Below are 115,343 nucleotides of genomic sequence, written 5' to 3'. Positions count from 1 at the left end.
CGCGGCGGCGCTGCGCAAGCACTTCCGCGAGCGACTCGGAATCGCACCGCAGCAGTACCGCTCCCGATTCACGCGGGCCGCGTAGGCTAGCTGGAATGGGCATGCCCTCCCCCCTCCCGGTGCGCGACGGCGTCGGAGCGACCCGCCTGCACGTGCCGCTGCATGGTGAATGGCCGACCGTCGCCGCGTACATGGTGGAGCGGTTCTTCCATCTCGAGCCGGAACGGCTGCTGGTCCGCTTCGACCGCGGCGAGATCGTCGCCCGCGACGGCAGCGCCCTCACCAGGGACACTCCACTCGGGGCCGAGGAGTTCGTCTGGTATTACCGGGAGCCGCCCATCGAGCGGGAGATCCCTTTCGACGTCGAGCTGCTGCATCAGGACGACGACCTCGTCGTCGTGGACAAGCCGCATTTCCTGCCCACGACGCCGGGAGGCAAGTTCCTGCAGAACTCCGCCCTCGTGCGGCTGCGCAACCTGCTCGGCATCCCGGAGCTCACCCCCATCCACCGCCTCGACAGGGCGACGGCGGGCCTGCTGATGTTCTCGACCCGGCCGGAGACCCGCGGCGCCTACCAGCTGCTGTTCGAGAACCGCGAGGTGCAGAAGGTGTACGAGGCGGTCTCGCCCCGTCCCGCCGGCTGGGATCCTTCCCGCTTTCCTCTCGTCTACCGCAACCACATCGTCAAGAACCGGGGTGAGGTGTGCGTGCGGGTCGACGACGAACGGGAGCCGAACTCCGAGACCCTCATCGAGATCCTGGATGCGGACCACCGCGTCGTGCACACGCTGCTGCGACCGCACAGCGGCAAGATGCATCAGCTGCGGGTCCATCTCGCCGCTCTCGGCCTCGGCATCCTGAACGACGGGTTCTACCCGGTCCTGCTGCCGGAGACGCCCGACGACTTCGCGAAGCCGCTCCAGCTGCTGGCCAGGGAGCTGCGCTTCGCCGATCCGCTGAGCGGCGAGGCGCGCGCGTTCACGACCCGGCGCCGCCTGCAGGAGGCCCCGGCGTGACGGCGCTCCGCGACATCGCCCGCTGGCGCCTCCGCTCCCAGCTCCTCGAGGCGCCGGCCGCAGACGCCGAGACGGCGGTGCGGACCATGCTCGCCGTGCAGGCCGAGAACCCTGCCCAGTCGGCATGGGCCGTCGCGGCCCGCACGACCTCGCCAGACCAGGGTGACCTGGGGAAGGCCCTGGCGGACGGACGTGTCGTGCGCACTCACGTGCTGCGCCCCACGTGGCACTACGTGCACGCCGACGACGTCCGCTGGCTGATCGCTCTCACCGCCCCGCGGGTGCTGCCCGTCTTCGACCAGCAGCTGCAGCCGTCGGCCGACCGGATGACCGACCTCATCGATGCGATCGGGAAGGCCGTCGCGGGCACTCCCGGTCTCACCCGCGCCGAGATCGCCGTCGCCCTCGCGGAGGGCGGGCTGGAGCTGCCCTCCTCGCAGCTGACGCTGCTGCTGGGCAGGCTCGAGCTGCACCGCATGATCATCAGCGGCGCGCCCCGCGACGGTCAGCACACCTATGCCCTGATGGACGATCGGGTGCCGGCGGGCGAGGCGGTGGACCGCGACGACGCGCTCGCCCGCCTGGCGTTCGGCTACCTCGCGTCGCACGGCCCGGCCACCGATCGCGATCTCGCGTACTGGGCGACCCTCACCGTGACGGATGCGCGGCGCGCGATCTCGGCCGTCTCGGAGCGGCTGGAGTGCTTCGAGCATGAGGAGCGCACCTACTGGCACGTTCCGGGGAGCGCACCGTTCTCGGGTCGCAGCCCCGCGCATCTGCTGCAGATCCTGGATGAGATGTACCGCGGATATCAGGACTCGCGCTGGGTGCTGGACGCGGAGGGAGTCGTGCCCAGGGCGCGTGAATCGTCGATGGGCATGGTGCTCTGCGACGGGCAGATCGTCGCCGGCATGCGGCGCAGCGTGAGCGCCGCGAAGGCGGTCTTCACGGTGTCGCCCTACCGCCGGCTCGATGGCCGCGAGCGCGCCGAGATCGAGGATGCCGCGGAACGATGCGGCGCCTTCCTCGGCGTCGAGCCGGTGCTCGAGTTCACGTCGGGCTGAGGGGCTGGTCCGCCGCAACGGTCGCCTCGGCATAGCGCCGGGCGAGGGTCCTGATCGCCTCCCGGAGCTCTGGCGGACCTTCGACCGTGAACGGCTGGTCGAGCAGCGCGAGGTGCACGGCGACCGTCATCGGGTGATCCGCTCCGGTGGCGAGGATGCAGCGCTCGTCGTCGACAGCCTCGACGAGGCCGACCGACGGGTCGATCCTGTCTGCCACGACATCTGCGGGCGCGTGGATCAGTACGCGGGCGCGGAATCTCCATCCGGCCGAGGCGACGCCGCGCAGCACATAGCCGGACACATCGTCAGCCGGCAGCTCTCGCGGGGTGAACGGTCGACGGGTCGGCGGGCGGAGCACCATGCGATCGACCCGGAAGCTGCGCCACCCATCGCGCTCGAGGTCGAATGCGACGAGATACCAGCGTCGTCCCCAGCTCACGAGCCGGTACGGCTCCACACGACGAGATGAGCGCTCGCCCTGGAACGGCGTGTACTCGAACCGCAGCCACTCGGCATCCTGAACGGCGCGGGCGATGGCCGCGAGCACGGACGCCTCGACATCGGCGCCGGAATCACGAGTCTGCGGCGCGGTCGCGGCCTCCATGGCGCGCACCTGAGCGGCCAGGGGCGGCGGGAGCACGTTCTCGAGTTTGGCGAGCGCACGCGCCGCACTCCCCTCGATCCCCGCGACCGAGTTCGTCGTCACCTGATGCAGGGCGATCGCGACGGCGATGCCCTCGTCGTCGTCCAGCATGAGCGGTGGCAGATCCGTCTCGCGGTCGAGGCGGTAGCCGCCGGCGGCGCCGGCCGTGGCGTCGATCACGTAGCCGAGTTCGCGAAGCCGGGCGATGTCGGCACGGATCGTCCGCGTCGACACGGCCGTGCGACGAGCCAGCTCTGCGGCCGTCCACGCCCGCCGCTGCCGGAGCAGCGCGAGCACCTGGAGCACGCGCATGGCCGTCTGATTCACCGCCGAACCTCTCTCATGATGCGGAAGCTATTCTTCCGCATTGATTCCTACCGTAGGGGCATGACGAACAACGAGCCGAACGGCATCCCGCAGACCACTCCCCTCGCCGACGAGCGGATCGCTCCGTTCACGCTGGCGATCCCCGACGCCGACGTGGCCGACCTCCGCGACCGTCTCGCGCGCACCCGGTACACGACGGAGGCGCCCGGCGCCGACCCCGCATACGGCGCCAGCCTCACCGCGGTGCGCGCGATGGCGGAGTACTGGCAGCACGAGTTCGACTGGCGTGCCGTCGAAACTCGACTCGCGGCCTTCCCGCAGTTCCTGACGACCGTCGATGGACAGCCCATCCACTTCCTGCACGTGCGCTCGGCAGAGCCCGGCGCCTTTCCGATCGTGCTGACGCACGGCTGGCCGGGCTCGTTCGCCGAGTTCGCCGACATGATCGCGCCGCTCGTCGATCCGGTCGCGCACGGCGGACGAGCCGAGGATGCATTTCACGTCGTCGTCCCGAGCGTCCCCGGCTACGCGTTCAGCGCTCCGGTGACCGAGAGCGGCTGGGGCTCTGCGCGGGTGGCGGCGGCATGGGACACGCTCATGAAGCGCCTCGGATACGAGCGGTACGGTGCCCACGGCGGCGACGGCGGATCGCTGGTCGGACGCGAGCTCGGCATCCTCGCGCCCGAGGGCCTCGTCGGCACGCACGTGCTGCAGCTGTTCTCGTTCCCCAGCGGCGACCCCACGGAGTTCGAGAAGCTCGGCCCGAAGGACTACGAGGCGCTCGAGATCCTGAAGGACTTCGGTGAGATCTCGGCGTTCGCCACGCTGCAGTCCACCCGGCCGCAGACGCTGGCCCACGCACTCGCCGACTCACCGGTCGGCCAGCTCGCCTGGAACGAGCTCATGGCGACCTTCGATCGTCCGACCGCTCTCACGCGGGACCAGATCCTCACCCACGTGTCACTGTACTGGTTCACGAACACGGCCGGGTCTTCTGCAAGGCAGTACAAGGAGGATGCGCGCTTCAACGCCGGCGAGGGCGTCTCTGAGCGCGTCAACCACACGCCCACCGGAGTCTCCGTCTTCAAGAACGACTTCCACTCGATCCGGCCGTTCGCCGAGCGGGACAACGACCGGATCGTGTTCTGGAAGGAGCACGAGGTGGGCGGGCACTTCGCGGCGATGGAGGTGCCCGACATCCTCGTCGCGGACCTGCGCGAGTTCTTCGCTCCGCTGCGCTGAGACGTGCGCGACGGCCGCCCTGGCATCGGGGCGGCCGTCTGCGTCGTCAGCGGCGCATGACCTTCCGCGCCAGGCGGTTGCCGAGCAGCTGCACGAGGTGCACGAACGCCACGATGAGGATGATCGCCGCCCACATCACCACGGGCTCGAACTGGCGGAAGCCGTAGATCTGCGCGAAGGCGCCGAGGCCGCCGCCGCCGATGAGACCGGCCATCGCCGTCATGTCGATGAGCGCCACGATGATGAAGGTGTAGCCGAGGATGAGCGGCCCGAGAGCCTCGGGGATCGCCACGGTGAACAGGATCCGCCAGGGACCCGCGCCCATCGATCGAGCGGCCTCGATGACGCCGGGCGGCACGGACACGAGGTGCTGCTCGACGATGCGGCCGATCGCGAAGGACGCGGCCAGCCCGATCGCGAAGGCGCCGGCGTTCGTGCCGATGCCCGTGCCGATGATGACCCGGGCGAGGGGCTGCGACACTGCCGCGATGAAGATCACGAACGGGATGGGGCGGAAGATGTTGATGACCGTGTTCATCACGGCGTTCACCGGGCGGTTGGGCAGGATGCCGCCGCTGCGGGTGATGTAGAGGATGACGCCCCAGATCAGGCCGAGCACCCCGCCGAGGACGAGCGCGATCGATGTCATGTAGAGGGTCTCGAGCGCGGCGACCCAGAACTCGGGCCACAGCTCCATCAGACGATCCATCAGCGGACCTCCTCTCCGGCGGCGCCGGCGACTTCGCCGGCGATCTCGGTGACCTCCACGCGTTCGCCGATGGGGGCGAGCGCCCGGTCGATCGCCGCGTCCTCGCCTCGGATCGCGAGGGTGAGGTGTCCGAAGGCACGGCCGCGGATGTCGTTGATGCCGCCGTACACGAGCTCGAAGTCGAGACCGGCGGCCGCGAGATCGAGGAACACCTGGGCCTGCGACGAGTCGCCGTCCCGGAACGAGAAGGTGACCAGGCGCCCTCGGTGCCGCTCCCGGAGGACGGCGACCTCGCTGGGCGAAGGGATGCCCTTCACGACGGTCCCGACGAAGCGCTGCGAGGCGGGGTTCTGCGGGGCCGAGAAGACGTCGAAGACGTCCCCCTGCTCGATCACGCGGCCGCGGTCCATCACCGCCACCTTGGTGGCGATGGTCTGGATGACGTCCATCTCGTGCGTGATGACGACGATGGTGACGCCCTGCTCCTCGTTCACCCGCTTGAGGAGGTCCAGCACCTCGTGCGTGGTCTGCGGGTCGAGCGCGCTGGTCGCCTCGTCGGCCAGGAGGATCGCCGGCCCGGTGGCGAGCGCGCGGGCGATGCCGACGCGCTGCTTCTGCCCGCCGGAGAGCTGCTCCGGGTAGGCCTTGGCCTTGTCCGACAGGCCGACGAACTCGAGGAGCTCGGCGACGCGGGCGTCGATGTCGGCCTTCGCCCAGCCTGCCAGCTTGAGCGGATAGGCGATGTTGGCCTTGACGCTGCGGGACGCGAAGAGATTGAACTGCTGGAAGATCATGCCGATGCCGCTGCGCACCCGGCGCAGCTCGCGCTCTGAGAGAGCGGTGATGTCGACGCCGTCGACCGTGATCGTGCCGCCCGTGGCCGGCTCCAGCGCGTTGATCAGGCGCACGAGAGTGGACTTGCCGGCGCCCGAGTAGCCGATGATGCCGAACACGTCGCCCTTCTCGATCGAGAGGGTCACGTCGTCGACGGCGACCACGTCTCCGGCACCGGGGGTGCGCGACGGGTACGCCTTCGAGACGCCGGTGAGGGTGACGATCGCCATGTGGGTGCTCCGGTCTGATGCTGGTGACGGAGAATCGGGTGGCGCGGTACGCGCCACCCGATTCTCTCAGTCGCAGGTCACTTCTGGTCTGCGGTGTCCTTCTCGACCTTCTCCAGCGACGCGAGGAGATCCTTCACCGGGGTCTGCAGCGCCACGGCGGTGTCGCCGGAGGACTCGAGCAAGCCGGCCTGGACGTCCTCGTTCGTCTGGAAGATCTCGACGAGCTTCAGGTAGGTCTCGTTGTCGGCATCCTCGGAACGGGCGGCGAAGATGTTGACGTACGGAAGTGCGTTCGGGTCGGACGGGTCGTCCTGCGCGATCGCGTCGTCGAAGGTCAGGCCGGCGTCGGCGACGAAGTCGTTGTTGAGGATCGCGGCTGCCACGTCGGGCAGCGAGGTCGCGAGGATGGCGGCCTCGAGCGCGGTGACCTTGACCTTCGACTTCTCGGTGTCGACGTCGGCGAGGTCGGAGAAGATCGTGCCGCCGCTCTTCAGCTCGATGAGGCCCGCGGACTGCAGGACCAGCAGGGCGCGCGCCTGGTTGGAGGCGTCGTCGGGCACGGCGACGGTCTCGCCCTTCGGGATGTCCTTCACGTCGTCGTACTTCTGCGAGTACAGGCCGAGCGGGTAGATCGCCGTGGAGCCGATCGGGACGAGGTCCTCACCCGAGTTCACGTTGTAGTCCGCGAGGTACACGATGTGCTGGAACTGGTTCAGGTCGAGCTCCCCCTCGGCGAGCGCCGGGTTCGGCTGCTCGTAGGAGCCGAAGTCGACCAGCTCGACCGTGATGCCCTCCTCAGCGGCCGCCTCCACGAAGGGCTCCCACTGCGGGTCGCCCTTGCCGACGATGCCGATCCTGACGGTCTCGTCTCCGCCGCCGGAACCGCCGTCGGTGGACGCCGTGGCGCAGCCGGAGAGCGCGATGAACAGGGGCGCCGCGGCGAGCGCGGCGATGACGGAAGTGGTGCGACGGGACATGATGTGTGCGGGTTCCTCTCTGGGGGGACTCTCCAACGGTAGGCACGCAGTACGGCACCGGAGGAATCGGGTGTCACACGGCGTCACAGCCTGGTTGCATGGCCAGCCTGGGGACTCAGTCGAACTCCTCGATGCCCTGCAGGCGCACCTGCTCGAGATCCAGCCGCGCCGAGATGCGACGCACGACGAGGTCGTCGACGGCGCCGGAGCGGCGCAGTCCGAGCAGCACCTCGCGCTTGCGCTCCAGCAGCGCGAGCTTGAGCCTCGTGTGCTCCTCGTGGCGGATCAGCGGCGAGCGCTGGGCGAGATCGACCGCGGTGGAGGTCGCGATCATCTGCAGGCCGGCCGCGGCATCCGCTCCCTGCTCCTCGTAAGGGTCGGGAGCGTCCAGCAGCGCGTCCAGCGCCTTGGCCTCTGCGTCCACGAGCGCCTGCTCACGGGCCAGGGTGCGCGCATTGGCGAACTCGAGCATGAGGTAGCCCTCGGAGCGGACCCGGTCGAGCACCTCCTGCCCGATGCCGTGCTCTGCGGCGAGGTCGTCGAGCGCCGCGAGCGCCGCACCGGAGATCGTCCGTTCGGCGAGCTCGTACTCCTCGACCGCTGCGGTGTCAGCGGGGAGCCGGGCCCAGCGCACCACGGCGGGCAGCAGCGGACCCTGCACGAGCAGGCTCAGCAGGATGACGCCGGCGGTGACGAACACGATCTCTTCGCGGCCCGCTCCCCCGATGCCGTCCGGCACGGAGAGCGCGATCGCCAGCGACACGGCGCCGCGCATGCCGGCCACGGTGGACACGACGCGCGCCCTCGAGCGCAGGCCGCGCGGCGGCCGCGGTCCCGGCTGCCGCTGGAACGGGACGCTCATCCACTGGAAGAGGTAGCGCACTGCGAGGAGCGCCGCCCAGACGGCGACGGTGGTGAGCACGAGCCGGCCGATCGCAGCCCCGGAGATCTCGTGCACGACGAACTGGACCTCCAGCCCGATGAGCACGAAGAGCGCGCCGTTGAGCAGGAAGACGCCGAACGGGAAGGCGGCCTCCGCCTGGCGGCGGGAGGAGGCCGTGGTGATGCGCGGCGAGACGTACGCGATCACGAGACCGGCGACCACGACCGCGAGCACCCCGGAGGCGTGCACGATCTCGGCGAGCAGGAATGCGGTGAACGGCACCAGCAGCAGGGTGACGTTGATGATCGCGGTGCGCGCGGTGCGCCGGAGCAGGAGGTACGCGAGGGCCGCGATCACGGCACCGGCGGCGACGCCGCCCGCGTAGGAGATGAGGACAGCCATCGTGACCGTGAGCGGCGTGATGTTCTCGCCGACGGCGAGCGACACCGCGATCGCGTACAGCACCAGGGCTGTGCCGTCGTTGGTGAGGCTCTCGGCCTTGAGCTTCATGAACATGCGCTGCGGCAGCAGGCGCCCGAGAGCCGCGACGGCGGTCGCGTCAGGCGGCGCGACCGCCGCGCCGAGGATGAGGGCGATCTCCCACGGAATCCCGAACAGCACGCCCACGCCGGCGACTGCGAAGGCGGAGGCGACGACGAGGAGGGTGCTCATCGGCAGGATGTAGCGGAAGTCGCGCCGGATCGAGCGCAGCGAGGTGGTCAGGCTCTCCCAGAAGAGCATCACCGGCAGGAAGAGCAGCAGCACCGTCTCCGGCGGAAGCTGCACCTCCCGGAGCGCGGGGACGAAGCCGAGCAGCAGCCCGAGCACCACGAGCACCAACGGCAGGGCGAGCCGGATGCGGGGTGCGAGGAGCGCGCCGGCGAGGATCGTGAGTCCGAGCAGGACCGTGATTTCGAGGCCTTCCATCACCACCTCCCAACAGCGGTGACTGAAGGATATTCCTTCGGGTCAGGCGGGACGCACCCGGGCGATCGCAATGCGCCCCGCGCCCGTGACCTCGATCGTCTCCGCCTCGTCGCTCAGCACGGCGTCCTCGCGTTCGAGGCGCTCGCCGCTGACACGGAGATCTCCGTCGAGCGCGATGATCGCGGTCACCTCGCCGGAGCGGCCGCCGACGAGATGCACGCGCTCCACGACCTGGCACGCGAGCGAAGCAGTTCCGAACTCGCGGTTCACCATGACGTTGAGATCCAGGCTCGGCGCCGTGACGCCTGCCGCGCTCACGTCTGCCTCTCCGGGGAACCGGATCACGTCGAAGCGCGGGATGCTCCGCCGCACGCCGTCCACGAGCAGCTCCAGTCCGCCCTCGCTCAGGGGCATCAGCAGCCGGTCCACTCCCGGATATGCCGAGAAGTCGCCGTCCCGGTCGATGCGCGCGATGCTCAGTCGCCAGTCGAACTCGCGATTCGCGGACGCCGCCGGGGCCACCGCGATCTCGCTGGTCTGGCCGCCGCCGTTGCGCCAGGGCGCGACCGAGCGCCCTGAGCGGGCGAGAAGCCTCACGAGAACGCCGCCAGACCGCGGGCGAGAAGCTGCGCGGGCTCTTCTCCCGATGCCAGCACGCCGTCGCCGAACACCACCCGGCCGCCGACGACCACGCGGGTCAGATCGGACGCGGTCGCGGCGAAGATCAGCTGCTCGGGGGCCGCGCCGACCGTGCGCATCGAGTCCGTGCGGACCTCGATGAGATCGGCGGGCCCTCCCGGTTCCAGCGGCCCCTGCGCCCAGCCGAGCGAGCGATAGCCCCCGCCGCCGGCCGCATGGAGCACCTCGGCCGGGCTGAACCGCCCCCGCGCACCTGAGGAGAGCCGGTCCTGCATCTCCAGCGAGCGCATCTCCAGGATCGCGTCGACGACGGCGTTCTGATCCGAGCCGAGGGCCAGCGTCGCCCCGGCATCCTTCAGGGCTCGCGCCGGGCCGATGCCGTCGCCGAGATCGGCCTCGGTGGTCGGGCACATCACGATCGAGACCCCGGCGCCGCCGAGGAGCTCGATGTCACGATCGGTCAGATGCGTCGCGTGCACGGCGCTGAGACGTGAGGACAGCACCCCTCGCTCGGCGAGAAGCTCCGTGGGCGTCACGCCGTAGGTGGCGACGCACGCCTCGTTCTCCGCCGGCTGCTCGGACAGATGGATGTGGAGAGGCACGTCTTCGGGGAGACCCTCGGCGATCTGGGAGATCTCGTCCGGGGTGAGGGCCCGCACCGAGTGCAGAGCGGCCCCAAGTCGCGGGATCCGGCGACGCAGCTCGAACCAGCGCTCGAGGTATCGTTCGGCGGTGCCGTCTCCGAACCTCGTCTGCTCGGGACTCAGCGGCTGCCCGATCCCGCCCTGCAGATAGGCGGTATCGAGAAGGGTGAGCCGGATGCCGACGTCCTCCGCCGCAGCGGAGAGCGCCTCCTCCATGTCGTGCGCCGCGTAGCGGGACCCGTCGGGCCGATGGTGCGCGTAGTGGAACTCCCCCACCGCCGTGTAGCCCGCGGCGAGCATCTCCGCGAAGACCGCCCTGGCCAGCTCCCGGTAGTTCTCGGGGTCGAGGCGGCCGGCCGCCTCGTACATCTGCCGCCGCCAGACCCAGAAGTCTCCCCCGTCGGCGTGCGTGCGTCCGCGCAGCACCCGATGGAAGGCGTGGGAATGGGCGTTCCCCACCCCGGGCATCACGGCGCCCAGACGGAGGTCACCTGCGCGGGCGTCGGTGCCGGCCGTGATCGACGACACCATCCCGTCGGCATCCACCTCGATCCGCACACGCTCGCGCGTGCCGGACGCGGTGACCAGTCGCTCGCACCACAGACTCACAGCAGGCCCTTCAGAACGGTGACGAGAGCCTCGATCCCCTCGAGGCAGTCATCGACCTCGGCGAACTCCTGAGGAGCGTGCGACACACCGGTGGGGTTGCGCACGAAGATCATCCCGGTCGGGACGGACGCCGCGAGGACGCCCGCGTCGTGCCCGGCCCCGGAGGGAAGCGCAGGCACCCCGCCGAGAGCGGCCTGGAGCTTCGCCGAGAGGTCGGCGTCGAAGGCGACCTCCGGCGACCACGAGTTCTCCACGAACTCGGATGCCCCCGTCCGCCGGGCGATGTCGGCGACCAGCTCGCGCGTCTCCTCGTCGCTGGCGGCCCTGGCATCCAGCGTCATGGTGACAGTCGAGGCGATGACGTTCGATCCACCGGGCACGGCGGAGATGCGCCCCACGGTCGCCCGCGCGCCCGGCATCGCGAGGGCCGCCTGCTGGATCTCGAGCACGGCACGCGCCGCGCTCACCATGGGATCGTCGCGGTCGGTCATCAGCGTCGCCCCGGCGTGGTTCCCCTGCCCGCGGAAGGTCAGCGTCCACCGGCCGTGGGCGAGGATGCTGCTGGCGATCGCCGTCGCGGAGCCCAGCTCGATCAGGCCCCGGCCCTGCTCGACATGAAGCTCGAGAAAGAGGCCGATCCTGCGCAGCGACTCCTCATCGCGACCGATGTGGGAAGCGTCGAAGCCCACGTGCTTCGCGACATCGGCGTAGCTCTGCCCCGCGGCATCCGTCAGGGATCGCACGCGAGCCGGCGAGATCGCACCGGCCATGAGCGCCGAGCCGAGGCAGGCGACGCCGAAGCGCGAGCCCTCCTCCTCGGCGAAGACGAGGATCGCGAAGGGGCGCGAGGGGATGAAGCCCTCCCGCTTCAGCGCGGCCACGGCCTCCAGCGCGCTGACCACGCCCAGCGGTCCGTCGAAGGCGCCGCCTCCGGGAACGCTGTCCAGGTGGCTCCCGGTGACGATCGCGTCATCCCCAGGCGCGCCCCACCACGCCCAGATGTTCGCGTTGCGGTCGTGCTCGACCGAGAGCCCGAGCTGCTCCGCGCGGGCGACGAACCAGCTGCGCAGCTGCATGTCGGCGTCGTTCCAGAGGTGACGGGAGTAGCCGCCGCGAGCGCTGTCGCGACCGACGCCGTCGATCTGATCGAGTCCGGCGAGCCGGCCGTGTGCAACCGCTTCTGTCATGCTCCGATCACAGCACAGTCGCCGCGGCGTCGACAGGCATCTGCATCAGACTATGTCTGTGATCCCAGACAACGACGGACCGGTCAGCCGATCTCCTCGGTGAGTTCGAACCAGCGCAGCTCCAGCTCCTCGATCTCCGCCTCCTGCTCGCCGATCGCCTTCATCTTCTCCCCGAGCCCCGCATAGTCGGACTGGTCATGATCGGCGAGGGCGTGCTTGGCGGCGTCCACCTGCTCCGTGAGCTTCTGGATGCGACGCTCGAGGGCGGAGACCTCCTTCTGCGCGGCGCGCAGGGCGGCGCCCTCGAGGCCCTTCGGCGCGGCCTCGGCCTGCGCGGCGGGCTTCGCCGGAGCGGCATCCTGCAGCTGCCGGAGCCGCAGGTACTCGTCGACGCCGCCGGGGAGATGGCGCAGCCGGCCGGCGCCGTCGGGCCCCGGCAGGATCGCGTACTGCTGGTCGGTGACGCGCTCGAGGAAGTACCGATCGTGGCTGACCACGAGGAGCGTGCCCGACCAGGAGTCGAGGAGGTCCTCGATGGCCGCGAGCATGTCGGTGTCCATGTCGTTCGTCGGCTCGTCGAGGATCAGCACGTTCGGCTGGTCGAGGAGCACGAGGAGCAGCTGCAGGCGGCGCTGCTGACCTCCGGAGAGGTCCTTGACCGGGGTGGACAGCTGGGCAGAGGAGAACCCGAGCCGCTCCAGGAGCTGGCCGGGGGTGAGGTCCTGCGCCTTGGATCCGGCGCCGAGCGTGTACGAGGTGCGCAGCCGGGAGATGACGACGCGCACCGGCTCGTCCCAGACCTCCTCGAGTTCCTCCAGGCGCTGGGTGAGGGTCTTGACCCGCACCGTCGTGCCACGCTTGATCCGGCCGCTGGTGGGCTCGACGGTGCCGGAGATGAGCCCGAGCAGAGTCGACTTGCCCGCGCCGTTGACGCCGAGGATGCCGGTGCGCTCCCCCGGCGCGATGCGCCATTCGATGTCGCGGAGGAAGTCGCGGCCGTCCCAGGCGACGCCGACGTCGAGGAGGTCGACGACGTCCTTGCCGAGGCGGGAGGCGGCGAGCGACTGCAGCGAGACCTTGTCGCGGATCTCGGGGACGTCGGCGATCAGCTCGTTGGCCGCGTCGATGCGGAACTTCGGCTTGCTGGTGCGAGCGGGGGCTCCGCGGCGCAGCCAGGCGAGCTCCTTGCGGGCGAGGTTCTGGCGCTTCGCCTCGGTCGCCGCCGCCATCCGGTCGCGCTCCACGCGCTGCAGGATGTACGCCGCATAGCCGCCCTCGAAGGGCTCGACGATGCGATCGTGCACCTCCCAGGTCTCCGTGCACACCTCGTCGAGGAACCACCGATCATGCGTGACCACCATCAGCGCGCCGGCGTTCGCCGCCCAGCGCTTCTTGAGGTGACCGGCGAGCCACGTGATGGCCTCGACGTCGAGGTGGTTGGTCGGCTCGTCGAGAGCGATGACATCCCAGTCGCCGGCGAGCAGCTTCGCCAGCGAGACCCGGCGCCGCTGGCCGCCCGAGAGCGTGCCGATCTCGGCTTCCCAGGGCAGACCGCCGAGGAGGCCCTCGATGACGTCGCGGACGCGAGCGTCGCCGGCCCACTCGTGCTTGGGGGTGTCGCCGACCACCGCCTGCGCGATCGTCAGGTCGTCGGGGAGAGTGTCGGCCTGGTCGAGCACGCCGATCCGGATGCCGCCGCGGACGGTCACGCGACCGGAGTTCGGCTCCTTGATGCCTGCCAGCATGCCGAGCAGGCTGGACTTGCCGTCGCCGTTGCGGCCGACGATGCCGATGCGGTCGCCCTCCTCGATGCCGAGGGTCACGGAGTCGAAGACGACTCGGGTCGGGTATTCGAGGTGGAGGGCTTCTGCCCCGAGGAGATGTGCCATGTCCCCTCAAGGGTAGTCGCGCCGCCTGGGCGCGCTCACCGTGTTCCGAACATCTCCGGGACGGATGCCGTGAACTCCTCGAAGTGGCTGTACCAGACGGTGTGCGCGGCACCGGGGACGGTGCGGACGTCGACGCCGCCACGGGCCGCATTCCGGGCGTCGGCGTCTGCGACCCGGCCGCTCGGGTCGGGCAGGATCAGGATGGAGCCGGGGCGCATCGGCCATTCGCCGCCGGCTCCGGCGGAGAGGGATGCCGACGTCGCCGGATCGAACCTCTCGGCGGCGCGGGCCTCGACCGCGGCATCCGTCGCGGAGTAGTACGGGCGGGTGGCGCGCAGCCAGTCCGGGTCGGTGCGGTTTCGCCGGTCCTGCTCGTAGCGCTCTGTGAGCGCCCGTCGGTCCTGACCACCCGTGATGCGCGGGATGGCGTCGACATGGACGGCGGTCGCGGGGCGCAGGCGGCCGGATGCCGCGGCGAGCACCGTGGCGCCGTAGGAGTGGCCGATGGCGTGGATCTCCGCGTGGCCGGCGACGCGGTGACGGACGGTCTCGACGACGGATGCCGCCGCCCTCTCGATCGTGAGGTCGGGATCACGGGGAGACAGACCGTGGCCGGGGAGGTCGAGCGCGATCACCCGGTAGCCGCGGCGCTCGAGGAGCGGGATGACGCGCCACCAGCTCTCGGCGGAGCCCATGAGACCGTGCAGGAGGAGGGCGGTCCTGTTCGGGGTGGCCGTGTTGATTGGCGCACCGGTGTCGATCGGCGGGCCGGTGTCGATCGCGTTGAGGAGCATCCGGTCAGTCAACCACGACTCGTTATCGTTTCGTGATCTTGCATACCTCGTATCTTTGTTCGAATGTCGGTGGTTCCTGGTGTACTGCAGGCATGGCGGTTCTGCTTGATGCGACGGACTCCCAGATGGCGATGCTCGCCGATCTGGTGGAGTCGCTGGAGGCCGCGGAGGCGACCCTGGCGTCGATGCACGCCGCCCGCGATGGGCTGCTCGCCCTCGCCGGCAGGCTCGCCGTCGACATCGCCCGACAGGGCGATCATCCCGATGGCGCAGACATGACCATCCGGACCGTTGCCGCCGAGATCGGTGCCGTGCAGCGGGTGAGCGACCGGACGGTGGAGCGGCGGATCTCCCAGGCCTCCTGGCTGGTCGACGGGTTCCCTGCCGTCTGGCAGGCGCAGGGAGCGGGGCGCGTGAGTGCAGCCCACGCGGCGGTGATCGTCGAGGCCGGCGGTCACCTGACGGATGCCGGTGATCGGGCCGCCTTCGCGGCAGCAGTGCTGCCGATCGCCGAAGCAGAATCCCCGAACCGGCTGCGGCCGCTGGCGCGGCGGATCGCGGAGCGCTTCCAGCCGCGCAGCATCGACGAGAGACACCGGGCGGCGCGCGACAGGCGACGAGTGTGGAGCGTTGACGCCGAAGACGGGATGGGCGATCTGCACATCCACACGTCTGCGACCCTGGCCCACGGGATGATGGACCGGCTGTCGAAGATGGCTCACGCCATTCGCGAAGAGAACCGCCGTGCTGCCAGGGACGCGAAGGTCGCAGGCGATGTGACCTTCGAGCCCGACGAGCGGACGGTCGACGAGATCCGCGCGGATCTGCTCGTCGACCTCGTGCTCACCGGAGCACCGACGGGCCACGACACCACCGATGGTCTCCTCGGCGAGATCCGCGCCGAAGTCGAGGTCACTGTTCCGGTCACCAGCCTCATTCGGGATGATGCAGCCGATGACCATCTTGACGACGACATCGCAGGCGCTGGAGACGGGAGCGGTGATCATGCGACCGGGGTCGCCGACGAACTGGCCGCCCGATTCCGCGCCGCGTCCCGAATTCCTGCCGAACTCGACGGCATCGTCCCCATCGACGCTGCCACCGCGCGCGCACTCGCGGGGAACGCGGTCGGGTGGAACCGCGTCCTGACACATCCGATCACCGGCGCCGTCCTCGCGGTCGACCGATATCGCCCCAACAAAGACCTGCGCCGGCTCCTCAAGGCCCGAGACCAGCGCTGCAGATTCCCCGGCTGCCGAATCGCCGCCCGCAAGTGCGACCTCGACCACAATCACTCCGCCTCCACAGGCGGTGCCACGTGCGACGAGAATCTCGCGGCCTTCTGCCGCCGCCATCACATGCTCAAGCACTCCTCCCCCTGGCAGGTCACGCCGAGACCCGGCGGCGTGCTCGAGTGGACCAGTCCCACCGGTCGCACCTACGTCGACCGGCCACCTCCGCCGCATACCGTCGTGTTCAGCGAATCCCACATGGGCAGATCGGATGCCGACCTGGTCCCAAGGGTTCCGCCACCGTTCTGACGACTCCTGCGACGCAGAAGCTGTGGATAACTCGCGCGACAGGCGCAGGTTCGGGTTACCGTGTGCTGGTGACTCTCCGACGACGACGCACACTTCCGCTGGCGATGCTCGGCGCGCTCGCGCTCTCCGGCGCAGCGCTCGTGGGATGCACCCCGGAGGCCGAGCCGACCCCGACTCCGACCGCGGCGTTCGCCTCGGAGGAGGAGGCGTTCGCTGCGGCGGAAGAGGTGTACCGGGCGCTCACCGCCGCCGTGAACGACGTTGACCCATCTAAAACTGAAACTTTCGAGGCCGTTTACGAGCTCTCAAGCGGCACTTTCGAGGAGGCGGATCGCGAAAACTACTCGACAATGCACGCCGAAGGACACAAGATCTCTGGTGACGCGACGGTACTCTCATTCACCGGCACCTCCTCGACTGCGCCCTTCACGCACGTTGAAGCGCTTGTCTGTCTCGACGTCAGCGACGTAACGGTCACTGATGCCTCAGGTAACTCGCTCGTGAACCCGAATCGTCCGGACATATATGCGCTGACCGTGGGCTTCGAGCATGATGGCGAGCGTCTGTTAGTCGACTCAGCCGAGCGCACAGAGGACCAAGCATGCGTGGCTTCGTAATCGCAACCCTTGTCGCATCTGTGATCGCCAACGCAGAGAGCGGAGGCGCGAATGGTGGCGAGGGGAGCGCTAACTTCCTTTATGGAAACGACGGGAAAACGGTCACTGCGGAAGCGACGCAATTGATTCCTGGAATGTCGAATAGTGACGCCCCTGGCACCGACAAAGTCAGCCCTGGCACTCCGCTCCCTCCGTGTGTGACCTACCTCAACGGCCGTTGCGTGGACTATCTGTTCCAGCGCCCGGGCGAGGCCACACCAGGCACGCCCACCGTCACGCTCACCGACCTCGCCTCCTTCGCCCCAGCCCCGGTCACGCTCTCCGCTGAGCCGGACAACGTCGGCATCGCCGACATGCCGGCGAACTTCCTGGCGACAGCATCCGTCCACACCCAGACCGGCACGCTCCTCGGGCACCCGCTGAGCGTGCGCTTCACGCCGGTCGGCTACGACTACACCTACGGTGACGGCACCACCGCGACCCTGGCGACGCCGGGACGCACCTGGGAGGAACTGGGCCAGGCGCAGTTCACCCCGACGCCGACCAGCCACGTCTACGCCGACCGCGGCACCTATGCCGCCGACGTCGACGTCCGCTACACCGCCGAGATCGACTTCGGCACCGGGTGGTACCCAGTCGACGGCGAGCTCACCACCGACGGACCGGTGCAGCAGATCCGCATCTTCGAGGCCCACACAGCCCTCGTGGCCTACACCTGCGCCGAGAAGCCCACCGCGCCCGGCTGCTGAGCATCGGGACCGTCGGGCCCTTTCACGAGCGACACCAGCTCGAAGCCTGCCGGGGTGCCGATCGCCCCTCCGTCTGCACAGGAGGTCTTCCGCTCGCCCAGGACGATCGGCCGCAGGCTCACTCTGAAGTCGCCCGCCGACCCCGCCGTGACTGCGACCTCCAGCCACATCACCGGTTCGTCGGAGGCGACCGCCGCGGCGACGGGCAGAGCCCGTGCCGCGCCCAGGCGCGGATCGCCGAGGTGACGCTGCACGAAATACACCGCCGCCTGCTCCGCGGAGGGCACGCCGCACTCGCCCCGCCAGCGGTCGAGCACGACCTCGCCGTCGCGGATCGCGTCCGCCATCCGTCGGGCGTCCTCGACCGTGAGACCGCCGTGATACTGCCCGCCGGGGAGGGTCACGACGTTCGCCGCGAACCGGTCCCCGCCGATGTGCGTGGTCTCCCACACCTGCCCCGGCAGCGCGGCATCCAGCTCGACCGCGACCGGCCGGCCGAGACGCGCACAGCACACGTCGCGACGACCGTGCGTGCACACCAGCACGACCGGCGTTCCAGGATCCACCCCGTCGCCGAAACCGGGAGCGGTCCCCGCGCCGAGTGCGTCGAGGTCGAGCGTCGAGAGCTCCGCCAGGGAGGCGATCTCGCGGCGCTCCGCCCACCCGCGTTCTCCGCCGCGACCGGCGAGGATCACCTCCCGCACCGGACGCCGCCGGTCGCGCACTCTGCGGATGAGCTGCACGCGCACGCCACGCTCCTCGGCCGCCTTCAGCACCAGCACCGTGGCGTCGTCGAGGTCGTCCGGCAGGCCGTGGGAAGGCCAGGGCCCCGGATGCTCGAGCAGCAGCCATGTCGAGATCGTGACCGGGGCGGAGGCCCAGATGTCCTCACCCCGCGCGACCCGGATCGCCGCGCACCACTCCGCGCGACCGGCGACCTGACTGCCCATGGAATCAGCCTATGCCCGCACCGGAATACACGACGACGGGCCGCCCCGGATGATCCGGAGCGGCCCGCCGAGGCGTGTGCGCCTACTGGTAGGACTTCACGATCTCCAGGAGGCTCGGGACGTTGGCGTACGCCTCCTCCGCGTTCTCCTTGGTGACGATGACCGGGTCGAGCAGGTACGCGTCGACGACCTTCACACCGTTGTCGTAGGACTCGGTGTCGTTCACGTCGACCTCTTCGCCCTTCTGCAGCTGGCCGACCATCTTGATCGACTGCTCGACGAGCAGCGTCGTGTCCTTGTTGATCGTGGAGTACTGGATGCCCTCCATGATCGACTTCACCGACTCGACCTCGGAGTCCTGACCGGTGACGACAGGGACCGGCTTGCCCGCACCCTGAACGGAGGTGATGATCGCGCGCGCGAGCGTGTCGTTCGGCGAGAGCACTCCGTCCAGCGTCTCGGAGCTGTAGCTCGCGGTCAGCAGCGAGTCCATGCGGCGCTGAGCGTTCTCGGCCTTCCAGCCCTCGGTCGCCGTCTGGGCGATCTCGGTCTGGCCGGACACGACCTTCAGCGTGCCGTCGTCGATCTTCGGCTGCAGCACGCTCATCGCGCCGTCGAAGAAGACCTTCGAGTTCGCGTCATCCGGCGAACCGGAGAACAGCTCGATGTTGTACGGCGCCTCGTGCCCGGCACGCTCGGCGAGACCGTCGAGCAGGGCCTGCCCCTGGAGCTCGCCGACCCGGAAGTTGTCGAAGGCGACGTAGTAGTCGACGGCATCCGTGTTCTCGATCAGGCGGTCGTACGCGATGACGGTCGCACCGGCGTCTCGCGCCGCCTCGACCTGGGTCGAGAGCTGCTTGCCGTCCTTCGCGCCGATGATGATGACCTTCGCACCACCCGTGACCATCGCCTGGATCTGGTTCTGCTGCTCGGCGACCGTGTTGCTGGCCGGTGCGTACTGCACGTCGGGCTTGAAGCCCGCCTCGGTCAGGCCGTCGGTGAAGAGCTTTCCGGCGAGGACCCAGTTCTCGCTGGTCTTGTCCGGGAGCGCGACGCCGATCGAGGCGCCCTCCTCGAACCCGGTGGTCTCCTCCCCCGAGCCGCCGGCGGGCGTGCCGCCCCGCTCCGACGAGCATCCGGTGAGGGCGAAGGCTGCCGCTGCGACGAGCGCTGTCGCGGTGACGATGACTTTCTTCATGTGATCTCTCTTTCTGATGGGTAGGGACTACTTGGTGTTCGCGTAGGTCTTGGTGGCGTCGAAGGTGTCGGACGCCGGCTGCTCCTTGCGGATGAACCTGCGCAGGATGAAGCCGGTGATCGACGGGCGGCCCTGCTGCTTGTTCCAGACGTCGACGGCGACGGCGAACAGCAGCACGAGGCCCTTGATCATCGACACCACGTCGGCGCCGGCGCCGAGGAGCGCGAGGCCGTTGTTGAGGAACGCCATCACGAGACCGCCGATGATCGAGCCGATCACCGTTCCGATGCCGCCGGAGACGGCCGCGCCGCCGATGAACACCGAGGCGATCGCGTCGAGCTCCCAGCCGTTGCCGTCCTGCGGACCGGATGCCGTGGCACGGGCGACATAGATCATGCCGGCGAGCGACGCGAGCACGGACATGTTCATCATCACGAAGAAGTCGACCCAGCGGTCCTTCACGCCCGACAGGCGAGCCGCCTGCCGGTTGCCGCCGACAGCGTAGATGTGACGTCCGAAGACCGTGTTGTTCGTGACGAACGAGTAGAGGATGACGAGCACGAGCAGGATGACGCCGGAGATCGGGAAGCTCGTTCCGGGGCGGCCGGTAGCGAACAGCCAGCCGGCGATGAGGATCACGGCCGACAGGACGACGACCTTGACCGCGCTCACCCACACCGGTGCGCTGTCGGAGCCCATCTTCCTCTGCACCCGGCGGGTGCGGATCTCCCAGAACACGATCCACGCGACGCCGAGCAGCGCGAGGATCATCGTCGGGATGTTGAATGGCAGCGGCAGCGCGATCTCGGGCAGGTATCCCGCGCCGATGACCTTGAAGCCGGGGTCGACCGGAACGGTCGTGGACTGCCCGATGAACTGGTTGGCGCCGCGGAAGAAGAGCATGCCCGCCAGCGTCACGATGAACGCCGGAACCCCGACGTAGGCGACCCAGAATCCCTGCCAGGCGCCGACCAGCACGCCCACGCCGAGACCGAGCAGCAGCGCCAGTGGCCAGGGCAGATTCCCCTCCGACATCGCCTTCGCCACGATGATCCCGGTGAAGGCGGCGACGGACCCGACCGAGAGGTCGATGTGGCCCATGATGATCACCATCACCATGCCGATCGCGAGGATCAGGATGTACGAGTACTGGTTGACGACGTTGATCAGGTTGCCCGACGACAGCGTGAGGCCCTGTCCCTTGATCACGAACGTCAGGATCTGGAAGACCAGCAGGATGACGATGAGGCTTCCGAGGATGCCGAACTGCCGGAGCGTCGACTGGCCGCCGCCGAACATCTTCTTGATGTCGCCGAAGTGGAAGCCGCGCTTCTCAGAGGAGAGATCAGTGCTCATGCGGATGCTTTCTGGGTAGCGGAGGTCATGCTGCGCATGAGTGCCTCCGGGGTTGCCTGATCGGACGGGATGCAGTCGGTGACCCGACCTTCGAACACGGTGTAGATGCGGTCGGAGATGCCCAGCAGCTCGGGGAGCTCGCTGGAGATGACGATGACGCCCTTGCCCTGAGCCGCGAGCTCGTTGATGATCGCGTAGATCTCGTACTTCGCGCCGACGTCGATGCCTCGGGTGGGCTCGTCGAGGATCAGCAGATCCGGGTCGGTGAACATCCACTTCGCCAGAACGACCTTCTGCTGGTTGCCTCCGGAGAGCTTGCCGACGCCCTCCTCCACCGACGGCGTCTTGATGCGCAGCGCCTTGCGGTACCGCTCGGCGACCGCATACTCCTCACGGGAGTCGACGACCCCGCGCTTGGCGATCTTCGAGAGCTTCGCGGCGACCGTCGACCGCTTGATCGTGTCGAGGAGGTTCAGCCCCAGCACCTTGCGGTCCTCGCTCACGTAGGCGAGGCCGTGCTTGATGGCCGTCGCCACGTCGGGGAGGGCGATCTCCTGACCGTCCTTGACCAGCGTGCCGGAGAGGAAGTTGCCGTAGGAGCGCCCGAAGATGCTCATCGCGAACTCGGTGCGCCCCGCGCCCATCAGGCCTGCGATGCCGACCACCTCGCCGCGGCGGACGTTGATGCTCGAGCCCTTCACGACCATCCGCTCGGAGACGTTCGGATGCTGCACCCACCAGTCCCTGACCTCGAAGAACACCTCGCCGATCTGCGGCGTCCGGTCGGGGTAGCGGCTTTCCAGCGAACGGCCGACCATGCCTCGGATGATGCGGTCCTCGTTGATCTCGCCGCGCGAGATGTCGAGGGTCTCGACGGTCCGGCCGTCGCGGATGATCGTGATCTCGTCGGCGATCTGCTCGATCTCGTTGAGCTTGTGGCTGATGATGATCGACGCGATCCCCTTGGCCTTGAGCCCCAGGATCAGGTCGAGAAGGTGCTGCGAGTCGTTCTCGTTGAGGGCTGCCGTCGGCTCGTCGAGGATGAGCAGCTTGACGTCCTTGTTCAGGGCCTTCGCGATCTCGATGAGCTGCTGCTTGCCGACGCCGAGGTGCTTGATGGCGACGTCCGGGTCCTCGTCGAGGCCGACCCGGGCGAGCAGCTCGAGCGTGCGCTGCTTCTGCGCCTGCCAGTCGATGCGGCCGAACCGGCGGATCTCGTTGCCGAGGAAGATGTTCTCGGTGACCGAGAGCTCGGGGATGAGCGCGAGCTCCTGATGGATGATCACGATGCCGGCGTGCTCGCTGGCCGCGATGTCCTTGAACCGCTGCTCCTCGCCGTAGAGGAGGATCTCACCGTCGTAGGTACCGTACGGGTACACGCCGGACAGGACCTTCATCAGCGTCGACTTCCCGGCGCCGTTCTCCCCGCAGATCGCGTGGATCTCGCCGGAGCGGACGGTGATCGAGACGTCTGAGAGTGCTTTGACGCCCGGGAACTCCTTGGTGATGCCACGCATCTCCAGGATGGGGCCTGACACGACCGGCAACGTTGCTGTTGTGCTCACGGATCTTCCTCGCGACGGGCGGTCACCTTCGATGTGACCGTTCACATTGGATTACATGGTCCTCGCTCGACGGGCAGGTGTCAAGCCCGCGAGCGAAAATCGCGCCTATGCCGGCGCGGTGGATTCCCGGACCCGCAGGGTCGTCTGCAGCGGGCCGAACTCCGGCAAGCGCTCTCCCCTGATCTGCGCCAGCAGGATGCGGACGGCCCTGCGGCCGAGCTCCGGGAAGTCCTGATGCACGGTCGAGAGCGTGGGAGCGACGTGCGCCGCGACGGGGATGTCGTCGAAGCCGACGACGCTCACGTCCTCCGGCACGCGCACGCGCGCGTCGCGGAACCCGTGCATGAGCCCGATGGCCATCTGGTCGTTCGCGACGAAGATCGCGCTGAAGTCGCGGCGTCGCGACAGCTCCTGGCCTGCGAAGTAGCCGAAGTCTGCCGTCCAGTCGCCGCGGATCGGCGGGAAGGTCGGCAGGTCGGCGTCGCGCAGCGCGTCGAGATAACCGCGCATCCGCGACTCTGCCTCGATCCAGTCCTGCGGGCCGGCGAGGTGCAGGATGTCCGTGTGCCCGAGCGCGATCAGGTGCTCGGTGGCGGCTCTCGCACCGGCCACCTGATCGGCGGAGTGGCTGATGCCGTCGGAGCCCGATGCGGTCTGCAGCGTGACGACCGGCAGGTCCAGCGCCATCCCGCCCAGCACGTGGAAGACCCTCACCTGCGGCGCGAGCACGACGATGCCGTCCACCTGCTCACGTGCCAGCTGCCGTACGGCGGCGCCGATCGCCTCCGGCGTGGTGGCCGGCAGATTCAGCGTCGAGACCGAGTATCCCTCCTCGCGCGCGGCATCCTCGATGCCGACGATCGACGACGTGGGCCCGAACTCCCCCACCGTCGCGGAGAGGATGCCGAGCATGTTCGACCTGCTCGTGACGAGCGCCCGGGCGGCGAGGTTGGGCCGGTAGTCGAGCACGGCGATCGCGTCGAGGACCTTCGCCTTGGTCTCCGGCCGGATGCTGGGATGGTCGTTGAGCACCCGGGAGACCGTCTGGTGCGAGACGCCGGCGAGACGGGCGACGTCGCGGATGCTGGGCAGCCGGGCACGCTCGGGGGCGGTGGACATCACAGCCTCCTCGCATGTGCACGGTCACATCGGTCACCCCATTATGTCCCCGGGGACCGCCGGGCGCATCCCGGGCGGGTCAGATGATGCGGGCGCCCGGAACAGGGCCGTGGACGTGCAGGGGGTCGAGGCCGGATTCGCGCAGCACCGACTGCACCTCCTGGGCGCTCTCCGGCCCGGAGCACAGCAGCGCCACGGTGGGCCCCGAGCCCGAGACGATGCCGTGCAGCGCACCGGCGCGGATGCCGAGCCGCAGCGTCTCGGCGAGGTCGGGCCGCTCGAACACGGCCGCCGCCTGCAGGTCGTTGTGCAGGCTCTCCGCGAGCAGCTCCGGATCGCCGGAGCGGAGCGCCTGCAGCACAGGGATGGGCACGTCGAGTGACAGGGGCGGATCGTCGGCGAGGGCCCCCTCCTCGTCGCGCAGGGCGTCCAGCCGTCCGTACACGACGGGAGTCGACAGCCCCTGTTCGCTCATGACCAGCACCCAGTCGAAGCGGCCGCGGGCGAGCGCGGGGTTCAGCTGGTCGCCCCGGCCGGTGCCGACCGCCGTTCCGCCGTGCAGGGCGAACGGCACGTCGGCGCCGAGCCGGGAGGCCAGGTCGTGCAGTCGCGCCTGAGGGAAGCCGGTGCCCCAGAGCGCATCGCAGGCCACGAGTGCCGCCGCGGCATCCGCCGACCCTCCGCCCATGCCACCGGCCACCGGCACGCTCTTGCGGATCTCCAGCGCGACCCCGCCGGGATACTCCGCCGCGGCGGCCAGCAGCTTGGCCGCGCGCATCGCGAGGTTCCGGTCGTCCAGCGGCACGGCATCCGGATCCTCGACGCCCGACACGGTGAGCGAGAAGCCGTCGGCGTGCCGGGCGATGACGTCCTCGTACAGCGAGACCGCCTGGAAGACCGTCGCGAGGGCGTGGTAGCCGTCGTCGTGACGGCCGCCGACGCCGAGGTAGACGTTGATCTTGCCCGGCGCCCGCACGTGCACGGACTCGTTCGCGGCGAAGCTCATCGCGGGGCCTCCGTCACAGCTCCGAGGACTTCGCCCACAGGTTGACGTCGATCGCTCCGGACAGCTCGTCGATGCGAGCGAGCTCCTCGGAGGTCAGTGCGGGCCCGTTCACGGCCGCGATGTTCTCGTCGAGCTGCTCGGGTCGCGAGGCGCCGATCAGCGCGGAGGCCACCACGGGGTTGCGCAGCGTCCACTGCAGCGCCAGCTGCGCAAGCGACTGCCCCCGCTCACGGGCGACGTCGTTCAGGGCGCGGAGCGTGGCGACGGCATCCTCCGTGAGGGGGGCGTCGGGCAGCGAGCCGCGCTTCTGCGCGCGCTCCGCTGTGCCGTCGCCGAGGTACTTGTCGGTGAGCAGGCCCTGCGCCAGCGGCGTGAACGCGATCGCGCCGAGACCGGACTGCTCGAGGGTCTCGGTGAGGCCGTCCTCGACCCAGCGGTTGAGGATCGAGTACGCGGGCTGGTGGATGACCAGCGGCGTCCCGAGCTCCTTCGCGACCGCGACGGCCTCGGCGGTGCGCTCCGCGCTGTACGAGGAGATGCCGACGTAGAGCGCCTTGCCCTGCCGCACGAGCGTGTCGAGGGCGCCGACCGTCTCCGCGATCGGGGTCACCGGGTCGACCCGGTGTGAGTAGAAGATGTCGACGTACTCGAGGCCCATCCGGGTCAGCGACTGCTCGGCACTGGCGAGGATGTATTTCCGGCTGGCGAAGTCGCCGTACGGGCCGGGCCACATGTCCCAGCCGGCCTTCGAGGAGATGATGAGCTCGTCGCGGTACGGCCGCAGGTCCTCCGCGTAGATGCGTCCGAAGTTCTTCTCCGCCGAGCCGTAAGGCGGGCCGTAGTTGTTCGCCAGGTCGAAGTGCGTGATTCCCCGGTCGAACGCGTGGCGCAGCAGCGCGCGCTGGTTGTCGAGCGGGATGTTGTCGCCGAAGTTCCACCACAGTCCCAGCGAGATCGGCGGCAGGTACAGACCCGACGTGCCCACCTGACGGTAGGCGAACTGCCGGTAGCGGCTCTCCTCCGCCGCGTAGGGGCGGTGGATCTCGGGGACGTCTGGTCGGAAGCGCGGAGAGTCGGTCACCGTGCCAGGTTAGTCCTCCACGGCCACCACGTCGTCGATGGCGACCGCGTGCTGGGCGATGCGCTGATAGTCGTCGACCGTCAGATCCTCCCCGCGAGCGGTCGGCGCGACGCCGGCGGCCTCCAGCACGGCGGATGCCGCCGCCGAGCCTCCGAAGATGCCCGACAGCGCCTGCCGGAGCATCTTGCGGCGCTGGTTGAAGGCGGCGTCCACGATCGTGAACGTGCGGGTGCGCTCCGAGGTCGATCCGCGCTCGCCGGTCAGGCGGTCGAAGCCGACGAGCAGGCTGTCGACGTTGGGCACCGGCCAGAACACCTGGCGCGACACGGTGCCGGCGAGCTTCCACTCCCCGTACCAGGCGGCCTTCACGCTGGGCGAGCCGTAGATCTTCGATCCGGGCTTGGCTGCGAGCCGCTCGGCGACCTCGGCCTGCACCATCACCACGCCGCGCTGCAGGTGGTCGAAGCTCTCCAGGAAGTGCAGCAGCACCGGCACGGACACGTTGTAGGGCAGATTCGCGACCAGCACCGTCGGGTCGCCGGGCAGCTCGGTGACGCGGAGTGCGTCGGCGTCCACCACCGTCAGCATCTCCGGCGGGACGCCGTGCTCGGCGACGGTCTGCGGCAGACGCGCGGCGAGCCGGTGATCGATCTCGACGGCCGTGACGGATGCTCCGGCCTCGAGGATCGCGAGGGTGAGCGAGCCGAGCCCCGGCCCGACCTCGACGACCCGCTCGCCCGGCTGCACGCGCGCGGCGTGCACGATCTTGCGCACGGTGTTCGCGTCGACGACGAAGTTCTGGCCGAGCTTCTTGGTCGGGGTCACATCGAGTTCTGCGGCGAGGCGGCGGATCTCGGTGGCGCCGAGCAGGGAGACGGTCATCCCCCCATTGTCCCCTACGGTCGGTAGTCTTCTCGGATGCCCTCCCTCGGTGAACTGATCGCGCCGCGGCGGATGGGCAGGGACTTCCGCTGGCTGCTCGCCTCCTCGTGGACGAGCAACGTCGGCGACGGCGTCGCCCTGGCCGCGGCTCCCCTGCTCATCGCGTCGATGACGTCCTCGCCCGTCCTCGTGGCCGCCGGCGCCATGCTGCAGTTCCTGCCCTGGCTGATCTTCGGCCTGCACGCCGGCGCGATCGCCGACCGGTTCAACCGCCGCCGGCTGGTGATCTTCGCGAACACGGCGCGCGGCCTCGTGATCGCCGGCCTGTGCGTCTTCCTCCTCACCGGGGCGGCGAACATCTGGATCGTCCTCGCCGCGGCGTTCCTCTACGGCACCGCCGAGGTGTTCGTCGACACCGCCGGCAGCACGCTGCTGCCGATGATCGTGAAGCCGGCCGATCTCGGCATCGGCAACGCCCGGCTGCAGGCGGGATACCTGGTGGCGAACCAGTTCGCCGGTCCGCCGCTCGGAGCGTTCCTCTTCGCCGCCGGCACCGCGCTGCCCTTCCTGCTCGAGGTCGTGTGCCTGGCCCTCGCGGTCGTCCTGATCTCGCGCATGGCGCGCACGCCGATCCCACCCCGGGAGGAGCACGCGCCGGTGCACACCGACATCGCCGAGGGCCTGCACTGGCTGTGGCAGAACCCGCCGGTGCGGATGCTCGTGCTGATCATCCTCGTGTTCAACATCACCTGGGCGGCCCCGTGGGGCGTCCTCGTGCTGTACGCGACCGAGCACCTGCACATGGGGGCGGTCGGCTACGGCGCGCTCACCACGGCGTCCGCCGCCGGCGGCCTGCTCGCGACCATGAGTTTCGGCTGGCTGGAGCGGCACGTGTCGTTCGCGACGCTGATGCGGGTCGTGCTGTCGATGGAGGTGCTCATGCACCTCTCGTTCGCGCTCACCACGACCGGGTGGGTGGCGCTGGTGATCATGTTCGTGTTCGGCGCCTACGCGTTCATCTGGGGCACGATCTCGACGACCGTGCGCCAGCGGCTGGTCCCCCAGGAGCTGCAGGGACGGGTGTCGTCGGTGAACGCCGTCGGCGTGTTCGGCGGCATGGTGATCGGTCAGGCGCTGGGCGGCGTCATCGCCCAGTTCTGGGGACTCACCGCGCCCTGGTGGTTCGCCTTCGCGGGGGCGGCGCTGACGCTTCTGCTGGTCTGGAAGCCGATCTCGCACATCGTCTCGGCGAAGCCGGTGGACGATGCGGCCGAGGAGGTTCAGTCCTCGAAGGAGCCGTAGACCCGCAGCGTGTTCGCGGCCAGCTGGGCGCTCAGCTCGTCCACCTCGATGCCGAGCTCGGCGGCCATGAAGCGCACGGTGATCGGCACGAGATACGGCGCGTTCGGCCGCCCGCGCAGCGGTACCGGCGTGAGGAAGGGCGCATCGGTCTCGACGAGGATGCGATCCAGCGGGGTGACGGCGAGGGCGTCGCGCAGGTTCTGCGCGTTCTTGAAGGTGACGTTGCCGGCGAACGACAGGTGGTAGCCGGCATCCGCGCAGATCCTGGCCATCGCGTCGTCTCCGGAGAAGCAGTGGAACACCGTGCGCTCGGGGGCGCCGACCCGCGACAGCGTCTCGAGCACGGCGTCGTGCGCGTCACGGTCGTGGATCTGCATCGCGATGCCGTGCTTCTTCGCGAGCGCGATGTGCGCCTCGAAGGACTCGAACTGCGGGGCGCGGCGCTCGGGCTCGGTGCGGAAGAAGTCGAGGCCGGTCTCGCCGATCGCGCGGGTGCGCGGGTGCGCGGCCAGCTCGTCGATGACGGCGATGGCCTCGTCGAGCCGCCCCTGCTCGGCATAGGTCGGCGCGTCGTTGGGATGGATCGCGACCGCGGCCAGGACCCGGGGATCGGATGCCGCCGCCTCGACCGCCCAGCGCGACGACTCGATGTCGCCGGAGGCCTGGATCACACCCGCGATGCCGACGGCTTCCGCGCGGTCGAGCTGCTCCGTGAGCGACAGCGGCTCCTCGCCGTCCACGATCTCGAGGTGCGCGTGGTTGTCGTAGACCGGCACGGCCAGAGGCTCGGGAGCGGCGGGGTACCGCAGATCCTTGCGCCCCTCGCCGTCCCGCGCCTTCACATAGGTGCTCGTCATGCTCAGGCGGCGGACTCCACCCGCGGGAACAGCGGGGCGAGTCCGTTCACGCTGGTGCCGGGACGCAGCACGCCCCAGGCGCCCGCCTCGCGGATCGGCTGGTCCTGCAGGCGGCCGATCGCCTCGGCGGCGCCGAGCGCGATCCAGAGCTTCTCGGTCGACTGCGGCATCACGGGCGAGAGCAGCACGGCGAGCGCGCGCAGGCCCTCGGCGCACGTGTAGAGGACGGTGCCGAGGCGCCCGCGCTGCTCCTCGTCGCGAGCCAGCGCCCACGGCTCGTTCTCGGTGATGTACCCGTTCAGCGCGTCGACGATGGTCCAGATCGACGAGATCGCCTCGTCGATGCGGAACTGGTCGATGGCGGCATCCGCATTCGCGGCGGCATCCGCCACGATCCGCTGGATCTCGAGATCCTTCTCGGTGTACTCCGCCGGCGGCGGGACGATGCCCTCGAAGTACTTCTCGATCATCGCCGTCGTGCGCGAGGCGAGGTTGCCGAAGCCGTTGGCGAGCTCGGCCTGGTAGCGGGCGGCCAGGTCCTCCCAGGAGAACGAGCCGTCCTGGCCGAAGGCGATCGCCGACAGGAAGTAGAACCGGTACGCGTCGGAGCCGAAGACGTCGGTGATCTCGGTCGGCGCGATGCCGGTGAGCTTCGACTTCGACATCTTCTCGCCGCCGACCAGCAGCCAGCCGTGCGCGAAGACGCCCTTGGGCACCTCCAGGCCCGCGGCCATCAGCATCGCCGGCCAGATGACGGCGTGGAAGCGCAGGATGTCCTTGCCGACCACGTGGTACGCGGGCCAGCGGCGGTCGAAGGTCGCGTCGTCGTCGCCGTAGCCGACGGCTGTGGCGTAGTTGAGCAGAGCGTCGACCCACACGTAGATGACGTGCGACTCGTCCCACGGCAGCGGGATGCCCCAGTCGAACGCGGAGCGCGAGATGGAGAGGTCCTTGAGGCCCTGGCGGACGAAGGAGACGACCTCGTTGCGCGCGGACTCCGGGCGGATGAAGTCCGGCTGGTCCTTGTACAGCTCGAGCAGGCGGTCCTGGAACTCGCTGAGCTTGAAGAAGTAGTTCTTCTCCTGGAGCAGCTCGAGCGGCTTGGAGTGGATCGCGCAGACCTTCAGGCCCTCGAAGGGACCGGTGCCGTCGAGGATCTCGGACTCCGGCTTGAACTCCTCGCAGCCGACGCAGTACAGCGCCTCGTACTCGCCCGCGTAGATGTAGCCGCGGTCGTAGATGGCCTGCACGAACTTCTTGACGCGCTCCTCGTGCCGCTCCTGCGTGGTGCGGATGAAGTCGTCGTTCGCGACGTCGAGGGTCTTCAGCAGCGGGAACCACGCCTCGGTGACGAGCTTGTCCACCCACTCCTGCGGGGTGACGTTGTTCGCCGCGGCGGCGCGCAGCATCTTCTGGCCGTGCTCGTCGGTGCCCGTGAGCATCCACGTGTCGTCCCCGCCCTGACGGTGCCAGCGCGCGAGCGCGTCGACCGCCACCGACGTGTAGCCGTGACCGATGTGGGGCACGTCGGAGGGGTAGTAGATGGGCGTGGTGATGTAGAACGATTCGCCAGCGGGCATAGGTCGATTCTAGGTGGACCGCCGAGGGCGTTACGCCGCCCGACCGGGCGCTCAGCCGACGGTGACGCGGATCCGGTGCCGCCCCTGCGCGCCGTCGGGAGCGGGCGGACGCACGTCCTCCGTCTGCGTCTCGCCGTCGGCGCCGATCGCGCGGCACTCGATGTCGTGCTCTCCCGGCTCCGCCGTCCACGGGATGCTCCACTGCACCCACGTGTCGTCGGAGATCGCCGTCGCGAGTTCCGCGGTCTGCCACGGGCCGTCGTCGATGCGGACCTCCACGCCCTTCACTCCGACGTGCTGCTGCCACGCGACTCCCGCGATCACGGTGTCTCCGGCGTCCGCGCGGTCGCCGCGGGGCACGTCGATGCGCGACTGCAGCTTGATCGGCCCGCGCTCAGACCAGCCGCGGGTGGTCCAGTACGCGGTGGCGCGGTCGAACCTGGTCACCTCGAGCTCGGTCACCCACTTCGTCGCGGACACGTAGCCGTACAGTCCCGGCACGACCAGCCGCACCGGGAAGCCGTGCTCGAGCGGCAGCGGCTCGCCGTTCATGCCCACGGCGAGCAGCGCGTCGCGGTCGTCGGTGAGCACCTCGAGCGGCGTGGACGCCGTGAACCCGTCGACCGAACGCGACAGCACCATGTCGGCATCCGCCTGCACCCCGGCACGGGCGAGCACCTCCCGCACGGGGAGGCCGAGCCAAAGGGCGTTGCCGATGAGGTCGCCGCCGACGGGGTTGGAGACGCAGGCGAGGGTGACGTGCGCCTCCTGTAGAGGCGCCGCGAGCAGCTCGTCCCAGGTGAGCACGACCTCGCGCTCGACCATGCCGTGCACGCGCAGGCTCCAGTCGGCCGGGTCGAGCCGCGGCACGACGAGGGCGGTGTCGATGCGGTAGAAGCTGTCGTTCGGCGTGATCACGGGCGCCAGGCCCTCGATGCCGAGCTCAGCGGATGCCGGGACGGGTGCCGCGGGCACAGCCGGCGCCGGGAGCCGGAAGGCCGTCCGCACCGCCTCGAGCGACTGCGCGCCGGCGCGGGCGACGGCGCCCGCGGCGAGCGCGATCACTCCGAGGGCTGCGGCGGAGCCGGTCCAGATGAGGAAGCGGCGCCGGTCGGCGCCGGCCTCCGGATCTGCGGCTCCCAGCCGGGCGATCAGCGCCCGGAGGACGAGGAGGGCGACCCCGCCGGCGACGATCGACGGCACCCAGGCGAGCGGGCCGATCCCGCTGCGCCCCATGGCGACGGCGGCGCCCACGACGCCGAGGATGCCGAACGCCACGGCTCCGGCGTAGGGGCGGCGGCGCTCCAGCAGACCGGCGCCGAACGCCACGGCGGCGAGCACGAGCGCGATGCCCGTGAGCAGAGCATCCTTGTCGCGCGTCCCGAACAATCCGATCGCGAGATCCTTGGCCCAGCTCGGCGCCAGGTCGATCAGCGCGCCGCCGATCGCGGCGAACGGGCTGGCGGCCGGAACGAAGAGGGCGGCGGCCAGCTCCCCCAGCCCCGCACCGAGGGCGACGGCGGCGACTCCTGCGGCACCGGCGAGCAGCCGGTCCTGCGGCGTGACCCGGGTGACGCTGTCCATGAGGACGAGCGTACGCGTGCGGGTCGCCGAACGATCCGGACACCGCTTACAGAGCGCTGACAAACCCGAGGGGCGGCTGCCTACCTCCGGATCGCCGCGATGTCGGCGTGCGGGCGGGCGCTGATCTCGCCCGGCTCGCGCCCACGGCGGCGGACGCCATCGACGGCGAAGCCGGCATCGGCGAGCAGCTCGATGAGCGCCTCGGCAGACCAGTACCAGGCGGGGGCGATGGCGTGCGCGAACGGCTCCCGAGGCGCGCCGTCGAAGAAGCCCAGCAGCAGCCCTCCGCCGGGTCGCAGCACGCGAGCGAACTCGGCGAGCACCGCGGGCACGTCGGCCGGCGGGGTGTGGATCAGCGAGTACCAGGCGAGGATGCCGCCGAACGAGCCGTCCTCGAACGGAAGAGCACGGAAACTCGCCACCTCGAACTGCAGATCCGGATGCCGCGACTGCGCCGACGCGACGAACGCCTTCGACAGGTCGATCCCGCCTGCCTCCCGTCCCCCGCGACTGGATGTACTCGGTCGCGCGGGAATCGTACGCGGCCGCGATCGTGTCCTCCGATTCGGTCGCGCGCGTCGCGCGGTCAGGTACGCGAAACTCGGCCCGATCCGCCGCAATCGGCCGTGATTCGTGTGCTTTCCCGAATCTCGCGTCGCACCGCGCGGAGTCGCTCACGAGTTCCGGGCGGCGAGCGCGGCCTGGTACAGATCGCGGGAGGAGAGCCCGGTGAGGGATGCCACCTCGGAGGCGGCATCCTTCAGGCGGATGCCGGATGCGACGAGCTGCTGCACCTGGGCGAGAGCGTCGTCGGCCGAGGCCTCGCGGCGGGTCGCGCCCTCGACCACGACGACGATCTCGCCCTTGACCCCGGCGGACACCCACTCGACGAGTTCGGCGGCCGTGCCGCGGCGCACCTCCTCGTAGAACTTCGTCAGCTCGCGGCACACTGCGATGCGCCGGTCCGCGCCGAAGGCCTCGCCCATGTCGCCGAGGGCGGATGCGAGCCGCGCCGGCGACTCGAAGAAGACCATCGTGCGGGGCTCGGCGGCGAGGGCTCGGAGGGCCGACCGCCGCTCCCCCGGCTTGCGCGGCAGGAACCCTTCGAACGTGAACCGATCGGTCGGCAGGCCGGAGATCGCGAGCGCCATCAGCACGGCGCTCGGGCCGGGGATCGCGGTCACGGTCACGCCCTGGGCCACCGCCTCGGCCACGAGGCCGTACCCGGGGTCGCTGATCGCCGGCATCCCGGCGTCGCTGACGACGACCACGTCGGCCTCGAGAGCGAGAGCCGCGAGCTCGCCGGCCTTCTGCTTCTCGTTGTGGTCGTGCAGGGCGATCAGCCGCGGCCGGTTGGCGATCTGCAGCGCCTGCAGCAGCCGCTGGGTGGTGCGCGTGTCCTCCGCGACGACGATCTCGGCGTTCTCGAGCACCTCGATGAGGCGGCGGGACGCGTCGCCGAGGTTGCCTATCGGGGTCGCGGCGAGGATGATCACCAGCCCAGCTTAGACAGCGGGCTCCGAAGCTAGGCTGAGCGGGTGACTGTCCCCGCACCCCTGCTGCCGGCCCTCGCGGAGCGCACGACGCGCTACGGTCGGCTGCGCGATCGCGTGCTGCTCGACCCGGACTGGGGCCGGATGGTCCGCTGGTTCGCCCCCCTCGTGGTCACCCTGCTCGCGGCTGTGCTGCGGCTGGTCAATGTGGGTCACCCGCATCAGCTCGCCTTCGACGAGACGTACTACGTGAAGGACGCCTGGTCGCTGTGGACTCTCGGCTACGAGGGCACCTGGGGCGAGAACGCGAACGAGGCCTTCGTCACGCTGCAGCAGCTGCCGCTGGAGGCGACGGGCTCGTTCGTCGTGCATCCGCCGCTCGGGAAGTGGCTGATCGCGCTCGGAATGTCGATCGGCGGGCCGGACAACAGCGTCGGGTGGCGCCTCGCCACGGCTCTCCTGGGCACGGGCATGGTCCTGCTCACATACCTCATCGCGCGCCGGCTCAGCGGATCCGTGGTCGTCGCGACCGTCGCCGGGACCCTCCTCGCCATCGACGGCCTCGCCATCGTGATGAGCCGCATCGCGCTCCTCGACACACCGCTGACCTTCTTCATCCTGCTGGGCGCGCTGTTCGTGCTCATCGACCGCGAGCGGACGATCCCGCTGCTCGAGCGCCGAGACCCCGACGCGCCCGACCCGTTCTGGGGTCCGGTGCTCTGGCGCCGCCCGTGGCTCGTCGCCGCCGGTCTCGCCCTCGGCGCCGCCTGCGCCGTCAAGTGGTCGGGCCTGTACGCCCTGGCCGCCTTCGGCCTGTACGTCGTCGTGACGGATGCTCTCGCTCGGCGCCGCGCCGGAGTGGTGCTCTGGCCGACCGCCGCGGCCTTCCGGCAGGGTCCCGTCTCGTTCGTGCTGATGGTCTTCCCCGCACTCGCGGTGTACCTCGCCAGCTGGACCGGATGGTTCGTCACCGAAGGCGGCTACGCGCGCCGCAGCGACCCGAACCCGTTCGTCGCGCTGTGGAACTACCACCAGTCGGTCCTCGGGTTCCACGTCGGGCTGAGCAAGGGCCATCCCTACGCCAGTCCGGCCTGGGAGTGGCCTCTCCTGCTCCGCCCCACCGCCGTGTGGGTGGGCACCGACCCGGCGCCCTGCGGCGTGGATCACTGCATCGCGACGATCTCCAGCATCCCGAACCCGCTCATCTGGTACGCAGGGGTCGCCGCATCCGCCTACCTGGTGTACCGGCTCGTGCGCGGCTGGATCGCCCGGGAGCCGACCGATCCTGCCCTGGGGCTCCCCCTCGTCGGGCTCGCCGCGACCTACGTGCCGTGGCTGATGATCCCCGAGCGCACGATCTTCCAGTTCTACACGGTCGCGATGCTGCCGTTCCTCGTGCTGTGCCTGGCGCTGACCCTGCGGGTCGCGGCCGGGCGCCGTGCCGACCCGCTCCACCGGCGTCAGTCCGGGGAGCGCACGGTGATGATCTTCCTGGCGTTCGTCGTGGTGATCTCGGCGTTCTACTACCCGGTGTGGACGGGCATGAGCGTGCCGTACGATTTCTGGCTCGTGCACAACTGGCTGCCCGGCTGGGTCTGAGTCAGCCCGCGTCTCCCGCGACGTTCTCGACGAGTGGGAGGATGCGCCCGGAGAGATGCGTGCGCATCGCGATGGAGGACGCGGTCCTGGCGACTCCCGGCACCAGCGCCACCCGGTCGAGGACCTCCTGCAGCTGCGCGGCGTCCCGCGCCACCAGCCGAAGCTGCATGTCGCTGGCGCCGGTGACCGTGTGCATGTCGACGATCTCCGGTACGGCGTCGGCCAGCGCCCCGGCGACGTCGTCGTGGCCGACCTTCTGATCGATCTCGACCAGGCAGAAGGCCACGACGCCGTAGCCGAAGCCGGCGGGGTCGACGCGCGGAACGATCGCCTCGATCACCCCGCCCTCGTGCAGCCGTGCGAGCCGGCTCGTCACCGTGCCGCGGGCGACGCCGAGACGCCGCGCGCACTCCAGCAGCGGCAGCTGCGGCGACTCCGTGAGGAGCCGGATGAGCGCGGCGTCGAGGCGATCGATGCGCATGTCAGTGCTCGCGGACGACGCCGGGGCGGGAGGCGCCCCTGGTGAGCCGCGCGACCACGAGCAGCACGGCGGTGAGGCCGAGGGTGAGCAGCAGCTGCACCCGCGCGCCTGGGTCGACCATCGTGAGCGCGATCACGACGCCGAGCAGCGCGAGGCAGAGCCAGGACAGCCACGGGAAGCCCCACATGCGCATCGGCATGGCCTCGCCGGTGCGGTCGGCGCGACGGCGCAGGATGATCTGCGCGATCGCCGTCGACGTCCAGATGACGATCAGCGTCGAGCCGACCACGTTGAGGAGCGCCGGGAGGACGACGTCGGGGAACGCCCAGTTCAGGCCGACCGTGACGAAGCCGAACGCCACGGAGGCGAGCACGGCGACGTAGGGCACCCCCTTGGGGCTCGTGCGCGTGACGGTCAGCGGCGCGAGCCCGCGCTCCCCCAGCGAGTACGCCATGCGGGAAGCCCCGTAGATGTTCGCGTTCATCGCGGAGAGCAGCGCGATCACGACGATGAGGTCCATCACCAGGCCGACGCCCGGCACGTTCAGCGTGTTCAGCACGGCGGAGAACGGACCGGCCTTGACCGCCTCGTCGTCCCAGGGCAGGACGGCGACGATCACGAAGATCGAGCCGACGTAGAAGATGAGGATGCGCACGACGACCTCGCGCACGATGCGGCGGATGTTGCGCGAGGGGTCGTCGGATTCCGCCGCCGCGATCGCGACGACCTCGGTGCCGCCGAACGCGAACACGACGATGAGGAGCGCGGCGGCGATGCCGGTGATGCCGTGCGGGGCGAAGCCGCCGTTGCCTGTGATGTTCCCCACGCCGGTCGCGGGCACCCCGGGGATGAGTCCGACGATCGCGCACGCGCCGACGACGAGGAAGGCGATGATCGCGGCGACCTTGATCGCGGCGAACCAGAACTCGAAGCGTCCGTAGTTGCGCACGCCGAACAGGTTCACGGCCGTCAGTGCGACGACGAACACGAGAACCCAGATCCACGCGGGGATGCCGGGCACCCAGTTCGCCACGATGCCGCCGGCGCCGGTCGCCTCGGCGGCGATCACGACGACGAGCTGGATCCAGTACAGCCAGCCCACCGCGCTGCCGGCGCTGCGGCCCATCGCCTTCTGCGCGTAGGAGCTGAAGGCGCCGGAGCTGGGGCGGGCGGCGACCATCTCGGCGAGCATCGCCATCACGAGCACGACGATGCCGCCGGCGACGAGGTAGGAGATGAGCACGGCGGGGCCGGCGATGCTGATGGCCTGACCGGAGCCGACGAAGAGCCCGGCGCCGATCGCGCCTCCGAGTCCCATCATCGAGATCTGACGGCGGGTCAGGCCGGGGTGCAGCCCCTTGGTGGTTGTCGTGGTGACGGGCACCTCGGTTCCGGTCATACGGTCGCCTCCTTGCGAACCAGTGCGTCGGCGACGCGGTCGATGTCTTCGATGCTCCCGGAGGAGATGCGCACGCCCTCTCCGGGGAACGCGCGGGCGATCACGCCGCCGGCGCTCAGCAGCTCCTCGAGCTCCTCGGTGCGATCGCCTGCGGGGACCCAGACGAAGTTCGCCTGGGAGGCCACGGCCGGCCAGCCGGCGTCGACGAGGAGGGAGTGCAGACGGTCGCGCTGCGCGACGACCTCCTCGATGCGGACGGCGAGCTCGTCCTCGGCATCCAGAGAGGCCCTGGCGGCGGTCTGCGCGAGGTCGGTGACGCCGAACGGCACGGCGACCTTGCGCTGGTTCTCGGCGATCTCGGCGGGAGCGATCGCGTAGCCGATGCGGAGGCCGGCGAGTCCGTACGCCTTCGAGAACGTGTGCAGCACGGCCACGTGCGGGTGACGGCGGAACAGCTCGATCCCGGCGCCGTATGTTCCGGTGCGGTCGAAGTGCACGTAGGCCTCGTCGATCACCACGAGGATGTCCTGCGGCACCGCCGCGACGAATCTCTCGAGCTCTTCGGCGCCCACGACCGTTCCCGTGGGGTTGTTCGGGTTGCAGACGAGGATCAGCCGCGTGCGCGACGTGATCGCGGCGAGCATGGCGTCGAGGTCGTGGGCGTGCGCGGCGTTCAGCGGCACCGCCACCGGGGTGGCACCGGCGATACGCACCAGCGAGGGGTACGCCTCGAACGAGCGCCAGGCGAACATCACCTCGTCGCCCTCGCCGGCGACGGCGTGGATGAGCTGGGCGGCGAGCTCCACCGACCCGGCGCCGACGGTGACGAGCGCGGGATCGACCTCGTAGCGCGCGGCCAGCTCGGCACGCAGCGCGGCCGCGCTCATGTCGGGGTAGCGGTTGATGCCGCCGAGACGCTCCTGCACCGCGTGGAGCACCGAGGGCAGCGGCGGGTGCGGGGACTCGTTCGACGAGAGCTTGGAGGCTCCGGCGGGCGCCGAGCGGCCCTGGCGGTAGGCGGGAACGGCATCGAGTCCGGCGCGGGCGGGAAGAGTCATCGTCAGAGCGTCCTTGCTGTGATCGGCAGCGGATCGGGGTGCTCCGCCTGCTGTCGAGTCAGGGTAGACCGGATGCCGGAGGCTGAGCAAACGGTGCACCGAACGGTGCGCATCACGCGCAGTCGGTCGGGTCGGATCGAGCATGTACTGTGCAGACTGCACAGCACTCCCTGAGAGGTCGTTATCATCGCCTCATGGGTTCCCCGGCCGGCTTCGAGTTCGACGTGCGCGGAGACGAGGTCGTCATCCGCCATCACGGACGCACGGCGACGGTGCTCCGCGGCGTCAGGGCCGCCGACTTCCTCGAGCAGGTCGAGCACGGCGATCCGCAGCTGCTCATGGCGAGGGTCACCGGGAACTACCGGCGCGGGAATGAGCGCACGGCCGCACGGCATCCGCGGAACGCCCGCTGAGACTCAGCGCGCTGCGCTCACCCCGGCGGGATCGCTCACCGGCAGCCGGCACACGAACGCCCGGCAGTCGTAGGCGCGCTCGCCGTCGACGTCGCCCTTGGCCTCGAAGAGCTCGAATCCGGCCGCCGCGAACGCGCGTGCCTGCGCCGGCGTGAGCACGGCGACCACATCGGCGTCCGCGCGCCGCGCGGCCCGCGCGAGCTCCCCGTCGGGGGATTCCGTGACCACGACGAGCTGTCGCGGCGGCTCGGCGAGGCCCGCGGCCACGCGGAGGATGCTGCCGTGCGCGAACGGCTGCTCGAGCGCGCGGGCGGCGAGTCGCTCCGCCGCGGCGGCGGCGGCCTCCCGGTACCGATCCCCGGCGCCCAGCCGCCACGCGGTGAGCGCGGCCTGCGCGACCGCAGCATCATCGGACGGAAGGTCGCCGTCGGTGTGATCCGGTGCGGGCGGGATGCCGAGAGCGGCGAGCTGCGGGTCGCCGCCCACTCCGGCCAGCGCCGCGTCGAGCAGCATCCTGCCCCGTTCCGCCCAGGAGGCATCGCCCGTGGCGGCGGCGAGCGCGAACAGGCCTCCGGCCAGCAGCGCGTGGTCGCCGGCCGTGGCGACCGCCGACGACGCCTCGCCGTCGAGAGAGGCGCGCGCGAGCCTTCCGTCGGCCTCCCGGTTCGTCGCCAGCACCCGCGCGGCAGCCTTCGCGGCGGCATCGATCCAGGCCGGTTCGCCGAGCGCGGCACCGGCCCTGGCCAGCGCACTCACCGCGAGGCCGTTCCACCCGGTGATGACCTTCCCGTCCACGGCCGGCGGCTCCAGTTCTGCGCGGGCCGCGAGGGGCCGGCGATAGTAGCCGCCCTCGCTGCGCTCCCCGTCGATCCACGACTCCGAATCCTGCGCGGCGCCGAAACCGCCCCCGGTCGTCCGCAGCGTCGTGAGGAGGAAGCCCGCGATCCCTCGCGCGACGGCGTCCTCCCCCGCATCCACGGCCACCTCGAGCAGCTGAGCGTTGTCGGTCAGCATCCGCTCGTAGTGCGGGACGCTCCAGTCGCGCTGCGTGGCGTAGCGGAAGAAGCCGCCGTCCTCGTCGCACAGCTCGGATGCCGCCATGGCGATGAGCGCGCGCCGGGCGGAGGCGGAGGCTTCCGGAGCCGCACGGCGCACGAGCGGACTCTGCAGCAGCTGCAGGGTGGTCGCCACGGGGAATTTCGGCGCACCGCCGAATCCGCCGAACAGCCGATCCTCGCGGGCGGCGATGGCGTCGACCGCGCGGACGAGGGCGTCCTCGTCCGGGAGGGCGGACGGGGCGGATGCCGCTGCGCGCGCGAGCGCGTCGGCGACGGCATCCGCCGACTCCTCGGCCTGTGCGCGCCGCAGGATCCACGCCTCCTGGACCGCCGCGAGCACCTGCCGGAACGACGGCATCGGCGCATGCGGCTCCGGCGGCCAGTAGGTGCCGGCGTAGAAGGCGCGACCCCGCGGCGTGGCGAACACGGTGAGCGGCCAGCCCAGGTTCTGCGTGAAGGCCGAAGCGGCGGCCATGTAGGCGCCGTCGACGTCGGGATGCTCCTCCCGGTCGACCTTCACGGCGACGAAGCCCTCGTTCATCAGCGCCGCCGTCGCAGGGTCGGAGAACGACTCCCTGGCCATCACGTGGCACCAGTGGCATGTCGAGTACCCGATCGAGATCACCAGCGGCACGTCGCGACGCTGCGCCTCGGCGAACGCCTCCGGGCCCCAGGGGTACCAGTCGACGGGGTTGCCGGCGTGCGCCCGCAGGTAGGGGCTGAGGGTGCCGGCGAGCCTGTTGGTCATGCCCTCACGCTACGCCTGGGCGCCTCGGCCGAGGTCCTCAGTTCACGTCGTCCGGGTGGGAGCCGACGCGACCGGATCCGTCGAGCGGGTCGAGTGCGTCGATCGCCGCGATCTCGGCATCCGTCAGCTCGAATCCGAAGACGTCGAGGTTCTCGCGCAGGCGCTCGGCGTGCACCGACTTCGGGAAGACGATGATCCCCTTCTGCAGGTGCCAGCGCAGCACCGCCTGCGCCGGGGTGACCCCGTGCGCGGCAGCGGCGTCGGCGACGGCCGGCGTGCCGAACAGGTCGTACTTGCCCTGGCCGAGCGGACCCCAGGCCTCGATGCGCACGCCGTGCTCCTCCGCCCACGCGACGACCTCGCGCTGCTGGTACGCCGGGTGCAGCTCGATCTGGTTCACGGCCGGCACGACGCCCGTCTCGGCGACCGTCTTCTCGAGGTGCGGCACGAGGAAGTTCGAGACGCCGATGCTGCGGGTGAGCCCTGCGTCGCGCAGCTCGACGAGCTTGGCGAAGGCGTGCACGTAGTCGTCCTTCGCGGGCGTCGGCCAGTGCACGAGGTACAGGTCGACCTGGTCGAGGCCGAGCTTCTCCAGGCTCTCGCCGATCGCGGCGCGCGGCTCGTCGTCGTGGTGGCGGTCGTTCCACAGCTTTGTGGTGACGAAGAGCTCCTCGCGAGGGATGCCGGAGGCGGCGATCGCCGCGCCGACCCCCTCCTCGTTGCCGTAGATCGCGGCGGTGTCGATGTGGCGGTACCCGACCTCCAGAGCCTCGCTCACCGCGCGCTCGGTCTCCGCCGGCGGCACCTTGAAGACGCCGTAGCCGAGCTGGGGGATGGAGTGGCCGTCGTTCAGTTCCAGTGCGGGAATCGTCATGCCTCCACCCTATGAGCTGGTCCGGCGCGAGGGGCCGCCATCGCCTGCGCGGCCCATCCGACGAGGCGCTCGAGCGGCCCGCGCCCCGCGAACATCGACCAGAGGGTGGCGATGAGGAGCAGCCCGACCGCCGTCGCCGCCCAGAACGCGTTGCTCTGGAAGAACCCGCCGGGGCCGCCGAGCAGCGCCACGGTGGTCACGTGGAGACTGTATGCCGACAGCGGCATGGATCCGAGGGCGCCGAGGGGCAGGACGGCCCAGCGCAGCGGACGGCTGAGCAGGAGGCAGAGCGCGATCATCGCCAGCGCGAACCCGCCGGATCCGAGGATCTCCGCGGTGCCGCCGCTGTGCGGCTCCACGGCGAGGAAGGCCGAGAGCGCGGCGCCGAGCGGGTCGGCCTCGGCGAGCGCCCGCGGGTAGTCCTCCCAGCCGCGCGCCGGCTCGGCCTCGGCGACCGCGCGGCTCGGCACGATCGCGCCGAGCCCGTAGCCGGTGACCGCGAGGACGAGCCCGGTCGCCAGCGCCCACCACGCGGTGCGGATGCTGTCCACGCGAAGCCGCCCCAGGGCCATGCCTGCGAACACGAACGCCATCCACACCGTGATCGGGTAGCTCCCGTAGAGGACGAAGCCGATCCCGGCGCCGAACGGCTGCATGGCCACGGCCGTGACCAGCGCGAGCAGGGCCGGCCCCGCGACGGCGAGCGTGCCCGCTGCGACCAGGAGCTGCCAGGGCCTCCAGCGGAGGAAGGGGATGACGGCGACGTAGAGCAGCCCGTACAGCGTGAGGATCACGGCGATCGGCGTGTTCAGCATCTCCAGCGCCAGGCCGATGACGAAGATCATCGCCCCGCGTCCGAGGAGGTTCAGGCGGATGCCGGGCAGCCGCTCGCGCTCCGGGAGCGAGCTGCGCCCTGTCATCAGCACGATGGACACCCCCGCGAGCACGGCGAACAGGATCGACGAGCGCCCGTGAACGAGATCCGTCCAGGTCGCCGGGTCCGCCCAGGCGAAGGCCTCGGTCTCGCCGATGTGCGCACCCGCCATGCCGAGGATCGCGAGCCCGCGGGCCACGTCGAGTCCGAGGACGCGCGGCGGCCGGCCGAACCGGCGGAACCAACGCGCGGGCGGCAGCTCAGTGTTCACCCGATGAATCGTAGGCGGTCGTTCCCGGCATACGATGGAGGGCTATGTCCTCCCCCGTGATCTCCTATCCCCCGGAGCTGCCCGTCAGCGCTGCCAGGGAGGAGATCGCCGACGCCATCCGCGACCACCAGGTCGTCATCGTCGCCGGTGCGACGGGCTCCGGCAAGACCACGCAGCTGCCGAAGATCTGCCTGGACCTGGGCAGGGAGCGCATCGCGCACACCCAGCCGCGCCGGCTCGCCGCCCGCACCATCGCGGAGCGCGTCGCGGAGGAGCTGCAGGTCGAGCTCGGCAGCGTCGTCGGCTACAAGGTGCGCTTCACCGACAAGGTGTCGGACGACACGCGCATCGCGCTGATGACCGACGGCATCCTGCTCAACGAGATCCACCGCGACCGGCTGCTGAAGCGCTACGACACGATCATCATCGACGAGGCGCACGAGCGGTCCCTCAACGTCGACTTCCTCCTCGGCTACCTCGCCCGCATCCTCCCCGAGCGCCCCGACCTCAAGGTGATCATCACCTCGGCGACCATCGACCCGGAGAGCTTCGCGAAGCACTTCGCCGGGGCCGACGGCACGCCGGCGCCGATCATCGAGGTCTCGGGGCGCACGTATCCGGTGGAGATCCGGTACCGGCCGCAGACCGACGAGGACGAGGACGAGGTCACGGAGATCGTCGCTGCGCTCCGCGAGCTCGACCGCGAGGCTCCGGGGGACGTGCTCGTGTTCCTCCCCGGCGAGGCCGAGATCCGCGACGCGGCGGATGCCGTGCGCGGCGCATACGCGAAGGACCGCTCCCCCACCGAGGTGCTGCCGCTGTACGGGCGCCTGTCCGCCGCCGAGCAGCACCGCGTGTTCGAGCGCAGCACGGTCGCCGGAGTCCGCCGGCGGGTCGTGCTCGCCACGAACGTCGCCGAGACGAGTCTCACCGTGCCCGGCATCCGCTATGTGATCGACACCGGCACGGCGCGCATCTCGCGCTACAGCAATCGCTCCAAGGTGCAGCGCCTGCCGATCGAGGCGATCTCGCAGGCGTCGGCGAACCAGCGCTCCGGCCGCGCCGGCCGCACCAGCGAGGGCATCGCGATCCGTCTGTACAGCGAGGAGGACTTCGAGAAGCGGGCCGAGTTCACCGAACCGGAGATCCTGCGCACGTCGCTCGCCTCGGTGATCCTGCAGATGCTGTCGCTCGGGTTCGGCGACATCACCGCCTTCCCGTTCCTCACCCCGCCGGACTCCCGTGGCGTGAAGGCGGCGCTCGACCTGCTCACCGAACTCGGCGCCGTGTCGGGCTCCGGCGACGCCCCGCGCCTCACCCGTGTGGGCCGGGACATCTCGCGCATCCCCATCGACCCCCGCTTCGCCCGGATGCTCATCGAGGCGAGCAGGACCGACGTGGCGCGCGACGTGCTCGCCATCGTCGCAGGGCTGTCCATCCAGGACGTCAGGGAGCGTCCGTCGCAGGACGCGCCGCAGAGCGTGCGCGATGAGGCCGACCGGATGCACGCCCGCTTCGCGGACCCGACGAGCGACTTCCTGTCGATCCTGAACCTGTGGAACCACCTCCGCGAGAAGCAGCGCGAGCTCGGCTCCAGCGCCTTCCGCCGCCTCTGCCGCTCCGAGCATCTGAACTACGTGCGGGTGCGCGAGTGGTTCGACGTGCACCGCCAACTGCGCTCCCTCGTGAAGACGCCGGACGGCACCGGCACCGCGGATCCGGACGCGATCCACAGGGCGCTGCTCTCGGGCCTGCTCTCCCAGATCGGCATCCTCGACGAGCGCAACACAGGCAAGGGGCTCGACCCGAAGAAGAAGCGGGCAGCCGAGTACCGCGGCGCGCGCGGCATCCGCTTCTCGATCTTCCCCGGCTCCGGCCTGCGGAAGAAGAGCCCGCAGGCCGTCATGGCGGCCGAGATCGTGGAGACCTCCCGCACCTACGCGCGCACGGTCGCCGCCATCGACCCCGCCTGGGCGGAGGCCCTCGCCGGAGACCTCGCCAAGCGCCAGGTCACGGAGCCGCACTGGTCGAAGGATGCCGGCGCCGCCGTCGCCTACGAGAAGGTGACCCTGTTCGGCGTGGAGATCATCCCGCGCCGCCGCGTGCAGTTCGCGCGCATCGATCGCGCCGCCTCGCGCGAGCTGTTCGTGCGCCACGCCCTCGTCGAGGGCGAGTGGGACCCCTCGCGCATCGACAAGAGGGTCAGCGCGTTCTGGCGCAGCAACGCCGAGCTCCGCCGGCGCCTCGAGAAGCTCGAGGAGCGGGAGCGCCGTCGCGACATCCTCGCCGGCGACGAGGCCGTGTTCCGGTTCTACGACGAGCGCATCCCCGCCGACGTCTTCGACGTGCGCTCCTTCGAGAGGTGGTGGCGCGACGCCCTCGCGAAGACGCCGAAGCTGCTCGTCATGCGCGAGAGCGACCTTCTCGACGACGACAGCCGGGCGGACCAGAGCGAGTTCCCGACGCGCTGGACGCAGGGCGATCAGGTGCTGGGACTCGCCTACCGCTTCGAGCCGGGCGCGGCCGATGACGGCGTCAGCGTCGTCATCCCGCTCGCCCTGCTCGCACAGATCGAGGACCGCGGCTTCGACTGGCAGGTCCCGGGCCTGCGCGCCGAGCTCATCACGGGACTCCTCCGCGCCCTGCCGAAGGCGATCCGCAGGCACGTCGTCCCCGCCGCCGACTGGGCCGAGAAGTTCGGAGCCGAGCTCGCCGGCGACGGCCCCGAGTCGCATGGCGGGGTGCCGCAGCGCTCCCTCAAGGAGGCGCTGGCCCGGCTCATCCAGCCGCTCGCCAACCAGCTGGTCACCGCCGCCGACTTCGAGGACGAGCGGGTGCCCGCGCACCTGCGCATGAACTTCCGCGCCGTCGACGAGCGCGGGCGCGTCGCCGGATCCGACCGCGACCTCGCAGCCCTGCAGGCGCAGCTCGCCGGCCGGGCGCGCAGCAGCGTCGCCCGGTCCGTCGCCGCGCCGGCGATGCCGCGACCGGGATCGCAGACTCCCGCAGCCGCCCCGATGACGAGCATCGAGCAGGACGGGCTGACCGCGTGGACCTTCGGAGACCTGCCCGAGGTGCTCGACACCCGCGTCGCCGGCGGCGTCGTGCGCGGCTATCCGGCGATCGTCGATCAGGGCAAGACGGTCTCGGTGCGGGTCGAGGCGACGGCGGATGCCGCAGCCGCGGCGACCCGCGAGGGCGTGCTGCGCCTCGTGCTGCTCGCGGTGCCCTCCCCCTCGTCGTACGTGCAGCAGCACCTCACCAGCCAGGAGAAGCTCGCACTCGCGGCCTCGCCGTACCAGAATGCGGCGGCGCTGATCGAGGACTGCCGCGCCGCCGTCGCGCGCGCCGTGATCGAGCGGACCGTCCCCGGCGGCATCGTCCGCACCGCGGCCGGGTTCGAGCGCGTGCGCGACGCCGTCTCCGCCGCGCTCGTGGACGAGCTGTTCGCCTGCGTCTCGCTCGTGGCGCGGATCCTGACAAAGTCCCGCGAGGTCGAGCGCGGCATCAAGTCGCAGAACTCGCTCGCCCTCCTCGGCCCGCTGAACGACATCCGCACCCAGCTCGCCGGGCTCCTGCATCCCGGTTTCGTCTCCGCCACCGGCGTCGAGCGCCTCGCCCACCTCCCTCGATATCTCGATGGGATGCTCGAACGCCTGAAGACCCTGGCGAACGAGCCGGGCAAGGACCGGTCGCGCATGAGCGAGTTCGAGCGGATGGCGAAGGCCTACGAGGATGCCGGAGGGGCGATCCCGCTGCCCGCCGATGCCGCCCCCGCGCTCGCGGAGACCCGCTGGCTGCTCGAGGAGTACAGAGTGAGCGTGTTCGCGCAGCGCCTCGGCACCGCGCAGCCGGTGTCACCGCAGCGCATCATGAAGGCTCTCGCCGCCTCCGGTCGTTGAGCGAGCGGCGCGGGACGAGACGCGGACGGCGTAGCCTGAGACCATGACTCGCGCGATCGTCTACACCGAGTTCGGCTCCCCGGATGTCCTCCACCTCATCGAGATCCCCGATCCCGTGCCGCTGCGCGACGAGGTGGTCGTGCGGATAGAGGCGGCCGGCGTCAATCCGATCGACGCGAAGCTGCGCAGCGCCAAGCGGCCGTCACCGCCGATCACCGAGCCCCGCCCTGTCGGCTTCGACGGCGCGGGAGTGATCACCGCCGTCGGCGAGGCCGTCGAGGGGTTCCTCCCCGGCGACCGGGTGGCGATCCACGACACCCGCGGCACCTACGCCTCCGCGCTCGCCGTCCCGGCGCAGAACATCGCACTCCTCCCCGACGCGGTCACCGCCGCGGAGGGAGCCGGCATCGGCATCCCCGCCGGCACCGCGTACCAGTCGCTGCTCTCCCTCGGCGTCCGCGCGGGCGATGCGCTTCTCGTGCACGCCGGCTCCGGCGCGGTCGGACAGGCGGCCGTGCAGTTCGCCGTCGCGTGGGGTGCGACCGTGATCGCCACCGGCAGCCCGGCACGCCACGATCAGCTCCGCGAGCTCGGCGCGATCCCGGTGGCCTACGGCGAGGGGCTGCTCGAACGGGTGCGCGCGGCTGCGCCCTCCCCCGTCACCGTCGCGCTGGACTGCGCCGGCACCGACGAGGCCATCGAGACCTCCCTCGCGCTGGTCGAGGATCGCGACCGCATCGCCACCATCGTCCGCGGACCGGATGCCGCCGACTTCGGCATCCGCGCGTTCTCCGGCGGGTCGCCCGTGCCCCTCACCGACCAGGAGAAGGCGTGGCGGGCCGAGGCGCTGCCGAAGACGATCGAGCTCATCGCGGCCGGCGACTTCACGATCGAGCTCGGCCCCGAGCTGCCTCTCGCGGAGGCGGCCAGGGCGCACGAGCTCGTCGAGTCCGGCGAGGCCGACGGGAAGATCATCCTGGTCCCGTAGCTCAGGTCGGGCGATCGAACGAGGCCTTCAGCGCCTCGATCACCACCGTGCGCTCGCGCCGAGCCAGCCAGCGGTAGACGGGGGTCATCAGGCGGGAGGCACCGTAGGTCTGCAGCCGGGCGTGATGGCGCACCTCCGTCGCGCGCGGGCCGATGGCCTGAAGACGGTACCCCGGCCACCCCTCGGCCTTGAGAGTCCCTCTCGACGACGCGTCCCACCAGTGGAAGACGATCGCCGTCGGGCGTTCGAACTCGGCGACGTCACCCGGGGTGTCCCCCGCCGAGGTCTGATCGAAGTACGTCGTGCCGAGGCCGACCGGCCCCGGCGAGGTCTGCCGGGTCTGGCGCAGGAGGCTCCCCCGCTTCGGCATCCAGTCCGCGTAGCCGCCGATGTCCGCGATCCGATCGAAGACCTCCTCGACCGGCGCGTCGATCACGCGCACCAGCTCGAACTCGACGACGCCCATGAGCTCATGGTCCTCCGGTGGGTCACGCTGTGCAACAGTTCGACATACGCCGCGGCACCGCGCGCCCGCTCAGGAAAATGGTCTGATGAGCGAGTTCGCCACCCAGCAGATCCAGGCCGGCTACGTCCCCGGGACGCCGCAGAACAGCGCCGTGCCTCCGCTCTACCAGACGGCGGCGTACCAGTTCGCCTCGCTCGCCGACGCCGCGGAGCTGTTCGCACTGCGCAAGTCGGGCAACCTGTACAGCCGCAACGCCAGCCCGACGCAGCAGGTGCTCGAAGAGCGCGTCGCCGCTCTCGAGGGCGGCGCCTCCGCCGTGGCCGTCGCCTCGGGACAGGCCGCCGTGGCGGTCACCCTCCTCGCGATCGTCGGCGTGCGCGGCCACATCGTCGCCGCCAACCAGCTGTACGGCGGCACCGTCGACCTGTTCCAGGAGACCTTCGAGGACTTCGGCATCCCGGTCACCTTCGTCGACCAGGACGACCCGGAGGCGTGGCGCGCCGCGATCCGCCCCGACACTCGCGCGCTGTTTGCCGAGTCGGTCGCGAACCCGGTCGCTCAGGTGCTCGACATCCGCCTCGTCGCCGACATCGCCCACGAGGCGGGCGTCCCGCTCGTGATCGACAACACGGTCGGCACGCCGTACCTGGTGCGCCCGGGCGAGCACGGCGCCGACTTCGTCGTGCACTCCGCGACCAAGTTCCTCTCCGGGCACGGCACCTCCCTCGGCGGCGTCGTCGTCGACCAGGGCACGTTCGACTTCGGCGCCGAGCCCGAGCGCTGGCCGCACTTCACCGCGGAGTACCGGCGCGTCCCCGGCCTGGTGCTCTGGGAGCGCTTCGGCATCGGACAGGCGTTCGCCGCGCTCGTGAAGTCGAAGTACGTGCACGACCTCGGCCCGTCGCTGTCCCCGTTCAACGCCTGGCAGATCCTGCAGGGCATCGAGACGCTCGACCTGCGAGTGTCCCGGCAGAGCTCCAGCGCCCTCGCGGTCGCGCAGTTCCTGGCGCAGCATCCGTCGGTCGCGAAGGTCAACCACCCCGGCCTCGAGGGCAATCCCTGGCACGACCTGGCCGAGCGCTACCTGCCCCAGGGTGTGCCGTCGGTGTTCTCCTTCGATCTGGCCGGCCCCGAGGACGAGGGCACGCAGGAGCGGATCGGGCGCGTGATCGACGGCCTGAAGGTCGTGCGCCTCATCGCGAACATCGGCGACGCCCGCAGCATGGTCGCGCACCCGGCCTCGATGACCCACTCGCACCTGAACGCCGAGCAGCGCGCCGCCGCGGGCATCTCGCTGAACACGATCCGCATCTCCCTCGGCCTCGAGGACCCGCGCGACATCATCGCCGACCTGGACCAGGCACTCGCTAGGGCCTGAGCAGGATGCGGTATCCGCGGCGCGCGTCGTAGCCGTGGATCTCCCGGGTGTCGAGCACCCGCATGAACGCGAGCACTTCGCGGGTGATGATCTGCCCTGGCACCAGCACCGGGAAGCCCGGAGGGTAGGGCGTGACGAAACCGGCTGAGACCGGACGGTCACCGCGCTCGACGCGCTCGCGCAGCTCCGCGGGGAGCACGTGCTCGACGGCGCCACGGCGCTGCCCGCGGAAGAACGCCGCTCTGAGGTCGCCGTCCGGCAGCACGTCGTCGGTGGCGTTTCCGGCGCGAACGCGCTGAAGTCGGGCAGCGGCGGCATCGGCGCCTCGGCAGGGGCGTCCTCGTCGGCGTCGTATTGGGCCTGGTCCTCATCGAACAGCTCCGCGAGCTTCACCAGCACCTCGATGAGGTAGGCGATCGCGCTGCGCGACGTGCCGATGTTCGTCATGAAGAGCACCGTGTTGCGGCTGGTCTTGTTGACCTGGATGCCGTAGCGGTCCATCAGGTGCTCGTGCTTGAAGGTGTCCCCGTCGACGCCGGTGCGGCTGATCTCGATCGTGACGCGGCTCGGATCGATGACGAACTCGTCGTCCGCCCAGGCCTGCCACATCGGCGCGAGTCCGCCACGGTGCGGCATCGGCCGCCCGGTTCCGCGATACTCGGCCGGGATCAGGTCGTGCGCCGTGAGCACGCGGAAGGTCCGTCGCAGCAGCGGGTGCCGTGAGATCGCCTGCGCGAGGCTCGTGCCGAGATCGAGCTGCCGCTGCACGAGCTCGAACCCCTCGAGCTCCACCTGCCGGCGGCCGATGTCCAGCGAGGCGAGGATCTGATAGTTGGGGGACGTCGAGGTGTGCGTCATGTACGCCTCGTGGAACGGATCCTCCGCGTCGCGCTTCCAGTCCTGGTCGTAGACGTGGATCATCGACCCCTGACGCAGCGCCGTCAGCGTCTTGTGCGTCGACTGCGTCGCGTAGACCCGGATCCGCGCCTGGGGCGACGGCACGAGCCGCTCCCGCAGCCAGACCTCGTCGGGTGCCGGGTTCCCCTCCGCATCGAACAGGACCTCCCGCTGGGCGCGGTGCGCCGCGGAATGCGCTGCCGTGCGCAGCCGCGCCTCGAGATGCCTGGCCGCCGCCATCGCCGTGCGCCGGCGGGTGACGGGATGGAACGCGGCGAAGGCGAACCACGCCTCGTCCCACAGGAACACCAGGTCGGGCTTGATCGCCAGGCACTCCGCCATGACGCGTTCGGGGTCGTACACGATGCCGTCGAAGGTGCAGTTGGTGAGCGTGATCATGCGCACCTCGTCGAGCCGTCCCGCCGCGCGATAGTCGAGCAGCAGCTTCTTGATGCGCTCGATGGGCACCGCACCGTAGAACGCGAACTCGTCGAGGGGATACGCCTCGAGGTAGGCCGGGCGCGCACCGGTGAGCATCACCGCGTGATGGTGCGACTTGTGGCAGTTCCGGTCGACGAGCACGACGTCGTTCGGCGCCACGAGCGCCTGATGCACGATCTTGTTCGCCGTCGACGTGCCGTTGGTCACGAAGAAAGTGTGCTTCGCCCCGTAGGCGCGACCGGCGAGCGCCTGCGCCTTCTTGAGCGTGCGCACCGGGGCGAGCAGCGAGTCCAGTCCGCCCGAGGTCGCGCTGGTCTCGGCCAGCAGCAGGTTGAGGCCGTAGAAGTCGGCGAGATCCCGGATCCACCGCGACCCGACCACGGAGCCGCCCCGGGCGACCGGCAGCGCGTGGAACACGCCGACCGGCCGGCGCGCGTGGTCCTGGATCGCCGAGAAGAACGGGGTGTCGTACAGGTGCGAGACGCGCCGCAGCAGCGTCAGGTGCAGCTCGAGCTGATCCTCCCGGCGGAAGACGCGGCGGAACCGTCGGGTGAGCACGCCAGCGAGATCCTCGATGTGCGCCCCTGCCATCAGGTAGAGGTCGAGCTCCGGGCGGATCGAGGACAGCGTGTCGGCGAGGCCCAGCACGCGGTGCACCGAGGCGAGAGGACTCGAAGACGCGCCCGGCAGCGACGTGCCGTGCGTGCGGGCCAGCTCGATGACGCTGCGCAGGTCTCGGCTGAGGTGCTGGCGCGTCCGCTCGCTGAAGCCCGGTCGCACGACGCAGGCGAGGATGTTCGGGTTGGTCAGCACCGCGGCCACGGCGTCGTCGGCCGAGGGGACGACGACCGCCTCGTACACGAAGGCGTCGGCGGGCGCGCGCAGGCGCAGGACCTCGGAGCGGATGCTGTCGCGGTCGGCGGTCGTCGTCTCGTCGACGATGAGCACCTCGAAGCGAGGGCGCGGGTCGGCGTCTCCCGCCAGCTCCACCCGCTCGAGCTCGTCGAGGGGCTCGTCCCGCGGCTCTTCCGGGAGGGTGTCTCCGCGCAGGCGCTTCACGACCCGGCTGATGCGCTCCATGGCCGTGTGGAAGTCGCCGTCGGACAGCAGAACGCCGATGCCCCGGACGTAACGCTGTCCCACGCCCGCCCAGTACAGCTCGATCGTCTCCAGCGCCCGCAGCGAGCGATGTATCTCGCCGTCGGCGGCGAGACCCGCCACGCCGTCTCCGCTGAGGGCCAGTCGCTTCACCGCGAACAGGAGATACTCCCAGGCGTCGCTGCGCAGGCGCCAGGTGCTGGAGGGCATCCCCGGATTCCGCTCCAGCTGCGACCCCGCGTCGCGCCCGATCGCGATCAGTCGTTCCTGCGGCGACGCCGTCTCCTCCATGCTGCGCCTCCATCGGCGGCCGAAGCTGACCTCGTCCGAGCGGAGGAGGTGCTTGAGTGTATCCCCACCCGGCACCGGTTTTGGAAAAGCTACGCTGAGACCATGACTGGTCTTCGTTGGGGAATCCTCGCGACCGGCGGCATCGCCGGCGCGTTCGCATCCGATCTGCGCACCGCGGGGCTCGACCTCGTCGCGGTCGGCTCACGCTCTCAGGAGTCCGCCGACGCCTTCGCCCGTCGTTTCGACATCCCGCGGGCGCACGCCTCCTACGAGGCGCTCGTCGCCGACCCCGACGTCGACATCGTCTACGTGTCCACGCCGCACCCGATGCACCACGAGAACGCGCGTCTCGCACTCGAGGCCGGCAAGCACGTGCTCGTGGAGAAGCCGTTCACGCTGAACCGGGCGGAGGCGGAGGACCTCCGGATCCTCGCAGCCGAGCGCGGGCTGCTCGTGATGGAGGCGATGTGGGCGCGCTACCTGCCGCACATGGCCCGCATCCGTGAGATCGTCGCGGCCGGCACGCTGGGAGAGATCCGCGCGGTGAGCGCCGACCACACCCAGCTCCTGCCCGACGATCCGGCGCACCGGCTGAACGCCCTCGAACTCGGCGGCGGGGCCCTCCTCGACCTCGGCATCTACCCGATCTCCTTCGTCTGGGACGTCCTCGGCGCCCCGACGAGCATCCGCGCCGTCGGGCGCCTCATCGACACCGGGGCGGACGCCGAGGTCGCGACCGTGATGACGCACGAGGGCGGTGCGATCTCGACGACCCTCTCCTCCTCGCGCGCCGCCGGCCCCAACGTCGCCAGCATCGTCGGTACGGCCGCCCGCATCGAGATCGACACCGTCTGGTACTCCCCCACGACGTTCCGCGTGATCCTGCCGGACGGCACGGTCGCCGAGGAGTTCGCCTCCTCCGAGGTCGCCGGCCGCGGCATGGAGTACCAGGCCAGGGCTGCGGAGCGCTTCGTGCGGGACGGCCTCCTCGACAGCGACGTCCTCCCGATCGCCGAGAGCGTGGCCATCATGGGCACGCTCGACGAGATCCGCGCGCAGATCGGCGTGCGGTACCCGCAGGAGGGAACGACCAATGGCTGACTTCACCGACGCGCGCGTCGCCGTCTACCTGGACTTCGACAACATCGTCATCTCCTGGTACGACCGCGTGCACGGCCGCAACGCCTACGGCAAGGACCGGCAGCGCATCACCGACAACCCGAACGACCCCGAGGTGCTCGACCGCCTCGGCCGGGCGATGATCGAGGTCGGAGCCATCATCGACTACGCCGCGTCGTTCGGCACCCTCGTGCTCACGCGGGCCTACGCCGACTGGTCGTCACCCGTGAACGCCGAGTACCGCTCCCAGCTGGTGGCGCGCGCGGTGGACCTCGTGCAGCTGTTCCCGGCGGCCGCGTACGCGAAGAACGGCGCCGACATCCGGCTCGCCGTGGATGCGGTGGAGGACATGTTCCGCCTCCCCGATCTCACCCATGTCGTGATCGTGGCCGGCGACAGCGACTACGTCCCGCTCGCGCAGCGCTGCAAGCGCCTCGGCCGCTACGTGATCGGCGTCGGCGTCGCCGGCTCCACCGCGAAGTCCCTCGCCGCCGCCTGCGACGAGTTCGAGTCCTACGACTCCCTGCCCGGTGTGGCCCGCCCGGCAAAGGCGGCGCCCGCCCCGGCGGAGACGACGGATGCCGCGGCGGAGCCGGCCGTGAAGGCCAAGGCCGCCCCCAAGACGAAGACGGCGAAGGCCAAAGCCGCGCCGGCGAAGCTCGACGAGCAGGGCGAGGCCACCGAGCTGCTGCAGCGGGCCCTCCGCCTCGGCCATGACAAGGCCGGTGCCGACGAGTGGCTTCACAGCTCGGCCGTGAAGACGCACATGCGTCGCATGGACCCCTCGTTCAGCGAGAAGGCGCTCGGCTACCGCTCTTTCTCGGACTTCGTGAAGTCACGCGAGGACATCGCCGAGCTGGAGGAGACCGGCCACGAGCGGCTGGTCCGGCTGCGCGAGGCCGCCGGCTGAGAGGCCAGCGGCGCACGAGCGCCACTCAGACGTCGGCGGTTCGCAGAGCACGCCACCCGACGGCGACCACGACGGCGAGGAACACGGCGACGGCCGCGTACGCCACCCGCGGCCCTGCGAGATCGGCGAGCCCGCCGATCAGGAGGCCGGTGATGACCGTGGACCCCGGCAGCATCATCGCCCAGATGCCCATCACCCTGCCGCGCATCGCGGCCGGCGTCTCCAGCAGCACCAGGGCGTTCGCGCGCGCGATGAACCACATCGAGGTCGCCCCGGCGAGCGCGATCGTGACGAGCAGCGCGCCCAGCACGGGCGACCAGGCGGCGAGCAGCACCGCACCTGCCAGGGCCACGGCGAGCGCACGCACCTCCTCGCTGCGCGGCACCGCCGGCCCCGTGGCAGACAGCAGGGCGCCGGGGAGCGCTCCGACGCCGAACGCCACCGCGATCGCCGCGTAGCCGCCTCCCCCGGCGTGGAACACGTCGGAGGCCATCAGGGGCATCACCACGGCGATGTTGTAGGAGGCCGCCGCGCCGATCGCGAGCAGCAGCGTCGTCCGGATCCGCGGCGTGCCCATCGCGAACCGCCAGGGGGAACGCGGCCGGTGCGCGGCAGCCGGCGCACGCCCCTGCATGCCGTCCGGCACGCGCTCCGTGCTGATCCGCGGCACGCGCAGGCGGAGCAGCACGACGAGGGACGGCAGGAACGAGACCGCGTTGAACACGAAGCACCAGCCGGGGTCGCCGACGGCCAGAATCGCCCCGGCGACGGCGGGCCCGAAGATCCGCGAGGCGTTGATGACGACCTCGTTCATGCTGACCGCGCTCGTCGTGCCCTCGGGTCCGACGAGATCGAGCACGAGGAGCTGCCGGGCGGGGTTGTCCGCCGCGAACGCCAGTCCCTGCACGAGCGACAGGGCGAACAGAGCGGGGAGTCCGGCCGTGCCGGTGAACGACAGCACCGCGAGCGCCGCGGCGACGAGCATCTGCAGCACGTGCGTCGCGAGGAGGACGGAGCGCCGGGAGAAGCGGTCGACGAACATCCCCGCGAACGAACCGGCCAGCAGGGTCGGCAGCATCACGACGCCGACGATCGCCCCGAACGCGACGCCGTCGCCTCCGAGCTCGACGACGAGCCAGGCGATCGCGACGGTCGAGGCGGTGCCCCCGGAGCCGGAGACGAACGCGGCGATGCTCCACCGGCGGTACTGCGCGTCGCGCAGAGCCGCGAAGGACCGGGCGAGCACGGCCGGCGACAGCCGCTCACGCAGGGCGCGCCACACCGTCGCTCTCCCCGATCCCTGTGCGGATCACTGGTTGCTGAACGCGGCGTCGAACGACGCCGTGGGCTGAGGCCAGAGGAGCGAGCGCACGAACCGCACCGCCTCGGCCGCTCCGTGCAGCCGGTCCATGCCGGCGTCCTCCCACTCGATCGAGATGGGGCCGTCGTAGCCGATCGCGTCGAGGGCGCGGAACGCGTCCTCCCAGGGGACATCGCCGTGCCCGGTGGAGACGAAGTCCCAGCCGCGCCGCGGGTCGCCCCACGGCAGGTGCGAGCCGAGCACGCCGGCGCGCCCGTTCTGCGGACGCATCCGGGTGTCCTTGCAGTCCACGTGATGGATCCGGTCGGCGAAGTCGACGATGAAGCCGACCGGGTCGATGTTCTGCCACATCATGTGCGAGGGGTCCCAGTTGAACCCGAACGCCTTCCGGTGGTCGATCGCCTCCAGGGCCCGTACCGAGCTCCAGTAGTCGTACGCGATCTCCCCCGGGTGCACCTCGTGCGCGAAGCGCACGCCCTCGGAATCGAACACGTCGAGGATCGGGTTCCACCGCGCCGCGAAGTCCTCGAATCCGCCCTCGATGACGGATGCCGGCACCGGCGGGAACATCGCCACATACGGCCAGATCGACGAGCCGGTGAAGCCGACCACGGTGTCGACGCCGAGCTTGCGGGCCACCCGCGCCGCGCGCTTCATGTCCTCAGCCGCGCGCTGCCGCACGCCCTCGGCATCCCCGTCGCCCCACACGTACTCGCGCAGGATCGCCTCATGCCGGAAGTCGATCGGCGCATCGCACACCGCCTGGCCGGCGAGATGGTTGGAGATCGCGAACACCTGCAGGCCATGCCGGTCGAGGATCTCGAGCCGCGAGGCGGCATAGGCGTCGTCCTCGTCGGCCCGCTTCAGATCGAGATGGTCGCCGGATGCCGCGATCTCCAGCCCGTCGTACCCCCAGGAGGCGGCCAACCGGGCGACCTCCTCGAACGGGAGGTCCGCCCACTGACCGGTGAACAGGGTGACCGGGCGGGCCGCGGCGCGCTGCTCGCTCATGAGGCCTCCGGATAGTTCGCGGCGATCCACGCCCAGCTGGTCTTCGCGCTGGCGAAGGGCTCCATGCTCGGCTTGTCCACCTCGATGATCACATCTCCGGAGAACCCTTCGGGCAGGCCGGCGAGCGCCTCCGCGATCGGCACGTCGCCGAGGCCGGGCTCCAGGAAGAACCGCCGCGCCATCACGTCGAAGTACGGGGTGCGCGCAGCCCTGGTCGCGGCGGCGATCGAGAGGTCCATGTCCTTCACGTGCAGATCCGAGATCCGCTCCGCGTGCCCGGCGATCCAGCCGACCACGTCGGCGCCGGTCCAGGCGAGATGGCCGATGTCGGGCCCCGCCGCGAGGAGGCTCGCGGGAACGGCATCCAGCACGTAGTCGTACTCCTCCTCCGTCTCGATCCAGGTGCCGACGTGATTGTGCAGCGCGGGGGTCACGCCCTCCGCCTTCAGCACCTCGGCGGTCTCGCCGATGATGTTCGCGACCCGGTCCAGCCGTGCGCGGTCCGCCTCGTGGCCGACCGCGGCGGCGACGTCGATCCGCGGACGCCCCGGCGCCATGTCGGCGGCCAGGAACACCCGGTCGAGCCCCATGAACGTCGTCTCCTCGGCACGGCGCCGGATGGCGTCGAACCAGCGGAAATGGGCCTCCGCGTCGCCGGAGTGGTCGCGGCCGAAATCCTCGGGCAGACCGATGTGGACGTAGCCGGGTGACAGCCGGAGTCCCGAGTCCGCGACGACCCGCGCGTAGGACTGCAGCGTCTGTGTGGGGAGGACCTCCAGCATGACCGAGGAGAAGCCGGCCTCCTTCACCTGGCCGAGGATCACGGGCTGCTTCGGCAGGAAGGTCGACAGGTCGAACTCCCAGCCGACCTCGCCGGGCTCGCCGCTGGCGTCGCCGAGGCCGACGGTGATCCACTGCAGGGTGTTCAGTGAGAAGTGCTCTCGGGTGAGCGTCATGATCTGTTCTCCTCCGTGTCTCAGGCCGTGACGTCCGCGAGCCAGCGCGCGGTGTGCCGGGCGCTGTCCACCGGGTCCATGGACGCCCGGTCGACCTCGATGATGATCCAGCCGCCGAAGCCGTCGGGCAGCGCGGAGAGCGTGTCGACGATGTCGAGGCCGCCGAGGCCGGGCTCGCGGTACAGCCCGAGATCGGTGGCCCGCTCGTAGGACAGCCCCTCCTCGCGCGAGCGGCGCGCGATCTCGAGGTCGAGATCCTTGACGTGAAGATCGAGGATGCGGTCGGACCAGTCGGCGATCGCCTTCTTCGCGTCGATCCCCGCCCACTCGAGGTGGCCGATGTCGAACGAGGCGCCGAGGCGCGAGGCGTCGATGCTGTTGAGCACGTGCTCGTACTCCTGCGTGGTCTCCACCCAGGTGCCGACGTGGTTGTGCAGACCGGGACGCACGCCCTCCGCGTTGAGCACGTCGACGGCCTCGTCCAGCATCTCGGTCCACTCGTCGAGCCGATCCTGCGAGAAGTCGTGCCCGATCGCGGGCCTCTCCCAGCGGGAACCCGACTGATCCACCTCGGCGGCGACGAACACCGAGTCGAGACCGAAGTAGTTCGACTCCTCCGCCCGGCGGCGGACGCCGTCGAACCAGTGGATCCGCTCGAACGAGCCCTTCTCCAGCCGACCGCCGTGGTCGGAGGGCAGCGGCACCTGCACGTACCCCGGTGCGAGCTTCAGACCGGACGCCTCCACCATCGCCGCGTAGTTCTGCAGCGTCTGGGTGTCGAGCACCTCCATCATGGTCGCGTCGAACCCGGCATCCCTGATCGCCTTCAGCACCTGCGGGTACTCGGCCACGAACGCGGGATCCGCGAAGCGCCACAGGCTCGCGCTGTCGAGGTCGGACGGATCCTCCTTGACGTTGATCCACTGGATCGCGTTGAGGGCGAACTTCAGGTCTTTCAGCTGCATGACGGGTCCGTTCTGGTCTACTTCAGGCCCGCCGTGGCGACGCCCTGGATGAAGTACTTCTGGAGGAAGAGGAAGAGGATGAGGATCGGCAGCAGCACGATCATCGCCCCGGCCAGGAGCAGGCCGAAGGAGAGCGTGTTGGATGCCTGGGAGGCGACCGTCAGTCCCACCGGCGCGGTGTACGTGCCCTGAGACTGCGCGATCACGAGCGGCCACAGGAAGTTGTTCCACGAGGTGAGGAACGACAGGATGCCGACGGTGGCGAGTCCCGGTCCGGTGAGCGGCAGGAAGATGCGGAAGAACAGCCGCCCCTCCCCCGCGCCGTCCAGCCGCGCGGCCTCCATCAGCTCGAACGGCACCGAGTGCGCGAACTGGCGCATGATGAACACCGACAGCGGCAGCACGAGGATCGGCAGGATGATCGCCGTCAGCGTGTCGACGAGGCCGAGCTGCACGACGATGACGAACTGCGGCACGAAGAGCGCGACGTACGGCACGATCATCGAGACGATCACCAGCGGGAACACGAACCCCTTGCCGCGGAACCGCAGCTTCGCGAGCGCGTACCCCGCCATCGCGCTGAACAGCACGTTGCCGACGACCGCGACGACCGAGACGATGATGCTGTTGAGCAGGTAGGTGCCGAAGCCCCGGTCTGCGAACAGCGTGACGTAGTTGCCGAACTGGAAGGACTCGGGGAACCAGGCGCCGGGGTCGGAGAAGAACTCCGCCTGGGTCTTGAACGATCCGAAGAACACCCAGACGAACGGCAGCAGCATGAAGACGGTGACGACGATCAGGAACGTGTAGTTGAGCGCCTGTCGGGTCGGAGATGGCGTGTTCAATGTTTCGGCCTCAGCATTCTGAACTGGACGATCGCGACGACGCCGACGAGCAGGAGCAGGAGCACCGACCCGGCCATCGCGGCTGAGATGTTGCCGAACCCGAACTGCTCGTACACCCACACGGCGATCGACCTGGTGGATCCGGTCGGACCGCCCTTGGTGAGCAGGTACGGCTCCTCGAAGATGTTGAGGAACGACACCGTCGCGAGAACGGTGACGAGCAGCGTCGTCGGGCGCAGCAGCGGCAGGGTGATCGACCAGAGCCGGCGCACCCAGCCTGCACCGTCGGTCGATGCGGCTTCGTAGATCTCCTCGGGGACGGCCTGGAGACCGGCGAGGAACAGGATCATCGACGTGCCTGCGGTACGCCAGACGGCCATCATCACGACCGTCGTGACAGCCCATTCCGGCTCGCCGAGCCAGTTCGGCTGCGGCAGGCCGAGGCCGCCGAGAGTGTTGTTCACGGGGCCGGCGACCGAGAACGCGTACTGCCAGATCACCGCCACGGCGACGATGTTCGTGATGACGGGGACGTAGGCCGCGGCCCGGAAGAAGGTGCGCAGCCGCCGGATGCCGTTGTTCAGCACGAGGGCGAGGACGAACCCGAGCCCCACGCTGAGCGGCACGCACAGCACGACGAACAGCACGGTGTTGAGGAAGGAGCTCTGGAACGACGGGTTCGAGAGCACCTCGGCGAATGCGTCGAATCCGGTGAAGTTGACCTCGAGCGGATTGCGGATGTCGCGCGCCGACATGTCGGTGAGGCTCGCTCCCACCGCGAGAACGGTCGGAACGGCCGTGAAGACGGCGAAGACCGCGAGGAAGGGCAGGAGGAAGAGCCAGGCGGTGACCGCCTCCGCCTTCGTGCCCTCATGCGATCTCCCGGTGCCCCGGGGGCGTCGTGTCGACGCCCCCGGGGTGACCATCGTGCGGGTTGCTGAAGTGGACATGCGCCTACTTCGTGCCCATGCCGATCGCCTCGGCCTGCTTCTGCGCCTCGTCCAGCGCATCCTGCGGCGAGGTGTTGCCGCGGATCACCTTGTCCATCTGCTCGCCGATGACCAGGCCGACCTGGTTCCAGGTCGCGACCTTCGGACGGTTGACGCCGTTCTCGAGGGATTCGCGCACCGCGAGCAGCAGCGGGTCGGAGCTCAGAGCGGGGTCATCCCACGCGGCCTTGACCGCGGGCATGTTCTTGAAGATCTTGTACCACTCGATCTGCGATTCCGGCTCGGACATGAAGCGGGCGAACTTCCATGCCGCGTCCTTGTTCTCGGAGTCGGACGGCACGAACCAGCTGCCGCCTCCCGTGGTGGATGCGGCGATGCCGGTCGGGCCGGTGGGGTTCTGGATGAACTCGAGGTGCTCCGCTCCCCAGCCTGCGCCGTTCGCGTCGTCGAACCAGGAGGCGAACCAGGGACCGCCGTCGATGATCGACGCGTTCTTGCCCTGGCTCGTCCACGGCACGATGTCGAGGAACGCGGGGCCGTCAGGCGAGGCGAGCCCGTCCTTGAAGAGGCTGGAGTAGAACTCGAGCGCCTCGACGTTCTCCGGGGTGTTGAGGGTCCACTCGGTGCCGTCCTCGGAGATGAAGGATCCGCCGTTCTGCGCGGCGAAGACGCCGAGCTGCCAGGCGGTGTAGTCGTCGTAGGCGACGTACAGCCCGAGCGGGTACTCGACTCCGCTCGCCTTGAGCTTCTCGCCGAAGGCGCGCAGGCTGTCCCAGTCGGTGGGCAGCTCGGCGCCGGCGGCCTCGACGAGGTCGCTGCGGTAGTAGCTGACGTTCGCGTAGGTGTACCACGGCACGCCGTACTGGACCCCGTCGTAGAGGGAGTTCTCCCACATCGCCGGGAAGAAGTCGTCCTCCTCGACCAGGCCGTCCGGCACGGCGTCGAATCCTCCGGTCGCGATCAGCGGCGCCTGCGACTCGGTGAAGGAGTAGATCAGGTCGGGCACGGTGCCGGCCGTGATCGCCGCGGTCATCTTCGAGCGGAACTCCTCGCCGGGGATCTCCGTCATCTTGATGTCGATGTCCGGGTTGTCCTCCTTGAACTTCTCGAACATCTCGGGGAGCTTCGCGCCGTCGGCGCCCTCGGTCCAGATCTCGAGCGTGCCGGTGGCCGGCTTGTCGTCGATCGTCGTCGATTCGCCGCTCTCAGCCGGGCCGTCGCCTCCCCGGCCGCAGCCGGTGAGCAGCAGGGAGGCGGAAACGGCGAACGCCGCTCCGGTGTAGAGCGCCTTGCGGCGGCGCGAGGCCATGGTGTGGATCACGGTCAACTCCTTCGTTGTTCGGGTAGGTGGTGCAGATTCGGGTGGTGCTGTGTCGGGTGATGCGGTGTCGGGTGTCGGTCAGAGGGTTGCGCTGATCGCACGGGCGATGCGCACGGAGAGGGTGGCTCCGGTGAGCGTCGCGTTGCAGGTGAGCGCGGTCGGGACCACGCCGTTGCCCGCGAGGAACAGGTTCTCGAAGCCCCAGACGCGGCCGTCGGTGTCGACCACGGAGGTGCCGTCGTCCTCGGGCCCCATGCGCACGGTGCCCGTGTAGTGCAGCGAGGCGCCGGCAGGGAGCACCTCGGATTCGGCATCCGAGAAGGTGCCGATCGCGTTCGCGGCGGCGCGCTGCACGTCCTTGGTGCGGCGGATCTCAGCCAGATCGTTCTCCGAGTAGGAGAAGTGCACGGTCATGCGCGGCATCCCGAGGGGATCGGTGAGCTCGTCGGAGAACTCGATGCGGTTCTCGGGGCGGATCTCGGTCGCGCAGTACCAGCCGACGCCGAGCACGTGCTTCCCGTCGAATTCGCGCTCCATCAGCTGACCGTGCGCCGGGCGCTCTGCGCCGATCGACGGGCTCCAGTACGAGCCGATGAACGGCTCGCCGGCCGGCGGCGTCGGGATGTCGGCATCCGTCAGTCCGAGCCGGGCCGCGTCGATCACGACATCGCCGTCGATGGACGCGTGCTCGTTGAGCCGCACGCCCAGGGCCTCCGGACGGATGCCGGACGCCCAGAGCAGCTGCGGGGTGCGCAGGGCATCGGCGGCCACCAGGACGCGCGCGGCGCTCAGGCGGACGTCCGCGCCGCTCGCGAGGTCGCGTGCGACGACTCCCGTGACCCGCGCGCCGTCGTGCTCGAGCCTGGTGACGAACAGTCCCGTGCGCAGCTGCACGTTCGGCTCGCTCGCGTCGAAGAGGTACGGCGCGATGTCGCGCGGTCCGGTGCGGGCGAACGGGCGATCGACATGCGGGATGCCGGCCATCGGCATGTACCCGAACTCGCGCTCGGGGTCGGGGCTCGGCACGGCCGCGCGGATCGCCGCGAAGATCGGCTCGGTGAACGGGTTCTCGACGAGGGGGCCGACGTAGGTGCGCAGGAGGCTGCGCGCGGTCTCCAGGTCGGCGTCCCACTCCGCCCGCGGGAGGAAGCCGGGGATCTCCTCCGCGTACGGCCACGGCGTGGCGGCCGTCCAGTGCACGCCCATCCCGCCGATGTTCCACGAGAGGGACGCACCGGGGAACTGCGCGAAGTCGTGTCCGAAGAACGCCGCGGGGAAGACGCCGGTGGACTCGGGGTTCCAGCCGTCGCCCTCGATCTCGACCATCGCGCCCTTGACGTACTCGATCTGCCTGGCACGGCGCATGAGGTCCTCGTAGGAGGCGTTCATGGCGTTCTCGTCGACCTCGACGAGGTGCTCCCCGGCGACGCCGGTGATCTGCGGTCCGGCCTCGATCACGAGGATGCGCGCCTCGGGGCTGCTCTCGTGCACCTCCCGGGCGACGATCGAGCCGTTCGGCCCTGATCCGACGATGATCAGGTCGTAGTCGTCAGTCATGTCTGTCCTTCTCGCTCAGCCGTGCTCGGGGGTGACGTCGATCCAGCGCTCGTCGGCGGCCGCCTGCAGGACGGCTTCGGTGAGCTGTGCGGCGCGGACGCCGTCGACGAAGGTGGGGAGCCCGTCGGGGACTTCACCGGCGACCGCCGCGTATGCATCGGCGACGAACGCGTTGAAGGCGTCCTGATAGCCCTGTGCGTGCCCGACGGGGACCCGCGAGAAGCGGGCGACGCCGGGCGCCGCGGTGGCGGGGTCGCGGAGCAGCTGTCGGCTGCTCTCGCGGCCGCCGATCCAGAGCTCCTCCGGGCGCTCCTGGTCGAATCGGATGCTGGAGTGCGCACCGTGCAGCTCCAGCGTCAGGGCGTTCTTCCGCCCCGCCGCCATCTGCGAGACGAGCAGCGTGCCGATCGCCCCCGACTCGAGCTCGACGAGGAGCGACACCGCGTCCTCGTTCGCGACGGCGCGGCCGCCCCGCTCCTCGTACACGCGGCGGGTGCGCGCGGTGAGCCGCAGGATGCGCTCGCCGGTGACGAACTCCAGCAGGTCGCACAGGTGAGAGCCGATGTCCGCGAAGGCGCGGGAGGGTCCGCCCTCGGCCGAGGTCGCACGCCAGTCGTCGTCCTCGGGCAGCAGCATCCAGTCCTGCAGATAGCCGCAGTCGACCGTGAGCAGCGCCCCGATCTCTCCCGCGGCGATCCGTGCCCTGGCCTCGCGCACCATCGGGTGGTAGCGGTACACGAAGGGCACCGCGGCGACGAGTCCGGCCGCCGTCGCGGCCGCGGCGAGCGCGCGGGCGTCGGCGAGCGTGGTCGCCAGCGGCTTCTCGCAGATGACGTGCTTTCCCGCTGCGAGCACGCGACCGGCCAGGTCGGCATGCGTCGAGTTCGGCGTGCAGATGTGCACGATGTCGGCGTCACCGGAGAGAAGCTCATCGAGGTCGGCGGCGGCCGTCTCGACTCCGAGTTCACGGGCGGCACGAGCGGCGCGCTCGGCGGTCGAGCTGGCCAGCACGGCGACGCGCGCGCCGGCGGCGCGGGCTGCGCGGCTGTGCACCTGGGCCATGAAGCCTCCGCCGAGGAAGCCGGATCGGATCGTTCCGACGCCGGTGTCAGTGACGTCCGTTGTCATGTCGCCGAGTCTGGCACAAGTTCGGAGACTTTTGCTAGTCGTTCGTCAAAAGATTTCCTGTCATCGACAGATCTTGACTTCGAGTCAGTCATTAGTGGGTGTGGTTTACTGACCGTATGAGCGACGCCGAACGCACCCCAGGGGGCGGTTCCACGGGTGCCGGCGACATCCTCCAGCTGCTGCTGGACGGCCGTGCGCGCACCAAGGCGGAGCTCGTGCACCTCACCGGCCTGGCACGCTCGACGGTCTCGGCACGCGTGGATGCGCTGCTCGGCGCCGGGTTCGTCGCCCCTGCCGGAGAGGCCGCGTCCACGGGCGGCCGCCCGCCCTCGCGCGTCGCCTTCAACCCGGGCGCCGGCCTGATCATCGCCGTCGACCTCGGCGCTTCGCACGCCACCGTCGCCGTGTCCGACCTCAGCGGCGCGATCCTCTCCTCGAAGACGCGGCCGGTCGACATCGCGGCGGGACCGGTCGCCGTGCTCGACCTCGTCGTGGCCGAGGCGCGCGCCCTGCTGGGGTCTCTCGCCAAGGGCGACACCCCCGTCGTCGGCGTCGGCATCGGCGTGCCCGGTCCGGTGGAGCACTCCACCGGACGGCCGTACAACCCGCCGATCATGCCGGGGTGGGACCGCTTCGACATCCCCGCCTACGTCCAGGGCACCTTCGCGGTCCCCGTGCTGGTCGACAACGACGTGAACATCCTCGCCCTCGGCGAGCAGACCGCGAGCTTCCCCGACACGACCGATCTCATCTTCGTGAAGGTCGCCACCGGCATCGGAGCGGGCATCATCGCGGGCGGGCAGCTGCAGCGCGGCGCCCAGGGCTCTGCCGGAGACATGGGGCACGTGCGCGTGCCCCACTCCCCCGACTCGTCTCATCCCGCCGGCGAGGACCGCGATCTCGAGGATCTCGCCGGCGGCAGCGCGATCGCCGCCACCCTGCGGGAGCAGGGCATCGATGCGGAGTCCAGCCTCGATGTGGTGGAGCTGGTGCGCGCGGGCAACCCGGTCGCGATCGAGGCGCTCCGCCAGGCCGGCCGCGATGTCGGCGAGGTGCTGTCGACCGTCGTCAACCTGCTCAACCCGTCGGTCATCGTGCTCGGCGGCAGCATCGCCCGCGCCGGGGAGCATCTCCTGGCCGGAGTCCGCGAGGTCGTCTACCGCCGCTCCATCCCTCTCGCCACGCAGCATCTCGCCATCGTGCAGTCGCCGACCGGCGAGCGGGCCGCCGTCCTCGGAGCGGCGGTCATGGTCGCCCGTGAGGTGCTGTCCCCCGCCGAGGTCGACGCCCGGGTCGCGGCCGGCTCCCGCTGAGAGGCAGCGGCGCCGCTAGTCTCGAGCGTATGAGCACCGGCCGCGTCGTCATCGGAGGATCCACCGGCTTCATGGGCCGGTATCTCCTCCCCCGCTTCCGGGACCAGGGTCGCGAGGTGGTCACCGTCTCGCGCTCCGGCGCCGACATCGGCTGGGGCGATCAGCCGGCGATCGACCGGGCCGTGGACGGCGCAGATCTCGTGATCGGGCTCGCGGGCAAGAGCGTGAACTGCCGCTACACGCCGGAGAACCGTGCCGAGATCTTCCGCTCCCGCCTCACCACCACGGATGCTCTCGGCACCGCCATCGCCAGAGCCGATGCCCCGCCGCCGCTGTGGATCAACTCCTCGACGGCGACGATCTACCGGCACGCCGAGGACCGGCCGATGACCGAGTCGACGGGCGAGCTGGGCACCGGCTTCTCGGTCGACGTCGCGAAGGCCTGGGAGCGGGCGCTCTTCGACCGCGACCTCCCCGCGACCAGGCGCGTCGCACTTCGCAGCGCGATCGTGCTCGGCGACGGCGGCGTGCTGGGGCCGCTGCGCGGACTCGCACGGCTGGGCCTCGGCGGCGCGCAGCACGACGGCCCCTGGCCGGTCGGCAGGGCCCGCCGCGCGGCCGGGACCGCGCACCTCCCCGGTGCGCGGCGCGGCCGGCAGCGGTTCAGCTGGATCCACGTCGAGGACATCGCGCGCATCATCGACTTCCTCGAGGAGACGCCGGCGCTCGACGGGCCCGTGAACGCCTCGTCGCCGAATCCCGTGGACAACGCCGAGTTCATGGCGACGGTGCGACGGGTGCTCGGCGTGCGCGTCGGCCCGCCGATGCCCCGGTGGATGCTCGAACTCGGCGCGATCGGCATCCGCACCGAGACGGAGCTGATACTCAAGAGCCGCTGGGTGCTGCCCGAGAAGCTGCTCGCCGCAGGCTTCACGTTCCGGCACCCGACGCTGGAGGACGCGGTCCGGGAGTCGTTCGGCCTCGTCCGCACCGCCGCCTAGGCAGCCGGCGGCGGGTCCTGGCTCTCCCGCTTGCGCTTCTCGATCTCCTGCCGCAGCCGCCACTCCTCGATCTCGCGGTCGAGGTCGGCGATCTGCTGCTCCGTCGTGCGCGTGTCGACCGGCGGCGCGGGCGGAGCCTGCGGGGACGGTGTCGGGCCGGAGCGCGGCTGCCGCTGCATCCGCGGGATGCGGATCCCGGCCTCGGAGTACTCGCGGCCGAGGGCGAACCACAGGATGCTGCCGATCAGCGGCAGCAGGATCACGATGATCAGCCACACCATCTTCGGCACGTACCGGACCTGCGAGTCGTCCCGCGTGATGATGTCGATCAGCGCGCCGATCATCAGCGCGATGACGAGGAGCGAGAACAGGAACGGCATGGCTTCAGGGTAGCTCGCTCAGGGCAGCAGGTGCCCGGCCGCCCGGAAGAGCTCGTACCACTCGGCGCGGGTGAGCACGATGTCGGCGCCGGCGGCGGCATCCGTCACCCGCTGCGGGGTCGTCGTGCCGAGGACGACCTGCATGTTCGCGGGGTGGCGGGTGATCCAGGCCGTCGCGATCGCGAGCGGGGTGACGCCGTAGGACGCCGCGAGCCGGTCGATCACGGCGTTCAACTCCGCGTACTCGGGGTTGCCGAGGAAGACCCCGGTGAAGAAGCCGCCCTGGAACGGCGACCAGGCCTGGATCGTGATGCCGTTGATGCGGCAGTACTCGACGATGCCGCCGCCGTCGCGGACGACGCTCTGCTCCTCGCCCGCCATGTTCGAGCTCATCGGCTGAGTGATGATCGGCGCGTGGGTGATCGACAATTGCAGCTGGTTCGCGACGAGCGGCTGCCGCACGGCGGTGCGCAGCAGGTCGATCTGCCGCGGCGTGTGGTTCGAGACGCCGAAGGACAGCACCTTGCCCGAGGCCTCCAGCTCGTCGAAGGCCCTGGCCACCTCCTCCGGCTCCACGAGAGCGTCGGGACGGTGCAGGAGCAGCACGTCGATCCGATCCGTGCGCAGCGCCTTCAGCGACCCCTCGACCTGGGCGACGATGTGCTCGTACGAGAAGTCGAACATGCCCTGCGCCGGGACGATGCCGCACTTCGTCTGCAGCACGATCTCGTCCCGCTCGGCCGCGCTCAGCTCGAGGGCATCCGCGAACCTCGCCTCGCAGACGTGCATGCTGCCGCCGTAGATGTCGGCGTGGTCGAAGAAGTCGATGCCGGCGGTGCGCGCGGCGGAGTACAGCTCGCGGATCTCCGCATGCTCACGCCCGTCGATGCGCATCATGCCGGCGATGACGGCGGGGGCGGTGGTGGATCCGAAGGGAACGCTCTTCATGCCTCCCACGCTAGCGGGCGGGGCGGGCGCCGCGCGCTGATTGAATGGCAGCATGCCCTTCGCAACGACTCCCGCACCGCTCACGCTCACCGGCCGCCTCGTCGAACTGCGTCCGCTCGACCCCTCGCACCATGACGGGCTGCTCGAGGCCCTGCGGGAGGGAGAGCTCTGGAAGAACGCCTGGTACACCTCGGTGCCGTCGCCCGAGGGGCTGGCGGCCGAGATCGAGCGCCGGATCGGCCTGATCCGGACGGGAGAGATGATCCCGTTCACGGCGATCGACGCCTCCGGCCGCGTCCTGGGGATGACGTCGTACTACGACCTCGACGCCGACGTCCCGCGTCTGCACATCGGATACACGTGGAACCGCCCGTCCGCGCACGGCACGGGAACGAACGCCGAATCGAAGCTGCTGCTCCTGCGGCACGCGTTCGAGACCCTCGGCGTCTTCCGCGTGGGTCTCACGACGCAGTGGGTGAACTTCCAGTCGCGGGCTGCTATCGAGCGCCTCGGCGCGAAGCAGGACGGCGTGATGCGGGCGATGAGCCGCTACCGGAACGGCGCGCTGCGCGACAGCGTGGAGTTCTCCATCATCGAGCCGGAGTGGCCGGCCGTGAAGGCGAACCTCGAGGCGCGCCTCGCGAAGAGGCGCTGAGCCTTACTCGGTGGCCTTGCCGCCCCAGCTGTTCGAGCGGCGGGTGGCGCCGTCGCGGCCGGCGCGCATCATGTACGCGAGCGACAGGCACATCAGCAGCAGGCCGCCCACGAAGACGAGGGCCTGGAAGTCGGGCAGTTCGTGCGCGATGCCCATCATCCCGATTCCTCCGAGGAACATGATCATGAAGAGGATGAAGCTGAGGATCACGGGATCTCCTGTCGTCGGTGCGTCTCCCAGGATACCGCCGAGCGCGAAGAGGACCGCACCGCACGCATCCGTTCCTGGCCAAACGTCCACATTCCGGAACCCCGGAATACTGGGGCAATTCCTGGACGGCATGCAGAAATCCTCGCCTCGGGTCGCGCCGACGGCACGAAAGGCCAATTGACGCTCGATCAACAGTCCCTCTACCTTCGGTCGCGAACCGGCACCAGTCCGGCCGCACGCCGGCTCCTCGGCCGGCGTGGGGCGTCCACAAGACGCCCTCGTCACCCCCAACGAGAGGGAATCCATTGTTCGAGAAGACCCCGTGGCGCAGAGCCGCGTCACGAGGAGCCGCCACCGCGGCCGCACTCCTCACCTGCACCGCCATCGTGCTGACACCGTCGTTCGCCGGAGCGGACACCGACACCGGCGATCCCGAGATCATCGGCGCGAGCTCCGCGAACGCCATTCCCGGCGAGTACATCGTCGTGCTGAAGCCGCCCGCGGAGATCGGCATCGCCGAGGACGTCGTCGCCGCGCTCACCGACCAGGTCGGCGGAGACGTGATCAGCACGTTCGACTCCGCCCTCAACGGCTACTCGGCCGTGCTCAGCGAAGAGGAGGCGCAGCAGATCGCCGCCGACGAGCGCGTCGAGTACGTCGAGCAGGCGCAGACCTTCCACGCCCTCGACGAGCAGGTGAGCCCGCCGAACTGGGGCGACGACCGCATCGACCAGCGCAGCCTGCCGCTCGATCAGAAGTACTCCTACCCCGCCTCCGCGGGCGAAGGAGTGAACGTGTACATCGTCGACACCGGCATCCGCAGCACCCACTCCGAATTCGCCGGACGGATCCGGCCCGGCTACGACGCCGTCACCGCCGGCGGAACGGCCCAGGACTGCAACGGTCACGGCACGCACGTCGCCGGCACCGCCGTGGGCAGCACCTACGGCGTCGCCAAGAAGGCGACGGTGTATCCGGTGCGCGTGCTGAACTGCGAGGGCTCCGGCTCGAGCGCCGACATCATCGAGGCGATCGAGTGGCTCACCGAGAACGCGGTCAAGCCCGCCACCGCCAACTACAGCATCGGCTGCAGCAGCGCCTGCTCCAGCCCGGCCACCGATCAGGCCGTGAAGAACCTCATCGCCTCCGGGGTCAGCTGGGTGCAGGCCGCCGGCAACAGCAACGACGACGCGTGCCGGTACAGCCCGCAGCTCGTGCCCGAGGCCATCACGGTCGGCAACTCCACCCGCACCGATGCGAAGGCCTCCTCCAGCAGCTGGGGCTCCTGCCTCGACGTCTGGGCTCCGGGCACATCGATCCTCTCCTCCTGGTACACCGGCGACACCGCCACATACACCGCCACCGGGACGTCCATGGCCTCGCCGCACACCACCGGCGCCAGCGCCCTGTACCTCGGCGAGCACCCGCAGGCCACCCCGGCGCAGGTGCAGGCGGCACTCGTGGAGAACTCCACCACCGGAAGGCTCACCGGACTCGACGCCGCCTCTCCGAACCGTCTCCTCTACACCGGGTTCCTGAGCACGCAGGAGCCGGAGCCGAGCGCGGTCGACCTCGCCGCGATCTCCGCCCAGACCGGCAAGGTCGGGCAGGCGGTGAACCTGACGGTGAGCGCCACCGGAGGCACGGCGCCCTACGCGTTCTCGGCGACCGGCCTTCCCGCCGGCCTCGCGATCAACGCCTCGACGGGCGCGATCACGGGCACGCCGACGGCTGCGGGCACGTCGAACGTGACCGTGACGGTCCGGGACGCGTCGAGCCCTGCGACCACCGATTCGGCGTCGTTCACCTTCACGATCGCGGCTGTCGACCCCGCTCTGTGCTCCGGCACCTCGGTCGCGACAGGCACGCTGACCGACGGCCAGCAGGCGGCGTCGCGGTCCTTCACCCGCGCGTCCGGCCCGGTCGAGGTGTGCCTCGACGGCCCGACCGGAGCTGACTTCGACGTCTACCTGCAGAAGCAGTCCTGGTACGGGTGGTACACCGTCGCACAGGGCACCTCGGCGGACGCCGACGAGAGGTTCACCTACAGCGCCTCGTCGGGCACCTACCGGGTCGTGGTGGAGGCGTACTCCGGTTCGGGCTCGTTCACGGCGACGGTGAGGTGATCCACCGGCGCTGAGCATCGCTGCCGGAAGGCGGATGCCGCGGGCGAGGTCCCGCGGCATCCGTCATCCGGCCGGGCCCGCCGCTGACGGAGGGGTACCTTGTACCCATGACTGCCCCGATCGACCCCACCGCGACCTCGGCCTGGGCCGAGCTCAGCGGCCTGCACGCATCCCTCACCCCCGATCTGCGCGGCTGGTTCGCTGCGGATCCCTCTCGCGCCGAGCGGCTGTCGCTGCCGCTCGCCGACCTGCATGTCGACCTCTCGAAGAACCTCGTCACCGAGGAGGTGCTCGCCGCGCTCGTGCGCCTCGCCGAGCAGACGGGCGTCGCCGACCGCTACGCGGCGATGCTGGCCGGCACTCACATCAACACCACCGAGGACCGCGCCGTGCTGCACACCGCGCTGCGCCGCCCCGCCGGCTCCTCCCCCGCGCTCGTCGTCGACGGGCAGGACGTGGACGCCGACGTGCAGTCCGTGCTCGATGCGCTGTCCGCCTTCGCCGATCGGGTGCGCTCCGGCGACTGGCTCGGCGTCACCGGCAAGAAGGTCACGCACGTCGTGAACATCGGCATCGGCGGCTCCGACCTCGGCCCCGTCATGGTCTACGAGGCGCTCAAGCCCTATGCGGATGCCGGCGTCCAGGCGCTCTTCGTCTCCAACATCGACCCGACCGACCTCGCGCAGAAGACCGCCGGGCTCGACCCGGAGACGACGCTGTTCGTCGTCGCATCGAAGACCTTCACCACGCTGGAGACGCTCACCAACGCGCGACTCGCCCGCGACTGGCTGTGGGCCGGGCTCGAGGCATCCGGCGCCATCGCCGGAGACGAGGCGTCCCGCACCGACGCCGTCGCCCACCACTTCGTGGCCGTCTCGACCGCGCTCGACAAGGTGGCCGCCTTCGGCATCGACCCGGCGAACGCGTTCGGGTTCTGGGACTGGGTCGGCGGCCGCTACTCGGTCGACTCCGCGATCGGGCTCTCGCTCGCGATCGCCCTCAGCCCCCAGGTGTTCCGCGACCTGCTCGCCGGCTTCCACGCCGTGGACGAGCACGTGCGCACCACACCGCTCGCAGAGAACGTCCCGGTGCTGATGGGCCTCCTGAACGTCTGGTACGTGAACTTCTTCGGTGCCCAGTCGCACGCCGTGCTCCCCTACGCCCAGCAGCTGAGCCGCTTCCCGGCCTACCTGCAGCAGCTGACCATGGAGTCGAACGGCAAGTCCGTGCGGTGGGACGGCACGCCGGTCACCACCGACACCGGCGAGGTGTTCTGGGGCGAGCCCGGCACGAACGGCCAGCATGCCTTCTATCAGCTCATCCACCAGGGCACGCGGCTGATCCCGGCGGACTTCATCGCCTTCGTGAACCCGGCCTACCCGCTGACGGATGCCGGGCAGGACGTGCATGCCCTGTTCCTCGCGAACTTCCTGGCGCAGACCAAGGCGCTCGCGTTCGGGAAGACCGCCGCCGAGGTCGAGGCGGAGGGCACCACCGGCGCGCTGGTCGCCGCCCGCACGTTCGCGGGCAACCGCCCGACGACGTCGATCTTCGCACCCGCGCTCACCCCGCAGGTGCTCGGCCAGCTCATCGCCCTGTACGAGCACATCACGTTCACGCAGGGCGCGATCTGGGGCATCAACTCCTTCGACCAGTGGGGCGTCGAGCTCGGCAAGCAGCTCGCGATGCAGATCGCCCCGGCGATCGAGGGCGACGCGGATGCCGTCGCGGCGCAGGATCCGTCGACGAGGGCGCTGCTCGCGTACTACGCGGCGCACCGGAGGTAGCCGGAAGCTCTTCCCGGGACGGCAAGCGGGGGCGGATGCTGCGGCATCCGCCCCCGTGCGTTCAACCGCCGAGGTCTGGTGCTAATGTAAGCGGTGTACACATTGGGCGGGCGGAGGAGAACGCATGCAGACGATCCTGGGAGCGAACGGGCAGATCGCGGTCGAACTCGCCCGCGAGCTGAACCGCGCGCACACGAGCGAGCTGCGACTCGTGAGCCGCAATCCGCGTGCCGTGAACGTGTCAGACTCCCTGGTCCGGGCCGACCTCCTCGACGCGACCCAGACCGCGGCAGCGGTCTACGGCAGCGAAGTCGTGTACTTCACGGCCGGCCTCCCCGCCGACACGCGCCTGTGGGAGCAGCAGTTTCCGACGATGCTCCGGAACGCGCTCGATGCCGCCCGGACCGCCGGCGCGAGCTTCGCGTACTTCGACAACACGTACATGTACCCGCAGGACGACCGCGTCCAGACCGAGGACACCCCGTTCGCCCCGGTCGGTCGCAAGGGCAGGGTCCGCGCCGAGATGGCCTCGATGGTCCTCGACGAGATGGCGAGAGGCGACATCCCCGTGCTCATCGCGCGGGCGCCCGAGTTCTACGGCCCTGGGCGCACGCAGAGCTTCACGAATTCCCTGATCATCGACCCGCTGCTCGCCGGCTGGAAGGCGCGCGTGCCCGTGCGCGACGACCGGCTGCGGACCCTCATCTGGACGCCGGACGCCAGCCGGGGTCTCGCGACGCTGGGGAACGCCCCGGACGCGTTCGGCCAGACATGGCACCTCCCGGTCGACGGCGACCGCCACACGTACCGGGAGTTCGCCTCAGCTGCGGCGGAGGCGTTCGGGCGCGATCCCGATCACACGGTGATCCCGGAGTGGATGCTGCGCGCGGCCGGGCTGCTCTCGGCACAGGCCCGCGAGATCGGAGAGCTCCTGCCGCGCTACCGGTACGACAACCGATTCGACTCGACGAAGTTCGCCGTGCGGTTCCCGGACTTCGCCGTGACGACCTATCGCCAGGGACTCGACGCCATCCGCCAGGAGAGCGCCGCGACGAACGGAGTGCGAGCGTGACGGAAACACGGCGATCCAGCTACCACCACGGCGATCTGCGAGCGTCCCTGCTGACGACGGCGATGCGGATGCTGGAGGCGGGCGAGCAGTTCTCGCTGCGCGCGGTGGCGCGCGAGGCAGGCGTCTCACCGACCGCCCCGTACCGTCACTTCACAGACCGTGACGCCCTCGAGTCCGCCCTCGCCGCGCAGGGCCTGCGCGACCTGAGCGCCGACCTGAGCGCGGGACGCGAGCTGCCTTCCACCCCGGCTGAGCTCGCCGAGCTCGCCGTGGCGTACGTAGGGTTCGCGCTGCGTCGTCCCGCCCTGTTCCGGGTGATGTTCGGCAACGCCTGCGACGAGGGAAGCGAAGAGCGCGTGCGCGCCGCAACCGAGATCCACGACCTCCTTCGCGCGGCTGCGTCGCAGGTCTTCCCCGGCGCTGACGCGGACGCCGTCGCCTCGGCCGGCTGGGCGCTCGCGCACGGGATGGCCTACCTGCACATGGACGGCAAGCTCGCCGCCCGCTCCCCCGAGGACGTCGCGAATCACGTGCGGGGGGCTTTCACCGCGATCGTCGGCGCATCCGCCGCATCCATCACCACCCGAGGAGATCGACCATGACTCGCATCCTGAACGTCGTGACCAACGTGGGCCACTACGAGGACCCGTCCCACCCCACCGGTCTCTGGCTCTCCGAGCTCTCCCACGCCTGGGACGTGTTCGACGAGCGCGGCTTCGAGCAGACCATCGTCAGCCCCGCGGGCGGTGCGGTGCCGCTCGAACCGCGATCGCTGAAGTTCCCGAGCTACGACCGATCGGCGAAGGCATGGCACGCCGACCCGGCACGCATGGCGCTGCTCCAGGACGCCGCCCGCCCCGAGGACGTCGACGCCGCCGATTACGACGCGATCTACTTCACCGGCGGTCACGCGGTGATGTACGACTTCCCGGACAGCGCGGGCCTGCAGCGCCTGACCCGGGAGATCTGGGAGAAGGGCGGCGTCGTCGCCTCCGTCTGCCACGGATACTGCGGCCTGCTGAACACCGCCCTTTCGGACGGGTCGCTTCTCGTCGCCGGACGCAGGGTCACCGGCTTCGCCTGGCAGGAGGAGGTGCTCGCCGGCGTCGAGAAGCTCGTGCCGTACAACGCCGAGGAGGAGATGAAGAAGCGCGGCGCGCTGTACGAGAAGGCCCTGCTGCCGTTCGTGTCGTACGCGGTGACCGACGGCAGGCTCGTCACCGGTCAGAACCCGGGCTCCGCGAAGGAGACGGCGAAGAAGGTCGCCGCGCTGCTCTGAGGCGGAGAGGGCTCAGGCCCGCTCCGCCGGATCGGCGAGGAGCGCGGCGAAGGCGAGCTCGGCCGCGCCGACCAGCAGCCGGTCCGCGCCGAGGGCGGCAGGGCGGATCTCCAGGCCCTCGGCACTCTCGGGCATCGCGAGTGCGGCGACGTCAGCGGCGAGCTGCTCAGACCGGAGCTCGCCGATCGTGGCGAGGAACCCTCCGAGCACGATCATCGCGGGGTCGAGCACGTTGACCGCGTTCGCGAGGGCGCTCGCGAGCACGCGCGCCTGACGGGCGACCTCCGCGTGCACGGCCGCACCCTCGCCGCTCTCGAGCACGGCGGCGAGCGCCTCGTCGTCGGCCTCCTCGAGGCCGACCGCATCCAGCAGCATCCGCCGGCTCACCTCGGCCTCGAGCACGCCGTCGCGCGTGCGACGATCGTCATCGTCGGTGATCCGCGGGCGGTTCTGCCCGAACTCGCCGGCGTAGCCACCGGAGCCGGCGACCGGGATGCCGCCGATGATCAGGCCGCCGCCGATGCCGGACGCGCCGCCGTTGAGGTAGACCACGTCGTCGATCCCGCGGCCGGCGCCGTAGCGGTGCTCGGCGAGCGCGCCGAGGCTGGCGTCGTTGCCCACCGACACCGGCAGGCCCGTCGCCGCGCGGGCGAGCTCGGAGAGCGGCACGTCGCGCCACTCCAGGTGCGGGGCGTTGCGCACCACGCCGTCCGTCGCGCGGACCAGCCCCGGCACGGCGATGCCGAGAGCCTCGATGCGCGCGTCCGCGAGCGGGCCGGCGCGCCAGGCGCCGAGGCGCTCCGCGATCAGGGCGGTCGCGCCGCCGGGCGTGAGCGGCGCGGTGTTCACGATGCGCTCGCGCATCCGGATGCTGCGATCGAGGCCGACGGCGGCGATCTCCACCGCGTCGACCTCCGGGTTCACCGCGATCGCGACGACGTCGGGCGAGGCGCTGACCACCGGTGAGGGCCGGCCCACGCGGCCGGCCAGCTCCGGCACCCGCTCCGCGACGAGGCCGTGCCGCACCAGCTCGCCGACGAGGTCGGCGATGGTGGAGCGGTTCAGGCCGGTCGCCTCGGTGAGCGCGGCCCGGGACTGCGCCCCCTCCTCGTGCACGAGCCGGAGGATGCGCGACAGGTTGTACGGGCGGGTGCCCGGCGCGGGACTCGTCGGTGACGGCATCCCTTCACTGTAGGGGGTGGACGCCGGACCCGTCATGAGTTATGTTGTCTCTCACAACTTATCCGGCGACTGCACAGGAGCGGCCATGCCCACCCCCACCCGTGACGACAAGTTCTCCTTCGGCCTGTGGACCGTCGGCTACAACGGAGCCGATCCGTTCGGCGGCCCCACCCGCCCGGCGCTCGACGTCGTGCACGCCGTCGAGAAGCTCGCAGAGCTCGGCGCCTACGGTCTCACCTTCCACGATGACGACCTCTTCGCGTTCGGCTCGACCGAGGCCGAGCGCCAGACGCAGATCGACCGCCTGAAGGGCGCCCTCGCCGACACCGGGCTGATCGTGCCCATGGTCACGACGAACCTGTTCAGCGCCCCGGTCTTCAAGGACGGCGGCTTCACCTCGAACGACCGCCAGGTGCGCCGCTTCGCCCTGCGCAAGGTGTTCCGCCAGCTCGACCTCGGCGCCGAGCTGGGTGCTGCGACGTTCGTGATGTGGGGCGGACGCGAGGGCGCGGAGTACGACTCCGCGAAGGACATCCGTGCGGCGCTGGAGCGCTACCGCGAGGCCGTGAACCTGCTCGGCGACTACGTCACCGACAAGGGCTACGACATCCGCTTCGCCATCGAGCCGAAGCCGAACGAGCCCCGTGGCGACATCCTGCTGCCGACCCTCGGCCACGCGATCGCGTTCATCGACTCGCTCGAGCGCCCCGAGCTCGTCGGCCTCAACCCCGAGGTCGGCCACGAGCAGATGGCCGGGCTCAACTTCGCCGCGGGCATCGCGCAGGCACTGTTCCACGGCAAGCTCTTCCACATCGACCTCAACGGCCAGCGCGGCATCAAGTACGACCAGGACCTCGTGTTCGGGCACGGCGACCTGCACAACGCGTTCGCGCTCGTGGACCTGCTGGAGAACGGCGGCCCCGGCGGCGTCCCCGCCTACGACGGCCCCCGCCACTTCGACTACAAGCCGAGCCGCACCGAGGACGAGAACGGGGTCTGGGACTCCGCCGCCGCGAACATGCGCACCTACCTGCTGCTCAAGGAGCGCGCGGCCGCCTTCCGCGCCGACCCCGAGGTGCAGGAGGCGCTGGCCGCCGCCCGCGTCGACGAGCTGTCCGTGCCGACGCTGGGCGAGGGCGAGTCCTACGACGACTTCCTCGCCGACCGCTCCGCGTACGAGGACTTCGACGCGTCGCAGTACTTCGGCGGCAAGGGCTTCGGTTTCGTCCGCCTGCAGCAGCTCGCCACCGAGCACCTGCTCGGCGCCCGCTGATCGTCATGCCGCTGGTTCTCGGGGTCGACTCGTCGACCCAGTCATGCAAGGCCGTGATCGTCGACAGCGCCACCGGGGCCGTGGTGCGCTCCGGTCGCGCCGCGCACCCCGACGGCACGTCGGTCGACCCCGAGGCCTGGTGGCGTGCTCTGAACGCAGCGATCGCCGAGGCCGGCGGCATCGACGATGTCTCCGCCTGGTCGATCGGCGGCCAGCAGCACGGGCTCGTCGCCTTCGACGCAGGCGGGAACGTCATCCGCGACGCGCTGCTCTGGAACGACACGCGCTCCGCGGGCGCGGCGGGCGACCTGATCGCCGAGTTCGGAGCGGCCGCGCTCGCGCAGCGCACCGGCCTGGTGCCGGTCGCGTCGTTCACGATCACGAAGCTGCGCTGGCTGCGTGATCACGAGCCGGAGAACGCCGCCCGGGTGGCCGCCGTCGCCCTGCCGCACGACTGGCTCACCTGGCGCCTGCGCGGCTTCGGACCGGAGAACCCGGCGCTCGACGAGCTCGTCACCGACCGGTCGGACGCCTCGGGGACCGGCTACTGGAACCCCGCGACCGGCGAGTACGACCGCGAGCTGCTCGTCGCCGCCCTCGGTCATGACGTCATGCTTCCCCGCGTGCTCGGTCCGGCGGAATCCACGACGGATGCCGGCGGGCGCAGGGTCGGCGCGGGAGCCGGCGACAACGCCGCCGCGGCGCTCGGGCTCGGCGCCGTCCCGGGCGACGTCGTGGTCTCGATCGGCACCTCGGGAACGGTGTGCGCGATCAGCCGCACCCCGATCGCCGACCCGACCGGCACCATCGCCGGCTTCGCCGACGCGTCCGGGAACTTCCTGCCGCTCGTCGCGACGCTGAACGCGGCGCGTGTGCTCGACACCACCGCCGCCCTGCTCGGGGTCACGCACAGCGAGTTCAGCGACCTCGCCCTGCACGCCTCACCCGGCGCCGACGGCCTGACATTGCTCCCCTACTTCGAGGGCGAGCGCACCCCCAACCTCCCCGACGCCACGGCGACGCTCTCGGGCATGACGCTCGCCTCCACGACCCGCGAGAACCTCGCGAGGGCGGCGGTCGAGGGGATGCTGCGCGGCCTCGGCGCCGGCCTCGACGCGCTCCGCGATCTCGGCATCCCGCTGCAGCGCGCCCTGCTCATCGGCGGCGGCGCGCAGTCGGAGGCCGTGCGTGTCATCGCCCCGGAAGTGCTGGGGCTGCCGGTCGAGGTACCCGAGCCCGGAGAGTACGTCGCGCTCGGCGCGGCACGGCAGGCGGCGGCGCTCGTCACCGGCTGAACGCCGCTCGACGACCCCGTGACAGAATCCGACCATGCCCCGCACGCTCGCACCCGGTCAGCGCTCCCGCATCGTGACGCTCGATGTCGACAGCGGCGACGCGCGCGTCGTCCATGAGTCCTCCGAGGTGCTGTACGAGGCGCCCAACTGGTCGCTCGACGGGGCGTCGCTGTACCTGAACGGAGACGGCCGCCTCTTCCGCCTCATGCTCGGCGACGGCGGCACCCCGCCGGAGCGGATCGACCTCGGCGACTTCCCCGATCTGAACAACGACCACGTGCTCGACCCCGACGGCATGCACATCTTCGTCTCGGCGGACGACGGGCACATCCACCGCGTGCCGCTGGCCGGCGGCGCTCCGACGCGGATCACGAACGACGACGGGCGCCTGCACTTCCTGCACGGGGTGAGCCCGGACGGCGCCGCCCTGGCGTACGTCGGCGTCGAGGTGGCGGCGGACGGCACCTGGACGCCCCCGAACCTCTTCAGGATCCCCGCGGCCGGCGGGCCGGACATGCAGCTCACCGACGACGCGTTCCCGGACGACGGACCGGAGTTCTCCCCGGACGGCGAGTGGATCTACTTCAACTCCGAACGTGCGCGCACCGCACCCGGGCATGCGCAGCTGTTCCGGATGCGGCCCGACGGCACGGATCCCGAGCAGCTCACCGCCGATGAGAGGGTGAACTGGTTCCCGCACGTCTCCCCCGACGGGTCTCGGCTCGCCTATGTGAGCTTCCCGCCCGGCACCGAGGGGCACCCGGCGGATCGCGACGTCATCCTGCGCCTGTGCGCGACCGACGGCACCGGCATCCGCGACGTCCGGCGCCTCCGCGGCGGGCAGGGCACCATGAACGTCCCGAGCTGGTCGCCTGACGGGTCGCGGATCGCGTTCGTCGAGTATCCGGTCGCCTGAACGGGAGGACGAGCGGCCCGTCAGGCGGCGACCGCCACCTGACGGGCACCGATGCTTACACGGGGGTGGCAGGTCGAGAGCTGACTCAGCCTGCGGCGCCGGCGCGCATCGCCTTGGCGAGATCCTGCATCTCGGGAGACGGTTCCCCGATCGCGATGATGTTGTCCTCGCTGTCACTGAACCACGCGCCGCGGAGGCCGCCCATGTCGGCGATCCCGTCGACGGTCTTCAGGCCGGGAAAGTCGTACTCGTGGAACACGACCCCGAGCGATCGCAGCGCGGCCACGTCGCGATCGAGATCGTCGGACACGAGGTTGAAGGCGGTGTTCTGCGCTGTGCCGGCGAAGTCGGTCAGGTACACCAGCACCGCGGTGCCGCCGACGTCGTAGAACAGGTTGCCGGACGCCTCGTCGGCGAACACCGGTTCGCGCCCCAGGATGTCGTGCCACCACCGCCGCGCCCGGTCGAGGTCCTTCGCCGGGAGCACGGCTGTCGCCGTCAGATTCTCGAACATGATGATCCCCAGTCCGAGGGACCTCGACGTCCGCACGCCGGCCCGGCACGACGCCACGCGATCAGGGCGCACGAACCGTGTCCCTCGGGCTGAGTGTACGTCCGCGCGCGAGCGCTCGAAAGGGCATTTCGGGAGAGCGAGATGGACGAAGGGCGGATGCTGCGGCATCCGCCCTCCATCGTGAGTGTCAGAATGTGCGGAGTCGATGATCCTGGCCCAGATCCGACGCAGTTGGCTCAAGGAGACGCTGAAGGCGACTCAAGCGACTGACGCCCCGTTGCTTCATAGAAGTTGGCGCTGTCTTAGGCGCTCATCACACGCGCTCCCTGCCGCACGGATGTCGGCGGTGCGATCCAGCCCGCGTTCACGACCTAGTGCGGCGCGCGGCAGAGGTGTCTGCCGTCGTGCAGATGCGCCCACTCGGCCGAATGTGCCTCGCTCAGCATCGGAGGGCGGCAGGTGCCGTCTCTCAAGTGCCGCCTCAGTTGACAAGACGTGGAGGCGGAAAGGTGACAGCGGGTGGCGGGACGACAACATCACACCCCTCAAGGTGAAGGAAGCTATCGGCGGCGGCCCCATTGACCTGATGCTCGCCCAGGAGCCACCCGCAGACATCGCACTCCTCCACAACCCGAATGGGGCCAACGAGGTCGCGGCGGATTCCCTCGTACGGCGTTCCCGAGCGCGGAGAACCAGAACGTTCGGGCCTGGAGCAGCTGAGATGCGACTTCCTCTCGCCCGCTGTCACACCTCGGAGATGCCAGACTGAAGGGATCCGCTACTCGGGGGGATGCGATGCCCATCAGCGCACAGACGCGCAAGAAGCTCTGGTCACGTGCGCACGACCGGTGCGCCTTCCCCTCGTGTCCCGAATCGCTGACCCAAGATCTTCCGGGCGACGGGGACCCGAGGATTGTGATCATCGGCGACGAAGCGCACATTCGGGCCCAAAGCACAGGCGGCCCGCGCTATGACCCCAACTACGAGGATGTCGACGGGTATGACAACCTGATGCTCATGTGCCCGTCGCATCATCGACTGATTGACGCGGACAACGGTGCGGGGTTCTCGGTTGACACCCTGCTGGACATGAAGAGCGCACATGAAGCGTCGCAGCGAAAACGAGACGCAGTGCGGGATGCGCTGAACGCTTACGTCGGCGACCGTTACGCCGCGGAGAACACAGTCCAGTTCCATCAGGTTGACCTCCGCGGTCCGTCCGTCGATTCCATGTTCGTCGATGTGCCCGTGGGGTGCCGACGCGATGGCTCCCCCGTCGCCGCGCTGGTCGAGGACATCGCCAAGACATCCCCCGGTGACACTGGCGCGTTGGAGTCCACCACCGGCCTTGCCGTGGTCGGTGCTACGCAAGCGCTCCTGGACCCGAGATGGACAGGTCACGCGGTCATCGTGGGCGGCCCCGGACAGGGGAAGTCCACCCTGCTGCAGTTCCTCTGTCAATACTTCCGCGCACGACGCCTGGGTGAAGACGCGTACACAGGGCAGCGCACAGACCTGGCCCGCGCGGGGTCGCCCGCGCGGTTCCCGATCCGCGTAGAGCTTCGCAAGTACGTGAAGTGGGCGCTCGACACCCCTCCTCGCAAGCATGGAAAGGGTCGAAAGAAGCGCGACGCAGGTGCTAACCCACGCCCGTGGCGCAGCCTTGAGGAGTACATGATCGAAGAGATCCGTACCCGTATCGGCGCGCACTCTTTCGAGCCGGACGACTTCGTCCATCTGATGACGACCGAGCCGACGCTTATCGCCCTCGACGGTCTCGACGAGGTGGCCAGCGTCAATGACCGCGCTCTCGTCATCTCCGAGATTTCACGCATGCGCGGCCGTCTTGGAGCGGATGCTGCCGACATGGTCATCCTTGTCACCACACGTCCCGGCAGCGCTCTCCAGCCGTTGACATCGTCAGGAGCCTTCGCCACCCTGCACTTGCAGAAGCTCACGCCAGGCCTTCGTCTGCAGTTCCTTGACCGGTGGGTTGTGGTGGCGGGGCTCACCGAAGAGTCCGCGACTCGGTTGCGGTCTACGTTCCTCGACAGTCAGAACGTGCCTCACATCGACGAGCTGGCGTCCTATCCAATGCAGTTGGCCATCCTCCTTCACCTGCTGGATCGCCGTCAACTCCTCCCACAGCAACGCACCGAACTGTACGAGGAATACCTGAAGACATTCCTTGACCGGGAGCAAACGGAGGATAAGGAACCGCTTCTGGCCGCGCAGCGGCGTGTGATTGAGGACACGCACGCGTTCCTCGGCTGGCATCTGCAAGCAATGGCGGAGCAGGGCCACGGTTCGGGGCGGATCACGCGTGCTGGTCTTCGTGACGCATTGCGAACGTACCTCCGGGGGCAACCGAAGGAGCTCGAGCTGGCGGACGAGTTGTATTCGGCCCTTACAGATCGCGTGCTGTGTCTCGTGGAACGAGACGACGCGTTTGAGTTCGAGGTGCAGTCCCTCCGCGAGTACTTCGCCGCCCGTCACCTGTTCGACAACCTCACTGCGAAAGGCCACGGGAACTCGCGCGACGATGGCTTAAACGCGCTTCTCGAACGCCCGTACTGGTCGAACGTCAGTCGGTTCTTCATCGGGATGCTCGCTCGCGGGGAGATCCGCGCCTTGCAAGACAACTTCCAAGTTGTGGAGGGCAAGGTCGCCCCACAACCTCTTGTTCGCGCTATGGCCGCACTCGTCCTCAGCGACCGCATCTTCGATGGCCTTCGTGACCGAGACATCCAGCCGATTGTAGATTTCGTGCTGGACGGTCCTGGCGTCGTGTTCGCGGTGTCAGGAGCGTTCGACCCATCAGGATGGCCGCTCATGTTCGGAGTGGGGGCTGGTCGAGATCAAGCGATCAGACACCTGAAGAGCCGGTTGGAGGTGGAGTCATCCGATGACATGCGCGCCCTCGTCGCGGACAGCCTCGGCCTGCACGCCCACCAAGAAGAGGTAGCTGACTGGTGGTGGGATCGCCACGATCCGAGTGCGCAATGGCTCGACACGGCGGCGCGCCTCGGCATCCTGTGGAACCTTGACGAGGAGCGCTCCGAACAGCTAGCGCGCTCCCTGTCCACTCCCCCGTCGAAGCGATGGCATGTGGACCAATTGGGGCTCGGCGCCTACGGAGGCAACGACGACCGCATCCTGGACTATGCCCTCGCCGACCTCAACGAGGGTGCTATCGACGTTGTCGGAGTCACTCAACGCGGACGAGGGCTCTCCCGGCTTGTCGTCGCGACGTCGTCAGCGTTGATGGGTCCGGTCCTCAACCGACGCGACAGCCCCGCCGACGAGTCAGCGCCGACGTCGGAGATACTCACTCGAGTCGAGCGCGCATCATCAGAGTTGAGGGCGCGGCACATGACCCCCGTGACCTCGCCCGAGTGGAGTGAACGTCTACACCTCGTCGCGGATGGGTGGGGTGACGGGTGGGTCCTGTGGCAGGCAGTCGGGGACGTCCCCTTGGCCGTTGACCTCGACGCCATCGCGACGACGGCCCGGTCACAGGTGCTTGCGGATGCATGTCGCGCTGAAAATGCAGCGCGCGCCAATCGCGGGAACCTTGAATGGTGGCGGTCGTTGCTGATTGCCGCGCGCGAGCAGCGTGCGCTCGCCCACGCGGTAGTGAGCGTGTTGCGGCATACCCGCTCGCAGGTGCTGGTGGCGCTGGCGAGTCAGTTGGATTCTGCTATCGGGCGACTTGACCCGCTGCGGTTCCGAGTGGTGGAGCATGCTTTGGTCAGGGGGATGAGGGCGGGACGGGGGCGATCCGTTGACGTGCAGCAAGCGCTTCGGCTGAAGCAGCTGACGTTGTCGGGCCGAGCCCTGTGGCTGTTGTCAATTGTCAGCACGGACGCGACCAAAGAGCGCATCGCACCGCAGCTCGCGATGAAGCTCGATGATGCGCTCGGCGCGGGGACAACCCATGGCGCAGCCATAGTTACGCTCTCTAACACGGGACGCAAGCTGAATGTAAGCCAACTCGAGGGCGCCCGTTCCGCGTTCGAGGTCGAACCGTGGGGTGACGTTCCTGTGACCGGCTTGCCTGCATCGTTGGAGAAGAGAATCCTTCGAAATCCTGAGAGGTGGCCTTCATTATGGGTGAGCGTCGCCATCGAGCTCGCAGCCCGGCGATCATCCGAGAAGGCACCGTCCCTGGCGACAGTCGCCCGGGAGAACCACTGGTTCCCAGCGACGGACTAGGCATGTTTACAGCGCCCACGCCCAGTTCTGCACGGTGAGGCCAGCGGTGATGTTGCCCTCGACGATTCAGCGGCCATGGCAAATTGCGTCTCCGAGTTGGGCCGGTGAGTACCTCTTCTGGCAAATATCTACGAATGGCGGACCGATCCACCGAGGTTCTCCGCCGAATGGTTACGAGCTTTCGCATTCACCTTCTCCCCTTCCCCCAAGCAGAACATGGGTAGCCGACGCAGAGGGGCACGGTGGCGGCAACCGGTCCCACCGTCAACGGGCTCCTCGAACTTGCCCCAGTCTGGATTGACTTCTTCCTCAGTTGGATCGGCGTGGTGAGCGACCATGACACACTCATTGACACTCCGCACCTCTTTCCCCCGGCACAGGGTGATGGCTGGCAGTGCGTTCCATCACTCTCGCCGGCCCATCCGAAACGGTATGGCCGACATCGTTCTATCTGTGGCGCACGGAATCTCGCGCGGTGTCGCGCGAAACGTTCGAAGACGTTAGTCGCGCGACCAGCCGAGGGGACCCCCGGCGCATCTACTCGCGCGAGACGCTCGCGCCGATATGGTCCGAGGGAACCATCGCAAGGCGGTCATCGGCGCAGGATTGGCGGTCGAACTGGCGCTGAGCAATAGGAGGCGAACTCATATCCCGGTCGCCCGAGAGGAAGCTCTCAGGCGCGTACAGGACATCGTTACAGACCTGCAACCGCTATTCACGCCCGAGAGCCTGCGTTGGACGCGAGGCCGATTCAAACCCGCCCGAGGTTCGTCATCGAGATCGCTGTCGCGGGGAACGGAGTGAGCTTCGCTGCCTCTCGCTCCACATGGGCGAGGTCGGTGGCGTTCCACTCTGGTTCCGATGTCGCCAAGATGACACGATCCGCGCGCAGCGCGCGAGCGATGCGGAGAATCTTCTTGGTCTGCGTTCCGCGGGATCGCTTCGCGAAGTGGCCGCTGCTTTTCGCCTCGACGACCACGACCTCGTTGTCCACGCTCGCGATGAGGTCGATCTCGGCCACGGCACGGTTGGTTTCAAGGTCGAAGAACTCCAGCTCCGGCACATCTGCGTACACTCTGCTCTCCCGGCGCAGCTCCGCCGCTGCCAACAGGGGAATGTCGCCGTGCTCTTTCAGTAGATCGCGGAAGGGGGTGAACAGGTCGTAGTACCAGGCCGGCTCGGCTCCTTCCCGCCACCGGGCCGAGACCATCGGGTTGGTCGCCGCGCATTGCGGGCATTCGTACTCCTGCCCGATGCGGTCCGCATCGACGAACGACGTGCGCCGGCAGTCGTTGCACTGGAGCACGAGTCCCCGCCGAAGCAGTCGTGACGAAGCGAGAGTGTCGACGAGCGATACGACCTGCTCAGCCGAACCGACGAGCGCACTCATCTTCGCGAACGTCAGATACGGGTCCAATGCCACCACCACGACGCCCGCTTCATGGGCCTTCGGCGTCGTCTCATGACGGATGAAAGCCCGGAGCAGGGGAAGCGTCGTCGGCGTGATGACGTCCATCAACCGGTCCCGAGCTCCCAGCCGCCGGGCGACTAGCTCAGCCTGCCGGCCGGGCTGTGACAACCGGACCCCAAGCCCCTCAGGGCGCACCATCCCCTCGACCCACCGTCTCATTGACAGACTCCGCAGCCGTGGACGGCCCAGGCGCCCACGCAGCAAGGAGTTGCCCATGACCAGCCCCATAGACGCGGGGTTGAACGTCACGCCGATCTTGCTCGCCCGCATCGCGACCTCCGGGAATGCGCCCACGTCGAGAGCATGCAGACTCGTCGCGGGGAGATCCCGACCGCGCGGCGCAACATCCCCGGCGAATGTCACGTCCACGTACCAGTACGGGACCTTTCCAGAGCTGACCGGATACATCAATGACGTCGGAACGGGGCAGTCGAGGCCATTGACCGACTCGAGAGTGCCGTCACTTGTCGCCTGCATCGGGAGGAGAATCGACGAGCTCAGATGCTCCTCGGCTACGAGTTGCGTGTACGAGCGGTCGATCTGCGGCGGCCGGAGTTGAACGGTGTCAGAATCCTGCACGGCCTCGCGCCGTCTGCCGAGACGCTGGAACTCGTAGTTGGGTTCCTGCAGGCGCGCGGCGGTCTCCGCGACGGCCTCATCAGGCAGCGAGTGCGAGGACACGGTCAAATGCGCGGCCTGCTGTTCGAGCTGGGAGGTCACCCACCACAGAGCCGACCGAAGCTGCCAGAGAGCGTCTTCGTCGTCCAGCATGCGGCTCGTCACCCAGAAACCGCGGCCGAGAATCCTGTCGTACGCGAGAGCAAGCGCGAAATCTGCGCCCGTATCCCCGACGACGACCGCCGCCATGTCCTGAGACATCCCCTGAGACACATGCAATAGTCCCGGGTGCACGTCGAACCTCGTCGAGATCTCGTCGGCTTGAACGCGTGAGTCCTCCGAGGGATAGATGAGCGACGCGGGTGCGGTCCCCTCACGCTGAATCGCCCACTCAATCACGTCCGATGCAGGTTCCGCGCGCGGCTGCACGGCGTCGTCGACCACCCCGGCACGCGCAGCCAACATCAACCCGAGATCGCTCCGCCACCTCGATGACGCCGCCAATACTTGAGTGTCCGGTACCGGGGCGACAGCAAGCCCCCGATGAAAACGGTCACCGCGATCTACTGCGCGCAGGGACTTGTGTATCTCGTGCGCCCGAGCTGTCTGCCCTCGCTGCACGAGCGAGCTGCGCAGTGGCGAACACCAGGAAGCGACGATGTCACGTGCGCGAACACTCGGCGCGGCAGGGATGCTCTCGCGGATCGACTGAATGAGTGTCGCGCGCTCCTCCCCCGACATCTCGTCGGGGGTCGAGATACTTCCCGGATACCAGGATTCGAACTCGTGCGCGGGAATCTTCATCGAGACCACATGGTCGGGGTCGTACGCCCGCACGATCTCGGCGAACTTCGGAGATGGCTCGCCGGTCGCCATGTCGTGCGGAACCAGGATGAAACCGCCACCTCCCCAGTACTCAGAGGCGAACTCAAGCGCCCGCATAGCCCAGTCACGCCAGTGTTCGTCGACTGGGAAGAGCACGGCCACTCTCGGGGGTCGCAGTGAAAGCGTCGCGCCGCGAAACGTCGTCTCAGAGTTGGTCACCTTTGCATCTAAGCGCACGCGCCCTCAGCCCGGTGGTCGGACCGCGCGCCATCGGGGTCGACGACAAGCTCGCTCGCTCCACACCACACGCAGCAGGCATCGAGTTCCGTGGCGAGAAACAGGTCTTTGGGTGCTCGATGACGTGCTCCGGGACGCCCGACACGTCGCTTGGGCATGGAGCCAGTGACAGCGGGCGCAACTACGAATGAGTCGCGGCGTTGCCGCATCAAGAATCTTCGGGCGGCAAGCCGAGGTCGTCGGCGACCCTCTCGATTGCTCTGAACATGCGCAGGGAGTCCCAGGTGTCAACCAGCAGCGGATTCTCTCGCCCCTCCGCCTCCGTGAGCGCAGGGTTGAGAAACATGACGTTGTCGTGCGCCTGCGCTGAAGCCTCGAGGAGCGCGCGACCGAGCTGCACGGCATCAACGAGGACCAGCTGCTCGAGCTCTCCTACGGACAGAACTCCGATGGGGTACTCGGCCTGGTCTGTCATCCGCTCGCGGATCAGCCAGTTCTGATTGAGGTAGAAGGGTTCCAGCGTCACAACGATTCCGACCCGGGGCTTGCTGGTGTCGATGCCGGGCAGACGCTTGCTGATGAGGTCGATGTGCCTGTTCGAACGGTTGAGCTGGAAGATGCCTTTCCCGATGCTGTCCTCAATCGAGCCCATCCAGTCGTCCCCACCCACGCGGAGCGACTCAATCGGCTGCCGCGCTTTGCATTCGATGAGCACCAGCACATCAGGCAGATCCAAGAACCAATCGCAAGAATCGATAGGGTTCCCGTCGGACTTGTAGCGCACCTCCGGGAGGACATGGCGCTCCCCGTTGATGAGGTCGAGCTGTCGACCGGTGTAATGCTGGAACACCGGGCCGAGATCGCTCGCGAAGGCGTTGCGGAGTCCAGTCGGCGGCAGGAAGTAGATCGACGGCGGGAGCGCCTTCTGAATAACCGCTTGCGTCCACGGGGCGACGGCCTCGGAGGCGACCCCCTCAACGAACGGCTTGTTGGTGAGTGGGTTGAAGGCGAACTTCTTCTGTGAGGTGGGCAGCGGGCCTTGCCAGTCTCGATTGATTTCCTTGAAGTCAGCGACGGTCGTCAAGAGGTGTTCGGTGAAGACGCGACGAGCGGCGTCGAGCGCGAACACCTCCGATAGTTCACGCACTCCGGGCGCGTCGAGAACATCGAGGGGCACGAGCCCGCTGTCCTTCTGCGCAAGCACGGAGAAGAGGAAGATCGCTTCGATGTAGTCGTCGAACGTTATCCCGTCGGTGAGCCGCTCGAACCACCCCGAGGTCATCACCTTCGGTGCAAAGTTCTCCGGGAACTCTGCCGCCGACCCGAAGAGCAGCACGGAGCGGGCGACGCCCGCGAGAACGGAGCGCTGCCCCGGAAACTGTTCGAAGAAGATGCGTGCCAACATGCGAGCCAACTGCTCGTGTGCAGCGTCGATGAACTCCGGCGACTGCTCCTCAGCGTCGCCTCCGGCAAAGAAGCGACGATCTTCGTCGACGAGTTGAGCGTTCAAACTGCACAAGCGCAACAGAGTATCGAGGTTCGCCCGGTGGCGGCCCTGACCACCCCACGCGAGTGCCGTCCGCGCAACATCAGCGACAGTCCACGGGGTCACGCCGTATTGCTTCCACTCCTCGAGATCTTCACCATTGGCGAACATCGCGCTCACGGCCGCTGCGTGAACGAGCAGGCTGTCCCGGTCAGCCTTGCGAACAGCCAACTTGAACTGTTCCCAGGTGACGAGTGGGGAAGCCTTCCGGCCAGGATGTCTGTGCATCTCAGGGTGCTCCTTCGTGTATCCGTGCTGCGTCAATGAGCACCGCGGATCGGGTACCCCGTGAGGCGCTCCTTCACCTGCGCGGGAAGAACACGGTGCTCCCACAGAATCTGTTGGATTGCCGCCTTCGCTCCCTGGTCGCTGACGCTCACCTGGGCGCGGATCGCAGCGAGCGCCCGGTGCGCGGCATGAGCGATGTCGAGAATCTCATCCGGAGTGCACAGGTGAAGATGGGCAGCTGCGATGGGGACCGCCCCCGGGACGATGGTCCTGCTCGGGGCAACGACGACTCCCACCGACCCGGACGGGAACTCCTCGACGCCCCTCAACGCGGCGAGCGAGTCGAGTTGCGTGTTCGCCTTACGGACGTACTCCATGCTGAGGTTCTTCGCAGTCTGTTCGCTCTTCGCCTCGACGGTGATCCACAGGTCGTCCCAGACCCATGCCGCGTCGCAGTTGCCTTCCTGGGAGGACTTCGACGAGTCAGCGCCCAGGAATCGCCCGAGCTCGACGAGACCAAGCTCGTACTGCGTCGCCTCCGTCTGCCCCAGCTGGTTGAGCATTGTCTGGGCGGCCGTTCCGAACTTCGCGCTTCCGCGAAGGGGCCTGCCGACGAGCGCCAGCACACGGTCGGCTGCGTCGTCGTCCCAGGTGCCCGCGATGACCTCTGCCGGCGGGAGCGGCTGGATCTCGCGCAGCCAGACAGCGCCGAGGGCGACGCCGTGCGCCGTTCTCAGCAGTTCCGCGGAACGCGCCGCAGCTGGCTCATTCCCTTCGTCCGCCGAGAGACCGAACCACGCACTCGCGAGGTACGCCCATAGAGCACGATACGAGCGTGCTCCCGGATCCGTGAGCCCTTCGAGCACGGCAACCGCGGCCCTGCCCGCCGCCTCCCAGTCCCCTTGCCATGCCTTCTGCCAGGCAACAACCTCGCGCGGGGCACTCGCCGCGAGGTGAGCGGAAAGCGACTGGGCAACACGCTGAGCACGCGACCGATACGTCGCGATGGCCTCCTCGCCGTTGTCCCGCCAATCCTCGTCCTGCTCGAGTGCGCTGTATGTCAGCGCCACCAGGTTGCTGTAGTTCGTGTGGCTCGCGGCGAGACCGAACTCAATTTCCGCTTGGAGTTCGACAGGCATAGATTTCACGTTGTCGGGGTCCGACAGGTACCTCAGGAGCTCCTGGCCGTACACGGCGACGACCGCCCAGTCCTGCGGCCCCCGCGTGCAGCGCCCCGCCCCTTGAACGATCCGTGTGCGAACCCGCTCCGCCAGCACCTCCCCCGCGCGCAATTTCCCGCTCAAGAACTTGTCCTGGAGGTGAGATGCGGACGGCACCCCGGAAAGCACCATGAATCGGCACGCATCGCCCGCCATGTCCATGCCGTCGTAGCGGTTCGCGGCGAGCAACGTTCCCTCGTCCGCTTCCTTGAAGGCTGCGACCGTGGTGTCCGATGCGACAATCCGTTCAGACTTCGGAACCTCGAGGAGCGTCGCGATCTCGGCGCTCTCCGATGTTCCTTGAGTCAGGATGAGGCGCTTGTCGACGAGATCCGAGACGCGCTTCAGTGCCGACGGTTCCTCGACCACGTCGACGCCGTCCAGCTCGTCCGGGTCCGCCTCCACGGGCTCGACAGTCGTGTCATAGTCGGGGTCGAACTCCGCGAGGTCCGGGAACACGAAGAACCGTCGCCCGCTGCCGGTTCGCTCCCATGCTTCCGGTGCCGCGATGCGCGCGATGGATGTCCGACCGAATGCTCGTTCGAGCTCGCCCGCTTCACCGAGCGTGGCCGAGAGGTAGACCCGCTGAACGGGGTCGGTGAACGGACCATGCTCGAACGTCGGAGGGATCATCGGGCGGATGTACCAGTTGCTTCGCGACACGAAGAACAGGCAAGACGACAAGTGCTCCCGAACCATCTGGAACCGCCACCAGGCAGGCGTGTACTTCTCCAGCCCGGCGTCGAGAACAGAGATAATCGCCGCGAACCCATCGCGTACGGCCCGCTGCGGCAGAAGTCGAACTTCACCATCCGATGCGGAATCCGGTCCTTCACCAGTCATTCGAGCCGCAAGGTTGGGATCGAGCGCTTCCCCGAACGCGTCGAACAGGTCGTCGTACACGCTTATCCCGCGCTTCACTTCGACCGACCATGCGTCAGCAACGTAGCCTTCGGCCGCGTGCGCGTCATCGAACAGCAGCGTCTTCGCATTCTTAAACTGCGAGTTCGTATTGAAAATGTGCGAGTAGGTCGTGACAGCGATGGCCTGCGACCTCGTGTACGCCATCAGGTGACGCGGATCCCAGTCATTGTGCGAATCGATGAGCGCATGCGCCTTGATGCCTTGTCGCGCTGCCGCCTCAGCAACCTGGATCGCCAGCTGCTTGGTCGGGCATGCGTAGACCACTCGCTGCCCATATTCCCGCCGCCGCCACTCAGCGATGAGCAACCCGACCAAGGTCTTCCCCGACCCAGTCGGCAGCTCGAGCGCCACGTCATCGTCGTTGAGGTGGTCCCGGTGGTACTCGCGGAGCTGGTCAGTCTGATGAGACCACAGTGCACCCACCCCGTTCCGCCGGCGGGCGAGTTCCCCGAACAAGGTCTCCGGGGAGGCTGTCGCGTCCTCCGCTCGAGCAGCGGAGGGAAAGACGGGACGTGGGGGGCGGGCATCAGCCATGACGGGGCCTCCGAGCTAGTGGGGGTCGTCAACAGGTGTCGACCGAGAATATGCCTCTGGCTACTGCGGGTACAGGCGGATCCCGAGTGACTGCTCTAGCAGGACGATTGCCCGCAGGTGCGGCCATGTCGTGCCCGCGGGCACTCGACGCACGCTGCCCTCGTCAAGACCAGCATCAGAAGCCACGCTTCGGATGCTTCGGCCTTCCATGGCCGTCTGCAGGTTCACGACGAATCGTCGCGCGGCTTCGCCGGCGGGGATCACTTGATTCGATTTCGGGCCACGAACTCGTGAGTTCCTTCGGGGTGGGGTGAGCCTTGTTGACCATCCACCCCGCCCTCCAGTGCCCTCTTGCGCCAACTAGAGAATCAGTGCCACGCCGAAAGACGTGTGCCGCCTTCAACGTGGTGCGGCGCCACAATGCGTGACGCCGCACACAGAATCTCAGAAGTCCCAGTCGTCGTCCTCGGTGGCCTCGGCCTTGCCGATGACGTAGCTCGAGCCCGAGCCGCTGAAGAAGTCGTGGTTCTCGTCGGCGTTCGGCGAGAGCGCCGACAGGATCGCCGGGTTCACGTTGGTGACCGTCGACGGGAACATCGCCTCGTAGCCGAGGTTCATCAGCGCCTTGTTGGCGTTGTAGTGCAGGAACTTCTTGACGTCCTCGGTGAGGCCCACCTCGTCGTAGAGATCCTGCGTGTACTGCACCTCGTTGTCGTAGAGCTCGTACAGCAGCGAGAAGGTGTAGTCCTTCAGCTCATCGCGACGCGCCTGGTCGACCGTCTCCAGACCGCGCTGGAACTTGTAGCCGATGTAGTAGCCGTGCACGGCCTCGTCGCGGATGATGAGGCGGATGAGGTCGGCCGTGTTGGTGAGCTTGGCGCGGCTCGACCAGTGCATGGGCAGGTAGAAGCCCGAGTAGAAGAGGAAGCTCTCCAGCAGGGTCGAGGCGACCTTGCGCTTGAGCGGGTCGTCGCCGCGGTAGTAGTCCATGACGATCTGCGCCTTCTTCTGAAGGTTCTGATTCTCCACGGACCAGCGGAACGCCTCGTCGATCTCCTTCGTCGAGCACAGCGTCGAGAAGATCGACGAGTAGCTCTTCGCGTGCACCGACTCCATGAACGCGATGTTCGTGTAGACGGCCTCCTCGTGCGGGGTGATCGCGTCGGGGATCAGCGAGACGGCGCCGACGGTGCCCTGGATGGTGTCCAGGAGCGTCAGGCCGGTGAACACGCGCATGGTGAGGGTCTGCTCCTCGGCGGTGAGCGTGTTCCACGACTGGATGTCGTTCGACAGCGGCACCTTCTCGGGCAGCCAGAAGTTGTTCACAAGGCGGTTCCAGACCTCGAGGTCCTTGTCATCCTGGATCTTGTTCCAGTTGATCGCCTGGACGCGATCGACCAGCTTCAGCGGTTCGTGCGGAGTCATGTGTTCGTCGTTCCTCGGGTTCGGAAGGGTCAGAGCATGCAGGAGACGCACTCGGTCATGTCGGTGCCCTCGAGCGCCAGCTGACGCAGACGGATGTAGTAGATCGTCTTGATGCCCTTGCGCCACGCGTAGATCTGCGCCTTGTTGATGTCGCGCGTGGTGGCGGTGTCCTTGAAGAACAGCGTCAGCGACAGGCCCTGGTCGACGTGCTGCGTCGCCGCGGCGTACGTGTCGATGACCTTCTCGTAGCCGATCTCGTAGGCGTCCTGGTAGTACTCCAGGTTGTCGTTCGTCATGAACGCGGCCGGGTAGTACACGCGACCGAGCTTGCCTTCCTTGCGGATCTCGATCTTCGACGCGATCGGGTGGATCGAGGACGTCGAGTTGTTGATGTACGAGATCGAGCCGGTCGGCGGCACCGCCTGCAGGTTCTGGTTGTAGATGCCGTGCTTCTGGATGCTCTCCTTCAGCTCGACCCAGTCCTGCTGCGTCGGGATGTGCTTGCCCGCGAAGAGCTCCTTGACCTTCTCGGTCGCCGGCACCCACGCCTGGTCGATGTACTTGTCGAAGAACTCGCCCGAGGCGTACTTCGAGTCCTCGAAGCCGTCGAACGTCTGGCCGCGCTCGATGGCGAGCCGGTTCGAGGCGCGCAGCGCGTGGAACAGCACGGTGTAGAAGTAGATGTTCGTGAAGTCGACACCCTCCTCCGAGCCGTAGTGCACGTGCTCGCGGGCGAGGTAGCCGTGCAGGTTCATCTGGCCGAGGCCGATCGCGTGCGAGCGGTCGTTGCCGTCCTCGATCGAGCGCACCGAGCCGATGTGGCTCTGGTCGCTGACCGCGGTGAGGGCGCGGATCGCCGTCTCGACGGTCTGGCCGAGGTCGTCGGCATCCATCGACAGCGCGATGTTCATCGAGCCGAGGTTGCAGGAGATGTCCTTGCCGATCTCGTTGTACGACAGGTCGTCGTTGTACGTGGTCGGCGTGTTCACCTGCAGGATCTCGCTGCAGAGGTTCGACATGTTGATGCGGCCCTTGATCGGGTTCGCCTTGTTGACCGTGTCCTCGAACATGACGTACGGGTAGCCGGACTCGAACTGGATCTCCGCGATGGTCTGGAAGAACTCGCGGGCGTTGATCTTCGTCTTCTTGATGCGAGGGTCGTCGACCATCTCGCGGTACTTCTCGGTGACGGAGATGTCGCCGAACGGCACGCCATAGACGCGCTCCACGTCGTACGGCGAGAACAGGTACATGTCCTCGTCGTTCTTCGCGAGCTCGAAAGTGATGTCCGGCACGACGACGCCGAGGGACAGCGTCTTGATGCGGATCTTCTCGTCGGCGTTCTCGCGCTTGGTGTCGAGGAAGCGCATGATGTCGGGGTGGTGCGCGTTGAGGTACACCGCGCCGGCGCCCTGACGCGCGCCGAGCTGGTTGGCGTAGCTGAAGCTGTCTTCGAGGAGCTTCATCACCGGGATGATGCCGGAGGACTGGTTCTCGATCTGCTTGATCGGCGCACCGGACTCGCGGATGTTCGACAGCAGCAGCGCCACGCCGCCGCCGCGCTTGGAGAGCTGGAGGGCGGAGTTGATGCCGCGGGCGATCGACTCCATGTTGTCCTCGATGCGCAGCAGGAAGCAGCTGACGAGCTCGCCGCGCTGCGCCTTGCCGGCGTTGAGGAAGGTCGGGGTGGCCGGCTGGAAGCGGCCGGAGATGATCTCCTCGACGAGGCTCACCGCGAGCTTCTCGTCGCCGTCGGCCAGCGCGAGGGCCGTCATCACGACGCGGTCCTCGAATCGCTCGAGGTAGCGCTTGCCGTCGAAGGTCTTCAGCGTGTAGCTCGTGTAGTACTTGAACGCGCCGAGGAAGGTCTCGAAGCGGAACTTCTTCGAGTAGGCGAGGTCGTTGAGCTTCTGGACGAAGTCGAACGAGTACTTCTCGATGACCGCGCCTTCGTAGTACTCCTTCTCGACGAGGTAGTCGAGGCGCTCCCTCAGGGAGTGGAAGAACACGGTGTTCTGGTTGACGTGCTGCAGGAAGTACTCGCGGGCAGCGCGCTTGTCGGCGTCGAACTGGATCTTCCCGTTCGCGTCGTAGAGGTTCAGCATCGCGTTGAGGGCGTGATAGTCGAGCCCCTCGTATGCCGGGTTCGCCTTGAATGCCACCGTCTCGGTCACTGCAGAATCCACCGTCGTTCCAATCCGTCGGTCACGCGATCGACATCGTCCTGTGTGCCGAAGATTTCGAGCCGGTACAAGTGAGGCACGTGGCACTTGCGGCTGATGATGTCGCCGGCGAGGCAGAAGGACTCGCCGAAGTTGGTGTTGCCCGCGGAGATCACTCCGCGGATGTGGCGCCGGTTGCGCTCGTCGTTGAGGAACCGGATCACCTGTTTGGGGACGGCGCCTCTCTCGACGCCGCGTCCCTCGCCCCCGCCGTAGGTGGGGGTGACCAGCACGAACGGCTCGTCGATGACGAGATCCTCCTCCTGCCGGTGGAGCGGGATGCGCCGGGCCGGGAGCCCGAGCTTCTCGACGAAGCGCGCGGTGTTCCCTGAGACGCTCGAGAAGTACACCAGGAGCGGCGCAGCGGTGGCGACGACGCTCATGATCGGGTCCTTACGCCAGGCGCGATGCCAGCTCGTCGATCTTGTCGGGACGGAAGCCCGACCAGTGGTCCTCGTCGGTGACGACGACCGGCGCCTGCATGTAGCCCAGCGCCTTGACCTGCTCCAGGGCCGTCGGGTCCTCCGACAGGTCGTGGATCTCGTACTCGATGCCCTTGGCATCCAGCGCACGGTACGTCGCGTTGCACTGCACGCACGAAGGCTTGGTGTAGACCGTGATCGACATCTCATCCCCTTTAATCTCAGGCTTTTCCGGCAGACCCCCCGCCGGGAGTTCAATACTACATATGGGTGCGGACATTGCGGGCGACCACAAGGGGTAGTAGTTACATCCGTGTAGTTTTCCACCGCTCTCCACTGTTACAACACAGGTTGTCCACGGTTCCTTCCACAGCCCGGGGGCCTCTTCGAGGCCCCGCGAGGCGCGAGAAATCGCGGGTCTCCGAGTCGCTCCGCGGATCCATCCACAGGTGGCACGGTACGCGCGGCATCCGACATTCGATTTCCTGTGGAAATCGCTCTTCGGCGTGTCGTCGGCGTGTCGCGCCCGGTCCGCTTCGAGCGCCGTCGGCGCCGACGGGTACCGTTGTCTGGTGGCGGGATATCGGGAACTTCTACGCACGCCGGGAGTGGCGCGCATGATCGCGGCACAGCTGACGGCGCGCTTCCCCAACGGGATGAGCTCGCTGGCGATCCTGCTGCACGTCGAGCAGCAGACCGGCTCCTACGGCGCCGCGGGCCTCGTGCTCGCCGCCACGAGCGTCGGCCAGGCCGTCGCCGGCCCCATCACGAGCCGGTGGATGGGTGCCTGGGGCATGCGGCGCGTGCTCACCCTCACCCTCACCGTATGCGTGATCGCGGTGCTGGGGCTCGCGCTGCTGCCGCTGAACATCGCCGGCTACATGGCGCTCGGCATGATCGCCGGCCTCTCCACCCCGCCGATCCAGGCTGCGGTGCGCACGATCTACCCGAAGCTGGTGAACGCCTCGCAGCTGACGCCGCTGTTCTCCCTGGACGCCTCCCTGCAGGAGATCATCTGGATCCTCGCCCCCGTGGTGATCACCCTGGTCTCCACACAGGTGGGCACCGTGGAGGGCCTGCTGCTCGTGGCGATCATCCTCGTCGGCGGCGGGGCGTGGTTCATCCTCTCCCCCGAGGTCGGCCGCGTCCGCATCCCGCGCAGCCGCAACGCGCTCGGCAAGGTCGTGCTGAAGCCGCCGGTGCTGATGGCCACGGTGATCGGCTTCCTCCTCATCGGCGCCTGCGCGGCCGTGGAGGTCGGCGTCGTCGCGACCTTCGAGCACGGCAGCATCGAGGCCGGCCTCGTGCTCGCGGTCTTCTCCGTCGGCAGCCTCGCCGGCGGTCTCGCCTTCGGTCATCTGCCGATCGGCCCGTGGGCCATGGCACGGCGCCTCCTCATCGTCACGATCGGCCTCGCGCTGACCATGGTGATGCTCAACGTCTACTGGCTCGGCGGCACTCTGATCCTCGCCGGCATCGGCATCGCCCCCGCGCTCGCGATGCTCTTCGCGATCACCTCCGCGAGCGTGAAGTTCAGCGAGACCGCCGAGGCGTTCGGCTGGGCCGGCACCGGTCAGCTCATCGGCGCCGCCGCGGGCTCCGCCGTGGCCGGCTTCCTCGTCGACGTCACCGACTGGCGGGGCGCGTACCTCGCCGCCACGCTGTTCGCGGCGGCCGGCCTCGTCGTCTCGATCGTGTTCGTGAAGGCGTTCCCCGACCTCCGCGGCCGGGACGCCAGCCCGCACCCCGACACCGAGCCGCTGGCCGTCACCCCCTCCTGAGGGCGACGGCCGGCGACAGGGCGACTGCCGCCGACACGGGCAGGCCCGGCGACGCGGGCACGGCTCTCAGCCGTGCTGGATCCAGGTGGTCTTCCAGTCGGTGTAGTTGTCGAGGGCGTGCCGGGAGAGGTCGCGTCCGAAGCCGGACTGGCCGAAGCCGCCGAACGGCGTGGTGAGCCCGAGCGCGTCCACGGTGTTCACCGACACGGTGCCGGCGACGAGGCGATCGGAGACCCGGTGCGCACGGGAGAGGTCGCTCGTCCACAGCGACGCCGCCAGGCCGTACTCCGTCGCGTTCGCGAGGGCGACCGCCTCCTCCTCGCGGTCGAAGGGCAGCACGGCGACCAGCGGCCCGAACACCTCGACCCGGTGCAGCTCGTGGTCGGCGCCGAGACCGGTGACGACGGCCGGGCGCAGGTAGGCGTCCGATCCGGTGATGGTCACCCGCTCGCCGCCGCTGACGAGGCTGCCGTCGCGCGCGCCGGTCTCGATGGCCCGGCCGACCTCGTCCGCGTGCGCGGCGCTGATCAGGCTGCCGTTGCCGTCTCCGCCGGCGAGCGGGTCGCTCGGCTCGTAGGCCCTGGACGCCTCGACGAGCAGGGCGACGAACTCGTCGTGCGCCGCGCGCTCCACGAGGATGCGGGAGTTCGCCGAGCACACCTGGCCCTGGTTGTAGAAGGCGCCGAAGGCGGCCTTCTGCGCAGCGAGCTCGAGGTCGGCATCCGCGAACACGAGGTTCGCGCTCTTGCCTCCGGCCTCCAGCGCCACCCGCTTCATGTTGGACGAGCCCGAGTCGATGAGGAGCTGCTTGGCGACGGCGGTCGAGCCGGTGAACGCCAGCACGTCGATGTCCGGATGCCGGGCGATGCGGCCGCCGACCGTGGAGCCGCGTCCGGGCACGACGTTCAGGACGCCCGCCGGCAGCCCGGCCTCGAGTGCGAGGTCGGCGAGCCGGAGGGCGGTGAGCGAGGTCTCGGCGGCCGGCTTGTGCACGACGCTGTTGCCCGCCGCGAGCGCGGGGGCGAGCTTCCACGCCGCGATCTCCAGCGGGTAGTTCCACGGAGTGATCGCGCCGACGACGCCGAGGGGCACCCGGCGCACGAGCGCGGTCGATCCGGGCGGAGTCGCCGGGATCTCGTCCCAGCGCTTGTCGGCGAGCTGCCCGTACCAGCGGAACGTCTCGGCAGTGCCCGGCACGTCGACGGCGAGGGTCTGCGCGATCGGCTTGCCCGAGTCGAGCGTCTCCAGCAGGGCGAGCTCCTCGAGGTTGTCCTCGACGAGCTCGGCGAGGCGGATGAGCACGCGCCCGCGCTCGGCAGCGCCGAGACGGCTCCACCGGCCGTCCTCGAACGCTGCGCGGGCGTGCCGCACGGCGACGTCCACGTCCTCCGCGCCTCCTGCGGTGAGGTCCGTGAGATGGGTGAGGGATCCGGGACTGACCACCGGGATGGTGGCGCCGTCCGCGGCGTCCACTCGGCGGCCGTCGACGACCGCCCTGCCGTCGATCCGCAGCTCGTCTGCGCGGGCCTTCCAGTCGATCGTGCTCATGCGGTGCCTCCTTCGATGGCGGTGTCGATGGCCGTCCACGCCATGAGCACGGCGGCGTCGAGGAGTGCGCGCTCGGCGGTCGGGCCGACGCAGGCCGCCGCGAACTCCTTCTGGTGGTTCGAGTACGGCAGCGAGTCGATGCCGATGTACGGGTGGATCGCGGGCACGAGCTGCGACACGTTGCCCATGTCGGTCGAAGCGCGGTTCATCCGCCCGGCGACCGCGGGGTCGGCGAACACGCGCCCGCGCTCGAGCGCGCCGCGGCGGTAGGCGGCGAGCGCGCGCTCGTCGGTGCGGAACTCGGCGTACGGCTTCGACTCGGGGGTGATCGTGAGCCCGGCGCCGGTCGCGAGCGCGCCCGCCTCGAAGCACCGGCGCACGCGCTCCTCGAGCACGGCGAGCTCGTCGAGGGTCTCGGCGCGCCAGTACCAGCGTCCCTCGGTGCGCTCAGGGATCGCGTTGGGCGCGAACCCGCCCAGGGTCTGGATGCCGTGCACCCGCGTCTCCGCGGGCAGCTGCTGGCGGAGCATCCCGATGGCGACCTGCGCGATCACGAACGCGTCGTTGGCGTTCACGCCCTGATCGGGGTAGGCGGCGGCGTGCGCGGACACGCCGTCATAGGCGACGTGGCTGTGCGCGACGGCGAAGGGCCGGGCCTCCGCGACGTCGACCGGGGCGGGGTGCACCATCATCGCGAGGTCGAGATCGGTGAAGGCGCCGCGGTCGATCAGCTCGATCTTGCCGCCGCCGCCCTCTTCGGCCGGGGTTCCGTAGATGCGCACGGTGATGCCCAGCTCGTCGGCCAGGCCCGCGAGCGCGAGGCCGGCGCCGACGGCGCTCGCGGCGATGAGGTTGTGGCCGCAGGCATGACCGAGCCCCGGCAGGGCGTCGTACTCGGCCATGATCCCGATCGTCACCGGCCCGGAGCCGGCCTCGGCGAGCAGAGCGGTCTCCAGGCCGAGGTAGGCCGCCGTCACCCGGAATCCGGCCCCGGCGAGCGCGTCGCCGACCCAGGCGGCGGCGCGGTGCTCCTCCCAGGCCGTCTCCGGGTGCGCGTGCAGCGTCTCCGAGAGCGCGATGAGACCGGATGCCGCGCCGGAGACGGCCGCGTCCGCGGTCGCCTTCAGCGCCGTCGCCTGGTCACTCATCGCCGGGGACCCCGTACGAGGGGGCCGCGTCGGGGGCCAGCGCGCGCATCACGTAGGCGTCGCGCTGCGGCATCCACCGCTCGAGCAGCTCGCCGAGCTCGGCGATCGGATCGCCCTCGGTCCAGTCCACGCGCAGGTCCGTCACCCGCCACCCGGCGTCGTGGACGACGGAGATCCCGGCCGAGTGCACCGGCCCCGCCTCGCCCCCGGCATCCATCGCGGCGCGCATCGCGGCGAGCAGGCGGTGCTCGAGATCGCCGGCCGCGCTCTCGAACGCGGCGACCATGAGCTGCGGGATCGCCGCGGAGGCGAGCATGTTGCCGCCCGCCACCACCCCGGGGCCCGAGGCGTCGCCGAAGACGCCGAGCGCGCGCTCCCCGGAGTGCACGGCCGTGCCGCCGGCGGAGTCGACGACGAGCACCTGGCGGAACGCCGTGTCGGCGGCGTCCGCGAGCACGGCATCCAGCGCCTGCCGCGCCGAGACGCCGTCGCGCAGCCGCTCGATGATCAGCGGGCCGAGCCTCGGGTCGGTGATGTTCTGCGAGTTCACGGCCCCCACCCCGTCGGCGAGGGACAGGCAGCGGGCGGCGACGGCCGGCGACGAGGAGGAGATCGCCGAGCCGAAGGCGCCGGAGGCGTCGCGGGCGACGATCGAGAACGTCATCGGCCCTCCCCCGCCGGCGCGCTGATGACGGCGGTCGCGTCGATCTCGACGAGCCACTCCGGACGTGCGAGCGCGCTCACCACGATGCCGGTGGAGACGGGGAAGACGCCCTTCAGCCAGCGCCCCATCACGCGGTAGACGGGCTCGCGGTAGCGCGGATCGATGATGTACACGACGACCTTGACGATGTCGTCGAGGGAGGAGCCGGCCTCCTCGAGCAGCATCGCGATGTTCGCCATCGCCTTCTCGGCCTGCGCCTCGACGTCGCCGATGCCGACCGACTCGCGGGTCTCCAGGTCCTGCCCGATCTGGCCGCGGAGGTACACCACGCCGCCGGCGACGACGGCCTGGCAGAGGTCGTTGTCGAGGTTCTGCTCGGGATAGGTGACCTTCGTGTTGAAGGGGCGGATGCGGGTGTGGTTCGTCATGACAGTGCTCCGGTCGCGGTGAGCTGGCGTGCTGCTGGTTCGCGGCGCGGCGCGTAGGCGCTGTAGCCGCGCTGGATCTGGATCTGGTCGGCGAGGTAGCGCGCGTCGTGCCACACGCCCCAGATGAAGCTCGAACCCCGGCGGGACTGCCAGGGCAGGCCGAGGAAGTAGAGTCCGGGTTCGACGGACACTCCGCGCTGGTGGCGCGGGCGTCCTCGCTCGTCGAAGGCGTCGAGCTCGATCCAGGAGTAGTCCACCGCGAATCCGGTGGCCCAGACGATCGACGTGATCCCCGCGGCCGCGAGGTCGAGCTCGCGGATCGGCTCGGTGAGGCAGGGCGGGTCCGGCAGGATGACGCGCGCCTCCGGCTCCTCGGGCAGGTCGAGGCCGTTGCGCTCGATGTAGGCGTCAGCCTCGTCGAGGAGCTCGAAGTGGTTCGCGTCCCCGGCGGCGATGTTCCTGGCCAGGTCGCCCGCGAAGCTCATCACGCCGTCCCGGTAGGCGCCGGCGCGGCCGAGCAGGGTGATGCCCTCGGCTGCGAGACGGCGGAAGTCGACGGTGTGACCGCCGCGGGCGCCGCTCACCGCGATCGTGACGTGCTCGGCTCCGGGCCGGGGTGCCGCCGCTTCCCACTTGCCGAGGACGCCGAGCCACCAGCAGAAGTCGCGGTCGCGATAGCTGCGCGGCGGGCGGTCGTGCGGGCCGACCGCGATGTGCACCTGCCGGCCGGCGCGCCGCAGCTCGTCGGCGATCTGCACGCCCGAGGAGCCGGCCCCGACGACCAGCACTCCGCCCTCGGGGAGCTGCTGCGGGTTGCGGTAGGAGCTCGAGTGCAGCTGGTGGAGACCGGCGGCTTCCGGCACGACCTCGGGGATGACCGGCTTCTGGAAGGGGCCGGTGGCGGCGACGACGTGACCGGCGCGGATGACGCCGGACGAGGTCTGCACCTCGAAAACGGGGCGGCCGGGGATGCGGCGGACCGATGTCACCTCGACTCCGGTGCGCACCGGCGCCTCGATCTGCGCGGCGTACGCGTCGAAGTAGGCCGCCACCTCGTCCTTGCTCGCGAAGGCGTCGTCGTCGACGTCGAAGGCGAGTCCGGGGAACCGGTCGTGCCAGGCGGGGCCGTTCGCGACGAGCGAGTCCCAGCGACCGGTGCGCCAGCGCTCGGCGATCCGGTCCTTCTCCACGACGATGTGGGCGATGCCACGATCGCGCAGGTGCTCGCTCATGGCGATGCCGGCCTGGCCCGCCCCGACGACGAGGACGTCGGTCTCTTCGATCGGCATCCCGACCTCCATTGCTCCTGTTTCGACTGGACCTCTTCAGGCTAGGAACACCTCTGGCATCTGTATAGATGAGATTGGCGACGCACCGTATCTACTCAGTTGATACAGTGTCGCCATGGCACGCCTCGCCCGCCCCGACATGACCCTGGTCCAGCTGCGCTATTTCCTCGCCGCGGCAACGAAGCGCTCCATGACGGAGGCGTCGCTCGACCTCCACGTCGCGCAGTCCGCCGTCTCCACCGCGATCGCCCAGCTGGAGCGGGGCCTGGGCGTGCAGCTGTTCGTGCGGCAGCGCAGCCGCGGCCTGGCGCTGACGGATGCCGGAGAGCAGCTGCTCCTCGACGCCCGCTCGCTGCTCGCGCAGGTCGACGAGATGACCGACACGGTGCGGGGAAAGCACTACGACGTGCGGGGCACGCTGCGGCTGGCCTGCTTCGTCACGCTGGCGCCGTTCGTGCTCCCGCGCCTGATCTCGCGCGTGCGGGAGCTGCATCCGAACCTGCGGATCGAGATCATCGAGGCCGACGTCGACGGCACTACCGACCTGCTGCTCTCCGGCAGCGTCGAAGCGGCGATCGCCTACGACTTCGGCCGCGCGCACGACCTCACCTTCGACCGGCTCTACACCTCGGCGCCGCACGTCATCCTCGCCCACGACCATCCGCTCGCGGGACGCGAGGAGCTCGCGCTGACCGATCTCGACGGGGAGGACCTTGTGCTGCTGGACACGCCGCACTCTCGCGAGTACTTCCTCGGCATGCACGAGGCGGCCGGCGTCGAGCCGCGCGTGCGCTACACCTCGCGCAGCTACGAGACGATCCGGTCGCTGGTGGGCCGCGGCGAAGGCTACTCGGTGCTCAACCACATCCCGCAGTCCCCGATGACCTACGACGGCGGCGAGGTGGTCGCGGTGCCCCTCGCGGGTCCGCGCGCGGACCCGCTCGAGGTGTGCTTCGTGCGCGTGACGAACGTCCGGCCGACCGCTCGCGCCCGCGTGATCGGCACGCTGGCCCGGGAGATGTTCGGCTCAGGAGCGTCCGGCCCCGCGTGATGCCCGGGTCCGCGCTGATCCCCCGACCACGCGGACCCGGGAGCCGTGCCGCCTCAGCAGTGGCAGCCGCCGGGCTCGCAGTGCGCGCCGCCTTCGGCCCGCGGGGACGGCGGCACGTCGAGCGCGGGGTTCGCGTCGAAGAAGCCGGTGGGCTTGAGCGTGAAGCCGGTGTAGTCCACGGGCATGATCGGCCAGTCCTCGGGACGCGGGAAGTGCGTGAGCCCGAACGAGTGCCAGAGCACGATGTCCTCGCCGTCGATGGCCCGGTCGGCCGCGACGTACTCGGGCAGGCCCGGCGAGCCGACGCTCTGGTTCACGTAGTCGCCCGCCGGATACCGCTCGTCCTCGGCGTAGCGGGTGACCCAGAGATGCTCGGTCGCGAAGGCCGCGCGGCGGCTGATCGACGCGTCCTCGGCGGCGGCGAGCGTCGGCTGGCCCTGCGGGAACAGCGTGTACGCCACCGGCTCCCCGACGAGGTTCGTCTTCTCGGTGCTGACGATCTCCCAGACCCGGCCGGCGAGGCCGTCGGCCTTGCGCCGCGCCTGCGACTCGGTCCCGAGCACGCGGCGGGAGCGGGTGAACGCGTTGCCGTGCGGGTTGCCCTCGCCCTTCGGCACGCGCTGCAGGTCGAGCTCGTGCACCGCGTTGCGGTCGCCGTCGACGGCCATGTCCAGGCGGGCGCAGAACAGGTGCTGGTGGAAGGGCGCGCCGAGGCCGGGGGCGATCTGTGACGCGTAGGGATAGCCCTCCCCCGGATACCGGGCGGTGAACACGATGCCGGTGGCCTTCGCCTCGAACTGGATGGTGCCGTCGAGGTAGAAGTACCAGTAGAAGCCGTAGTCGTAGTTGCCGACGGTGGTGAAGAAGCTCACCACGAGCCGGCGCTGGCGTCGCGAGGAGCTGTGCCCCGCCCACTCGTCGGTGTGCTTCCAGAGCAGGCCGAAGTCCTCCTCGTGGATGCAGATGCCCTGGGAGATCTCGCGCGGGTTCCCGAAGTCGTCGGCGACGACCGGCGAGAGGTAGGTGATCTCGCCGAGGCAGTCGCAGCCGAGCTCCAGGGAGTTCGCGTCGCGGCCGACGAGGTACTCGCCGGTGTCGAAGTAGTTCTGCCAGGAGCGGTACGGGGCCGGGTCTCCGTAGGGCACCACCATCTCGGCGATCGAGGCGCGCTCGATGATCGAGCGGCGGGTGCCGCGGTCGTCGAAGCCGATCTGCCCGATCACGAGCCCCTCACGCGCGTCGAACCCGATGTGCATGTCCCACTTCTGCCACCGCAGCACATTGCCCTCGAGCGTGAAGCTGGGGCCCTCGGGCTGGATGATCTGCAGCGGCTTGAGGTCGGTGCGCAGCGGGCCGGTGAGCTCCGGCGACTCGAAGTTCCCGTTCGTGATCGGGTCGTCGCTCGGCCCGTCGTCGATGATCCGCACGACACGGCGCTCGATCATGTCGACGAAGGCGACCAGCTGGTCGACGGGGTTGCCCCAGGCGTACTGGCCGGGCTCCTTCTGCACGAAGGCGAGGCCGCGCAGCAGGCGCCGGCCCTCCTCCCCCTCGTAGTCGAAGATGCCGGCCGACAGCGGCGCGACGCGCACCTGCTCGGGGGCGAGGCGGCGCGAGGCGAGAGCATCCCGCCAGCCGTCGTCGGCGGCGAGGATCGACTCGATCGCCTCGAACTCCTCGAAGAGCACCGGCGCCTGGCCTGCGACCTTCGGGTCGACGGCGTGGGCCGAGACCGTGCGGCCCGCGGTCAGGTCGACGAGCACATCGGTGGTGTCGCCGTTCGCCGTGTCGAGCAGCACGACGCGCGCCCGACGAGGAACGTCGCCTCCGGCCCGCAGCAGCGCCTTCTCGGGCTCCTTGAGCGAGAGGTACGCCACGCGCACGGTGTCGCCGAGGCGCCCCTCCGCGACGAGGTGGTCGCGGACGGCCGTGATCTCGGCCGCGCTGAGCGGGTCCAGCGGGTGCGTGCGCTGCGCCGTGAGGACGATCGGTGTGATCACGATGCTCTCCAAAAACTGCGATGTCAGGGTCTTCGAGGGCCGGAGCGGCCCGTTGCTTCGAGTGAACCGCACGGGAGGCCGGGCTGGCCAATATCCGTCCGATGTGCACTGAATCAGTTCACGTGATGCAGACCACCGGTGGGGATCAGTTGATCGGATGCTGCGAGATCGTCACAGCGCGGCGAGCGCCATCAGCACCGCGCCGGTCCCCATCAGCGCGTACTGACCGCGCTCGGCGCGGCCGGCCGCGCGTGCCGCGGCGACGACGGACGCCACGCCGTAGCCGGCGCAGACGAGGACGACGAGGGCGGTGAACGCCCCGACCCCGAGCCCGTGGTGCGCCGAGGCCGCCGTGGCCCCGACGCCGTGCATGGCGGGCAGGCACACCGCGGTGGTCACGAAGCCCAGCGGGCCGTGGCTGCTCTCGCACGCGCCGAGGCGCGGCAGCGCGCCCCGGCTCACCAGCGCCGAGCGGGCCGCGGCGGATGCCATCGCGGCGGCGAGCAGCAGCGCCATGGCGTACACGGCCGGCACGAGGCGCAGCCACATCGCGTCCGCCATGGCGGTGAGCATCACGATGCTCGCGAGCAGGTCAGGGCGGCAGGCGCGGTCGCGGAGTCCCGGATGCACAGCGACCGCCGTCGCCATGGCGGCGAGGGCGGCCGCGTGCAGCGTCTCGGGGAGACTCACGGCGCGAGCCGGGCCATCAGGCCTCGACCAGGCCGTCGGCGCGATCCCTGGCGCGCTGCCACAGGTAGCCGACCAGGGCGAGGGCGGTGATCGCGAGGAGGGTGCCGATCGTGAAGAGCTCGAAGGTGAGCTGGTCGACGCCCCAGATGTCGAGGAAGTCGTACTCCAGCCCGAGGGCCGCCTCGAGGGTGCCGGGGAACACGGCGACCCAGGAGCCGAGCGCGACCCAGGCGTAGATGAGGACGGTGCAGATCCACACGCCGGCCTTGCCGCCGGGGATGCGGTAGGGGCGGTGCACGGCGGGGTGGGTGCGGCGCAGCACGATGATCGTCGGGAAGATGATGAGGTACGACAGCAGCAGCGTCGAGATCGCGATGATCAGCACGACGAAGAACACGGCGGCGGCGTCGCCGCTGAGCAGCATGGTCGCCGCGATGCAGAAGACGGAGGCGACCACGCCGGACAGCAGGTTCATGCGCACCGGGGTGCCGAAGCGCTCGGAGAACCTGCCGAAGTAGCGGAAGAACGCGCCATCGGCGCCGGCAGCGGCCATCACCCGGTCGGAGGCGATCATCCAGGCGCTGGCCTGCGTGAAGACGATGAAGATGAACGCCATCGCGGCGACGCCCATGACGAGCTCGGAGGCGCCGCCGTAGACGACGAAGACCTCCTTCAGCGCGTCGAGGAAGCCGCTCGCTCCGGCGACCTTCTCGGAGGGGAGGACGGCGAGGATGCCGAAGATCGGCACCAGATAGCAGAGCATCGAGATGATCCCGGAGGTCGCGATGGCCTTGGGGACGTCGCGCTGCGGGTTGCGCATCTCCTCGGCCGCGCCGTTCGGCGCCTCGAAGCCGACCACGGCGAAGAGGATGACGGGAGTCACCGCGAGGAAGCCGGCGAGAGTCGGTGTGAAGTCGCCTGCCGCGTAGCCGTGCACGCCGTGCTGGATCGCATACAGACCGACCGTGACCACGAAGATCGCGAGCAGGAGGACCTTGACGATCGCGCCTGCGGCCACGATCTTCTTGCCGTGCTGCAGGCCGATGACGGCGGTCGCGATCGCCAGCCAGATGAAGACCAGCTTGAAGACGTAGTCGGCGAGGCTCCCGTCCTCGATCGGGGAGATGTAGGCGCTCCAGGTCGCCACGGCGACGAACACCAGCGACCCGCCCATCCAGAGCGGGTTCGTGATCCAGTAGAACATCGTCGCGATGGCCGCTGCGAGCTTGCCGAACGCGAGGCGCACCCAGACGAACGGACCACCCTCGCCGTGGAAGGCGCTGCCGAGCTCGGCGATGACCATCGCGTACGGGAAGAGGAAGGTGACGCCGATCACGAGCGTCCAGGTGAACGCCTCGGCGCCGCCGAGCGAGGCGATCGCGGCGACGGTGTCGATCGCGATGATCGCGCCGACGGAGAGGAAGACGATGTCCACGCGGCCGAGCGTCTTGCGCAGCGGCTGCGTCCGGATGTCGGACGTCTCTAGTTCTACGGTCATGGCGGGGTTTCCTCTCATACGCCATCGGATGCGTACAGTGAACCGCAGCAGCCATGCATCTGGCCAATATAGGTGACCGCTCCCCTGCATCACTTCTGTTGATGCAGGGTCCGGCACCCTTCGACGGGCGGTCGTAGGCTGGGCACATGCCTGCGCCGCTCACGCTTCCTCGCATGTCCTGGGGCTCCCCCGGCTCCCCCCACCGGGCGCTCCTCGTGCACGGACTCGGTTCGTCCGGCGCATTGATGTGGCGGTTCGGGGATGCCCTGGCGAATGCCGGCTGGCACGCGACCGCCGTCGACCTGCGCGGTCACGGCGACGCTCCCCGCTCCCTCGACTACACGATCGCCGCCTACGGCGCCGACCTCGCCGCGACCCGCCCCGACGGCGGCGGCGCCTGGGACGCGGTGATCGGCCACTCGCTCGGCGGCGCCTCCAGCACGGTGGCCGCGGCATCCGATCCGGAGTGGACCCGTCGGCTCGTGCTCGTCGACCCGGCCATCCATCTCGACGGCCGGGACGCGAAGGTGATCCGCAAGAGCCAGGAGCGCGCCTTCGCCGACAACCGCGTCGAAGCCGTCCGGGCCGAGCATCCGCACTGGCACCCGCAGGACATCGAGCTCAAGGTCGACGCCGTGCACCGCACCAGCCGCTGGGCCGTCGAGCAGACCAGCGCCCAGAACAGGCCGTGGGATGTCCGCCCCGAGGCCGCGAGGCTGACCGTTCCCACCCACGTGATCGCCTCCGATCCGGCGATCTACAGCCTGTTCACCGGGGAGCCCGCCGCGGAGATCCTCGCCGCCAACCCTCTCCTGACGATGTCGGTCGTCGAGGGCGCCGGGCACTCGCTGCACCGCGACAGGCCCGAGGAGTCCGTCCGCCAGCTGCTGGAGGCGCTGAAGTGCGACGTACTGAGCGAGCGAAGCGAGACGAAGTGAGCGATTTCGACCCGACCGCGTATCTGCCCGACGAGCTGCTGGAGCGCATCCGCGAGCGCGCGCCGATCCACGACCGCGAGAACACGTTCCCGCAGCAGGACCTCGACGAGCTGCGGGCGGCGGGCTATCTGTCGATCCTCGTGCCCGAAGCCCGCGGCGGCGGCGGTCTCGGCCTCGCCGAGGCCGCGATCCTGCAGCAGCGCCTGGCCACGGCCGCCCCCGCCACCGCCCTGGCGATCAACATGCACCTGGTCTGGACCGGCGTCGCGAAGGTCTTCTCCGACCGTGGCGTGCCGGGGCTCGAGTTCGTGCAGGACGGCGCCGTCGCCGGCGAGGTCTACGCCTTCGGCATCAGCGAGGGCGGCAACGACCTCGTGCTGTTCGGCAGCGACACGGAGGCCGTCCCCGACGGGGACGGCGGGTACGCGTTCACCGGCACGAAGATCTTCACCTCGCTCGCTCCGGTGTGGACGCGCCTCGGCCTGCACGGCCTCGACACGACGAGTGCCGATGCCCCGAAGCTCGTGTTCGCGTTCGTGGAGCGGACGGATGCCGTCGTCACCGGCGATGACTGGGACACCCTGGGCATGCGCGCGACGCAGAGCCGGACGACCCGGCTCGACGGCGCGGTGGCCGACGCCGCGCACGTGGTGCGCCGCATCGACCCAGGGCCGAACCCCGATCCGATCGTGTTCGGCATCTTCAGCGTCTTCGAGATCCTGCTCGCCTCCGTGTACACGGGGATCGCGCGACGCGCTCTGGACCTCGCCGTGCTGACCGTGCAGAAGAGGCGCTCGAAGAAGACCGGGGCCGCCTACAGCCAGGACCCGGACATCCGCTGGCGGATCGCCGACATGGGCCTGGCCTACGACGCGCTGCCGCCGCAGATCGCCGCGCTCGCCCGCGACGTCGACGAGCAGGCCGACCACGGGACGCGCTGGTTCACGCTCCTGTCCGGTGTCAAGCACAGGGCGATCACGATGGCGAAGCACGTCGTCGACCAGGCGATGCTCACCGCGGGCGGCGGCGCCTACTTCTCCTCGAACGAGCTCTCCCGGCTCTACCGCGACGTGCTCGCCGGCGCGTTCCACCCCTCCGATCCGGAGTCGGCGCACGCCACCGCCGCGACCGCCTGGCTGGGTCCGATCGAGCCCTGACTGCCGTATTCGCAGGCATTTGCCATTTTTTCCTGCGATATCGGTTGAACAATCGTCCATCGAGTGCGAAGATCGCACCATGAGTTCGAAGAAGAAGCTCCCGGTGCTCGACGAGGTCTCGAAGACCATCGTCGAGCTCCTGCAGGACGACGGGCGTCGCTCGTACTCCGACATCGGCCGTGAGGTCGGCCTCAGCGAGGCCGCCGTGCGGCAGCGCGTGCAGCGGCTCACCGAGGCGGGCGTGATGCAGATCGTCGCGGTCACCGATCCCATGCAGCTCGGCTTCCGCCGGCAGGCGATGATCGGCATCCGCGTCACCGGCGACACCAGGGTCGTGGCGGAGGCCATCGCCGCGATCGACGCCATCGACTACGTCGTGATCACCGTCGGCTCCTTCGACGTCCTCGCCGAGGTCGTCTGCGAGGACGACGAGGACCTCCTCGCCCTCATCAACGACCGCATCCGCCCGATCGAGGGCGTCCTCTCCACCGAGACCTTCATCTACGCCAAGCTGCAGAAGCAGCTCTACAACTGGGGGACCAGATGAGCATCACCACCACCCGCACGATCCCGACCGAGGCCGAGCTCCAGTCGATGGCGAAGGACCATCTCTGGATGCACTTCACGCGGCAGTCCACGATGGAGAAGTCCGGCGTGCCCATCATCGTCAAGGGCGACGGGCACCGCATCTGGGACGCGAAGGGCAAGGAGTACTTCGACGGCCTCGCCGGCCTCTTCGTCGTGAACGCGGGTCACGGCCGTCGCCGCCTCGCCGAGGCCGCGGCCAAGCAGGCGTCCGAGCTGTCGTTCTTCCCGCTGTGGTCGTACGCGCACCCCGCCGCGATCGAGCTCGCCGACCGGCTCGCGGACGAGGCTCCGGGCGACCTCAACCGCGTCTTCTTCTCCACCGGGGGCGGCGAGGCCGTCGAGACGGCGTTCAAGCTCGCCAAGTACTACTGGAAGCTGATGGGCCAGCCCACCAAGCACAAGGTGATCTCGCGCTCCGTCGCCTACCACGGCACCCCGCAGGGCGCCCTCGCGATCACCGGCATCCCCGCCATGAAGGCGATGTTCGAGCCGGTCACGCCCGGCGGCTTCCGGGTGCCGAACACGAACTTCTACCGCGCGGCGGAGATGGGCGCGCCCGCCGACGATCTCGAGGCCTTCGGGCGCTGGGCCGCCGACCGCATCGAGGAGATGATCCTCTTCGAAGGCCCCGAGACCGTGGCCGCGGTGTTCCTCGAGCCGGTGCAGAACTCCGGCGGCTGCTTCCCGCCCCCTCCCGGCTACTTCGCCAGGGTGCGCGAGATCTGCGACAAGTACGACGTGCTGCTCGTCTCCGACGAGGTCATCTGCGCGTTCGGCCGCCTCGGCCACACCTTCGCGTGCACGGGCATGGGCTACGTGCCCGACATGATCACGTGCGCGAAGGGCATGACCAGCGGGTACTCCCCGATCGGCGCGACCATCGTCAGCGACCGCATCTACGAGCCGTTCTCGAAGGGCGACACGACCTTCTATCACGGCTACACCTTCGGCGGGCACCCGGTGTCGGCCGCGGTCGCGCTGGAGAACCTCGCCATCTTCGACGAGGAGGACCTCAACGCCCACGTGCGCGAGAACTCCCCGCTGTTCCGCGCCGAGCTGGAGAAGCTCAGCGACCTGCCGATCGTCGGCGACGTCCGCGGCGACGGGTACTTCTTCGGCATCGAGCTGGTCAAGGACAAGACGACGAGGGAGACCTTCGACGACGCCGAGTCCGAGCGGCTGCTGCGCGGCTTCCTCTCCCCCGCCCTGTACGAGGCCGGTCTGTACTGCCGCGCCGACGACCGCGGCGACCCCGTCATCCAGCTCGCGCCGCCGCTCACCATCGGACCCGGCGAGTTCCGCGAGATCGAGCAGATCCTCCGCGACGTGCTGACCCGCGCGCAGGGGGTGCTCTAGCCGATCACGACCGCGCGGTGCTCCGCCTCGCCAGCAGCGCGAGGTGGAGCGCCGCGAGCGTCTCCCCGTCGTCGAGATCGGCGTCCAGCAGGTCGGCGATCAGCGTGAGGCGCTGGTAGAACACCGAGCGCGACAGGTGGCTGGCGGATGCCGCCGCCGACCGGTTCCCCGGATGCGCGACGAGAGCCGCGAGCACGTCGAGGAGGTCGCCCCGGCGTTCGCGGTCGTGGCGCACCAGCGGCGCCAGCATCCGCTCGCTGTGCTCGTGCAGCCGGTGGTCGTCGCGGAGCGTCGCCACGAGCCGCTCCAGGGGGCGGTCGTCGACCCGGCGCACTCTGGCACCGGAGTCCGAACGATCGCTGGCGGCGAGATCCCGCGCGGCGCGCAGCGAGGCCAGGAGGTCGAGGACCTCCTGCACCGCCGGCCCCACGAACACCGTGCGCCCAGGGCCCGCGATGCGCGTCAGCGCCTCGTCGGTGAGCACGGCGGACGCGGGCAGCGACAGCAGTGCGACGTCGTCGCCTCCGGCGCGGGCCGCGACGACCGCGCATCCCGCGAGACGGGCCCGGTATTCGAGCTCGCTGATCGAGCCGGTGCCGCGCACGACGATCCCATGGCACTGCCGCCCGGCGAGGCGGAACCCGCCGGCCTCGAGGCGGGCGGCGATGTCGGATGCCGTCGCGAAGCGCGCGCCGAGCAGATCGTCCACGACGCCCTGGTGGGCGAGCAGGGTCCACTCGTCGTCACCGCCGTCGGCGAGGCAGCCGAAGGCGAGCGCCGTGGCCCCCTGCTCCAGCACGGTGATCCGGCCGGCGGGATGCGCCGGGCCGTCGAGAGCGACGAGAGTCCCCCAGCGCACTCCTCTCGCCTGCACCGGGACGCGCAGGCCCGCGTCCGCCGCCCGCGTGCCGAGCACCTCGGCCACCGGCATCCGCAGCGCCTCGAGGGCGATGACCTCGTGTGCGAGGTTCTCCAGCACCACCGGCGCCCCGAGGGCGCGCGCCGTCTCGGCGACGACGACGTCGGCCGGCGCGCCCTGCAGACTCAGGGCCGTGAACAGCTCGTGCAGGCGCTGACGCGCGTGCAGGGCGTCGTCCTGCGCGGCGATGAGCGCCCGGTGCACGGCCTCGGTGATGGCGACGAACTTCACCTCGCTGGCCAGGGCGATCAGTGCGAGCCCGGCGTCGGCGCAGGCCTCGACGACCGCGGCCGGGACCTCGGCGTGCGGGCTGCCGAGCTCGACGACGATGCCGGCCAGTCCCGCGCGGTGCAGACCCAGGGCGAAGGCGCGCAGCTCCTCGCGCTCGGCCGGCCACCCCGCGCCGGTGCTGAGCAGCAGCTCGCCGCCGTCGAGCAGACGCGCGACGCCTGCGCTGTCCGAGACGTGCGCCCAGCGCACCTCGGCGTCCAGCGCTCGGCCGCCCACGATGACCTCCGGAGCGCCCGCCTGCACGGCCGGCATCGACAACACGTCTGCGACCGTGAGCAGGGCGTCCGCATCCCGCACCGGACGTTCTGTCCGGTTGCCCGGGAAGTCCTGACGATCTGACACCTCTGCGTCCTCCTCGGCTCTGTGATCATTGAGCAATACCCAGCGTACCGGCCCCGGTCAGAGTGTTCGACCTCGCCATCCCCAGCTCACGGAGGAACATCGTGGACATCGTCCGTCACGTCATCAACGGAGTGGAGACCGCCGAGGCGGCCCGCACCGGTCAGGTCTTCAACCCGGCGACCGGAGAGGTCTCCAAGGAGGTCGCGTTCGCGTCCGCCGCAGAGGTGGAGACCGCGATCGCCGCGGCGGCCGCCGCGCTCCCCGCCTGGCGCGAGACGAGCCTGATCAAGCGCGCCGACGTGTTCTTCCGCCTGCGGCAGCTGCTGAAGGACCGCACTCCCGAGCTCGCGGCGATCGTCACCAGCGAGCACGGCAAGGTCCTCTCCGACGCGGCCGGCGAGGTCTCGCGCGGCATCGAGAACGTCGAGTTCGCGGCCGGACTCGTGCACCTGCTCAAGGGCGAGCGCAGCGAGCAGGTCGCCCGCGGCGTCGACGTGCACTCGGTCAAGCAGCCCGTCGGCGTGGTCGCCGCGATCACCCCGTTCAACTTCCCGGTGATGGTGCCGCTGTGGATGGTCGCCTCCGCGATCGCCTGCGGCAACACCGTCGTCCTCAAGCCCAGCGAGAAGGACCCGTCCGCCGCGGTCTGGCTCGCGAAGCTGTTCCGGGAGGCCGGTCTCCCCGACGGCGTCCTCAACGTCGTCAACGGCGACAAGGAGGCCGTCGACGCCCTGCTCGACTCGCCGCAGGTCAAGGCGATCAGCTTCGTCGGGTCCACCCCGATCGCGCGCTCCGTCTATCAGCGTGCCTCCGCCAACGGCAAGCGCGTGCAGGCGCTCGGAGGCGCCAAGAACCACATGGTCGTGATGCCGGATGCCGACATCGACGCCGCCGCCGACGCCGCGATCTCCGCCGCCTACGGCTCCGCGGGCGAGCGCTGCATGGCCGTCTCGGTGCTCGTCGCCGTCGGCGACGTCGCCGACGACCTCATCTCCGCCATCACGACCCGCATCGAGGGCCTCACGATCGGCGACGGCACGGATGCCGCCAGCGAGATGGGTCCGCTGATCACCCGCGAGCACCGCGACCGCGTCGCCTCGTACGTCACGGGCGCCGCCGCCGAAGGCGCGAAGGTCGTCGTCGACGGCACCGCCCAGCAGTTCGACGCCTCCGGCTTCTTCATCGGCGTCAGCCTGATCGACGAGGTCCGTCCCGGAATGAAGGTGTACGAGGACGAGATCTTCGGCCCGGTGCTGTCGGTCGTGCGCGTGGAGACCTACGCGGAGGCCGTGGAGCTCGTGAACGCGAACGCCTTCGGCAACGGCACCGCGATCTTCACCCGCGACGGCGGCACCGCCCGTCAGTACGAGTTCGACATCGAGGTCGGCATGGTCGGCGTGAACGTGCCGATCCCGGTGCCGATCGGCGCCTACTCCTTCGGCGGCTGGAAGGACTCGCTGTTCGGCGACTCGCACATCTACGGCCCCGAGTCGATCCACTTCTACACGCGCTCGAAGGTCGTCACCACCCGCTGGCCCGACCACACCCCTTCCCAGATCGACCTGGGTTTCCCCAGCAACCACTGAGCGGCACGAGGACACCGTCATGACGACATACACCGACCGGCAGGGCGCCGTGCGCGCGCTGCCCGACGCCGAGGCCGAGGCGCAGGTCCGGGCCGACGACCGCGGGCACGTCTTCCACTCCTGGAGCGCACAGGGGCTCATCGACCCGCTGCCGGTCGCCGCGGGCGAGGGCTCCACCTTCTGGGATTACCAGGGCAACGCCTACCTGGACTTCTCCAGCCAGCTGGTGAACCTGAACCTCGGCCACCAGCATCCGGATCTCGTCGCCGCGATCCAGCAGCAGGCCGGGCGCCTGGCGACCATCCAGCCCTCGGTGGCGAACGACGTCCGCGGCGAGCTGGCCCGGCTCATCGCCGAGGTCTCCCCCGACGGCTTCGAGAAGGTGTTCTTCACCAACGGCGGCGCCGAGGCGAACGAG

General features: G+C 69.6%; 95 protein-coding genes and 2 pseudogenes (2 of these 97 cut by a window edge). 35 read left to right on the top strand and 62 right to left on the bottom strand.

The features are described from left to right. The 3 genes in view from G6G98_RS16290 to G6G98_RS16280 are tightly spaced (at most 16 nt apart) and all read left to right on the top strand, a layout consistent with a single transcriptional unit that may run on beyond the window. Positions 1-85, top strand: the 3' end of a protein-coding gene (locus tag G6G98_RS16290; RefSeq protein ID WP_164234509.1) for a GlxA family transcriptional regulator. 851 nt of this gene lie to the left of the window's left edge; the window shows 85 of its 936 coding nt (coding positions 852-936); its start codon lies off the left edge, out of view; its stop codon occupies positions 83-85. Between the two features lie 16 nt (positions 86-101). After that, on the top strand, positions 102-1,016 hold the full coding sequence (locus tag G6G98_RS16285) for a pseudouridine synthase (protein ID WP_208321518.1): 915 nt from the start codon (positions 102-104) through the stop codon (positions 1,014-1,016). Next, complete coding sequence (locus G6G98_RS16280; protein WP_067358186.1) at positions 1,013-2,080, top strand: winged helix DNA-binding domain-containing protein; 1,068 nt, start codon at positions 1,013-1,015, stop codon at positions 2,078-2,080. The genes G6G98_RS16285 and G6G98_RS16280 overlap by 4 nt, the downstream gene beginning before the upstream one ends. Here G6G98_RS16280 and G6G98_RS16275 read toward each other — a convergent pair. Then, positions 2,067-3,050 (bottom strand): helix-turn-helix transcriptional regulator, encoded by a 984-nt coding sequence (locus G6G98_RS16275; RefSeq protein WP_164234507.1) that lies wholly within the window; start codon positions 3,048-3,050, stop codon positions 2,067-2,069. The two genes, G6G98_RS16280 and G6G98_RS16275, sit on opposite strands and share 14 nt — an antisense overlap. A 60-nt stretch (positions 3,051-3,110) precedes the next feature. Here G6G98_RS16275 and G6G98_RS16270 point away from each other — a divergent pair, with 60 nt between their 5' ends. Further along, a complete protein-coding gene (locus G6G98_RS16270; protein ID WP_164234506.1) occupies positions 3,111-4,292 on the top strand; it encodes an epoxide hydrolase family protein in 1,182 nt (393 codons plus the stop codon). Between the two features lie 46 nt (positions 4,293-4,338). On the opposite strand, the gene G6G98_RS16265 is transcribed toward G6G98_RS16270, so the two are convergent. The 9 genes from G6G98_RS16265 to G6G98_RS16225 form a co-directional block, all read right to left on the bottom strand. Continuing rightward, a complete protein-coding gene (locus tag G6G98_RS16265; protein WP_164234505.1) occupies positions 4,339-5,001 on the bottom strand; it encodes a methionine ABC transporter permease in 663 nt (220 codons plus the stop codon). Further along, positions 5,001-6,065, bottom strand: a complete 1,065-nt coding sequence (locus tag G6G98_RS16260; protein ID WP_164234504.1) for a methionine ABC transporter ATP-binding protein — start codon at positions 6,063-6,065, stop codon at positions 5,001-5,003. The genes G6G98_RS16265 and G6G98_RS16260 overlap by 1 nt, the downstream gene beginning before the upstream one ends. A gap of 77 nt (positions 6,066-6,142) precedes the next feature. Beyond that, entirely contained in the window at positions 6,143-7,042 is a 900-nt protein-coding gene (locus G6G98_RS16255) for a MetQ/NlpA family ABC transporter substrate-binding protein (protein ID WP_164234503.1), read from the bottom strand. Positions 7,043-7,157: 115 nt separating this feature from the next. Further along, on the bottom strand, positions 7,158-8,852 hold the full coding sequence (locus tag G6G98_RS16250; RefSeq protein ID WP_164234502.1) for a Na+/H+ antiporter: 1,695 nt from the start codon (positions 8,850-8,852) through the stop codon (positions 7,158-7,160). Positions 8,853-8,894: 42 nt separating this feature from the next. Further along, positions 8,895-9,449: a HutD/Ves family protein gene (locus tag G6G98_RS16245; protein WP_067358163.1), complete on the bottom strand. Its 555-nt coding sequence runs from the start codon at positions 9,447-9,449 to the stop codon at positions 8,895-8,897. Beyond that, a complete protein-coding gene (locus tag G6G98_RS16240) occupies positions 9,446-10,744 on the bottom strand; it encodes a formimidoylglutamate deiminase (protein WP_067358160.1) in 1,299 nt (432 codons plus the stop codon). Before G6G98_RS16240 ends, G6G98_RS16245 begins: the two co-directional genes overlap by 4 nt. Then, positions 10,741-11,931 carry an allantoate amidohydrolase gene (locus G6G98_RS16235; protein ID WP_067358158.1) on the bottom strand — a complete coding sequence of 397 codons (1,191 nt, stop codon included), beginning with the start codon at positions 11,929-11,931 and terminating at the stop codon, positions 10,741-10,743. The genes G6G98_RS16240 and G6G98_RS16235 overlap by 4 nt, the downstream gene beginning before the upstream one ends. Positions 11,932-12,014: 83 nt before the next feature. Then, positions 12,015-13,820 (bottom strand): ABC-F family ATP-binding cassette domain-containing protein, encoded by a 1,806-nt coding sequence (locus G6G98_RS16230; RefSeq protein WP_067358155.1) that lies wholly within the window; start codon positions 13,818-13,820, stop codon positions 12,015-12,017. Between the two features lie 35 nt (positions 13,821-13,855). Beyond that, positions 13,856-14,626 carry an alpha/beta fold hydrolase gene (locus G6G98_RS16225; RefSeq protein WP_164234501.1) on the bottom strand — a complete coding sequence of 257 codons (771 nt, stop codon included), beginning with the start codon at positions 14,624-14,626 and terminating at the stop codon, positions 13,856-13,858. A gap of 20 nt (positions 14,627-14,646) precedes the next feature. Between G6G98_RS16225 and G6G98_RS16220 the strand changes: the two genes are divergently transcribed. The 3 genes from G6G98_RS16220 (at position 14,647) to G6G98_RS16210 (ending at position 17,521) form a co-directional block, all read left to right on the top strand. Further along, positions 14,647-16,155, top strand: a complete 1,509-nt coding sequence (locus tag G6G98_RS16220; RefSeq protein WP_243842154.1) for an HNH endonuclease signature motif containing protein — start codon at positions 14,647-14,649, stop codon at positions 16,153-16,155. Positions 16,156-16,223: 68 nt separating this feature from the next. Beyond that, positions 16,224-16,772, top strand: coding sequence for a hypothetical protein (locus G6G98_RS16215; protein WP_164234310.1), 549 nt, complete (start codon positions 16,224-16,226; stop codon positions 16,770-16,772). Positions 16,773-16,969: 197 nt separating this feature from the next. Continuing rightward, positions 16,970-17,521, top strand: coding sequence for a hypothetical protein (locus G6G98_RS16210; RefSeq protein ID WP_164234499.1), 552 nt, complete (start codon positions 16,970-16,972; stop codon positions 17,519-17,521). Here G6G98_RS16210 and G6G98_RS16205 read toward each other — a convergent pair. From G6G98_RS16205 to rsmA, 8 genes are all read right to left on the bottom strand, one after another. Beyond that, positions 17,482-18,471, bottom strand: a complete 990-nt coding sequence (locus tag G6G98_RS16205; protein ID WP_164234498.1) for a sucrase ferredoxin — start codon at positions 18,469-18,471, stop codon at positions 17,482-17,484. The two genes, G6G98_RS16210 and G6G98_RS16205, sit on opposite strands and share 40 nt — an antisense overlap. Before the next feature lie 82 nt (positions 18,472-18,553). Further along, positions 18,554-19,669, bottom strand: a complete 1,116-nt coding sequence (locus tag G6G98_RS16200) for a substrate-binding domain-containing protein (RefSeq protein WP_067358138.1) — start codon at positions 19,667-19,669, stop codon at positions 18,554-18,556. 27 nt (positions 19,670-19,696) lie between these two features. Continuing rightward, positions 19,697-21,025, bottom strand: a complete 1,329-nt coding sequence (gene mmsB, locus G6G98_RS16195) for a multiple monosaccharide ABC transporter permease (RefSeq protein ID WP_067358135.1) — start codon at positions 21,023-21,025, stop codon at positions 19,697-19,699. After that, positions 21,022-22,542 (bottom strand): multiple monosaccharide ABC transporter ATP-binding protein, encoded by a 1,521-nt coding sequence (mmsA, locus tag G6G98_RS16190; protein WP_279587596.1) that lies wholly within the window; start codon positions 22,540-22,542, stop codon positions 21,022-21,024. The genes mmsB and mmsA overlap by 4 nt, the downstream gene beginning before the upstream one ends. Positions 22,543-22,695: 153 nt before the next feature. After that, positions 22,696-23,709 (bottom strand): LacI family DNA-binding transcriptional regulator, encoded by a 1,014-nt coding sequence (locus G6G98_RS16185; RefSeq protein WP_164234497.1) that lies wholly within the window; start codon positions 23,707-23,709, stop codon positions 22,696-22,698. Between the two features lie 79 nt (positions 23,710-23,788). Then, the gene (locus tag G6G98_RS16180) at positions 23,789-24,715 is read right to left on the bottom strand and encodes a 4-(cytidine 5'-diphospho)-2-C-methyl-D-erythritol kinase (protein ID WP_164234496.1); all 927 of its coding nucleotides are present in this window, start codon (positions 24,713-24,715) and stop codon (positions 23,789-23,791) included. 13 nt (positions 24,716-24,728) lie between these two features. After that, positions 24,729-25,796, bottom strand: a complete 1,068-nt coding sequence (gene mgrA, locus G6G98_RS16175; protein WP_067358121.1) for an L-glyceraldehyde 3-phosphate reductase — start codon at positions 25,794-25,796, stop codon at positions 24,729-24,731. A gap of 9 nt (positions 25,797-25,805) precedes the next feature. Then, positions 25,806-26,678 carry a 16S rRNA (adenine(1518)-N(6)/adenine(1519)-N(6))-dimethyltransferase RsmA gene (gene rsmA / locus G6G98_RS16170; RefSeq protein WP_067358118.1) on the bottom strand — a complete coding sequence of 291 codons (873 nt, stop codon included), beginning with the start codon at positions 26,676-26,678 and terminating at the stop codon, positions 25,806-25,808. Positions 26,679-26,714: 36 nt separating this feature from the next. Here rsmA and G6G98_RS16165 point away from each other — a divergent pair, with 36 nt between their 5' ends. Beyond that, positions 26,715-27,980: an MFS transporter gene (locus tag G6G98_RS16165; RefSeq protein WP_164234495.1), complete on the top strand. Its 1,266-nt coding sequence runs from the start codon at positions 26,715-26,717 to the stop codon at positions 27,978-27,980. On the opposite strand, the gene G6G98_RS16160 is transcribed toward G6G98_RS16165, so the two are convergent. From G6G98_RS16160 to rsmI, 5 genes are all read right to left on the bottom strand, one after another. Beyond that, on the bottom strand, positions 27,959-28,837 hold the full coding sequence (locus G6G98_RS16160) for a TatD family hydrolase (RefSeq protein WP_164234494.1): 879 nt from the start codon (positions 28,835-28,837) through the stop codon (positions 27,959-27,961). The two genes, G6G98_RS16165 and G6G98_RS16160, sit on opposite strands and share 22 nt — an antisense overlap. A gap of 2 nt (positions 28,838-28,839) precedes the next feature. Further along, positions 28,840-30,417, bottom strand: coding sequence for a methionine--tRNA ligase (metG, locus tag G6G98_RS16155; protein WP_067358110.1), 1,578 nt, complete (start codon positions 30,415-30,417; stop codon positions 28,840-28,842). A gap of 51 nt (positions 30,418-30,468) precedes the next feature. Further along, entirely contained in the window at positions 30,469-32,001 is a 1,533-nt protein-coding gene (locus G6G98_RS16150; protein WP_164234493.1) for a molybdopterin-dependent oxidoreductase, read from the bottom strand. An 80-nt stretch (positions 32,002-32,081) separates the two neighbouring features. Beyond that, on the bottom strand, positions 32,082-32,621 hold the full coding sequence (locus G6G98_RS16145; RefSeq protein ID WP_164234492.1) for a class I SAM-dependent methyltransferase: 540 nt from the start codon (positions 32,619-32,621) through the stop codon (positions 32,082-32,084). Positions 32,622-32,675: 54 nt separating this feature from the next. Further along, the gene (rsmI, locus tag G6G98_RS16140) at positions 32,676-33,497 is read right to left on the bottom strand and encodes a 16S rRNA (cytidine(1402)-2'-O)-methyltransferase (RefSeq protein WP_164234491.1); all 822 of its coding nucleotides are present in this window, start codon (positions 33,495-33,497) and stop codon (positions 32,676-32,678) included. Between the two features lie 42 nt (positions 33,498-33,539). On the opposite strand from rsmI, the gene G6G98_RS16135 reads away from it, so the two are divergent. Beyond that, complete coding sequence (locus tag G6G98_RS16135; RefSeq protein ID WP_164234490.1) at positions 33,540-35,093, top strand: dolichyl-phosphate-mannose--protein mannosyltransferase; 1,554 nt, start codon at positions 33,540-33,542, stop codon at positions 35,091-35,093. A gap of 1 nt (position 35,094) precedes the next feature. Here G6G98_RS16135 and G6G98_RS16130 read toward each other — a convergent pair whose 3' ends face one another. Genes G6G98_RS16130 through G6G98_RS16120 form a run of 3 tightly spaced genes read right to left on the bottom strand, consistent with a single transcriptional unit; the run spans position 35,095 to position 38,031 of the window. Continuing rightward, positions 35,095-35,574, bottom strand: a complete 480-nt coding sequence (locus tag G6G98_RS16130; RefSeq protein ID WP_067358100.1) for an Lrp/AsnC family transcriptional regulator — start codon at positions 35,572-35,574, stop codon at positions 35,095-35,097. A 1-nt stretch (position 35,575) separates the two neighbouring features. Continuing rightward, a complete protein-coding gene (locus tag G6G98_RS16125) occupies positions 35,576-36,973 on the bottom strand; it encodes an amino acid permease (RefSeq protein ID WP_084788502.1) in 1,398 nt (465 codons plus the stop codon). Then, the gene (locus tag G6G98_RS16120) at positions 36,970-38,031 is read right to left on the bottom strand and encodes a histidinol-phosphate transaminase (RefSeq protein ID WP_164234489.1); all 1,062 of its coding nucleotides are present in this window, start codon (positions 38,029-38,031) and stop codon (positions 36,970-36,972) included. The genes G6G98_RS16125 and G6G98_RS16120 overlap by 4 nt, the downstream gene beginning before the upstream one ends. A gap of 194 nt (positions 38,032-38,225) precedes the next feature. Between G6G98_RS16120 and G6G98_RS16115 the strand changes: the two genes are divergently transcribed. Next, positions 38,226-38,444 (top strand): hypothetical protein, encoded by a 219-nt coding sequence (locus G6G98_RS16115; RefSeq protein WP_164234488.1) that lies wholly within the window; start codon positions 38,226-38,228, stop codon positions 38,442-38,444. Between the two features lie 3 nt (positions 38,445-38,447). On the opposite strand, the gene G6G98_RS17295 is transcribed toward G6G98_RS16115, so the two are convergent. The 4 genes and pseudogenes from G6G98_RS17295 to G6G98_RS16100 form a co-directional block, all read right to left on the bottom strand. Further along, on the bottom strand, positions 38,448-38,957 hold the full coding sequence (locus G6G98_RS17295) for a hypothetical protein (RefSeq protein WP_432207079.1): 510 nt from the start codon (positions 38,955-38,957) through the stop codon (positions 38,448-38,450). An 816-nt stretch (positions 38,958-39,773) separates the two neighbouring features. Continuing rightward, a pseudogene (locus G6G98_RS17290) lies at positions 39,774-40,250 on the bottom strand (DUF255 domain-containing protein); the annotation flags it as partial. 37 nt (positions 40,251-40,287) lie between these two features. After that, the gene (locus G6G98_RS16105) at positions 40,288-41,124 is read right to left on the bottom strand and encodes an aldo/keto reductase (RefSeq protein WP_164234486.1); all 837 of its coding nucleotides are present in this window, start codon (positions 41,122-41,124) and stop codon (positions 40,288-40,290) included. After that, positions 41,121-42,269 carry a heparan-alpha-glucosaminide N-acetyltransferase domain-containing protein gene (locus G6G98_RS16100; RefSeq protein WP_243842153.1) on the bottom strand — a complete coding sequence of 383 codons (1,149 nt, stop codon included), beginning with the start codon at positions 42,267-42,269 and terminating at the stop codon, positions 41,121-41,123. Before G6G98_RS16100 ends, G6G98_RS16105 begins: the two co-directional genes overlap by 4 nt. A 44-nt stretch (positions 42,270-42,313) precedes the next feature. On the opposite strand from G6G98_RS16100, the gene hrpA reads away from it, so the two are divergent. Both hrpA and G6G98_RS16090 read left to right on the top strand, forming a co-directional pair. Further along, entirely contained in the window at positions 42,314-46,171 is a 3,858-nt protein-coding gene (gene hrpA, locus G6G98_RS16095) for an ATP-dependent RNA helicase HrpA (RefSeq protein ID WP_164234485.1), read from the top strand. Positions 46,172-46,214: 43 nt separating this feature from the next. Continuing rightward, positions 46,215-47,159, top strand: coding sequence for a quinone oxidoreductase family protein (locus G6G98_RS16090; RefSeq protein WP_164234484.1), 945 nt, complete (start codon positions 46,215-46,217; stop codon positions 47,157-47,159). 1 nt (position 47,160) lies between these two features. On the opposite strand, the gene G6G98_RS16085 is transcribed toward G6G98_RS16090, so the two are convergent. Next, entirely contained in the window at positions 47,161-47,625 is a 465-nt protein-coding gene (locus G6G98_RS16085) for an SRPBCC family protein (RefSeq protein ID WP_164234483.1), read from the bottom strand. Between G6G98_RS16085 and G6G98_RS16080 the strand changes: the two genes are divergently transcribed. Beyond that, positions 47,549-49,003 carry an O-acetylhomoserine aminocarboxypropyltransferase/cysteine synthase family protein gene (locus G6G98_RS16080; protein ID WP_347877972.1) on the top strand — a complete coding sequence of 485 codons (1,455 nt, stop codon included), beginning with the start codon at positions 47,549-47,551 and terminating at the stop codon, positions 49,001-49,003. The genes G6G98_RS16085 and G6G98_RS16080 overlap by 77 nt on opposite strands. Here G6G98_RS16080 and G6G98_RS16075 read toward each other — a convergent pair. Further along, positions 48,993-51,649 (bottom strand): annotated as a pseudogene (locus G6G98_RS16075) (aminotransferase class I/II-fold pyridoxal phosphate-dependent enzyme). The gene G6G98_RS16080 and the pseudogene G6G98_RS16075 sit on opposite strands and share 11 nt — an antisense overlap. Before the next feature lie 183 nt (positions 51,650-51,832). Here G6G98_RS16075 and G6G98_RS16070 point away from each other — a divergent pair. Together G6G98_RS16070 and G6G98_RS16065 are read left to right on the top strand one after the other, a co-directional pair. Continuing rightward, positions 51,833-52,831, top strand: coding sequence for a Gfo/Idh/MocA family protein (locus G6G98_RS16070; RefSeq protein WP_164234482.1), 999 nt, complete (start codon positions 51,833-51,835; stop codon positions 52,829-52,831). Continuing rightward, the gene (locus G6G98_RS16065) at positions 52,824-53,759 is read left to right on the top strand and encodes an NYN domain-containing protein (protein WP_164234481.1); all 936 of its coding nucleotides are present in this window, start codon (positions 52,824-52,826) and stop codon (positions 53,757-53,759) included. Before G6G98_RS16070 ends, G6G98_RS16065 begins: the two co-directional genes overlap by 8 nt. A 25-nt stretch (positions 53,760-53,784) precedes the next feature. Here the strand turns inward: G6G98_RS16065 and G6G98_RS16060 are convergent, their stop codons facing one another. From G6G98_RS16060 to G6G98_RS16025, 9 genes are all read right to left on the bottom strand, one after another. Beyond that, the gene (locus G6G98_RS16060; RefSeq protein WP_164234480.1) at positions 53,785-55,041 is read right to left on the bottom strand and encodes an MFS transporter; all 1,257 of its coding nucleotides are present in this window, start codon (positions 55,039-55,041) and stop codon (positions 53,785-53,787) included. Positions 55,042-55,068: 27 nt separating this feature from the next. Beyond that, a complete protein-coding gene (locus G6G98_RS16055) occupies positions 55,069-56,091 on the bottom strand; it encodes a sugar phosphate isomerase/epimerase family protein (protein ID WP_067358065.1) in 1,023 nt (340 codons plus the stop codon). After that, positions 56,088-57,047, bottom strand: a complete 960-nt coding sequence (locus G6G98_RS16050) for a sugar phosphate isomerase/epimerase family protein (protein WP_067358062.1) — start codon at positions 57,045-57,047, stop codon at positions 56,088-56,090. Before G6G98_RS16050 ends, G6G98_RS16055 begins: the two co-directional genes overlap by 4 nt. 20 nt (positions 57,048-57,067) lie before the next feature. Continuing rightward, entirely contained in the window at positions 57,068-58,012 is a 945-nt protein-coding gene (locus tag G6G98_RS16045) for a sugar phosphate isomerase/epimerase family protein (RefSeq protein WP_067358059.1), read from the bottom strand. Positions 58,013-58,029: 17 nt separating this feature from the next. After that, positions 58,030-58,857: a carbohydrate ABC transporter permease gene (locus G6G98_RS16040; protein ID WP_067358056.1), complete on the bottom strand. Its 828-nt coding sequence runs from the start codon at positions 58,855-58,857 to the stop codon at positions 58,030-58,032. Further along, positions 58,854-59,807, bottom strand: a complete 954-nt coding sequence (locus tag G6G98_RS17190) for a carbohydrate ABC transporter permease (RefSeq protein WP_067358053.1) — start codon at positions 59,805-59,807, stop codon at positions 58,854-58,856. The genes G6G98_RS16040 and G6G98_RS17190 overlap by 4 nt, the downstream gene beginning before the upstream one ends. Positions 59,808-59,811: 4 nt before the next feature. Then, positions 59,812-61,128 (bottom strand): sugar ABC transporter substrate-binding protein, encoded by a 1,317-nt coding sequence (locus tag G6G98_RS16035; RefSeq protein WP_084788499.1) that lies wholly within the window; start codon positions 61,126-61,128, stop codon positions 59,812-59,814. A 78-nt stretch (positions 61,129-61,206) separates the two neighbouring features. Further along, a complete protein-coding gene (locus G6G98_RS16030; protein ID WP_067358051.1) occupies positions 61,207-62,685 on the bottom strand; it encodes a GMC oxidoreductase in 1,479 nt (492 codons plus the stop codon). A gap of 15 nt (positions 62,686-62,700) precedes the next feature. Beyond that, positions 62,701-63,813 carry a Gfo/Idh/MocA family protein gene (locus G6G98_RS16025; protein WP_067358049.1) on the bottom strand — a complete coding sequence of 371 codons (1,113 nt, stop codon included), beginning with the start codon at positions 63,811-63,813 and terminating at the stop codon, positions 62,701-62,703. A 116-nt stretch (positions 63,814-63,929) separates the two neighbouring features. On the opposite strand from G6G98_RS16025, the gene G6G98_RS16020 reads away from it, so the two are divergent. Further along, entirely contained in the window at positions 63,930-65,126 is a 1,197-nt protein-coding gene (locus G6G98_RS16020; RefSeq protein WP_164234479.1) for an ROK family transcriptional regulator, read from the top strand. Between the two features lie 29 nt (positions 65,127-65,155). Next, positions 65,156-66,127 carry an epimerase gene (locus G6G98_RS16015; RefSeq protein WP_164234478.1) on the top strand — a complete coding sequence of 324 codons (972 nt, stop codon included), beginning with the start codon at positions 65,156-65,158 and terminating at the stop codon, positions 66,125-66,127. On the opposite strand, the gene G6G98_RS16010 is transcribed toward G6G98_RS16015, so the two are convergent. Further along, the gene (locus G6G98_RS16010) at positions 66,124-66,507 is read right to left on the bottom strand and encodes a PLDc N-terminal domain-containing protein (RefSeq protein ID WP_067358041.1); all 384 of its coding nucleotides are present in this window, start codon (positions 66,505-66,507) and stop codon (positions 66,124-66,126) included. The genes G6G98_RS16015 and G6G98_RS16010 overlap by 4 nt on opposite strands. Positions 66,508-66,525: 18 nt before the next feature. Beyond that, positions 66,526-67,455 (bottom strand): aldo/keto reductase, encoded by a 930-nt coding sequence (locus tag G6G98_RS16005; protein WP_067358038.1) that lies wholly within the window; start codon positions 67,453-67,455, stop codon positions 66,526-66,528. Positions 67,456-67,507: 52 nt separating this feature from the next. Between G6G98_RS16005 and G6G98_RS16000 the strand changes: the two genes are divergently transcribed. Further along, entirely contained in the window at positions 67,508-68,110 is a 603-nt protein-coding gene (locus G6G98_RS16000) for a GNAT family N-acetyltransferase (RefSeq protein WP_067358035.1), read from the top strand. Between the two features lie 3 nt (positions 68,111-68,113). On the opposite strand, the gene G6G98_RS15995 is transcribed toward G6G98_RS16000, so the two are convergent. Continuing rightward, positions 68,114-68,320 (bottom strand): hypothetical protein, encoded by a 207-nt coding sequence (locus G6G98_RS15995; protein ID WP_164234477.1) that lies wholly within the window; start codon positions 68,318-68,320, stop codon positions 68,114-68,116. A gap of 305 nt (positions 68,321-68,625) precedes the next feature. Here G6G98_RS15995 and G6G98_RS15990 point away from each other — a divergent pair, with 305 nt between their 5' ends. From G6G98_RS15990 to G6G98_RS15970, 5 genes are all read left to right on the top strand, one after another. Then, complete coding sequence (locus G6G98_RS15990) at positions 68,626-70,446, top strand: S8 family peptidase (protein ID WP_164234476.1); 1,821 nt, start codon at positions 68,626-68,628, stop codon at positions 70,444-70,446. 107 nt (positions 70,447-70,553) lie between these two features. After that, positions 70,554-72,233, top strand: coding sequence for a glucose-6-phosphate isomerase (gene pgi / locus G6G98_RS15985; RefSeq protein ID WP_164234475.1), 1,680 nt, complete (start codon positions 70,554-70,556; stop codon positions 72,231-72,233). A 124-nt stretch (positions 72,234-72,357) separates the two neighbouring features. Continuing rightward, entirely contained in the window at positions 72,358-73,305 is a 948-nt protein-coding gene (locus G6G98_RS15980; protein WP_164234474.1) for an NAD-dependent epimerase/dehydratase family protein, read from the top strand. Then, on the top strand, positions 73,302-73,907 hold the full coding sequence (locus G6G98_RS15975; RefSeq protein WP_164234473.1) for a TetR/AcrR family transcriptional regulator: 606 nt from the start codon (positions 73,302-73,304) through the stop codon (positions 73,905-73,907). Before G6G98_RS15980 ends, G6G98_RS15975 begins: the two co-directional genes overlap by 4 nt. After that, positions 73,904-74,584 (top strand): type 1 glutamine amidotransferase domain-containing protein, encoded by a 681-nt coding sequence (locus G6G98_RS15970; RefSeq protein WP_164234472.1) that lies wholly within the window; start codon positions 73,904-73,906, stop codon positions 74,582-74,584. The genes G6G98_RS15975 and G6G98_RS15970 overlap by 4 nt, the downstream gene beginning before the upstream one ends. 12 nt (positions 74,585-74,596) lie before the next feature. Here G6G98_RS15970 and G6G98_RS15965 read toward each other — a convergent pair whose 3' ends face one another. Then, positions 74,597-75,766 (bottom strand): ROK family transcriptional regulator, encoded by a 1,170-nt coding sequence (locus tag G6G98_RS15965; protein WP_164234471.1) that lies wholly within the window; start codon positions 75,764-75,766, stop codon positions 74,597-74,599. Between the two features lie 85 nt (positions 75,767-75,851). Here G6G98_RS15965 and xylA point away from each other — a divergent pair, with 85 nt between their 5' ends. The 3 genes from xylA to G6G98_RS15950 are packed head-to-tail and all read left to right on the top strand — an operon-like array spanning position 75,852 to position 79,250. After that, the gene (gene xylA, locus G6G98_RS15960; RefSeq protein WP_164234470.1) at positions 75,852-77,039 is read left to right on the top strand and encodes a xylose isomerase; all 1,188 of its coding nucleotides are present in this window, start codon (positions 75,852-75,854) and stop codon (positions 77,037-77,039) included. A gap of 5 nt (positions 77,040-77,044) precedes the next feature. After that, a complete protein-coding gene (xylB, locus tag G6G98_RS15955) occupies positions 77,045-78,334 on the top strand; it encodes a xylulokinase (protein ID WP_164234469.1) in 1,290 nt (429 codons plus the stop codon). A 34-nt stretch (positions 78,335-78,368) separates the two neighbouring features. Continuing rightward, positions 78,369-79,250 (top strand): TolB family protein, encoded by an 882-nt coding sequence (locus tag G6G98_RS15950; protein WP_164234468.1) that lies wholly within the window; start codon positions 78,369-78,371, stop codon positions 79,248-79,250. An 85-nt stretch (positions 79,251-79,335) separates the two neighbouring features. Here the strand turns inward: G6G98_RS15950 and G6G98_RS15945 are convergent, their stop codons facing one another. Beyond that, positions 79,336-79,764 (bottom strand): VOC family protein, encoded by a 429-nt coding sequence (locus tag G6G98_RS15945; RefSeq protein ID WP_067358014.1) that lies wholly within the window; start codon positions 79,762-79,764, stop codon positions 79,336-79,338. Positions 79,765-80,679: 915 nt separating this feature from the next. On the opposite strand from G6G98_RS15945, the gene G6G98_RS15940 reads away from it, so the two are divergent. After that, on the top strand, positions 80,680-83,979 hold the full coding sequence (locus G6G98_RS15940; RefSeq protein ID WP_243842152.1) for an HNH endonuclease: 3,300 nt from the start codon (positions 80,680-80,682) through the stop codon (positions 83,977-83,979). A 751-nt stretch (positions 83,980-84,730) separates the two neighbouring features. On the opposite strand, the gene G6G98_RS15935 is transcribed toward G6G98_RS15940, so the two are convergent. The 7 genes from G6G98_RS15935 to nrdH form a co-directional block, all read right to left on the bottom strand. Then, the gene (locus G6G98_RS15935) at positions 84,731-87,112 is read right to left on the bottom strand and encodes a hypothetical protein (protein ID WP_164234466.1); all 2,382 of its coding nucleotides are present in this window, start codon (positions 87,110-87,112) and stop codon (positions 84,731-84,733) included. Between the two features lie 226 nt (positions 87,113-87,338). Further along, positions 87,339-88,796 (bottom strand): hypothetical protein, encoded by a 1,458-nt coding sequence (locus G6G98_RS15930; protein WP_166706134.1) that lies wholly within the window; start codon positions 88,794-88,796, stop codon positions 87,339-87,341. Positions 88,797-88,936: 140 nt separating this feature from the next. Then, positions 88,937-91,582, bottom strand: a complete 2,646-nt coding sequence (locus tag G6G98_RS15925) for a DEAD/DEAH box helicase (protein WP_164234464.1) — start codon at positions 91,580-91,582, stop codon at positions 88,937-88,939. A gap of 444 nt (positions 91,583-92,026) precedes the next feature. Continuing rightward, a complete protein-coding gene (gene nrdF, locus G6G98_RS15920; protein WP_067354985.1) occupies positions 92,027-93,007 on the bottom strand; it encodes a class 1b ribonucleoside-diphosphate reductase subunit beta in 981 nt (326 codons plus the stop codon). 29 nt (positions 93,008-93,036) lie between these two features. After that, positions 93,037-95,181, bottom strand: a complete 2,145-nt coding sequence (gene nrdE / locus G6G98_RS15915; protein ID WP_067354982.1) for a class 1b ribonucleoside-diphosphate reductase subunit alpha — start codon at positions 95,179-95,181, stop codon at positions 93,037-93,039. Beyond that, positions 95,178-95,612, bottom strand: a complete 435-nt coding sequence (gene nrdI / locus G6G98_RS15910; protein ID WP_164234463.1) for a class Ib ribonucleoside-diphosphate reductase assembly flavoprotein NrdI — start codon at positions 95,610-95,612, stop codon at positions 95,178-95,180. The genes nrdE and nrdI overlap by 4 nt, the downstream gene beginning before the upstream one ends. Positions 95,613-95,622: 10 nt before the next feature. Next, a complete protein-coding gene (gene nrdH, locus G6G98_RS15905; protein WP_017202656.1) occupies positions 95,623-95,856 on the bottom strand; it encodes a glutaredoxin-like protein NrdH in 234 nt (77 codons plus the stop codon). A 412-nt stretch (positions 95,857-96,268) separates the two neighbouring features. On the opposite strand from nrdH, the gene G6G98_RS15900 reads away from it, so the two are divergent. Further along, positions 96,269-97,432: an MFS transporter gene (locus tag G6G98_RS15900; protein ID WP_164234462.1), complete on the top strand. Its 1,164-nt coding sequence runs from the start codon at positions 96,269-96,271 to the stop codon at positions 97,430-97,432. Positions 97,433-97,498: 66 nt separating this feature from the next. Here G6G98_RS15900 and G6G98_RS15895 read toward each other — a convergent pair whose 3' ends face one another. Genes G6G98_RS15895 through G6G98_RS15875 form a run of 5 tightly spaced genes read right to left on the bottom strand, consistent with a single transcriptional unit; the run spans position 97,499 to position 102,509 of the window. Then, positions 97,499-98,980, bottom strand: a complete 1,482-nt coding sequence (locus tag G6G98_RS15895) for an aldehyde dehydrogenase family protein (RefSeq protein WP_164234461.1) — start codon at positions 98,978-98,980, stop codon at positions 97,499-97,501. Next, positions 98,977-100,128, bottom strand: coding sequence for an amidohydrolase (locus G6G98_RS15890; protein ID WP_164234460.1), 1,152 nt, complete (start codon positions 100,126-100,128; stop codon positions 98,977-98,979). Before G6G98_RS15890 ends, G6G98_RS15895 begins: the two co-directional genes overlap by 4 nt. Continuing rightward, complete coding sequence (locus G6G98_RS15885) at positions 100,121-100,792, bottom strand: DUF1028 domain-containing protein (RefSeq protein ID WP_164234459.1); 672 nt, start codon at positions 100,790-100,792, stop codon at positions 100,121-100,123. The genes G6G98_RS15890 and G6G98_RS15885 overlap by 8 nt, the downstream gene beginning before the upstream one ends. Then, positions 100,789-101,220 carry a RidA family protein gene (locus tag G6G98_RS15880; RefSeq protein WP_164234458.1) on the bottom strand — a complete coding sequence of 144 codons (432 nt, stop codon included), beginning with the start codon at positions 101,218-101,220 and terminating at the stop codon, positions 100,789-100,791. Before G6G98_RS15880 ends, G6G98_RS15885 begins: the two co-directional genes overlap by 4 nt. Continuing rightward, positions 101,217-102,509 carry a flavin-containing monooxygenase gene (locus G6G98_RS15875; protein ID WP_164234457.1) on the bottom strand — a complete coding sequence of 431 codons (1,293 nt, stop codon included), beginning with the start codon at positions 102,507-102,509 and terminating at the stop codon, positions 101,217-101,219. Before G6G98_RS15875 ends, G6G98_RS15880 begins: the two co-directional genes overlap by 4 nt. 115 nt (positions 102,510-102,624) lie before the next feature. Between G6G98_RS15875 and G6G98_RS15870 the strand changes: the two genes are divergently transcribed. After that, entirely contained in the window at positions 102,625-103,560 is a 936-nt protein-coding gene (locus tag G6G98_RS15870; protein WP_067354964.1) for a LysR substrate-binding domain-containing protein, read from the top strand. Between the two features lie 53 nt (positions 103,561-103,613). On the opposite strand, the gene G6G98_RS15865 is transcribed toward G6G98_RS15870, so the two are convergent. The 3 genes from G6G98_RS15865 to G6G98_RS15855 form a co-directional block, all read right to left on the bottom strand. Then, positions 103,614-105,560, bottom strand: a complete 1,947-nt coding sequence (locus G6G98_RS15865) for a primary-amine oxidase (RefSeq protein ID WP_243842150.1) — start codon at positions 105,558-105,560, stop codon at positions 103,614-103,616. 171 nt (positions 105,561-105,731) lie between these two features. Continuing rightward, entirely contained in the window at positions 105,732-106,250 is a 519-nt protein-coding gene (locus G6G98_RS15860) for a hypothetical protein (protein WP_067354959.1), read from the bottom strand. A 16-nt stretch (positions 106,251-106,266) separates the two neighbouring features. Continuing rightward, a complete protein-coding gene (locus G6G98_RS15855; RefSeq protein WP_208321516.1) occupies positions 106,267-107,748 on the bottom strand; it encodes an APC family permease in 1,482 nt (493 codons plus the stop codon). A gap of 146 nt (positions 107,749-107,894) precedes the next feature. Between G6G98_RS15855 and G6G98_RS15850 the strand changes: the two genes are divergently transcribed. The 4 genes from G6G98_RS15850 to G6G98_RS15835 all read left to right on the top strand — a co-directional run bounded on the left by G6G98_RS15850 (position 107,895) and on the right by G6G98_RS15835 (position 111,787). Next, complete coding sequence (locus G6G98_RS15850; protein WP_067354952.1) at positions 107,895-108,686, top strand: alpha/beta fold hydrolase; 792 nt, start codon at positions 107,895-107,897, stop codon at positions 108,684-108,686. Beyond that, a complete protein-coding gene (locus G6G98_RS15845; protein WP_067354949.1) occupies positions 108,683-109,843 on the top strand; it encodes an acyl-CoA dehydrogenase family protein in 1,161 nt (386 codons plus the stop codon). The genes G6G98_RS15850 and G6G98_RS15845 overlap by 4 nt, the downstream gene beginning before the upstream one ends. 79 nt (positions 109,844-109,922) lie before the next feature. After that, positions 109,923-110,390, top strand: coding sequence for an Lrp/AsnC family transcriptional regulator (locus G6G98_RS15840; protein WP_164234456.1), 468 nt, complete (start codon positions 109,923-109,925; stop codon positions 110,388-110,390). After that, positions 110,387-111,787 (top strand): aspartate aminotransferase family protein, encoded by a 1,401-nt coding sequence (locus G6G98_RS15835; protein ID WP_067354943.1) that lies wholly within the window; start codon positions 110,387-110,389, stop codon positions 111,785-111,787. The genes G6G98_RS15840 and G6G98_RS15835 overlap by 4 nt, the downstream gene beginning before the upstream one ends. A 4-nt stretch (positions 111,788-111,791) precedes the next feature. Here the strand turns inward: G6G98_RS15835 and G6G98_RS15830 are convergent, their stop codons facing one another. After that, positions 111,792-113,339, bottom strand: a complete 1,548-nt coding sequence (locus tag G6G98_RS15830) for a PucR family transcriptional regulator (protein WP_243842149.1) — start codon at positions 113,337-113,339, stop codon at positions 111,792-111,794. Between the two features lie 101 nt (positions 113,340-113,440). On the opposite strand from G6G98_RS15830, the gene G6G98_RS15825 reads away from it, so the two are divergent. Next, positions 113,441-114,925: a CoA-acylating methylmalonate-semialdehyde dehydrogenase gene (locus G6G98_RS15825; RefSeq protein WP_067354939.1), complete on the top strand. Its 1,485-nt coding sequence runs from the start codon at positions 113,441-113,443 to the stop codon at positions 114,923-114,925. Between the two features lie 19 nt (positions 114,926-114,944). After that, positions 114,945-115,343, top strand: partial view of an aspartate aminotransferase family protein gene (locus G6G98_RS15820; protein WP_067354935.1) — the beginning only. It continues 987 nt past the right edge of the window; 399 of the gene's 1,386 nt are visible here — the first part of the coding sequence; its start codon is at positions 114,945-114,947; the stop codon falls past the right edge of the window.

The sequence above is a fragment of the Microbacterium hydrocarbonoxydans genome, from assembly GCF_011752045.1.
In the GTDB taxonomy this organism is placed as follows: Bacteria; Actinomycetota; Actinomycetes; order Actinomycetales; family Microbacteriaceae; genus Microbacterium.
This window is presented reverse-complemented; position numbering and strand designations above follow the sequence as displayed.

Coding starts and splice junctions, on each gene's coding strand:
- G6G98_RS16010 (WP_067358041.1), bottom strand. CDS start 66,507: ATGCCGTTCCTGTTCTCGCTCCTCGTCATCGCGCTGATGATCGGCGCG.
- G6G98_RS15965 (WP_164234471.1), bottom strand. CDS start 75,766: ATGCCGTCACCGACGAGTCCCGCGCCGGGCACCCGCCCGTACAACCTG.
- G6G98_RS16065 (WP_164234481.1), top strand. CDS start 52,824: ATGGCTGACTTCACCGACGCGCGCGTCGCCGTCTACCTGGACTTCGAC.
- xylB (WP_164234469.1), top strand. CDS start 77,045: ATGCCGCTGGTTCTCGGGGTCGACTCGTCGACCCAGTCATGCAAGGCC.
- G6G98_RS16260 (WP_164234504.1), bottom strand. CDS start 6,065: ATGGCGATCGTCACCCTCACCGGCGTCTCGAAGGCGTACCCGTCGCGC.
- mmsA (WP_279587596.1), bottom strand. CDS start 22,542: ATGCGTGGCATCACCAAGGAGTTCCCGGGCGTCAAAGCACTCTCAGAC.
- G6G98_RS15945 (WP_067358014.1), bottom strand. CDS start 79,764: ATGTTCGAGAATCTGACGGCGACAGCCGTGCTCCCGGCGAAGGACCTC.
- G6G98_RS16265 (WP_164234505.1), bottom strand. CDS start 5,001: ATGGATCGTCTGATGGAGCTGTGGCCCGAGTTCTGGGTCGCCGCGCTC.
- G6G98_RS16000 (WP_067358035.1), top strand. CDS start 67,508: ATGCCCTTCGCAACGACTCCCGCACCGCTCACGCTCACCGGCCGCCTC.
- G6G98_RS15890 (WP_164234460.1), bottom strand. CDS start 100,128: ATGAGTGACCAGGCGACGGCGCTGAAGGCGACCGCGGACGCGGCCGTC.
- G6G98_RS17190 (WP_067358053.1), bottom strand. CDS start 59,807: ATGTCCACTTCAGCAACCCGCACGATGGTCACCCCGGGGGCGTCGACA.
- rsmA (WP_067358118.1), bottom strand. CDS start 26,678: ATGACCGTCTCCCTGCTCGGCGCCACCGAGATCCGCCGCCTCGCCGCA.
- G6G98_RS15875 (WP_164234457.1), bottom strand. CDS start 102,509: ATGCCGATCGAAGAGACCGACGTCCTCGTCGTCGGGGCGGGCCAGGCC.
- G6G98_RS15970 (WP_164234472.1), top strand. CDS start 73,904: ATGACTCGCATCCTGAACGTCGTGACCAACGTGGGCCACTACGAGGAC.
- G6G98_RS15880 (WP_164234458.1), bottom strand. CDS start 101,220: ATGACGAACCACACCCGCATCCGCCCCTTCAACACGAAGGTCACCTAT.
- G6G98_RS15870 (WP_067354964.1), top strand. CDS start 102,625: ATGGCACGCCTCGCCCGCCCCGACATGACCCTGGTCCAGCTGCGCTAT.
- G6G98_RS15895 (WP_164234461.1), bottom strand. CDS start 98,980: ATGAGCACGATCGACTGGAAGGCCCGCGCAGACGAGCTGCGGATCGAC.
- G6G98_RS16160 (WP_164234494.1), bottom strand. CDS start 28,837: ATGACGAGCACCTATGTGAAGGCGCGGGACGGCGAGGGGCGCAAGGAT.
- G6G98_RS16020 (WP_164234479.1), top strand. CDS start 63,930: ATGAGCGACGCCGAACGCACCCCAGGGGGCGGTTCCACGGGTGCCGGC.
- G6G98_RS16005 (WP_067358038.1), bottom strand. CDS start 67,455: ATGAAGAGCGTTCCCTTCGGATCCACCACCGCCCCCGCCGTCATCGCC.
- G6G98_RS16235 (WP_067358158.1), bottom strand. CDS start 11,931: ATGACAGAAGCGGTTGCACACGGCCGGCTCGCCGGACTCGATCAGATC.
- nrdH (WP_017202656.1), bottom strand. CDS start 95,856: ATGTCGATCACGGTCTACACCAAGCCTTCGTGCGTGCAGTGCAACGCG.
- G6G98_RS16165 (WP_164234495.1), top strand. CDS start 26,715: ATGCCCTCCCTCGGTGAACTGATCGCGCCGCGGCGGATGGGCAGGGAC.
- G6G98_RS15925 (WP_164234464.1), bottom strand. CDS start 91,582: ATGGCTGATGCCCGCCCCCCACGTCCCGTCTTTCCCTCCGCTGCTCGA.
- G6G98_RS16185 (WP_164234497.1), bottom strand. CDS start 23,709: ATGTCCACCGCCCCCGAGCGTGCCCGGCTGCCCAGCATCCGCGACGTC.
- G6G98_RS16230 (WP_067358155.1), bottom strand. CDS start 13,820: ATGGCACATCTCCTCGGGGCAGAAGCCCTCCACCTCGAATACCCGACC.
- nrdF (WP_067354985.1), bottom strand. CDS start 93,007: ATGACTCCGCACGAACCGCTGAAGCTGGTCGATCGCGTCCAGGCGATC.
- G6G98_RS15900 (WP_164234462.1), top strand. CDS start 96,269: ATGATCGCGGCACAGCTGACGGCGCGCTTCCCCAACGGGATGAGCTCG.
- metG (WP_067358110.1), bottom strand. CDS start 30,417: ATGCCCGCTGGCGAATCGTTCTACATCACCACGCCCATCTACTACCCC.
- G6G98_RS16025 (WP_067358049.1), bottom strand. CDS start 63,813: ATGACAACGGACGTCACTGACACCGGCGTCGGAACGATCCGATCCGGC.
- G6G98_RS16050 (WP_067358062.1), bottom strand. CDS start 57,047: ATGACGCTCACCCGAGAGCACTTCTCACTGAACACCCTGCAGTGGATC.
- G6G98_RS16070 (WP_164234482.1), top strand. CDS start 51,833: ATGACTGGTCTTCGTTGGGGAATCCTCGCGACCGGCGGCATCGCCGGC.
- G6G98_RS16125 (WP_084788502.1), bottom strand. CDS start 36,973: ATGACCGGAACCGAGGTGCCCGTCACCACGACAACCACCAAGGGGCTG.
- mmsB (WP_067358135.1), bottom strand. CDS start 21,025: ATGAGCACTGATCTCTCCTCTGAGAAGCGCGGCTTCCACTTCGGCGAC.
- G6G98_RS16180 (WP_164234496.1), bottom strand. CDS start 24,715: ATGAGCTTCGCCGCGAACGAGTCCGTGCACGTGCGGGCGCCGGGCAAG.
- xylA (WP_164234470.1), top strand. CDS start 75,852: ATGCCCACCCCCACCCGTGACGACAAGTTCTCCTTCGGCCTGTGGACC.
- G6G98_RS16045 (WP_067358059.1), bottom strand. CDS start 58,012: ATGCAGCTGAAAGACCTGAAGTTCGCCCTCAACGCGATCCAGTGGATC.
- G6G98_RS16250 (WP_164234502.1), bottom strand. CDS start 8,852: ATGGAAGGCCTCGAAATCACGGTCCTGCTCGGACTCACGATCCTCGCC.
- G6G98_RS15980 (WP_164234474.1), top strand. CDS start 72,358: ATGCAGACGATCCTGGGAGCGAACGGGCAGATCGCGGTCGAACTCGCC.
- G6G98_RS17295 (WP_432207079.1), bottom strand. CDS start 38,957: ATGCTGCTCGACGCGGCGCTGGCCGGAGTGGGCGGCGACCCGCAGCTC.
- G6G98_RS16270 (WP_164234506.1), top strand. CDS start 3,111: ATGACGAACAACGAGCCGAACGGCATCCCGCAGACCACTCCCCTCGCC.
- G6G98_RS15950 (WP_164234468.1), top strand. CDS start 78,369: ATGCCCCGCACGCTCGCACCCGGTCAGCGCTCCCGCATCGTGACGCTC.
- G6G98_RS16080 (WP_347877972.1), top strand. CDS start 47,549: ATGTCCGCGATCCGATCGAAGACCTCCTCGACCGGCGCGTCGATCACG.
- G6G98_RS16130 (WP_067358100.1), bottom strand. CDS start 35,574: ATGCGCATCGATCGCCTCGACGCCGCGCTCATCCGGCTCCTCACGGAG.
- G6G98_RS16285 (WP_208321518.1), top strand. CDS start 102: ATGCCCTCCCCCCTCCCGGTGCGCGACGGCGTCGGAGCGACCCGCCTG.
- pgi (WP_164234475.1), top strand. CDS start 70,554: ATGACTGCCCCGATCGACCCCACCGCGACCTCGGCCTGGGCCGAGCTC.
- G6G98_RS16085 (WP_164234483.1), bottom strand. CDS start 47,625: ATGGGCGTCGTCGAGTTCGAGCTGGTGCGCGTGATCGACGCGCCGGTC.
- G6G98_RS16200 (WP_067358138.1), bottom strand. CDS start 19,669: ATGAAGAAAGTCATCGTCACCGCGACAGCGCTCGTCGCAGCGGCAGCC.
- G6G98_RS16255 (WP_164234503.1), bottom strand. CDS start 7,042: ATGTCCCGTCGCACCACTTCCGTCATCGCCGCGCTCGCCGCGGCGCCC.
- G6G98_RS16055 (WP_067358065.1), bottom strand. CDS start 56,091: ATGAGCGAGCAGCGCGCCGCGGCCCGCCCGGTCACCCTGTTCACCGGT.
- G6G98_RS15885 (WP_164234459.1), bottom strand. CDS start 100,792: ATGACGTTCTCGATCGTCGCCCGCGACGCCTCCGGCGCCTTCGGCTCG.
- G6G98_RS16030 (WP_067358051.1), bottom strand. CDS start 62,685: ATGACTGACGACTACGACCTGATCATCGTCGGATCAGGGCCGAACGGC.
- G6G98_RS15850 (WP_067354952.1), top strand. CDS start 107,895: ATGCCTGCGCCGCTCACGCTTCCTCGCATGTCCTGGGGCTCCCCCGGC.
- hrpA (WP_164234485.1), top strand. CDS start 42,314: ATGTCCTCCCCCGTGATCTCCTATCCCCCGGAGCTGCCCGTCAGCGCT.
- G6G98_RS15855 (WP_208321516.1), bottom strand. CDS start 107,748: ATGACCGTAGAACTAGAGACGTCCGACATCCGGACGCAGCCGCTGCGC.
- G6G98_RS15840 (WP_164234456.1), top strand. CDS start 109,923: ATGAGTTCGAAGAAGAAGCTCCCGGTGCTCGACGAGGTCTCGAAGACC.
- G6G98_RS16120 (WP_164234489.1), bottom strand. CDS start 38,031: ATGACTCTTCCCGCCCGCGCCGGACTCGATGCCGTTCCCGCCTACCGC.
- nrdI (WP_164234463.1), bottom strand. CDS start 95,612: ATGAGCGTCGTCGCCACCGCTGCGCCGCTCCTGGTGTACTTCTCGAGC.
- G6G98_RS16115 (WP_164234488.1), top strand. CDS start 38,226: ATGGGTTCCCCGGCCGGCTTCGAGTTCGACGTGCGCGGAGACGAGGTC.
- G6G98_RS16090 (WP_164234484.1), top strand. CDS start 46,215: ATGACTCGCGCGATCGTCTACACCGAGTTCGGCTCCCCGGATGTCCTC.
- G6G98_RS16205 (WP_164234498.1), bottom strand. CDS start 18,471: ATGGGCAGTCAGGTCGCCGGTCGCGCGGAGTGGTGCGCGGCGATCCGG.
- G6G98_RS16150 (WP_164234493.1), bottom strand. CDS start 32,001: ATGGACAGCGTCACCCGGGTCACGCCGCAGGACCGGCTGCTCGCCGGT.
- G6G98_RS15835 (WP_067354943.1), top strand. CDS start 110,387: ATGAGCATCACCACCACCCGCACGATCCCGACCGAGGCCGAGCTCCAG.
- G6G98_RS16015 (WP_164234478.1), top strand. CDS start 65,156: ATGAGCACCGGCCGCGTCGTCATCGGAGGATCCACCGGCTTCATGGGC.
- G6G98_RS16105 (WP_164234486.1), bottom strand. CDS start 41,124: ATGACGATTCCCGCACTGGAACTGAACGACGGCCACTCCATCCCCCAG.